This is a genomic window from Winogradskyella ludwigii (genome assembly GCF_013403985.1).
In the GTDB taxonomy this organism is placed as follows: Bacteria; Bacteroidota; Bacteroidia; order Flavobacteriales; family Flavobacteriaceae; genus Winogradskyella; species Winogradskyella ludwigii.
The window spans coordinates 230,686-346,028 of the sequence record NZ_JABFDF010000003.1; the positions used below are offsets into that span (position 1 = coordinate 230,686).

General features: G+C 32.0%; 89 protein-coding genes (2 of these 89 only partly in view). 58 read left to right on the plus strand and 31 right to left on the minus strand.

Features of this window, described 5'->3' with window-relative positions:
• Positions 1-45, plus strand: the final stretch of a protein-coding gene (locus HM981_RS09375; protein WP_179338523.1) for a methylglyoxal synthase. Its footprint begins 318 nt before the window's first position; the window shows 45 of its 363 coding nt (coding positions 319-363); the start codon falls outside the window, past its left edge; the stop codon is at positions 43-45.
• 97 nt (positions 46-142) lie between these two features.
• Entirely contained in the window at positions 143-328 is a 186-nt protein-coding gene (locus tag HM981_RS09380) for a hypothetical protein (RefSeq protein ID WP_179338524.1), read from the plus strand.
• A gap of 105 nt (positions 329-433) precedes the next feature.
• Here HM981_RS09380 and HM981_RS09385 read toward each other — a convergent pair whose 3' ends face one another.
• The 3 genes from HM981_RS09385 to HM981_RS09395 form a co-directional block, all read right to left on the minus strand.
• Positions 434-2,365 (minus strand): DUF3857 domain-containing protein, encoded by a 1,932-nt coding sequence (locus HM981_RS09385; protein ID WP_179338525.1) that lies wholly within the window; start codon positions 2,363-2,365, stop codon positions 434-436.
• Positions 2,366-2,367: 2 nt separating this feature from the next.
• Positions 2,368-4,266, minus strand: coding sequence for a DUF3857 domain-containing protein (locus tag HM981_RS09390; protein ID WP_179338526.1), 1,899 nt, complete (start codon positions 4,264-4,266; stop codon positions 2,368-2,370).
• Between the two features lie 141 nt (positions 4,267-4,407).
• Positions 4,408-6,036 carry an acyl-CoA carboxylase subunit beta gene (locus HM981_RS09395; RefSeq protein WP_179338527.1) on the minus strand — a complete coding sequence of 543 codons (1,629 nt, stop codon included), beginning with the start codon at positions 6,034-6,036 and terminating at the stop codon, positions 4,408-4,410.
• A 144-nt stretch (positions 6,037-6,180) separates the two neighbouring features.
• Here HM981_RS09395 and HM981_RS09400 point away from each other — a divergent pair, with 144 nt between their 5' ends.
• The 7 genes from HM981_RS09400 to ettA all read left to right on the plus strand — a co-directional run bounded on the left by HM981_RS09400 (position 6,181) and on the right by ettA (position 10,605).
• Positions 6,181-6,534, plus strand: coding sequence for a DoxX family protein (locus HM981_RS09400; RefSeq protein ID WP_179338528.1), 354 nt, complete (start codon positions 6,181-6,183; stop codon positions 6,532-6,534).
• Positions 6,535-6,546: 12 nt separating this feature from the next.
• On the plus strand, positions 6,547-7,077 hold the full coding sequence (locus HM981_RS09405; protein WP_179338529.1) for an NADPH-dependent FMN reductase: 531 nt from the start codon (positions 6,547-6,549) through the stop codon (positions 7,075-7,077).
• Between the two features lie 2 nt (positions 7,078-7,079).
• On the plus strand, positions 7,080-7,361 hold the full coding sequence (locus HM981_RS09410) for a GNAT family N-acetyltransferase (RefSeq protein WP_179338530.1): 282 nt from the start codon (positions 7,080-7,082) through the stop codon (positions 7,359-7,361).
• A gap of 23 nt (positions 7,362-7,384) precedes the next feature.
• Entirely contained in the window at positions 7,385-7,822 is a 438-nt protein-coding gene (locus HM981_RS09415; RefSeq protein WP_179338531.1) for a MarR family winged helix-turn-helix transcriptional regulator, read from the plus strand.
• Positions 7,823-7,847: 25 nt separating this feature from the next.
• Entirely contained in the window at positions 7,848-8,573 is a 726-nt protein-coding gene (locus HM981_RS09420) for a pirin family protein (RefSeq protein ID WP_179338532.1), read from the plus strand.
• A 104-nt stretch (positions 8,574-8,677) separates the two neighbouring features.
• Positions 8,678-8,860, plus strand: a complete 183-nt coding sequence (locus HM981_RS09425; protein ID WP_173589417.1) for a CAL67264 family membrane protein — start codon at positions 8,678-8,680, stop codon at positions 8,858-8,860.
• Between the two features lie 53 nt (positions 8,861-8,913).
• On the plus strand, positions 8,914-10,605 hold the full coding sequence (gene ettA / locus HM981_RS09430) for an energy-dependent translational throttle protein EttA (protein WP_179338533.1): 1,692 nt from the start codon (positions 8,914-8,916) through the stop codon (positions 10,603-10,605).
• 51 nt (positions 10,606-10,656) lie between these two features.
• Here ettA and HM981_RS09435 read toward each other — a convergent pair whose 3' ends face one another.
• Positions 10,657-10,860, minus strand: coding sequence for a hypothetical protein (locus HM981_RS09435; protein ID WP_179338534.1), 204 nt, complete (start codon positions 10,858-10,860; stop codon positions 10,657-10,659).
• Positions 10,861-10,869: 9 nt separating this feature from the next.
• A complete protein-coding gene (locus HM981_RS09440) occupies positions 10,870-11,061 on the minus strand; it encodes a hypothetical protein (protein ID WP_179338535.1) in 192 nt (63 codons plus the stop codon).
• Between the two features lie 423 nt (positions 11,062-11,484).
• Between HM981_RS09440 and HM981_RS09445 the strand changes: the two genes are divergently transcribed.
• The 8 genes from HM981_RS09445 to HM981_RS09480 all read left to right on the plus strand — a co-directional run bounded on the left by HM981_RS09445 (position 11,485) and on the right by HM981_RS09480 (position 21,705).
• Entirely contained in the window at positions 11,485-12,831 is a 1,347-nt protein-coding gene (locus HM981_RS09445) for a coiled-coil domain-containing protein (RefSeq protein WP_179338751.1), read from the plus strand.
• Positions 12,832-13,182: 351 nt separating this feature from the next.
• The gene (locus HM981_RS09450) at positions 13,183-14,229 is read left to right on the plus strand and encodes a hypothetical protein (protein WP_179338536.1); all 1,047 of its coding nucleotides are present in this window, start codon (positions 13,183-13,185) and stop codon (positions 14,227-14,229) included.
• 24 nt (positions 14,230-14,253) lie between these two features.
• Positions 14,254-15,105 carry a sulfotransferase family 2 domain-containing protein gene (locus HM981_RS09455; protein ID WP_179338537.1) on the plus strand — a complete coding sequence of 284 codons (852 nt, stop codon included), beginning with the start codon at positions 14,254-14,256 and terminating at the stop codon, positions 15,103-15,105.
• A gap of 54 nt (positions 15,106-15,159) precedes the next feature.
• On the plus strand, positions 15,160-17,121 hold the full coding sequence (locus HM981_RS09460; RefSeq protein ID WP_179338538.1) for an AAA family ATPase: 1,962 nt from the start codon (positions 15,160-15,162) through the stop codon (positions 17,119-17,121).
• 130 nt (positions 17,122-17,251) lie between these two features.
• Positions 17,252-17,839: an NUDIX domain-containing protein gene (locus HM981_RS09465; RefSeq protein WP_179338539.1), complete on the plus strand. Its 588-nt coding sequence runs from the start codon at positions 17,252-17,254 to the stop codon at positions 17,837-17,839.
• 137 nt (positions 17,840-17,976) lie between these two features.
• The gene (locus HM981_RS09470; protein ID WP_179338540.1) at positions 17,977-19,212 is read left to right on the plus strand and encodes a DUF6638 family protein; all 1,236 of its coding nucleotides are present in this window, start codon (positions 17,977-17,979) and stop codon (positions 19,210-19,212) included.
• A 164-nt stretch (positions 19,213-19,376) separates the two neighbouring features.
• Positions 19,377-19,913: a hypothetical protein gene (locus tag HM981_RS09475; RefSeq protein WP_179338541.1), complete on the plus strand. Its 537-nt coding sequence runs from the start codon at positions 19,377-19,379 to the stop codon at positions 19,911-19,913.
• Between the two features lie 94 nt (positions 19,914-20,007).
• Positions 20,008-21,705, plus strand: a complete 1,698-nt coding sequence (locus HM981_RS09480) for a hypothetical protein (RefSeq protein ID WP_179338542.1) — start codon at positions 20,008-20,010, stop codon at positions 21,703-21,705.
• Between the two features lie 129 nt (positions 21,706-21,834).
• Here HM981_RS09480 and HM981_RS09485 read toward each other — a convergent pair whose 3' ends face one another.
• Genes HM981_RS09485 through HM981_RS09495 form a run of 3 tightly spaced genes read right to left on the minus strand, consistent with a single transcriptional unit; the run spans position 21,835 to position 27,716 of the window.
• Positions 21,835-23,184 carry a DEAD/DEAH box helicase gene (locus HM981_RS09485; protein WP_179338543.1) on the minus strand — a complete coding sequence of 450 codons (1,350 nt, stop codon included), beginning with the start codon at positions 23,182-23,184 and terminating at the stop codon, positions 21,835-21,837.
• 54 nt (positions 23,185-23,238) lie between these two features.
• Complete coding sequence (locus tag HM981_RS09490; protein ID WP_179338544.1) at positions 23,239-26,766, minus strand: TraB/GumN family protein; 3,528 nt, start codon at positions 26,764-26,766, stop codon at positions 23,239-23,241.
• A 59-nt stretch (positions 26,767-26,825) separates the two neighbouring features.
• Positions 26,826-27,716 (minus strand): aldose 1-epimerase family protein, encoded by an 891-nt coding sequence (locus HM981_RS09495; RefSeq protein WP_179338545.1) that lies wholly within the window; start codon positions 27,714-27,716, stop codon positions 26,826-26,828.
• Between the two features lie 116 nt (positions 27,717-27,832).
• On the opposite strand from HM981_RS09495, the gene HM981_RS09500 reads away from it, so the two are divergent.
• Complete coding sequence (locus HM981_RS09500; RefSeq protein ID WP_179338546.1) at positions 27,833-29,131, plus strand: anthranilate synthase component I family protein; 1,299 nt, start codon at positions 27,833-27,835, stop codon at positions 29,129-29,131.
• A 22-nt stretch (positions 29,132-29,153) separates the two neighbouring features.
• On the opposite strand, the gene HM981_RS09505 is transcribed toward HM981_RS09500, so the two are convergent.
• Entirely contained in the window at positions 29,154-29,840 is a 687-nt protein-coding gene (locus tag HM981_RS09505) for a hypothetical protein (protein WP_179338547.1), read from the minus strand.
• A 205-nt stretch (positions 29,841-30,045) separates the two neighbouring features.
• Between HM981_RS09505 and tilS the strand changes: the two genes are divergently transcribed.
• The 13 genes from tilS (at position 30,046) to HM981_RS09570 (ending at position 58,961) form a co-directional block, all read left to right on the plus strand.
• Entirely contained in the window at positions 30,046-31,362 is a 1,317-nt protein-coding gene (tilS, locus tag HM981_RS09510; protein ID WP_179338548.1) for a tRNA lysidine(34) synthetase TilS, read from the plus strand.
• A 40-nt stretch (positions 31,363-31,402) separates the two neighbouring features.
• Positions 31,403-33,025: an adenine deaminase gene (gene ade, locus HM981_RS09515; RefSeq protein ID WP_179338549.1), complete on the plus strand. Its 1,623-nt coding sequence runs from the start codon at positions 31,403-31,405 to the stop codon at positions 33,023-33,025.
• A 54-nt stretch (positions 33,026-33,079) separates the two neighbouring features.
• The gene (locus tag HM981_RS09520; protein WP_179338550.1) at positions 33,080-35,530 is read left to right on the plus strand and encodes a T9SS type A sorting domain-containing protein; all 2,451 of its coding nucleotides are present in this window, start codon (positions 33,080-33,082) and stop codon (positions 35,528-35,530) included.
• Positions 35,531-35,609: 79 nt separating this feature from the next.
• On the plus strand, positions 35,610-37,493 hold the full coding sequence (locus HM981_RS09525; protein ID WP_179338551.1) for a CocE/NonD family hydrolase: 1,884 nt from the start codon (positions 35,610-35,612) through the stop codon (positions 37,491-37,493).
• Positions 37,494-37,677: 184 nt separating this feature from the next.
• Positions 37,678-38,646: a YheT family hydrolase gene (locus tag HM981_RS09530; RefSeq protein ID WP_179338552.1), complete on the plus strand. Its 969-nt coding sequence runs from the start codon at positions 37,678-37,680 to the stop codon at positions 38,644-38,646.
• A 24-nt stretch (positions 38,647-38,670) separates the two neighbouring features.
• Positions 38,671-41,160 (plus strand): T9SS type A sorting domain-containing protein, encoded by a 2,490-nt coding sequence (locus tag HM981_RS09535; RefSeq protein WP_179338553.1) that lies wholly within the window; start codon positions 38,671-38,673, stop codon positions 41,158-41,160.
• 188 nt (positions 41,161-41,348) lie between these two features.
• Positions 41,349-44,993, plus strand: a complete 3,645-nt coding sequence (locus HM981_RS09540) for a T9SS type A sorting domain-containing protein (RefSeq protein ID WP_179338554.1) — start codon at positions 41,349-41,351, stop codon at positions 44,991-44,993.
• A gap of 227 nt (positions 44,994-45,220) precedes the next feature.
• Positions 45,221-53,011, plus strand: coding sequence for a T9SS-dependent choice-of-anchor J family protein (locus HM981_RS09545; protein ID WP_179338555.1), 7,791 nt, complete (start codon positions 45,221-45,223; stop codon positions 53,009-53,011).
• 96 nt (positions 53,012-53,107) lie between these two features.
• Positions 53,108-54,646 carry a YifB family Mg chelatase-like AAA ATPase gene (locus tag HM981_RS09550; RefSeq protein ID WP_179338556.1) on the plus strand — a complete coding sequence of 513 codons (1,539 nt, stop codon included), beginning with the start codon at positions 53,108-53,110 and terminating at the stop codon, positions 54,644-54,646.
• A gap of 90 nt (positions 54,647-54,736) precedes the next feature.
• On the plus strand, positions 54,737-55,852 hold the full coding sequence (locus HM981_RS09555) for a DUF2891 domain-containing protein (RefSeq protein ID WP_179338557.1): 1,116 nt from the start codon (positions 54,737-54,739) through the stop codon (positions 55,850-55,852).
• A gap of 1,097 nt (positions 55,853-56,949) precedes the next feature.
• Entirely contained in the window at positions 56,950-57,462 is a 513-nt protein-coding gene (locus tag HM981_RS09560) for a hypothetical protein (protein ID WP_179338558.1), read from the plus strand.
• A gap of 12 nt (positions 57,463-57,474) precedes the next feature.
• Entirely contained in the window at positions 57,475-58,179 is a 705-nt protein-coding gene (locus HM981_RS09565; RefSeq protein ID WP_179338559.1) for a hypothetical protein, read from the plus strand.
• On the plus strand, positions 58,158-58,961 hold the full coding sequence (locus HM981_RS09570) for a sensor histidine kinase (protein WP_246286202.1): 804 nt from the start codon (positions 58,158-58,160) through the stop codon (positions 58,959-58,961). Before HM981_RS09565 ends, HM981_RS09570 begins: the two co-directional genes overlap by 22 nt.
• Here HM981_RS09570 and HM981_RS09575 read toward each other — a convergent pair.
• From HM981_RS09575 to HM981_RS09605, 7 genes are all read right to left on the minus strand, one after another.
• Positions 58,958-59,659, minus strand: coding sequence for an RluA family pseudouridine synthase (locus HM981_RS09575; protein ID WP_179338560.1), 702 nt, complete (start codon positions 59,657-59,659; stop codon positions 58,958-58,960). The two genes, HM981_RS09570 and HM981_RS09575, sit on opposite strands and share 4 nt — an antisense overlap.
• Before the next feature lie 27 nt (positions 59,660-59,686).
• The gene (locus HM981_RS09580; protein ID WP_179338561.1) at positions 59,687-60,040 is read right to left on the minus strand and encodes a four helix bundle protein; all 354 of its coding nucleotides are present in this window, start codon (positions 60,038-60,040) and stop codon (positions 59,687-59,689) included.
• A gap of 57 nt (positions 60,041-60,097) precedes the next feature.
• Positions 60,098-60,916, minus strand: a complete 819-nt coding sequence (panB, locus tag HM981_RS09585) for a 3-methyl-2-oxobutanoate hydroxymethyltransferase (protein ID WP_179338562.1) — start codon at positions 60,914-60,916, stop codon at positions 60,098-60,100.
• Positions 60,917-61,162: 246 nt separating this feature from the next.
• Positions 61,163-62,338 carry an SH3 domain-containing protein gene (locus tag HM981_RS09590; RefSeq protein WP_179338563.1) on the minus strand — a complete coding sequence of 392 codons (1,176 nt, stop codon included), beginning with the start codon at positions 62,336-62,338 and terminating at the stop codon, positions 61,163-61,165.
• A 4-nt stretch (positions 62,339-62,342) separates the two neighbouring features.
• Positions 62,343-63,767, minus strand: coding sequence for an L-serine ammonia-lyase (locus HM981_RS09595; RefSeq protein ID WP_179338564.1), 1,425 nt, complete (start codon positions 63,765-63,767; stop codon positions 62,343-62,345).
• A 132-nt stretch (positions 63,768-63,899) separates the two neighbouring features.
• A complete protein-coding gene (locus tag HM981_RS09600) occupies positions 63,900-64,385 on the minus strand; it encodes a dihydrolipoamide dehydrogenase (protein ID WP_179338565.1) in 486 nt (161 codons plus the stop codon).
• Positions 64,386-64,543: 158 nt separating this feature from the next.
• Positions 64,544-68,113, minus strand: a complete 3,570-nt coding sequence (locus HM981_RS09605) for a choice-of-anchor I family protein (RefSeq protein WP_179338566.1) — start codon at positions 68,111-68,113, stop codon at positions 64,544-64,546.
• 248 nt (positions 68,114-68,361) lie between these two features.
• On the opposite strand from HM981_RS09605, the gene dnaK reads away from it, so the two are divergent.
• The 5 genes from dnaK (at position 68,362) to HM981_RS09630 (ending at position 77,342) form a co-directional block, all read left to right on the plus strand.
• Positions 68,362-70,257, plus strand: a complete 1,896-nt coding sequence (gene dnaK, locus HM981_RS09610) for a molecular chaperone DnaK (RefSeq protein ID WP_179338567.1) — start codon at positions 68,362-68,364, stop codon at positions 70,255-70,257.
• Positions 70,258-70,496: 239 nt separating this feature from the next.
• Positions 70,497-71,726, plus strand: a complete 1,230-nt coding sequence (locus HM981_RS09615) for a class I SAM-dependent rRNA methyltransferase (protein ID WP_179338568.1) — start codon at positions 70,497-70,499, stop codon at positions 71,724-71,726.
• 176 nt (positions 71,727-71,902) lie between these two features.
• The gene (locus tag HM981_RS09620) at positions 71,903-72,853 is read left to right on the plus strand and encodes an NAD(P)H-dependent flavin oxidoreductase (RefSeq protein ID WP_179338569.1); all 951 of its coding nucleotides are present in this window, start codon (positions 71,903-71,905) and stop codon (positions 72,851-72,853) included.
• 333 nt (positions 72,854-73,186) lie between these two features.
• Positions 73,187-76,927 (plus strand): PAS domain S-box protein, encoded by a 3,741-nt coding sequence (locus tag HM981_RS09625; RefSeq protein WP_179338570.1) that lies wholly within the window; start codon positions 73,187-73,189, stop codon positions 76,925-76,927.
• Between the two features lie 4 nt (positions 76,928-76,931).
• On the plus strand, positions 76,932-77,342 hold the full coding sequence (locus tag HM981_RS09630; protein WP_179338571.1) for a response regulator: 411 nt from the start codon (positions 76,932-76,934) through the stop codon (positions 77,340-77,342).
• 16 nt (positions 77,343-77,358) lie between these two features.
• On the opposite strand, the gene HM981_RS09635 is transcribed toward HM981_RS09630, so the two are convergent.
• Positions 77,359-77,997, minus strand: coding sequence for an alpha/beta hydrolase (locus HM981_RS09635; protein WP_179338572.1), 639 nt, complete (start codon positions 77,995-77,997; stop codon positions 77,359-77,361).
• Positions 77,998-78,050: 53 nt separating this feature from the next.
• Between HM981_RS09635 and HM981_RS09640 the strand changes: the two genes are divergently transcribed.
• The 5 genes from HM981_RS09640 to HM981_RS09660 all read left to right on the plus strand — a co-directional run bounded on the left by HM981_RS09640 (position 78,051) and on the right by HM981_RS09660 (position 82,805).
• A complete protein-coding gene (locus HM981_RS09640; RefSeq protein WP_179338573.1) occupies positions 78,051-78,476 on the plus strand; it encodes a PaaI family thioesterase in 426 nt (141 codons plus the stop codon).
• Positions 78,477-78,480: 4 nt separating this feature from the next.
• Positions 78,481-79,608 (plus strand): chorismate-binding protein, encoded by a 1,128-nt coding sequence (locus tag HM981_RS09645; RefSeq protein ID WP_317167172.1) that lies wholly within the window; start codon positions 78,481-78,483, stop codon positions 79,606-79,608.
• Between the two features lie 31 nt (positions 79,609-79,639).
• Entirely contained in the window at positions 79,640-81,400 is a 1,761-nt protein-coding gene (gene menD / locus HM981_RS09650; protein ID WP_179338574.1) for a 2-succinyl-5-enolpyruvyl-6-hydroxy-3-cyclohexene-1-carboxylic-acid synthase, read from the plus strand.
• A gap of 105 nt (positions 81,401-81,505) precedes the next feature.
• Positions 81,506-81,850 (plus strand): DUF2853 family protein, encoded by a 345-nt coding sequence (locus HM981_RS09655; protein WP_179338575.1) that lies wholly within the window; start codon positions 81,506-81,508, stop codon positions 81,848-81,850.
• 124 nt (positions 81,851-81,974) lie between these two features.
• Positions 81,975-82,805 (plus strand): CvfB family protein, encoded by an 831-nt coding sequence (locus HM981_RS09660; RefSeq protein ID WP_179338576.1) that lies wholly within the window; start codon positions 81,975-81,977, stop codon positions 82,803-82,805.
• Here the strand turns inward: HM981_RS09660 and HM981_RS09665 are convergent.
• Positions 82,800-83,219 carry a hypothetical protein gene (locus tag HM981_RS09665; protein ID WP_179338577.1) on the minus strand — a complete coding sequence of 140 codons (420 nt, stop codon included), beginning with the start codon at positions 83,217-83,219 and terminating at the stop codon, positions 82,800-82,802. The two genes, HM981_RS09660 and HM981_RS09665, sit on opposite strands and share 6 nt — an antisense overlap.
• A gap of 118 nt (positions 83,220-83,337) precedes the next feature.
• Here HM981_RS09665 and HM981_RS09670 point away from each other — a divergent pair, with 118 nt between their 5' ends.
• From HM981_RS09670 to HM981_RS09710, 9 genes are all read left to right on the plus strand, one after another.
• Complete coding sequence (locus HM981_RS09670; protein ID WP_179338578.1) at positions 83,338-84,177, plus strand: 1,4-dihydroxy-2-naphthoyl-CoA synthase; 840 nt, start codon at positions 83,338-83,340, stop codon at positions 84,175-84,177.
• A 15-nt stretch (positions 84,178-84,192) separates the two neighbouring features.
• A complete protein-coding gene (gene menA / locus HM981_RS09675; RefSeq protein ID WP_179338579.1) occupies positions 84,193-85,098 on the plus strand; it encodes a 1,4-dihydroxy-2-naphthoate octaprenyltransferase in 906 nt (301 codons plus the stop codon).
• A 36-nt stretch (positions 85,099-85,134) separates the two neighbouring features.
• Positions 85,135-85,812 (plus strand): metal-dependent hydrolase, encoded by a 678-nt coding sequence (locus HM981_RS09680; RefSeq protein WP_179338580.1) that lies wholly within the window; start codon positions 85,135-85,137, stop codon positions 85,810-85,812.
• A 42-nt stretch (positions 85,813-85,854) separates the two neighbouring features.
• Entirely contained in the window at positions 85,855-86,679 is an 825-nt protein-coding gene (locus tag HM981_RS09685) for an alpha/beta hydrolase (RefSeq protein WP_179338581.1), read from the plus strand.
• Positions 86,680-86,951: 272 nt separating this feature from the next.
• Positions 86,952-88,067: a glycosyltransferase family 4 protein gene (locus tag HM981_RS09690; protein WP_179338582.1), complete on the plus strand. Its 1,116-nt coding sequence runs from the start codon at positions 86,952-86,954 to the stop codon at positions 88,065-88,067.
• 106 nt (positions 88,068-88,173) lie between these two features.
• Positions 88,174-89,208 (plus strand): o-succinylbenzoate synthase, encoded by a 1,035-nt coding sequence (locus HM981_RS09695; protein ID WP_179338583.1) that lies wholly within the window; start codon positions 88,174-88,176, stop codon positions 89,206-89,208.
• 2 nt (positions 89,209-89,210) lie between these two features.
• On the plus strand, positions 89,211-90,146 hold the full coding sequence (locus HM981_RS09700) for a CPBP family intramembrane glutamic endopeptidase (RefSeq protein ID WP_179338584.1): 936 nt from the start codon (positions 89,211-89,213) through the stop codon (positions 90,144-90,146).
• A 3-nt stretch (positions 90,147-90,149) separates the two neighbouring features.
• Positions 90,150-91,232 (plus strand): AMP-binding protein, encoded by a 1,083-nt coding sequence (locus HM981_RS09705; RefSeq protein WP_179338585.1) that lies wholly within the window; start codon positions 90,150-90,152, stop codon positions 91,230-91,232.
• 225 nt (positions 91,233-91,457) lie between these two features.
• Positions 91,458-93,554: a VWA domain-containing protein gene (locus HM981_RS09710; RefSeq protein ID WP_179338586.1), complete on the plus strand. Its 2,097-nt coding sequence runs from the start codon at positions 91,458-91,460 to the stop codon at positions 93,552-93,554.
• 72 nt (positions 93,555-93,626) lie between these two features.
• Here HM981_RS09710 and HM981_RS09715 read toward each other — a convergent pair whose 3' ends face one another.
• From HM981_RS09715 to HM981_RS09725, 3 genes are all read right to left on the minus strand, one after another.
• On the minus strand, positions 93,627-94,484 hold the full coding sequence (locus HM981_RS09715; RefSeq protein WP_179338587.1) for an OmpA/MotB family protein: 858 nt from the start codon (positions 94,482-94,484) through the stop codon (positions 93,627-93,629).
• 105 nt (positions 94,485-94,589) lie between these two features.
• Positions 94,590-95,582 carry a glycosyltransferase family 2 protein gene (locus tag HM981_RS09720; RefSeq protein WP_179338588.1) on the minus strand — a complete coding sequence of 331 codons (993 nt, stop codon included), beginning with the start codon at positions 95,580-95,582 and terminating at the stop codon, positions 94,590-94,592.
• The gene (locus HM981_RS09725; RefSeq protein WP_179338589.1) at positions 95,583-96,035 is read right to left on the minus strand and encodes a type I restriction enzyme HsdR N-terminal domain-containing protein; all 453 of its coding nucleotides are present in this window, start codon (positions 96,033-96,035) and stop codon (positions 95,583-95,585) included.
• 128 nt (positions 96,036-96,163) lie between these two features.
• Between HM981_RS09725 and holA the strand changes: the two genes are divergently transcribed.
• Positions 96,164-97,168, plus strand: a complete 1,005-nt coding sequence (gene holA, locus HM981_RS09730) for a DNA polymerase III subunit delta (RefSeq protein WP_179338590.1) — start codon at positions 96,164-96,166, stop codon at positions 97,166-97,168.
• A gap of 13 nt (positions 97,169-97,181) precedes the next feature.
• Here holA and HM981_RS09735 read toward each other — a convergent pair whose 3' ends face one another.
• Positions 97,182-97,778 carry an RDD family protein gene (locus HM981_RS09735; RefSeq protein WP_179338591.1) on the minus strand — a complete coding sequence of 199 codons (597 nt, stop codon included), beginning with the start codon at positions 97,776-97,778 and terminating at the stop codon, positions 97,182-97,184.
• Positions 97,779-97,964: 186 nt separating this feature from the next.
• On the opposite strand from HM981_RS09735, the gene HM981_RS09740 reads away from it, so the two are divergent.
• Positions 97,965-98,546, plus strand: a complete 582-nt coding sequence (locus tag HM981_RS09740) for a hypothetical protein (protein WP_179338592.1) — start codon at positions 97,965-97,967, stop codon at positions 98,544-98,546.
• Positions 98,547-99,071: 525 nt separating this feature from the next.
• Here the strand turns inward: HM981_RS09740 and HM981_RS09745 are convergent.
• From HM981_RS09745 to HM981_RS09770, 6 genes are all read right to left on the minus strand, one after another.
• Complete coding sequence (locus HM981_RS09745; protein ID WP_179338593.1) at positions 99,072-99,491, minus strand: hypothetical protein; 420 nt, start codon at positions 99,489-99,491, stop codon at positions 99,072-99,074.
• 111 nt (positions 99,492-99,602) lie between these two features.
• Positions 99,603-100,349, minus strand: coding sequence for a YebC/PmpR family DNA-binding transcriptional regulator (locus HM981_RS09750; RefSeq protein WP_179338594.1), 747 nt, complete (start codon positions 100,347-100,349; stop codon positions 99,603-99,605).
• A gap of 206 nt (positions 100,350-100,555) precedes the next feature.
• Positions 100,556-100,843 (minus strand): 4a-hydroxytetrahydrobiopterin dehydratase, encoded by a 288-nt coding sequence (locus HM981_RS09755; protein ID WP_218846383.1) that lies wholly within the window; start codon positions 100,841-100,843, stop codon positions 100,556-100,558.
• A 97-nt stretch (positions 100,844-100,940) separates the two neighbouring features.
• The gene (locus HM981_RS09760; RefSeq protein ID WP_179338595.1) at positions 100,941-101,780 is read right to left on the minus strand and encodes a sugar nucleotide-binding protein; all 840 of its coding nucleotides are present in this window, start codon (positions 101,778-101,780) and stop codon (positions 100,941-100,943) included.
• A 22-nt stretch (positions 101,781-101,802) separates the two neighbouring features.
• A complete protein-coding gene (gene gcvT, locus HM981_RS09765; protein ID WP_179338596.1) occupies positions 101,803-102,885 on the minus strand; it encodes a glycine cleavage system aminomethyltransferase GcvT in 1,083 nt (360 codons plus the stop codon).
• A gap of 97 nt (positions 102,886-102,982) precedes the next feature.
• On the minus strand, positions 102,983-103,492 hold the full coding sequence (locus tag HM981_RS09770; RefSeq protein WP_179338597.1) for a DUF421 domain-containing protein: 510 nt from the start codon (positions 103,490-103,492) through the stop codon (positions 102,983-102,985).
• A 255-nt stretch (positions 103,493-103,747) separates the two neighbouring features.
• Between HM981_RS09770 and HM981_RS09775 the strand changes: the two genes are divergently transcribed.
• Positions 103,748-105,268: a GH3 family domain-containing protein gene (locus tag HM981_RS09775; RefSeq protein WP_179338598.1), complete on the plus strand. Its 1,521-nt coding sequence runs from the start codon at positions 103,748-103,750 to the stop codon at positions 105,266-105,268.
• Between the two features lie 95 nt (positions 105,269-105,363).
• Here HM981_RS09775 and HM981_RS09780 read toward each other — a convergent pair whose 3' ends face one another.
• The gene (locus HM981_RS09780; protein ID WP_246286204.1) at positions 105,364-105,978 is read right to left on the minus strand and encodes a hypothetical protein; all 615 of its coding nucleotides are present in this window, start codon (positions 105,976-105,978) and stop codon (positions 105,364-105,366) included.
• 178 nt (positions 105,979-106,156) lie between these two features.
• On the opposite strand from HM981_RS09780, the gene HM981_RS09785 reads away from it, so the two are divergent.
• Positions 106,157-107,419, plus strand: coding sequence for a putative DNA modification/repair radical SAM protein (locus HM981_RS09785; RefSeq protein ID WP_179338599.1), 1,263 nt, complete (start codon positions 106,157-106,159; stop codon positions 107,417-107,419).
• Positions 107,420-108,193: a TIGR03915 family putative DNA repair protein gene (locus tag HM981_RS09790; protein ID WP_179338600.1), complete on the plus strand. Its 774-nt coding sequence runs from the start codon at positions 107,420-107,422 to the stop codon at positions 108,191-108,193. It begins immediately after the preceding gene.
• 69 nt (positions 108,194-108,262) lie between these two features.
• On the opposite strand, the gene HM981_RS09795 is transcribed toward HM981_RS09790, so the two are convergent.
• Positions 108,263-108,745, minus strand: coding sequence for a hypothetical protein (locus HM981_RS09795; protein WP_179338601.1), 483 nt, complete (start codon positions 108,743-108,745; stop codon positions 108,263-108,265).
• A gap of 140 nt (positions 108,746-108,885) precedes the next feature.
• On the opposite strand from HM981_RS09795, the gene HM981_RS09800 reads away from it, so the two are divergent.
• Complete coding sequence (locus HM981_RS09800) at positions 108,886-111,813, plus strand: FAD-binding and (Fe-S)-binding domain-containing protein (protein WP_179338602.1); 2,928 nt, start codon at positions 108,886-108,888, stop codon at positions 111,811-111,813.
• On the opposite strand, the gene HM981_RS09805 is transcribed toward HM981_RS09800, so the two are convergent.
• Entirely contained in the window at positions 111,805-112,656 is an 852-nt protein-coding gene (locus tag HM981_RS09805; RefSeq protein WP_179338603.1) for a UDP-2,3-diacylglucosamine diphosphatase, read from the minus strand. The genes HM981_RS09800 and HM981_RS09805 overlap by 9 nt on opposite strands.
• 209 nt (positions 112,657-112,865) lie before the next feature.
• Between HM981_RS09805 and aroC the strand changes: the two genes are divergently transcribed.
• Complete coding sequence (gene aroC, locus HM981_RS09810) at positions 112,866-113,936, plus strand: chorismate synthase (protein ID WP_179338604.1); 1,071 nt, start codon at positions 112,866-112,868, stop codon at positions 113,934-113,936.
• 165 nt (positions 113,937-114,101) lie between these two features.
• On the plus strand, positions 114,102-115,343 hold the 5' portion of the coding sequence (locus HM981_RS09815) for a dicarboxylate/amino acid:cation symporter (protein WP_179338605.1). It continues 204 nt past the right edge of the window; the window shows 1,242 of its 1,446 coding nt (coding positions 1-1,242); its start codon is at positions 114,102-114,104; its stop codon lies beyond the right edge, outside the window.

A 115,343-nucleotide genomic window follows, 5' to 3' on the forward strand; every position in this document is an offset into this window, starting at 1 on the left:
GCAACAAACCCAGCAACAGCAGAATTATTAATTAAAGCGATTTAATTCTTAATAACCTGTTAATAAAACTAGGCATAGCTATTGTAAAATTTATTAAATGGTTATATCTTTGTACTATTAAACTGTAAACGACACAATAATTATGTTCGACTTTGATCAATATTTAGGATTTTTAGCATTTTTAACCATATTAACTATAGGATTTTGGTTAATGATTTTCCTTTTAACCTTTGTGGTACCTTACTGGATTTTCGGTTCTACAATAGAACGTTTAAAAGAAATTAAAGAAGAAAGAAAAGCGAAACGTGAAGGCTTAACACTAGATTAGTAATCTATATTATATAAAACAAAAGAGCGCAAATTTAATTTGCGCTCTTTTTTGTTTTTTAATATCGTTAAACAAAGTCTCTTTTTACATTGAAGACTTATAAAATTAAATCTTCTTAAATAGAATACTCTTTTTACTAAAATCATAAGCTGCGTTTACAATGTCTTTATAAGTATCATAATAGTCTAAGGGCATAGTAAGTCTGTTGTAAGATTCGATAGCATTTATGGTAATTACATTGTCTAAAATACTATAGCTTGATAAAAATTGACAGGCTATTTCATTTTTTATTTCTACAGTTCTATTTATTATAATATCATCTAAACCTTTAGCTTCATAACCATCAGGTATAGGAATAGAAAACGTGTATTTATAGGCTATTAAACTATTTAATTCAATAGGATTAACACGTTTAGATTCTTGATATAGCTCATTTTGAGAGCCAATAACTTTTCCGAAATTTAGCATTATATCCTCGTTTACTTCATCAATTAAACTTTCTGCTTCATAACTATAATCAAAGCCAATAGGTGTGTTGTTAACAGCTAATGACAGCATTTCATTTTCAACTTCAAAGGTTCTAAATTCGGCATCTTCTATACCATTTGCAGCAGTAAAAGATTTAAATTCATTTATATCTTTTGTTTTTAGATATTTATAAGCACCTCTAGCACTAGTAGCTCTATAGCCTGTGTTTTTTTGATTGCAGTTAACCGTTGCAACTAGATTCTCAGGATCTACAGAAATACTATAGTCTCGTTGTATAATATTGTCCTCGACTTTTGGTGTTTCAATTTTACTAAATCGTCTGCCATTGGCACTAATAAATAGTCCTTGATTGCCAATAGTTTCAGTTGGAGCAAAGTTTAGTCTAGCATTAATATCTTCCGGTTCTACGTATTTTTTTTCGTTTTTAAAGAATAATAACGCAGTTTGTAAATTACTTCGTGAAAAAAATGTAGAATCAAATTTATGTTTAAATCTATCTGATGTGAGCACAAATTCATAATCTATGTTTTCTGAATTTAACAAGCAGGTATACAATCTAATAATTCCTCCTTCAGTAGCTTGTTTCTGTGCAAATATGTGTTTTAATTGAAACAATTCTTCAGATGGTGTATGTATAACATTATATGTAGTGGTTATATATTCACATATATTGTTTATTATTTCAGCAGAACTGTCTTTCGATTTTGTTTCTACAAACTTTTTGTAATCGTTAATAAGCGCATTATGTCTTCTGGGTCTAATATCAACATAATTGGTTTTAATATTAGCTTCGAGCCTGGCCCACATTACCGCATCAGATGGTATACCCATTGCAACTTGGTATGAAACTTTCATTCTATTAGCAGTGGGACTTGCAGATTTTTCATCTGTCATACCATCAATATTATATAGTGTTGCCGTTAATGCTTCTTTTTTACCAGCAACTTTTTCTGTTTGCATAGAAGGAAAACCATTATAGCCTTTAACACGATATTTTAGTACACGAGGTTTTCTAATAATAACAATAGCTTCTTTTACAGGATAATCTTTTTGTACAACCACAGAACCTAAATTTATAGTATTATTTTCTAGAGTATATATAATTTCTAGTTGAGAATTTGTGGTTACACCTTCAATGGCAAATATTTTATAACCACCAGAGTTTTTAACATTTTCTAATTCTTTAATATTGTTTTTATCAAGGTAATTTACCTCACCATTACTTTGTGTTACACGGGCTTTGATATCAATAACTTGTTTTACATTTCGCATTGGGATGTAAACTCTATTATGATTTTTTATGCCTTTATCCGTATTTATTCTAATAATACTGTGTTTAGTTTCAAATAATCTAAATGATTTTTTTAAAACCGGTTGATAATATTGAATTAAATATTTTTCCATAATAGCAATTGACGATTCTTCTTGTTCAGCTGCTGTGAGTTCATAAAATTCTTGATCTTCTACCCAGTCATGACTTTTATATAATTGTGCAGAAGCAGAAAAACTAATAAATATAAGTAGGAGTGTGCTAAGAAATGTTCTCATGGTTATTGATTTGATAATACTATAGATTGTTTGCTTGCTTTATTGAAAGTTTTAATAAAGTTATTCCAGTCATTAATCGATTTAACTTCAACTTTTAAGGTGTTAACTGTAATGTGTTTTTCTATTTGAAGTGTTTTAGAATCTTCAGATAATTTGTAACGAATCTGAAAATTGAAATCAGGATGGTTAAATTCTGAATTCTCAGGAATAGTTTGAAGCTTATATTCCTCAGGAATACTTAACGTAGTGATAAAAGATTTTTGATATTTATATTTAATTTCTTTATCAAAATCTTTCTTTTCATTTTTTATAATTTCCGATTTTAAACTAAAATTTAAATGAGGTTGAAGGTAAATATTGTTTTCAATTCGTTTTATGTAGCGTTCGGTTTCCGTATTAAAATCAATTAAAAGGGTGTCTTTTTCTAATTCAATATTTTTATAGACAACATCTTTTATAAGCGTTCTCTTTTTTCCAAACTTAAGTGCAGATTCTAAAAAACCGATATCATCATTGTCTTTTCTTTCAAGTTTATGGTGCATGTATAATTTTTCAAAGCCTGTTAATTTTACTTGGTGATGACCTATCAAAGTTTCATTGTCAAGTTCTAATTCTGAAATAATATTCATAGAGTTCAAAGAAGCTGGTACTTCTGGAACTTTTATTATTTTAAAATCAGTGTCACTCAATCCAATTAATGCTTCTTTACCTTGTATAAAAGGCGAAGGAAATCCATAACCTAGGTATTTTGCAGTGGCATCTAAAAACAGGTATTCATTATTTACTTTAACCGCTGTAATCATATGATTATCTGTCATTGGTGTAGGAAGGTCTGTATAAGAATAAGGTCTTTGACGAGTACCAATCCAAGTTAAATAAGAATCTATTCCTGCATAATGAAGCATTTCATTTAACAAATTAGCCATATCCTTACAGTCACCATATTTGTTAGAATAAATATTGAATGCGTCTCTTGGGATAAAGCCATTTAGACCATCTTCAAAAGCGATATAGTTAATTACACGTTGTACATAATAGTAGATTTTTTTTATTTTTTCCTCTTCGGAATTCATATTTTTAATTAAATCTAAAGTCGTATTTTTTAATTCCGTTTGGTCAGTAGTGTTGATGTTATTAATTAAAGACTTGTACCAGGCATATAAACCTGCCGTATCTGAGAGGATAGGTTGAAGGTCACCTTTTGTTGTATAAGATTTTATATAAACTATTACTTGAGGAATGTAGTATAATGGATGAAAATCATAATTACTATTTATTTTCGGAACCGAGTTTAATGTCCATTTGTAGGTCGTTTTGTTTTTATCCTTTATTATTTCAAAATTAGAATCTATTGCTTCTAAATTGAAAGTCGTGTAAGCAACATCAACATTATTAGGGAAACTAATGCTTAATATAGCTGTTTTTATAGGCGTGTTATCGCTAATTATAAAGGATGGCAAAAAGTGTGGGTCACTTATTGTTTTTACATATTTTAAAGTGGTTATTGAGCCTTCTTTAACATTAGGGAATGAAAAGGTTTTCTTTTTCTGGTCTGCAAAGAAAATGCCATTTCTTATAACATCTAAATTTTCAAAATTGCTGACATTATTTTTTGAATCTTTATTTTCTGTATAAGCATCAATGCTTTTTATAGTATTAAACGTATTGTAACTTACACTTTCGTTGGCATGAGATAATCTTTGATTTGTTAGATAATAATTCTTTTTAATAACCGTCTCTTTAATTGACAAGTTTCCATTAGATTCAGTGATATCAATATGGTTGTTTAGTGATAATGTAATGACATCATCTTTTGGGTATTGGGTTTGATAGATCTCTAAATTTTGAGAGAAACAAAAAGCAGAACTAAAAATAGCGAAGAGCAGTATAAGAGTTTTCAATAAATTATGGGGTAATATTTTTCACTCAAATTTAACAAAAATCTTATGTTTTTGGTATTAAATCAATGCAAAAAACAGCATTATCTTCAATAATAATGCTGTTTTTGTATAATGGAACTGTTTTATTTAATATATTGATTACTAAACCTGCAAAACTCCCATGTTAAAAGGTTTTTCAATAGGAGCGTGGTTAGCAGCTTCAATTCCCATAGAAATCCAAGTTCTTGTATCTAAAGGATTTATTACACCATCAGTCCAAATGCGAGAAGCAGCATAATAAGGAGAGACTTGGTCATCGTAACGCGATTTAATCTTATTAAATAATTCTTCTTCTTTCTCTTTGGTAATTGTTTCTCCTTTCTTTTTAAGCGAAGCGGTTTCAATCTGTGCCAAAACTTTGGCGGCAGAATTTCCGCTCATTACTGCAAGTTCGGCACTTGGCCAAGCAGCAATTAATCTAGGATCATATGCTTTTCCGCACATCGCATAATTTCCTGCTCCATAACTATTTCCTAATATGATTGTAAATTTTGGTACTACAGAATTACTAACGGCATTCACCATTTTTGCTCCATCTTTAATAATTCCTGAGTGTTCAGATTTACTACCAACCATAAAACCTGTCACATCTTGTAAGAAAACCAAAGGAATTTTCTTCTGATTGCAATTCGCAATAAAACGAGTAGCCTTATCTGCTGAGTCATTATAAATAACACCACCAAATTGCATTTCACCTTTTGCGTTTTTCACTAGTTTTCTTTGGTTAGCTATAATTCCAACAGCCCAGCCTTCAATTCTGGCATAAGCCGTTATAATTGTTTTACCATAATCTTCTTTGTATTCGTCAAATTCAGAATTATCAACCAAACGTTTTATGATCTCTTTCATATCGTATTGGTCAGCACGACTTTTTGGAAGAATACCAAATATATCTTCAGGGTTTTCTATTGGTTTTTTAGATTCAGCTCTATTATACCCGGCTTTATCAAAATCACCAATCTTATCAACTATAGATTTTATTTTGTCTAACGCATCTTTATCATCTTTAGCTTTGTAATCTGTAACACCAGAAATTTCGCAATGTGTTGTTGCACCACCTAAAGTTTCATTATCTATAGATTCTCCAATAGCAGCTTTTACGAGGTAACTTCCAGCTAAGAAAATACTAGCCGTTTTATCTACAATTATAGCTTCGTCACTCATAATAGGTAAATACGCTCCACCAGCCACACAACTTCCCATAATAGCCGCAATTTGGGTAATTCCCATACTGCTCATTACAGCGTTGTTTCTAAAAATACGTCCAAAGTGTTCTTTGTCTGGGAAAATTTCATCTTGCATTGGTAGAAAAACTCCAGCACTATCTACCAAATAGATAATTGGCAAACGGTTTTCTATCGCTATTTCTTGAGCACGCAAATTCTTTTTTCCTGTAATAGGAAACCACGCTCCAGCCTTCACTGTGGCATCATTAGCAACAACAATACACTGCTTTCCTTTTACATAACCCATTTTTACAACCACACCTCCAGATGGGCAACCTCCATATTGTTCGTACATACCGTCTCCTGCAAAAGCACCTATCTCTATAGATTTAGCTTTAGGATCCAAAAGATAGTCCACACGCTCACGTGCTGTCATTTTACCTTTAGATTTATGTTTTTCAATACTTTTTTCACCACCACCTAATTTAACTTTAACTAAACGTTTTTTTAAATCGGAAAGTAGAAGTTTATTATGGTCTTCGTTTATGTTGAATTTGATATCCATTGAGCAAAATTGTTTTGCACGAATTTACGAAACGAAATGATGTTTGGAAAGTGAATGTTTTGCAAAATAATATAACATGGAATTATTTTCCTTGGTAAATAAATTGTTTTGCGCTACATTTGCTTGAAATAAATCAAACTAAAAATGAAAAAAAACAAAATAATCTATTATGTAGCTACAGGATTGTTAACGCTAATATTGTTGTTTTCTGTAAACATGTATTTTTTTAAGCACGACATGGTTGCGAAAATGTTCACGGGTTTTGGGTACCCAGCTTATATAATTTACCCTTACGCTATTGCTAAAATATTAGCATTGATTGTACTTTGGTCACCAGGTCTTAAAACGTTAAAGGAATGGGCGTATTCAGGTTTGTTTTTTGCTTTTATTTTAGCCTTTTTTGCACATTATATGATTGGAGATGGAGGGCAAATGGCAGTCGTAATAGCATTTACTTCATTAATCATATCCTATATTTTTTATAAAAAGATCAACTAAATTTATACGTATATGAAACATATTATAGCATTTGGCGGAAGTAATAGTAGTACTTCCATAAATAAACAATTAGCCACTTATGCGTCACAATTAGTAGATGGTGTAACGGTAACTATATTAGATTTAAACGATTTTGAAATGCCAATTTATAGTTCTGATAGAGAAACCGCTTTAGGGTTTCCTAAGCAGGCTGTAGATTTTGTAAATCACTTAAAAAGTGCAGATGGTTTTATAATTTCTTTGGCAGAGCATAACGGAGCTTATACAACAGCTTTCAAGAATGTCTTTGATTGGGCTTCGAGAGTAGAGCAAAAAACGTTTTTAAATAACCCCTTACTACTTATGGCAACGTCACCTGGAGTTAGAGGTGGAGCATCTGTTTTAGAAATGGCATCTGATCGTTTTCCAAGGCATGATGCCAATATTGTAGCACAATTTTCTTTGCCTTCATTTTACGATAATTTCTCTGAAGGTAAAATTACTAACGAAACATTAGATTCTGAATTATTAAATAAAGTAAAACTATTTAAAGACAGTCTATAATTATGGAATTAAAACACGAAGAATCAAATAATAGAAATAGATTTTACCTTCTAGATAATAACAAAGAGATTGGTGAAATCGCGTATACTTATGTTAATGAAGCTCTCATCGATATTAATCATACAGAGGTTAATCCTAATTACAGAGGTCAAAATCTTGGTCAGAAATTAATTGAAGCTGTTGTAGGTTATGCAAGAGAAAACAAATTAAAAGCAACTGCTAGTTGTCCTTATGTAGCTAAAGTATTTGGTAAAACAGATCAATACGATGACATCAAAGCGTAAATAGAATTTTAAGACTATTAAACATGGGAGACATATCTAAAGACATAAATTCTAAATTCGAAAATCACAAAATCAAAGCACTTCTAAATATTATTTATACCGCAAATTGGATTACGAGTAGCCAAAATGAATCTTTTAAAGGTTTTGGGATTTCGCAGCAGCAATATAATATTTTAAGAATTTTAAGAGGAGCAAACGAGCCTTTAAAAGTGCAGACTATTAAGGATAGAATGTTAGAACGTTCGCCGAATGCCACACGATTAATGGATAAACTATGTGCTAAAGATTTAATTAAACGTTTACCATCAGAACACGATAGACGTGTGGTTAAAATTGAAATCACTAAACAAGGATTGGATTTGTTAAACACCATTCCGAGTGATATGAATAAAGAATTAGTTGAAAATTTAAGTGAATCTGAAGCGGAACAATTAAGCAATTTATTGGATAAAATGCGCTAGTAGAATTAAATAAAGGTAAATAATCATGAAGAAAGTAATACATAAAGCAGACAGTAGAGGATTTGCAGATCATGGGTGGTTACAAGCCAATCATTCCTTTAGTTTTGCCAGTTGGAACAATCCTGAACGTGTACATTTTGGAGCATTAAGAGTCTTAAATGATGATATTATAGCACCAAAAATGGGATTTGGCACACATCCTCATGATAATATGGAGATTATAACTATTCCATTGCAAGGTGTTTTAAAGCATCGTGATAATATGACCGACGATTGGCAAGCTGTACTTCCAGGTGAAGTACAAGTGATGTCAGCAGGAACAGGAGTTCAGCATTCTGAAATTAACGGATCTGTTGATGAGCATTTAAGTTTATTTCAAATTTGGGTGATTCCTGACAAAAGAAATGTGAAACCGCGTTACGATCAAAAAATGTTTAATGCTGAAGGGCGAAAAGGACAGCTTCAAACTTTAGTTACGTCATTTGAAGATAAGGATAATCAAAGTTTGAAAATTCACCAAGACGCAAAACTATCACGAATAGATTTGTTAAAAGGAGAAACGTTTAAATACGATTTAAAAAGTCAGAATCATGGAGTTTATGTGATGGCTATTATAGGTGCTACTGAAATTGAAGAAACAACTTTAGAAGCTAGAGATGCCATTGGTATTTCAGAAGTCAATAGTTTCAAAATAACGTCTATAACTAATAGCGAATTATTATTTATTGAAGTTCCAATGCTTAATTTATAGTTTTCGAAACAATTTTATCTTAGAAGCATCACAAATAGTGATGCTTTTTTTATTAAAAATGCGATATTTGTATTCTAACTAACTATTAAAAATTAAGATTGACTATGGCAATGAATAAGAATACAGTATTAGCTTGGGCTACATGGATAATGGTATTTGTAGGATGTGGATTGATTGCCTTGGGAGCATTTAGATACGATGATGTTGCGGGTTGGGGTTTTGCTGCTGTTGGTGGTGGATTCTATTGCATTGCATGGGTTTTTAATGCTTTAAAAGGCCGAATGTAAGTCGTATTGAAAATCAAACTAATACTTAATCTTTCAACAAACAACAAAAAATTATGAGTGACGATAAAAAAGTAATTTTCGCAATGTCAGGTCTAACAAAGACCTTTCCTGGAGCAAATACTCCAGTATTAAAAAATATATATTTAAGTTTCTTTTACGGAGCTAAGATTGGAATTTTAGGTCTTAATGGTTCTGGTAAATCAACATTATTAAAGATTATAGCAGGAGTCGATACTAATTTTCAAGGAGATGTAACATTTCAACCAGGTTATTCTGTAGGTTATTTAGAACAAGAACCAAAGTTAGATGATGACAAAACGGTTATGGAAATCGTTAGAGAAGGTGCTGCGGAAACGGTTGCGATATTAGATGAATATAACAGTATCAATGATCAGTTTGGTTTAGAAGAGGTTTATAGTGATGCCGATAAAATGGAAAAGCTAATGAATCGACAGGCAGAACTTCAAGATCAGATAGATGCTGCAGGTGCCTGGGAATTAGATACCAAACTTGAAATAGCAATGGATGCTTTACGTACTCCAGATGGCGATAAAAAAATAGGAGTACTTTCTGGTGGTGAGCGTCGTCGTGTTGCTTTATGTCGTTTGTTATTACAAGAACCAGATGTTTTATTATTAGATGAGCCAACTAACCACTTAGATGCAGAATCTGTACATTGGTTAGAGCACCATTTAGCACAATACAAAGGAACTGTAATTGCTGTAACGCACGATAGGTACTTCTTGGATAATGTTGCAGGTTGGATTTTAGAATTGGATAGAGGTGAAGGTATTCCTTGGAAAGGAAATTACTCATCTTGGTTAGATCAAAAGTCTACACGTATGGCTCAAGAAAGTAAAGTCGCATCAAAGCGTCAAAAAACTTTAGAGCGAGAGCTAGATTGGGTACGTCAAGGAGCTAAAGGTCGTCAAACCAAGCAAAAGGCACGTTTGAAGAACTATGATAAGTTAATGAGTCAAGATCAAAAGCAACTCGATGAGAAGCTGGAAATCTATATTCCTAATGGTCCACGTTTAGGAACCAATGTCATAGAAGCCGTTGGTGTTGCAAAAGGTTATGATGATAAATTGTTATATGACGATTTAAACTTTAATCTTCCACAAGCAGGAATTGTAGGTGTTATTGGGCCGAACGGTGCTGGTAAAACGACCATATTCAGAATGATAATGGGAGAAGAGAAATCTGATAAAGGTGAATTTAAAGTCGGAGAGACAGCAAAAATTGCATACGTAGATCAGAAACACTCTAATATAGATCCAGAAAAAACCATTTGGCAAAACTTTAGTGACGAGCAAGAATTGGTAATGATGGGAGGAAAGGAAGTGAATTCTAGAGCCTATTTAAGCCGATTTAATTTCTCTGGAGGTGAGCAAAATAAAAAGGTAAAACTACTTTCTGGTGGTGAGCGTAACCGCTTACACCTTGCAATGACACTTAAAGAAGAAGGTAATGTATTACTTTTAGATGAGCCTACTAACGATTTGGATGTTAATACATTAAGAGCGCTAGAAGAAGGTTTGGAAAACTTCGCAGGTTGTGCTGTTGTAATTAGTCACGATAGATGGTTCTTAGATAGAATATGTACACATATTTTAGCTTTTGAGGGAGATTCTCAAGTTTATTTCTTTGAAGGAGGTTTTAGTGAATACGAAGAAAATAAGAAGAAACGTTTGGGTGGTGATTTAATGCCAAAACGAATTAAGTATAGAAAATTAGTAAGATAAGTTTACTAATAGTATTAAAATAAAAAAAAGCCAGCAATTTGCTGGCTTTTTTTATTCGTTATTATAAATATGATTATTATTTATGTGATAGTTATTTTTTATTTCTAAGTTTTCTAGTGCTTTAAAGTTTGCGTTAAAATTCTCTATTTCTTCATTGAAAGAAGCCTCATGCTCATGTGCGTATAAATCACGTTTACTAAAAATAATAAATGCTATAAGAAAAATGAAGAACGGAATTAATAATATAAAACTCATAATCATTTATTAATGATCGCCATAAAGGTGTCCACTAGAAAGTTCTTCACCAGATTCTTCGTAGTCTGTAAATGCGTTAGTTTGCATCAGTTTTTTATTCTCTGCTTTAAGTTTATACATTTTAATAATTGCTATTAAAATAAAAATTGTGAAAATAACTGCTACAGCAATTAAGATCATGGTAAGTTGTGTTGTTGTCACAATCAAAGCTTGGGAAAACAGATTGTTAATCATAATTCACTTCGTTAGAATGGGGTTCGATACTGCTAAGATATAAAAAATGATTACGTTAAGTGCTTAATAATAATATAATTATCATATTTTTTTGTCAATTTTACCGACTAACCGATTACTAAATCCGATGAAACGCTGTATTTATCAGTGTAAATGGACTTTTTTGTGATTTTAATTTTACTCAAAAAATATCGAAATAAAACCATGAAATATCAAAATTCATAGCATCTTTTCTCAAGAATAATCTAATAAGGTTAAGTTTTAATCAAAAACGGTGTAACAATTTAAGTTATTTAGCTACTTATATTTTAGTAAGTAAAATTTTTGTAGTCCTAAAAATTTACCGAAATTGTTAACCTATAAATGTCCAACTTAATAACACTATACAATATGTCTGATGATTTTGATTTATTAGAAACAAATTCCAACGAAAAAACTGAGAAAGTCGATGTAAATTGGGGAAAAGCCATAGACCAAATGAAGTCTAAGCTTGCCCAAGAAGATGATCCCGAAAGTCGTCAGAAAATACTTAACGCAACATTAGATAATGTTGTAGATATGGCAGAAAAGGACCGTTCTACCTTATTAGATGCAATTAAAGACTTAACGGACTACCAAGATGAAGTAGGAATTATGTTCGAAGGTTTTTCGGCATTAAACGCTTCAGAGCAAAAAGTGATAGACGATGCAATTAAACGTTTAGAGCGCGCTAAAGTAGAACTTGAAGATGCTAATAATAAACCAGACACATGGTGGAATAACCTTTGGGGAAGAAAAAGCAAAATTAGTGATGCAGAAGCAGAACTTAAAAATGCACAGAAAACACGTGATGCTGCAGATAATGAAGCAAAAGCGATGTTTCAACAACGTATTGAGACGGCAGACATACAAACTTTATTAAATGAATTATCATTTAAAAGTCAGGCTGCGATCAAACGTTTAAAAGATAGAGAAGTAGAAATTAAAGAAGTAGAAGAAAGTCTTAAAACGGCTATTGTAGATGCTTCTAATAATCATACAAAAGCACTTCAGAAGAAAAAAGAAGTAGAGGATAAGCTAGAAACGCAATATGCTTTATTAAAACAAGCACGTCAGGCTTTAGAAGAAGTATCCGATAAACAATCCACCGATTATTCTGATGCTTTAAGTAAAGTAACCACTTTAGAGCAAAAAGTAGAAGAGTTAGAAGGTCTTAAAAATGCTTACACAACGTTAGCCGCTTCAAAAGATAGTTTTGTGCATAAGCATAATTTAACAATTAAAGTATTAACCTCTTTACGTAGTAATTTACAAACGCATCGAGCTAAATTAAAGTCTGATACAGACGAGCGTCTTAAGTATTACGATGGTTATGTTGTGGCTTTAAAAGCACGTACAGATCAAGAATTTGCTGCTATCTTAGAACATTTAGGTGTTAAAACGGATGAGCACATTGGAGCAACTTTAGCATCGATGCATACGGCAAGTGCTCGTGCACGTCAAGAAATGATGGATAATATTCCAGTGCACGAAAAAGTAATGCAAGGTGTTTACGGAAGTTATGCAGAGGCTTTAAGTGAAATTCGTGAAAAAGATAAGTCTATTCAAAAGAATTTTGCAGAACGTTACGGCATCGATATGAAAGAAATTTTTGAAGATTACTACGCAGCAGATGCAAACGCACCTTCAGGTGATACAGCAGAAAAACCTGCTAGTGAGCCAAAACCAGCATCTACTGAAGATGATATGTTAGGATAATTAAATGATGGCGTTTCCTACTTTTGCTTTTATTAGCAAAAGTAGGTCAGGCTTTCACTACTCGCTCTCTGCGAGGAGCTCAAACAAACCGTTCAATCCTTAACGCATTTACTCAAAGTTTAATTATGAAAAGAATGACTGTTTTTTCAACACTATCAATACTATTTTCAATTATAACATTTATAATAATTAGAAATACTAATGATCATAAAGAGTGTCATACCAAGACAGAATTCAGTTATGGGTATAACGGTGAAAAAATCGTTTCTGAGATTCATGTATGTGAAGAAAAATATAATCTTTAAATGAATGTATCTATAACAAATTAAATACTGCCAACTGCCTACTTAGATGATTGTAACACCTTTAGATTCCGCAATTTTAGATTCCAAAGATCAATATGTTTTTTATCACAAAATGATAGATTTTACATTGAAAGAATTAATAGTTGCTGTTCAACAAAAACACATTTTAAGCCAACAAGAAGTACTTCTCTTTAAGCAATACAGTGATTTGTTATTGTATTCTATTGAAGCCATGCGTGTAAAATACATGTATGATGATGAGGAAAACATGAAGGTGGATTTAACCGATTCTAGTTTTCCAAATTATTTAGAATTTAGATATCTTTTTAACGATTTAGAATTACGCAAAGAATATTTAGGAAAACTAACCAGCACGGAAGAATTAAAGGATGAGTTTCTAGACACGTTAATGCGAAAAAAAGAGCCAATTTCTAAACGTAAACTTTTTCAAGCAGCCTCAATTGTTTATTATACATCTGCGAAGAAAGAATTTATTTTCAACCGATTTGTTCAAGGTAAAATTATACCAGCACCAGAAGGTGCAGAAGAGGAGTATTTAGTGAGTTGGAGTTTCTATGATGTCTCTCACAATAGACCATACATTTGCTATATGTATTTTAATTACGATGGTAAAGATGTACAAGGTTATAAAGACGAAATTTATTCCGTTCTAAAAAACGTAGCAGATCGCGACATGAATTTAGATACTATGGCTTATGCCATAGACAAGCGTTTACCAAAAGTCTTTCCAAAACGAATAAGACGTGCAGATTTAGGACCAATTCATAATGTATTTGCTAAAGATGAAAACAAAGTAACACATGCTATTTTACAAAGTATAGCTCATAAGGAAGTGCCTTTAGAATCGTATGCAATATCTCTTAAGGTAGATGAATTAAAATCGAGTAGCGAATTTAAAGAAGGTAGTTTTTTTAGTAAACAAACGTTTCAACGTTGGGATGCAGTTTATAGAGAACGTTACATTTTTGCACCACATCGTATTATTCAAATGTTATATAATAAAACACCAGAAATTATGAATAAGTTGGCTCTAAGTCCAATTCAGGTGTCAGAACTAGAAATTAAGAAATAATAAACTAAAATAAATAATTTGCCTTTGGGAACTTTAAAAAAACCATTTCCTTTAATTAATATCAATAAAAAATTTATTCTTTTTACGAATGCAAAATGCGGAGGTACCACATTAAAAAGTTGGTTTTTAGATTCTTTAAATTTAGAAAATACATTTTCCAACTCTTCCCAAATGTTTACAAATTATGGATTTGTATTTGGGCTTAAATGGTACAAGTATAGTTTTTTAGATCATGACTTAGATAAGTTAAAAAACTTAAATTCATTTTTAAGAAAGTTTATAAAAATTTACAGATCAAGAACAAAAGGTAAAATTAAAAAGCATATTAATGATGCTTCATTTTATAAAATAGCGGTTGTAAGAAATCCTTATGATCGTTTGGTTAGTGGTTATGTAGATAAGTTTTGTGGAAAAGACCTGAAGAAATCTTGGGTACGTAAAGTACTTAAAGAAGTTAATTCAAAGGATCCTAAAGGAAACTATCAAATAACGTTTTCTCAATTTGTAGATTATTTATTGAATCATGATTTAGAGAAAGTCAATTCGCATTGGAGAGGACAAACCTATATTTTAAAAGATGTTAAATTAGATGAAGTCATTCATTTAGAAAATATGTCTGTTAGATTACCAGAACTTAGTCAAAAATTAGGATTTGAGTCTAGTATTAATCTCGCAAAGCGCAGGCAATCTAATAATTATGAAAATAAAGAAAACATTAAAGATTTAGTAGATGTATTCGATATTTCAAATACAGATTTAATTGCATATCAAAAAACTAATGGGAGTTTCCCTAAGAAAGATACATTCTATAATGATAGTCTTAGGCAAAAAGTAAAAACAATCTACAAAGATGATTTTGACGCTTTTGATTTTTAGTCAAAGTTTCAAACTTTAGTAAGATTGATATATAATTTTTAATTATAAAATAGCATGGAACACAACTCAACTTTCCCTATAAAACAAAACGAATTAGATATGCTTCGTGATGAAGCAACAACGTACCTTAAATCCATTCAATGGGAACAAAGTCAGCGTGCAAAAAATAAAGATGCTGACGCTAAAGACGAATCAATTCTATTATATCTGTCTAGAGCAAACAATGGAAGTAACGTTAATGTCACTTCGGTATCTAAAACCATTTTGGCTTTAAAGAAACGTTTGTTACCAGAATCGGTTGCACTTCCTATTTATTTAAATCAGACCTTATATGCGGTTCAAGAAGCGTTAACTTTAGGTATCTGGATTAAAGATTCCTATTATGATGCTTCAGGTTTATCTACGTTGAGTGAAAATAAATCGGCATTAGATAGTTCTGGGAAACGTGAATACGAAAGTAAAATGCATACATCAACAGCTTTTATGTTGTTTTCTGCAGCTTATAAAATTTTACACGATTTAAAACCACATGCTTCAGATGATTTATCAGTGATGAAGCAAAAATTTGCAGGCATTCCGGAAGTCTCTTTATTAACACCTTTGAAAGGAATTTCTTGTCAGTTGTTTTATTACGATAAGTATTTAGGGCATCCTGAAATTGTAAAATCAGATAAAGATGTTATTGATTTTACAGTGGTTTATTTTGAAGCCTTAATTGACGAAATTCAACTTAGAAAAAGCAACTTAGAATACACTGAATCTATTGTAGATAGAACGTACAAATTAGAAAATTCAGAGTTTGCAGTTTCAGGTTGGGAGAATTCTTTTTCAGGAAGTGCAAAGAGTATTGAGTTTAATAAAATTCAGTTTGAGCAAATTGTAGGTAACAAAGATGCTAAGCATTTTGGACGTCGTTTAACGGAACGTTTGCTGAGTTATGATATAGACGCAAAGAAGAATCCATTTCAAGAATTAGGTGGATTTATGCCTGTTTTTATGGGTTACGGAATTCCTGGTACAGGAAAGAGTATGTTAATTGCTGCTATTGCAACTCGTTTAAAAGAACATTCAGACAATCTTGATATTCCATTTTTATTTCACCCAATGCCAGATACGTTGATTAGTACGTTTCAAGGTGGTTCTGCCGAAAAAATGGTAGAATGGATGAAGCCTTTGCAAGATCCTACAAAATTAATTTTTGCACCAATTGATGATGCCGAAAATAATTTACAAGAACGAACATCGCAAGGTGTTTCTGCAGGTGTAAAAGAAGTGATTGGTGTGTTTTTAAGATATACAGAAGGTGCTTATGCTGTAAATTATGGTAACAGTTCTATTGGGTTATTTACCAACTTACCAGAAATGTTAGATAAGGCTGTAATTTCTAGAGTACAAGGTAGATTTAAAATTGATGGTGCACGCACGGAACACGATTTTGTTGATCAAGATTACATTTGGTGGAAGAAGTTGCAAGACACAATGCCTGATTTTGTAAATATGAATGATCCTGAGGTTTATAAATATTTATCAGATCAAGGTTTAGCCAATAGTATGGGAGAAATTCTTAATGCTATTGAAAATCCGTCGGAAGCAAGAGTGCATGATACGTTTGATAAAATTGAAAAATTACATCAAAATAACGATCACATGTTTTATGCTGCACTATATAAAGAGATTCAGAAAATATTTCCATTTTTCTCTTCAAGAGATGTTAGAAACATTCAGTCTGCAATTTCATTACGACTTACGGATTTTGATTTAGAACAAGATTGGTTCGAAAACCCTGAAACGTATTTTAAAAAGGATTACGAAACTAAATTCAACATGCTTCAAGAATTAATGAAGTCTAATATGAAAGGTTTAAATTTTTCAGATATTAGACGACAAGAAGTAATTAGATATTTAGACAACGTAGCAACCATTGCAGATACAGATTTTAAACGTAAAGTAGATTCTAGAGTAAATCAAATGAATATTGATAGTAAGGCTCGAGAGTTGTTTGGAAATAGAGATTAAATGAAAAAGTATTACGTTTTTGTCATTCCGACAGAGCGAGGAAGGCGTGACCAGGAATCTCATAATTAAGAAGATTTAAAGCTTAATTCAATTTTATAATAATTAAGATTACTGCTTAGTGGCAAAAAAAATGAACAACCTAAAAAACATAAAAAAAACAACCCTCTCAAAAGAATGGGCAAAATTAGATAGAATCGATTACGATTATCAATTCAAAAATGATGAGTGGAAATCAGTGTCTAGAGAATGTTATAATCGTGGAAATGGAGCAGCAATTTTATTGTATAACCCCAAGAAAGGTTCTGTGATTTTAACTAAACAGTTTAGAATGCCAATTTATGAACAAAATCCACAAGAAGGCATGTCTATTGAGGTTTGTGCAGGAGCAATTGATAATAATGATGGTGCTTTAGAAACTATAATTAGAGAAACAGAAGAAGAAGTGGGTTACAAAATTAATAATGCTAAGCAAGTATTATCGGCTTATACATCACCAGGAGCTTTAACTGAAAAAATGTATTTATTTGTAGCAGAATATAGTGATACAATGCAAGTTAATGATGGAGGAGGATTAGAAAGTGAAAACGAAGAAATTGAAGTTTTAGAACTACCATTTTCTAAGGCTATAGAAATGATAAAAACAGAGGAGATTATTGATGCAAAAACAATTATGTTATTGCAATATGCTCAGATTAATAATTTACTAATTCCTGCGTAGGCAGAAATTTGATGAAACAAAAAAAGAAAATCAAATAAAACAAATGGTGTTTGATGAGAAATAGTTTTAAAAACTATTAATGATTTTTTGAGAGATTTAATTACAAATAATGAGATTACCGCTTTCGCGGCAACAAGATGCAAAAACTAAAACAAGCAAACCTATACAGAAGCGAGCTCATTCCAATAAGTGGGAAACTAGTAGAGCGTTACAACAAATGCTTAAAAACTTTAGGCTTTAAGGAGACAAAACTCACCTCATTTTATATCGATGGAGTAGGTTGGAGTCCTGAGGTTGCAGAAGAGAAAAGCAACATGCATTACTTAAATCATGGAGATGCTAATCCGCATGGTATCATTATTTCACCATTACAAAAAGGAAAACCTGTGTATTTGCCTTTTCATTCTTTCGATAAAGACATGATGCAACATGTGTTTAGAACGCATGGACAGAAAATCAATGATATTACAAGAGATTCTGCCATTTGTATAGATTTCGATCAGAATATAGATGTGTTTTACGAACCTTTAGATATTCTAAAATACGATACAATTAATATTACGTTCAGACTTATAGATAATCTTGAGCAAATTCAAAAAAAACAATTAAAACTCGTCGATAAATTTAGAAGAGACAATAATTTTATAGACGAAGGCATTCAGGCACAATTACTAGAATCGGCTAAGACGTATGGCGATTTGCGTGAAAGAGATTTAGGATTACATGCTTTAAACTATTCAACCAGTTCATTTTACACAAGAGCTTTTAAAGGTGTGTATTTACTTCGTGATTTTATAAAACCAATCATCGTTTTTGAAGATAAAGAAGCTTATAAAGAAGCCATAAAAGATACCATTCACGATATATTAATTTATCATATCGCTCAGCCCGAATTAATAGATAAATTAAAAGATCATATTATTATAGAATGTGATTTAGAGCAAATAGTTAAAACATCAAATTACGAAAGAGTAAAAAAGTTTGAATTAGCACAGTTTTTAAAAGATACAGAACATCCTATTAATGATATATTATCAGATAATGTACTTTTTAAAAGTTACTTAAATAAAATAGATATTAAGGCTAGAAAACAAGTGATGGGAGTTGAGATATATCTCGAAAAATTAGAACGAAGTAATGCCTATAAAATTGAAGATATTTTAGATCAATCTTTCTATTTTGCGTTGCATCAGCCACACTCATCGTTGTCCTCTGCGCATCGCGATTTAATACATAAATTACTCATTAACATAGCACCCAAAGATGTATTATTTTTGTATTGGTACGATAAAGAACAGTTTTACAAGAATTACGAGACTTGGGAAGATTCTTTTAAGGATTGGGTAATTGAAAGAATCCGTAACAATATCTAAGTTTTTTAGACTAATTTTATAAAGGCTGTGATTCCATACGTTGTGCGGAATTATAGCATTCTGAAATAGAATAAAATAAAACAATAATTAAAGTTGTAAGTAAACATGAATTTACGATCGCTAAATGTCGTGTTTCATACTTTTAACTATAAAATTTTTAAACCATGGGAATAGAACTAGTCATATTTATCGCAGCCATTTTATTTGGTATATTTCTGTATTGGAGAGAATCCAATGGAAACGGAGCATATCGGTTTTTAAATAAAATAGTAAACAGCAAAGAGCTGCAAATGAGTCCTGATAATCCAAAAGGATTTGTTTACCAACGATCACTTTTACCACGGATTATTTTTGTGGTTAGTTTGGTTTTGGTTGCGGCTTTAGTAATTGAATTTTTAACACCTATTGCTGTGTTTAGTAGTTACAATGGAGTTTCAGCATTTGCGTCTTTTGCAGTAGGAACACTTATAGGAACTTACATTGCTAGTTTTGTAATTAAATCTTCAGAAGTTATTGAAGAACAAAGTGATTCTTTAGAAGATAAGTTTGATGATGTTGTAGAAAAAGGAAAAGATTTTATTGAAGATTTAAGAACAAGAGAACCAAAAGTTGTTGAAGAAGCTAAAAAAGAAATAAAAACAGAACCTGAAGTAGAAAAACAAAGTGCACGTGACCGATTGAAAGATAAGGGTCTTATGTAACAAATTCCTGCGGAAGCAGGAATCTCATATTTACTTTTACAAAAATGAATATTAATAAAATTTGGAGATTCCTGCTTTCTCAGGAATAAATACTATGATAAAAAATTATTGGAACAAAGGAGGAAAGCAAAAAGGGATTACAATAGCCTTGGTATTGCTAATATTAGTGTTGTTATTCTTTTTTAGAGACGATTATCAGCCTGTTTTATTATTTATACGTAAGTACATTTTTATACTATTAACGAGTATACTAATCTTATTCTTAGGTTTACGTAAATTCAGAAAGTCGTCAAGTGTTGGCAGTCGCTTAGGTATTTTGGCATTGCTTATTATTTTCTTCGGAATTCTATACACCGTTGGTTGGCATTATAAAATGTACGATTATATGAAAACCTATAATGTTTTTAATAGTCTGAATAAAGTTGAAATAAACGAATTACCCTTAACACAAAATGAACGTATTCAACCATTAAGAAATGTATTTTCTATGGCTAACGAAAGTGTTGGAGAAACCAAAGATGTTTCCTTGCCGCATTTAGTAAGAATTGGTACAGATAATAAATGGACGATGGCTATTCAGCCCAGTGAAAAGTACGTGATGCAACAAATGAGTGATAATACAGAAGAGTTATTTGCTGTAAGTAGTACAACGCCATTTCCTCGTTTTTCTAATGAAAACAGAATCGATGTCACATTTTCCATTGGTGAATCTTTAAAATTTAGTAGAAACACTTACAATGCCGTTGTGCAACGTTTTAACCCTTGGATGCTATTTAATCATGAACCTAGTGATACATTTTACATGAAGAATGATTCTGGACAATGGGTTCAAGTAGTAAGTTTAATAAAATGGAAAGGCTTCTTTTTTCCTTATCCTAGTTTTGGAGGAGTCATGATCATTGAAAACGGTGAGCATGATTTTAATGATTATATGGAACGTATTACGATAGGGAAAGGTACTTATGTAAGTCCAGATGAGATTAAAAATTATCCGTTTTTAACAAAGCAAAATACGTTATCAGAAAAAGTATCGCAGCTAGAAGCAGAATCGTTAAAATTCTTAGGTGGTTTTAGTGATCCATTACCTTGGAATATGGAAACAGCTGTAAAAATTCCGTTGATGCCAAAAGATCAAAATCAACAACCTTATGTGACGGATTTTAATTTTTCGGGTTCAAATACAAATGCTTATAATGGCTTGTATCATTGGTTTGGCTTAGAACCTGTAGGAAATGAACGTACCAGTTTAAGCTATAGTGTTTTTATTCCAGCAGACGGAACGGATAAATTATACTATTACGATCATGCGTCTAAAAAACAAGGTTATGCAGGTGTTTCTGCCATGCCTTTAAAAGTAAAAGAATCGCGAAAAGAATATGATTGGAGTGCGAGTACACCTGTTGAGTTTAGACCTTATATAAAAAATATTGCAGGTAGAAAGCGTATGTTTTTCTTAGGTACAATATCTTCTATCAGTTCTTCAGATTCACAACAATTTGACGGTTCTGCAACGCCAGACTTAGTTTTAATTGATAGTGAATATAGAGATGTTATTTGGATAGATGTTAAGCATCCAAGTACTTGGGACGAGGAAGTTTATAATCAACTTAATGAAGCTTGGAGAGCTAGTGAAGGGATTGGTTACTTCTATAATGAAAAACCAAAAGATGAAGATATTGTAGAACGTGAAATAGATTCTATGATGGCTGTCCCTAAAGTAGAAGATAATTCAGATAAGATTAATGCTTTACAACGTCAGTTAGATTCATTGAAAGCTGCTGGTGGACAATAGAAAATTCAGTTTAATAGAATTAAAAAAGACCTGTCAGATTTTAAAAATCTAACAGGTCTTTTTACTAAAATTATTTTTTAGGTCAATACTTAATTGAAACTATGCGTATTAAAACTAGAGTAGAAGCGCTTATTTCTTATTACGTTTATTATAATTTTTATCACCTCTAGTTTTCGGCTTTTTATATTTTGCTGCAATTTTAAATTTGTAAGAACCACCTAAATTTTCTTTAGAATTCTTTTCAGATTTTTCATGAAAAGCAGGTCCAGGAGCGTCTTCATCTCTACGTTTTATAGGATTGTTTCGTTCTCTAATTTGTGGACGTTCTTCTTCGATTAATTCAGTAGAAATTTCTACACTTTCAGGAATAGAAAGCGTTTCAATTTTCATTTGCATTAATTCTTCAATACGTTCTAAACCTTCTTTTTCAGTTTCTGTAGAAAATAAAATGGTATGACCTTCCTTTTCTGCACGACCAGTTCTACCAATTCTGTGCATGTAGTTTTCAGGATAATCTGGAGTATCAAAATTAATAACATGAGATACACCTTCGATATCTAAACCACGAGCCATGACGTCTGTAGCCACTAATAAGCGGTTTTCACCTTCTCTAAATTGCTCTATACTTCGTAATCTATAATTTTGTGTTTTGTTAGAGTGAATAACACAAGATTCATTTGGAAATAATTCTTCTAATTGGTCAAACAAACGATCTGCCATACGTTTGTAAGCAACAAAAATTAAGACTTTTGAAAACTCGTCTTCATTTCTAAGTAAATGTTCTAAAAGATTTACTTTAGTATAAAAGTTTGGCACATCGAAACGCTCTTGCTTAATATTTTCTAATGGAGTACCAGAAACAGCAATGGCTATTTTTTTTGGGTTCTTAAAAAAGTCAGTAATTAAATCATCAACATCTTTTGTCATTGTAGCCGAGTACATGATGTTTTGACGACGTTCTGGTAAGATATCAAAGATGTTTAGTAATTGATGTCTAAACCCTAAATCTAACATTACATCTACCTCATCAATCACTAATTTTTGAATTGATTTAAGTTGTAAAACACGACTTACAGCCAAATCATATAAACGACCAGGAGTGGCAACAATGATATCTTGTCCTTGAGCAACGGCTTGCTTTTGTGTATTAATATTAGTACCACCATAGACACCTAACACACGGTTGTTAATGTATTTAGAGAATTTTTCAATCTCGCTAACTACTTGTACAACAAGTTCTCTAGTAGGTACTAAAATAAGTACTCTTGGGTTTTCTTGTTGCGAATATTTAAGGTTTCTTAAAATAGGTAACATGTAAGCTAATGTCTTACCTGTTCCTGTTTGTGCTATACCTACCACATCTTTTCCAGAGGCAACCACACTAAATGATTCTGCTTGTATTGGAGTTGGAGTTGTAAAGCCTAAATCGTCTAAGGCGTTATGTAAAGGTGTATTTAAATTAAGATCTTGAAAAGTCACGTTGTATATTTAAGCTGCAAAGATAGTTGTTAATAAATAACTATGCTAGAACTCTTATAAATCTGTAATTAGGGATTCTATTTTAGTTTCCCATTCATCATTATAGTCATCCCAATATGTGTGCGACTCGTACATTTTAAGCTTAGAATTTTGAGATATTTTTTCAATGGGACCAACAACACCTATATATGATTCTGTTTCATTTGCATCGTCATCATTATATTGAAATTTCACCGCATAAAATTCAGCATCGTTTTTCTTAATTTTTTTCAAAATAATAACCTCATCAGGATAACCACCATCTTCACCTACATAATTGTAAAAAGATAGTTTTGCGAATTCTTTCTCTTTAAGGTATTTCTTGTTTATTTCTTTTGATTTGTTTATTTTAAATAGCGCTTCCATGATTTCAAACCTAAAATATTTATCTTCTAAATAAGTATTTAATACCGATTCAGAAATCGTTTGGTTATTAAAAACTCTTGCAGTAATAGCCAATAGTCTCAGCCATTTGTCATCCTTACCATTTATAAGTTTAGAGGTGATAGCATTGCTAACACTATCATTAGACTTTATGGTATTCATACTTTGTAAATAGGCAACCATTACATTGTAAGAGGTATAATCATAATTATCAATACCGTCTTCTGGTAGTGCTTGATTAAAATACACTTCAGAATCCGTAGCGAGATATTCTAGAATCTTATTGTAATTTAATTCTACAATATTATCTGTATCTAATTCTGAATCATAAATATTTTTACCTAAGTAAATGATGTCTTTTCTATATTGAGGATTTGGCATAAGCGTTAATAGCTTATCGTAATTCTCTAAAGCATAACTTAAAGAGTCGTTAAAGGGTTGAAATAAATTATAATCATAAGCCTCTTCCTTTGTAGGAGGATTAGAAAAAAGTAATTCATTATAAAGTGCTAATGATTTTTCTGATTCAATTGATGGTATAGCAACAAGAATAGCGGTTTTTAAAAGGTCTGATGTTGTAGGCTTGTTATAATATAGTTTAAGAAATTCTAAAGACGCTTCGTCATTAATTAAAGTAAATTCATAAATGATCTTAGATTTTATAGTCTCACTTTTGTCGTCTGCGAAAGGAAAGTTTAAAGCCTTTTTTAAGATGGGTAATTCTTGAGCATTAAATTCATAATAATTAAAAGCACCTAATGCTCTGTTATAAATAATGGAATCAGTAGACTTTAAATCTTCAATAATATATTTAGCTTTAGATTCTGAAAGCGTAGTTTTAGATGGAACAGCTTTCATCTTAATAGAATTAAAAATTTGCTCAGTAATACCAGAATTTACTTCTTCATCGTTAACAAAAGCTTTAGCTAGTTGTATTCTATTAGTGTTGAGCCAAATTCTATTAAACGTTTGAGACTTTGTGTTTTTATCTAATTTGTTTTTAGTAGAAAACTGTATTATAGAATCTCCATTTTTTACAAAGTATTTTTCGTGAATAATACTATCATTAGCCTCCAAAGAATTCTCCTTATAAAGTTCTAAAATTTCTTTATAAGATATCAGTTTAAAGTATTTTTCTAAATTACTATAGCCATATTGGTAAAATCCTCCAGTAGTTGGGTTCTTAGAAGAAAAATCATGAGAATCGAGAATATAAGAATCAACTAGACGTGTAGAGTCTATTGATTCCGTAACGTCATCAAAAAGCACGGCTTTAAAATCTTTATTAGAAGCTTCAAAACTTTTGAGTTCTGGTTCTGCATAAGGAAGCAAAGTAAAGCTATCAAAAAATGAATTATTCACTGTTGTTTTTTCGGTCTCCGAAAGTTTTTGAGCCAATAACAAATAGGTTCTATTACCTCTAAAATAGACTCTAGCAATAGAGTGGTATTTGTCTGCTAGAAGTAATTCATATTCGCGACCTTCAAAGCCATCTAAATAAATGATTTTAGGTTCAGAAATAAGTTTAGCTGTTTGTGTTAATGATGTTTCAGTTCCTTTAAAAGCTTCTTCTGTATCTTGCAGATAATAACCAGATGGCATATCATTATATCTAATTAAATAATTGTTCTTATTAGTGTTATCTGTTGCCATGTACAGATTCATAAAATAAGGTTCTCCTTCTGGATCTAATGGATTTGGGTATTCTCTAGATATATCTTTTGCTTCTACAGGAATGTCTACTGAAAAAGCACCTTGTTCACTTTTAAATTCTTGCCAGTTGCTTATGTAAGCTTTCTTTTCTACACCATCTATTGTAATCGAATTTAAAAACCTACTGATATAATTTTCTTCAATTTGATTGGCAGGTGTTTCTGCAGAAAAATAATAGAAATGACTATTTTTTAATACAAATCTAGATTTCATTTTAAGACCACCTGGTAATTTACTAATCACAGTGTAGGCATCTTTATCTGTATCTGGCATTTTGTGTTTACTAATAATTTCGGCATCACGACTTTGTAATATACTACTAATCATGTTTTCCAAAAAAGTGTCTGCTTGCGTTTGCTCTATAGTATAGCCTAAATCAAATGCCATAAATAGGTAAGTGGTTGTAGTTTGTATATCTCCATAACCATAAAAGGTAAACTTGTCAAAATCTTCCTCATAATTTGGTGCTTTTGGTATTTCAAGATAATAACCCAAATCCTGATCTATAAAGTTATGCCAAAGTCCTTTTGAGTTGTCAATTTTATAAGTGTCTGCAACCCCTGTAAATTCTGCATTGGCAACACTAACGCTATAACCTTCTTTTTGTAGTAATGCAATAACATTGTCTTCGCCAACTAAATGAGCTGCACCAACTCCTGCAAATAGACTTCCTTTTTTCATGATGTTTATGATACTGTTACTCATAACTTTGTTACGTGCTATCATTACATCATCAATAACGTCGAAGTCTTCTATAAATTTAGCAATTTTATCTAAACTACCACTTGCATAAATAGTGGTCATTTGTTCCTTAGTTCTATTGATACTATCTAAATCAATATCTAGATTACTTGAAATTTCTTTTCGTTTTCTTTCATCTGTAAGCTTATCAAAATAGTTAAGTTGGTCATCTATATTTTCTAATCCTACAATTTTTTTACCCATGGTTCTCGCGTGACCTAAAAGATGTAAATCTACAAAGGTAGGTTTGTCGTCTTCCTTATTAATGTCAGGAATCAACATGCTTATTATCGCTTCTGGACTCATAATTTCAGAGTCTTCTAGAGACTCATTATTAACGTCTTTAAATCGTTTTAATAAGCGTTTATAATCATTGGGTTCTAGTAAGTTTTTAAAATATTGGTTTGCTGTTATGTCGTATTTAAGATTTGTAATAGCATGCATTAGAGAATCAGGATTAATTTCTAAAGCAAAATACTCAACGCTTTCTATCGCAGGCATTACAGCATCACTAAAGTTAAAAACTCTAGCATCATCTATATGCATGGTTCCAAATAAGTAAGATGGAGATTCTAAATTGTTACCTTCAATTTTCCAAAGTAACGAGTACTCATCATTATTTTGTGCAGTTGTTAATTGAGTTGAAATTAGAAAGGTAAAAAGTAGGTGAAATATAATGTTTGCTTTGAAGATTTGGTAATTCATAAATAGGGTTGATTATATTTTTTTAAGTAAAAAAAGATGCGTTTTAATCACTGCGATAATTAAACTAAATGGCTTTGTTCAATTTCAATACTATAACTCGCATTAAAAGTTCCTTTAGCATCTAATTTAAGAATGCCTTCTTTTGTTTCAATCTTTTGATCTGTAGTTTCATTGTCTGCAATACCAAGCCAAGGCTCAATACAAACATAAGGTGCGTTTGGTTTTGCCCAAATACCTAATTGTTTAAAATCTTTGAAATTTACGGTTAAGACGTTTCCTTTTGTTTTATGTTTTAAAGTTACAATTCGCGACTCTAAATCTTTAAAAATTAAAGCATCTTCATTAAATAAATCGGGTCTTAAATGAATTTTATTACCTTCAGCAAATGCTGGTTTCGTTTTGTTAGTTAATAAACCATTTGCCATATTTAATAAATAAGACTGGCTTTTTTCAGGCTTTTCAAATTCTAAATAATAATCAGTATAATTTTCATCTTCTGAAAGCGGACAATTAAAAGCAGGATGACCTCCTAATGAAAAATAAAGGGCTTTGTCATCTTTATTGGTCATAGTATGTTTAATAGTTAACGTGTTTTTTGAAAGCGTGTAAGTGATATCTAATTCGAATAGAAACGGATAAAACTCATATAATTCGTCATTTGAAGCTATAGTAAACGTTATACAAGAATCAGTCTGGCTTTTAATTTTGAAACCATCACTGCGTCTCACAAAACCGTGCTTTGGCATTTGGTATACCTTATTATTGTAGATGTAGTGGTCATCTTTCATACAGCCAATAATAGGAAATAAGTTTGGTGCATGTCCTCCCCAAATTTCAGGATTAGCTTGCCACATAAATTCTGTGGTATTTTTTACTGAGGTAATGTTGCATAACTCAGCTCCTTTAGATTTTATATTAATTTGTAATAGGTCGTTTTTTAAACTATGCATTTGAATTTATTTTTTCTGAAATATACAATTCTTATACTTTTAATGAAATAGCTTCGGTAGTGAATTTGTTTTCTATCAAATTATAATTTAGGTAAATTGCACCAATTATTTTTCTATTGAGAGCAACACAAATTCATTTTCCAAAAAACATTGACAAATTTAAGCAAAACGTACTGCTGTGGAGTCAGCAATTTGATGATGTCGTTTGGTTAGATTCTAATAACCATAAGGATCAGTATAGCAATTACGATGCTGTGTTGGCTGTTGATGCTTTTACAACAATTCGAACTGATTATTTTGATGCTTTTGAGCGTCTAAAAGAATACCAATCGCTAACTAAAGACTGGATTTTTGGTTATTTAACCTACGATTTAAAAAATACTACAGAACGTTTAAAATCTAAAAATTTTGATGGTTTAGATTTTCCTGATTTGTATTTCTTTCAACCTAAAAAGCTCTTTTTGTTTAAAGATAATCAGGTTGAAATCAAGTATCTAAAAATGGTTGATGATGAGATTGAGGATGATTTAGAAGTTATAACAAATAGCATTTCGAGTGAAAGCGAGAAATCCCATAACGATAATCCAATAAAAATAAAACTAAGAATTCATAAAGACGACTACTTTGAGAAAGTTAATAAAATGATAGCTCATATTCAAAGAGGAGATATTTATGAAGCTAATTTTTGTCAAGAGTTTTATGCGGAAGACAGTGAAATAAATCCGATTGAAACGTTTAAACAACTCAATGAAATTTCTAAATCGCCATTTGCGAGTTTTTTAAAGTTTGAAGATAAATATATGATGTCTGCGTCACCAGAACGTTATATTAAAAAGAAGGGAACAACTGTAATTTCTCAACCTATAAAAGGCACAGCAAAACGATCTATAAATCAAGCTGAAGACCTAAAACTCGCGGAAGACTTATCAAAAGACCAAAAAGAACGAAGTGAGAATATTATGATTGTAGATTTGGTGCGTAATGATTTATCACACACAGCTACAAAAGGAAGTGTAGAAGTAAAAGAATTGTGCAAAGTCCATTCGTTTTTGCAAGTCCATCAAATGATTTCTACCATACAATCTGAAGTAAAATCAGAAACCAATCCAGTAGATATTATAAAAACAACGTTCCCTATGGGAAGTATGACAGGTGTTCCAAAACTCTCGGCTCTAAAAATTATCGAAAATCTCGAAGAAACCAAACGTGGATTATATTCTGGTTCAGTTGGCTATTTTACACCACATGGTGATTTCGATTTTAATGTGATTATAAGAAGCATTCTCTATAATGCCTCTAAAAAATATGTTTCCTATTCTGTAGGTGGCGCAATTACAGCAAAGAGCGATCCGCTTAAGGAATATGAAGAATGTTTAATTAAGGCAAAAGCAATGCGCCAAGCTTTAGGAGGTTAATTCTTAGTCTGCGCATATTAAACTAAATATGGCGTCTAAACGTACGCTTAACTTTATCAAAAATGGCTTCAACACGTTTTTGTTCAATGTTTTTAATTTTCGAAATAGATTCAAAATCTAATTTACCAAAAATGTATAAATCTACAATGTTAGAGACATTAAATGGCAACCAATTATAAAGTTTACCAAATACTTCTGGCGATTGTTTTTTAGATAAATCTTCAACTTCAAAAGCACTTAAAATTGATGTTTCTTTATCCGAATATAAATGTAAACCTTCATTAAGATCTTGATGATAAGAAATATCATTCAACTCTGTGTTTAGAATAAAATCATAGTCAGCATCAATGGTATAATCTTCATTAAGCTTCGATAATTCCTCTTTAAGAATAACATCTGTACTAATCGTGTTTTTATGATAGGCTTCATTTTTAAATAGCACATTCATATAACGATCCACAATTTTGAAAAGCTCTAGTTTTATAGCCATAGGCTCAGCATCGACATCAAAGTCATTATCATAAAGAATAATAATACTTTCGTCTATAATACCGTTAGATGAAAACATATTTTTGGGTAAAATGCCTGTAGTTTCAGCAATATAAATTCTATGTTTTACGTAAGGATGTATATGTGGTAGTGCAGAAAGTACCTTTTTTTCAAAGGTAGTTCGTGCAGAATTGGTTGTTAATTTCTCTGATACGTTCATGACCTAATTGTTTTAAATTCCCTTAAAGTTAATTAAAAGGGAATCACTTGAGTATGATAATTATCACTTTAACATCAATTTTATAATATGTAATTTTTAGTAAAATATAAACTGTTAGTATTCAAAACAACGCTTTTCTGAAGCATCATGCAACAACTTTAAAAGAGTCGTTTATAGAAACCATAAAATTGAATACCTTTGAGATGTGCAAAACAACTTCCAAATACATATCAATAAAAATCTTTCGTTTTTAAAGGAAAGCAAGTTTCTCATTGCCATTTCGGGTGGAATAGATAGTGTTGTATTGGCATATTTATGTAAAAATTTAAATCTGAATTTTTCACTTGCACATTGTAATTTTAATTTAAGAGCAGAAGAAAGTAATAAAGATGAAGATTTTGTACTAGAATTGGCCGAAGCTTTAGATGTCGAAATATTTATTCAGAATTTTGATACGCAAGCTTATGCTGATGAAAATAAGCGTTCTATTCAGATGGCTGCTCGCGAATTGCGTTACGATTGGTTTAAAGAATTGGCACAACAATTAAAATTCGATTATATTTTAACAGCACATCACGCAGATGATAACCTCGAAACCTTCCTCATTAATTTTACAAGAGGAACGGGTTTAAATGGATTAACGGGTATTCCTGTAAAAAATGATAATGTGGTGCGTCCATTGTTACCATTTTCAAGAGTGCAAATTGAAGCGTATGCGACTAAGGAAAACATTATTTGGCGCGAAGATGCCAGTAATGCATCAAGAAAATATTTAAGGAATAAATTACGCCATGAAGTGGTTCCCATTTTAAAAGAAATTAATCCACAATTATTAGAAAGTTTTCAGAGCACAACGTCTTATCTTAATGATACAGCAGACATTGTTGAAGAAAGTTTAAGAGCGGTTAAAAAACGCGCTATAGTAAATAGTGATAAAACAGGTGTTACTTATAAGGTTTCAGAATTTAAAAAAGTAAAAAATTCAAAAGCTTATTTGTTTGAAATGTTTAAAAACTATGGCTTTACACAATGGGATGATATTGTTGATTTATTAGATGCGGAATCAGGAAAGCAAATTCGCTCAAATACGCATCGTTTAGTAAAGCATCGCGAGTTTTTAATTTTGGCCGATTTGCCTGAATTAGATCTGGAAAATGTTTCAATTTTTATAAATGAAACGGATTACCATATTGAAACACCAATAGGGCAACTTACGTTTACAAGTGAAAGTGTTATTTCAGAAACCTCAAAAAACGTCATTTACGTAGATAAAGACACTTTAAAATTCCCTTTAGAATTAAGACTTTGGAAAGAAGGAGATGTCTTTTATCCATCAGGAATGACAGGAAAAAAGAAAGTTAGTAAATATTTAAAAGACGAAAAGTTATCGTTAATAGAAAAAGAAAATATTTGGTTACTCGCTTCTAACGATAAAGTAGTTTGGATTGTAGGTATGCGAAATGATGAGCGTTTTAAAATAACAGAAGCCACAAATAATATTTTAAAAATAGAATATAAATAATTTGTCATTCCACAATGAATACGGAATTTAAATAGAATTTATGAAACTAAAAGGAAACATAGTAGACATAGCAAATAGCAGAATCTTTAAAGGAGAAGTAACTATTGTAAACGGTAAAATTTCAAGTATTGAAGAGAAAGATTGCGACGAAAATCATTTCATCTTACCAGGTTTTGTAGATGCACATATTCATATAGAAAGCTCAATGTTAGTACCAAGTGAGTTCGCTAAGATAGCTGTAAAACATGGTACAGTTTCTACAGTGTCGGATCCTCATGAAATTGCGAATGTACTTGGAGTTGCAGGTGTTGAGTTTATGATTAATAACGGAAAAGAAACACCATTCAAATTTAATTTCGGTGCACCATCTTGTGTACCAGCAACAAGTTTTGAATCTGCAGGCGCTGTTATTGATTCCGATGCTATAAAGACATTAATGGCAAATCCGGATATTAAGTATTTAGCTGAAATGATGAATTATCCTGGAGTCATTTACGATGATGCAGAAGTACTTAAAAAAATAGAGTGGGCAAAACACTATAATAAACCCATAGATGGACATGCACCAGGTTTACGAGGCGATGATTTAACAAAATATATTTCTGCGGGAATTTCTACAGATCACGAATGTTTCACGTTCGAAGAAGGCGCAGAAAAACTTCAAAAAGGTATGAAAGTGATTATCCGAGAGGGTAGTGCAGCTAAAAACTTTGAAGCCTTAATTGGTTTGTTGGATGAGAATTACGAGAATATGATGTTTTGTAGTGACGATAAACATCCAGACGATTTATTATTAGGTCACATTAATCAATTGTGTGCAAGAGCTGTTGCTAAAGGAATTGATGTATTTAAAGTTTTGCAGTCGGCTTGTGTAAACCCAGTGAAACATTACAATTTAGATGTGGGATTGCTCAATGTAGGAGATGCTGCAGATTGTATCGTTGTTGAAGATTTAAAAGATTTTAAAACGCTTGAAACTTATATTAATGGTGAGTTGGTATTTGCTAATGGAGTTTCACATGTGAAGCATGTAGATTTTCAGAATTTAAATAATTTCAACACCGATAAAAAAGACGTTTCAGATTTTAGATTTGAATCTGACGCCAAGAAAATTAGAGTGATTGAGTGTTTGGATGGGGAATTAGTAACCAATGAAATTATCGTAGATTCTAAGATTGAAAATGGAAATCTGGTGTCTAACACTGAAAAAGATGTTTTAAAAATGACGGTTGTTAATCGTTATAAAAATGATAAACCTGCTATTGCATTCATTAAAAATTACGGATTAAAAGAAGGAGCTATTGCAAGTTCTGTGGGTCACGATTCTCATAATATTATTGCTATCGGAGTTTCTGATGAAGCTATATGTAAAGCGGTAAATTTATTAGTAGAAAATGAAGGGGGAATTTGTGCAGTTAGTGATACAGAACAGAAAGTAGTTGCACTGCCTGTTGCAGGAATTATGAGTGATAAAAATGCCGAATTTATTGGGAAAAAATATTCAGAACTCGATAAAATGGCCAAACAATTGGGAAGTAAACTTCATGCACCTTATATGAGTTTGTCATTTATGGCTCTGTTGGTTATTCCGGCTTTAAAACTAAGTGATAAAGGCTTGTTTGATGGAGGTAAATTTGAATTTACATCCGTTGAAGCCTCTTAAATTTTAACAATTTTACCTTATTTAAGTTATTAAATTGCGCCAAAATCATCAATCATGAAACATATTCTTTTAATCATTGCCTTGTTATGTGCAGCTATTTGTAACGCACAACTAAGGACTACAAGTTACGTCACTGTCGGTGGTACTGGTGACTATACCAATCAACCGTATGTGCCACAAGCAAAATTTTCGCGTACACAGACCATTTATTATCCAGAGCAAATTAAATTTAATGGTGAGATTACTGGATTACGGTTTTTTACCGCGTTTTCAAACACAACGACGTCACCAACGCCAAATACCAACTTAATTTTTAAAATTGGTCATACAACCAAAGAAGAATTTGAATCTGGAGATGGATTTATTCCTGATGAAGATCTAACCGAAATCGGAATTACAACGTATTACGCTAATGCTTATGAGTTTATTCTTATTTTTGATGAGTCTTTTAATTATAATGGCATCGATAATTTAGTGATTGATGTTGAGGATGTAAATCCTGGACAATCGTCGAGTGCTTTATTTGGGTGGCAAGGCACAGAAAATTTTAATAATCCACCAACCCGAAGTAGAGTTCGTATTACGGAAGCTTTTGATGATGGTTCTACATCAACCTCAGTATTGTATCAAAATTCATTCGCAAAAACGCGTTTCGATGGAAACCTGCAAGTCTGTCAAACCAGTTCTGTTGCAAGTATAGACAACGTTACAAATACCACGGCAGAATTCACGCTTAACGAAAATATAGAAGCAAATCATTACAGATATGTTATAACTGAAGCTGGTGAGGATATTCCTGAATCCTATACTGTAACCAATGATCTTACATTTTCAGTGTCTGACTTGTTGCCTTCACAAGATTATTATGTCAATGTAAAAACCGACTGTGATGCTTTTGGTGTGACGACTGGTTATCGTAGTTTTTATTTTAAAACCAGACCAAATGCCTTAAGTTTACCATATACTATTGATTTTGAATCTGATTTTGCACGCGATTATGCAATACCGAATTACGGAGTAGAGATTAATGCAGAAGCTGCCAATGAGAGTAGTTTGGGATTAATGCTTAATGGTCCTGGCTATCCGCAATATCTGAACTATGTTGATTACGGTGATCCGTTTGAAGAAAATCAAGATTTTATTAGAACATTTTCAATAGATGTCGATCTTACTCAAAATGCAATTCATCCTATACTTAAATTTGATATTAATCAAACTGCTGAAGCGTATTTACGCGTAAAAATAAAAGCCTATGCCGACGATAATGTTTACACAGGTGTTGCGGAAGATTTTATTTATAATGCAGCTTATGATGATAATGATTTTAAAACCGCTTCAATAGATTTGTCCCAATTTGTTGGCGAACTGATTACTATTAAGCTTGAAAATGTAAGTAAATCTACAACTAGAAAAACGTATTTAGATAATATTCAAGTATTAGAAAATGATTGCGAAGTCATCACTAATATAGCATCAATTAGTAGTAATAATAGTATTGCGTTAAATTGGGATGCCACTGCTGATGGCGCCTATGAAGTGGTTGCCGCAGAATTTGAAGAAAATCCTAGCGTAGATTATATACCTGCGGATACTGAAAGCTATACGTTTTCAGAATTACCAGCAGCGACATCGTATAAGCTTTTTGTTCGTAATAGTTGTGAGACGTCTCATTCGCCTTGGTCAAAAATATATGCGTCCACAGATCCTGAATATTTAGAACCAGGTTACGATAATTATTTTAATGACGAAGCCGTATTAGAAACTAACTTGTTTTCTGTAATGCATAGTGAATCTTCTAAATTAGAATTTGTAAATTATTCTGTTTATGATCGATTAGTGCTTCATCAACGTGACTCAAATGCAGAGTGGGTTGGAGGAGATGCTACAACGGAAACTCAAGCTTGGAATGAGAATACGGATTTTTTAACAGGTTTAAAGTTTAAAATCGATGGAGCTCATCTTTCCGACGGTAGTGTAGATATTACATTCAATCAATTACACCATTATAGTTCTACACCTTCAAATTCATGGTTTAGAATCCTCATTAATGGAGAACAATATGGTCCTAGTTATAATCCTACCACAAGATATCAAGATCCTTTAACTACGGTGAGTGTGGATTTAGATCCGTATTTGGGAGGTGATATAACCTTTGAGCTGCAACATGTTGGACGCACTAAAGATTATTTTTCATTCACGCCAATTGGAGGTGATGGTGCAGTAATTAATAGAATAGTGTTTACGGGAAATGCCTTGTCTATTGACGATTCAGAATATCTTTCAGTAAAGTTATATCCTAATCCTGCAACATCAGAAGTTCTTATTGAAGGATTGCAACACCATAGCGAACTTACTATTGTAGATGTAAATGGAAGAGCGCTTACATCGTTTACCTCGCGCGACACTTTTGTTTCATTAGATGTATCTCAATATAATTCGGGTTTATATTTTGTTGAAATTAAATCAGGAGAGCAATTACAAACATTAAAATTTATTAAACAATAACTAGTTGAAGTTGACATACTGGTTTGGTATAGAGTCGTTTTTTTTTAAGTCATCTTTTAACCTTTAAATTATTAAACATATGATTAAGCATTGTCTTTTTATCGTCTTATTTGTCGTAGGATTATCTAGCTGTAGTGAAACCAAGCATCAAGCGATTGCAACTTCAGAAGTTGATCAATCTGAAGAGACATTTGCAAAAGATAATTATACCAAAAAAGAAGTGATGATTGGCATGCGCGATGGTATAAAATTGCACACCACCATTTATACTCCAAAAGATACCACAAAAACGTATCCAATGCTCATGATGCGAACGCCATATAGTTCTAGACCTTACGGAGAAAATGAATTCAAAACCAAAATTGGACCAAATAAATACCTGATGGAAGAGGGGAATATTATGGTGTATCAAGATGTGAGAGGGCGTTGGAATAGTGAAGGTGTTTACGATAATATGCGTGCTTATATTCCTAATAAAACAGGAAAACAATTTGATGAGGCTAGTGATACTTACGATACTATTGAATGGTTAGTAAATAATGTAGCGCATAATAATGGTAATGTTGGGACTTACGGAATTTCGTACCCAGGATTCTATGCCACTTATTCGCTTTTAGATGCGCATCCTGCTTTAAAAGCGGTTTCGCCACAAGCCTGTATTGGCGATTTCTTTTTTGATGATTTTATTCATAATGGTGCATACATGTTAAGCTATTGGAGAGCAACCGGTTTATTTGGTAATATGAAAACGGAGCCAACTACAGAATCATGGTATACGTTACCCGATTTTGAAACCGAAGATCAACATCAGTTTTTCTTAGATCATATGCCATTGAGTAAACTGAATAAATTCTACGACAGCACCAATGTGTTTATGGAGCAAATAAAGACACATGTGACTTATGATGAATTTTGGCAATCAAGAGGTATTATTCAACATTTAAAAGACATTAAGCCAGCAACTATGATTGTTGGTGGTTTATTTGATGCGGAAGATTTATACGGTCCATTTAACACTTATAAAGCTATAGAAAAGAATAGCGATAATTACAACACGGTTGTTTTTGGACCTTGGAGCCATGGGGATTGGGCTAGAAATAGCGAACGACAAGTGGTTGGGAATATTCATTTTGGGGATAGTATATCTGATTATTTTCAGAAGCATATTGAAACGAAGTTCTTTAATCATTTCTTAAAAGGTGAAGCTAATGGAGACACTAGTTTGGCTGAAGCGCAAATGTTTAATACAGGAACAAAACAATGGGAATCTTTTGCAACTTGGCCACCAGAAAACACAACAAAAGAAGATTTCTTTATGCAACCATATGAACGTTTAACAAAACAAGCGAATCGTATGCTAGCAACGTCAGATTTTATTAGCGACCCAATGAAACCAGTGCCATATACGGAAGATATAGGTGTTGGATTTACACCACGTAAATTCATGACAGACGATCAACGTTTTGCCTCAAGACGTCCAGATGTGTTAACCTTTGAAACTGAAATATTAGACGGAGATATCACGTTAGCTGGTGATATTTTAGCAAAATTGATGGTTTCAACAACAGGAACAGCAGCCGATTGGATTGTAAAAGTGATTGATGTATTTCCTGCAGATACTGAAAACACAGACGATGTTCAAGATCACTTAAAACTAAGCAATTACCACATGATGGTGCGAAGTGAAGTGCTACGAGGACGTTTTAGAAATAGTATGTCAGAACCAGAACCTTTTGTGCCAAATCAAAAAACAGCGATTAACTTAAAGTTGCAAGATGTGTTTCATACCTTTAAAAAAGGTCATAAAATTCAGGTACAAGTACAGAGTACATTCTTCCCGTATATCGATGCGAATCCACAGACGTACGTAGAGAATATTTTTGAAGCGAAGGCAAGTGATTTTCAAAAGCAAACCCATAAAGTGTATAATGACTCATCTATTGAGTTTACTGTGCTTAAATAATATATAACAATCACATCAGAGTTGTCACTTCGAGTGATTTCGAAGCATGAGAAATTGTATCGAGAAGTTTTTAGTAATTAATGCTTTAAAAAGTTCTCGATACAAAATTGAAAAAAATCAATTTCACTCGAACTGACGTTTAACATGATTACCCGATTAAAAAACTAAATACAGAATACTGAAAATGCCAGTAATAGAATCAACCTACAAACCACCATTCTGGGCTAAAAAAAGCTTTGTGTCCACCGTTTTTTCTGGCTTAGCTCGAAAAGTTGATGGAGTAGATCAAACCAGAGAACGCATTATATTACCAGATACCGACTTCTTAGATTTAGATTGGAGTTATGCGCAACAAAAATCGAATAAGATCATTATTCTCTTACATGGATTAGAAGGTAATGCGCAACGTCCATATATTACAGGAACAGCAAAACACTTTAATAACAACGGCATCGATGCTATTGCGGTAAATTTTAGAGGTTGTAGTGGTGATCCCAATTTGTTATTTCGGAGTTATCATTCTGGTGCAACTGAAGATTTAGATGCCGTGGTACAACATGTATTATCAAAAGGACAATATGATGAAATCTATATTAAAGGCATAAGCTTAGGTGCTAATATGGTTTTGAAATATGTGGGTGAAGGTAGGGAGCTTCCAACGGAATTAAAATCGGTTATTGCAGTGTCTACACCTTGTGATTTAAAAGGCTCTTGTGGTGAATTATTAAGTTTAAAAAACAAACATTACGCGATTCGATTTTTAGCACATTTAAAAGATAAGTTGAAACCGAAATTAGAGCAATTTCCTAATAATATATCAGTTGCAGATTTTGATTCAATTAAAACTTTAATAGATTTTGATCATGTGTATACTTCAAAAGCACATGGATTTAATGACGCTTTTGATTATTATGAGAAAGCCAGTTGTCTACAATTTCTTCCAAATATTAAAGTGCCTTCTTTAATTATAAATGCGCTTAATGATTCCTTTTTGTCTGCAGCATGTTATCCTGTAAAAGAAGCAAAACATAATCCTAATCTGTTTTTAGAAATGCCGAAATATGGAGGGCATGTTGGGTTTATTGGAAAAGGGAATGTGTATTATAACGAACATCGTGCTATGGAGTTTGTTAATGAGGTTGAAAACAGTTAATTTACCGATTAGAAATTTAGAAATATGAAACAATTTTACATTACAGTTATTTTATTTTTTAGTTTGCAATTTTGTTTTGGGCAGATTGGAATTCAAAATATAATAACTGAAGAAGTTGATGGTCCAACCAATGTTATTTCGGCTGATTTAGATAATGATGGAGATCTTGATATGGTTTCAATATCAGCAAGTGATAGAACTATTGCATGGTTTGAAAATTTAGATGGATTGGGCGAATTTGGTGAGAAGCAAATAATTTATCAAGATGCTAATAATTTTCCCATAAGAAAAGCTTTACTTGTATATGATATGGATAATGATGGTGATTTAGACGTTCTTACCGCAGTTCCAAGTCCTGTTATCGTGTATGGTACATTATTATGGTATGAAAATAGAATTAATGAAGGTTTCAGTTTTTGGGCAAGTAAAACAATCAATAGTAATATTGGTGCTTCATTTATGCGAATAGCAGATATTAACAATGATGGTGTAGATGATATAGTTTCTAATGCAATGCATAACAACTATAACAGTGATAAACTGGTTTGGCTTAAAAAAACAGAAACCGGAACTGAGTATACTGTTACTACAATTGATGAATCAGGAGATAATTTATTGGATGTAACTATTGGTGATATTGATAATGATGGGGATTTAGATGTCGTCGCTATGTTCAATTACTCTATTTATTTATACAAAAATTTGGATGGCGTAGGTTCTGACTGGGAAAAGATCTCTATCTTAAATGAGTATAACTACAATAGATCCATTGATCTTGTAGATATTGATAACGATGGTGATAATGATATTTTATTTGGTTCATCAACGGACGACAAAATAGCTTGGTTTGAAAATACAAATGGATTAGATTCATTTGATGTTGAACATGTAATTACAACGACAATGCAAATCGCTCATCCAGTGGATTTTGATTCCGATGGAGATATAGATATTCTATGTGCAGGTCAATATCCAGGTGTTGTAATGCTATATAAAAATATTGACGGGTTGGGCAATTTTAACAATGGACAAATTATACTGAATAATTTACTGTCTGTATCATCATTCCACACTTCCGATATAAATGATGATGGTATTTTAGATATAGTAGTAGCGTCAGTAGCGTATAGTTGGAATGATGTTGTAATTTGGGCTGATGTGTTAGGTGCTTTTTCTAATGAAATTTATGGACTGATTTCGTTCGATTTAGATAATAATGGCTGTGATGTAGATGATATTGCTTTACCTCAAATTTTAATTGAAGCTACGGATGGCGTTAATACTCTTGCAACATTTTCTGATACAAATGGAAATTTTAATTTATTCACAAATGAAGGTCAATTTATAACATCAGTTCCTCAATTACCAAATTATTTTATTTCAAATCCGTCTACATATACTCATAGTTTTGATGGGAATAGTAACACAGAGATAGCTGATTTTTGTATTAAACCAATAGGAGAGATTAACGATTTAAACATTGCTATTTATCCATCACAAGATGACCCAAGACCAGGCTTCAACACCACCTACCAATTAGTGTACAACAATATGGGTACAACGCAATTAAGTGGTTCTGTAGCTTATGAGTTTGATGATTCAAAATTAAACTTCATAAGTGCGAATGAAGCCATAACGTCACAAACAACAAACACTTTAAACTTCGATTTTACAGACCTAAATCCTTTCGAAACTAGAACCATAGATTTAGAATTTAACGTTTTTGCACCACCAACGACAAATATTGATGATGTACTTATTTCGACAGCAACGGTAAACCCTGTTTCTGGTGATGAAACAGAAGAAGATAATGTATTCACTTTAGAGCAAACCGTTATAGGTTCATACGATCCAAACGACATCACAGTCTTAGAAGGAGACCAAATCACAATTGAAGAAGCAGATAAATATTTACACTTTTTACTTCGTTTTCAAAATACAGGTACAGCAAGTGCTATTAATGTAAGAGTAGATCATGTATTAGATCCTAAATTAGATTGGACAACCATGCAATTGGAAAATTTAAGTCATACAGGTCGTGTGGAAATAATTGACGAAACTGATGTGAGTTTTATATTCAATAATATCAACTTAGCGGACAGCACAAATGACGAGCCTAATTCTCATGGTTTTATTGCTTTTAAGATAAAGCCAAAGTCTAATGTTCAAGTAGGTGATGTTTTTAGTGCTGTAGCCGATATTTATTTTGATTTTAATCCGCCAATTATAACAAATACAGTTAATACTCAAATTGTAGAACCTTTGAGTGTTGATGATTTTAATAAGCAAACTGTTCAACTATATCCTAATCCAACAACTTCTATATTAGAAATAAAATCAAACCAAAGCATTGATAAAATTTTTATAGTAGATATTAATGGTAGACTATTGAAAGAAATTAACCTATCTAATTTAAACTACGATTTAGATGTTTCAAACTTAACCAAAGGAGTTTATTTCTTAGAGCTTCAATCTAGTGATTCAAAATTGACTAAAAAGTTTATAAAGAACTAGTCTGTCATTTAGAGCACAGCGAATAATTTCATTCTCAATCTGAAAACCTTTCAAAGTTAAATTTTGAAAGGTTTTCTGTTTTATTTTAAATTAATAGACCTCAGGAGTATTTAATATCTTCGATGATGGATTTTGAAGTTTGTAATGGATAATATTTATAGTAGTTTTGATACTCTTAAAAATCCATTATGAAATCAAAATTACTTTTTACCGTGCTAATGTTATTTAGTACATATAGTTATGCACAGTTAAATATTATTATAGATGACACATTTGGAGCTAAAAATCCATTAAAAGTGCTTGCGGCTGATTTGGATGGTGATGGGTTTAAAGATGTTATTTCTTTAGCAGATGGTGTGCATTGGTATAAGAATATTGGTGGTCAAGGGAAATTTGATAAACCTCTATTAATTGAATACGTTGATATTTCTGATTTAGAATTCGATATAGATGCTGCAGATATCGATGGTGATAATGATATTGATTTAGTTTATTTTATTAAAAATCCAGCAGATCTCAATGAGCCAATTTTGGTTTGGTCAGAAAACATAGATGGCCAAGGTAATTTTGCGGCAAGTCAAACTTTAAGAGTTTTAGATAATGTATCGCGATTAAAAGTTGACCTTCTAGACGTAGATAACGATGGAGATATCGATATCACCTATTCAGATTATACAGAAATAGGATGGTTAGAGAACACAGATGGAAATGCTAATTTTACAGATCATATCTTATTATCATCTGCCATAAATTATGATGGGTATAGTTTTTCAGATCTTAATGGAGATAATCGAATGGATATCGTGGTAGATTATCAGAATACTCTCGATTTTTATGTGCACAATACCAATAATACGGTTACACTTACACAGAATTTAGATACCTCATCTACTGGTAAATATGTGGTAACAGCAGATATTGATGGTGATAATGATAAAGATGTTGCTACAATCTTATTGGATGGCGCTAACAGTCAGGTTTTATGGTACGAGAATACAAATGGATTGGGTGTGTTTTCATCTAGAGTTACAATTACTAGTCTTCCTGATATGGTAGATGCAGATATTGATAGTCTTAATGATATAGCATTTGAGGATTTGGATGGTGATAATAATTTAGATCTGCTCTTTTGTTATCAACCTACGGATATGATAGGTCTTAATTGGAGTTCTAATCCAACGAATAAAATGACTTGGTATAAAAATTTAGGTTCAGGAAATTTTGGTGCTGAACAAATAATATCATCTTCATTATTGGGCATAAAATCATTTTTCGCAACCGATATTAATAATGATGCTAATGTTGATGTGATTACATCTTCACTTTATGATCGGCAAGTTGCTTGGTTTAAAAATGAAGATGGTCAAGGCACATTTGGTGAACAAGAGTTAATATCGAATGCTTTATTTGGAATTCGCGGTTTAGATAAAGGAGATTTAGATAGAGATGGTGACCTAGATGTAGTAACCGTTTCTGTAGATGGAAAATTATCTCTTTTTGAAAACACAGATGGTCAAGGTAATTTTGAGGAAGGCCAAGTCATTGTTAAGAGTGTATTGCAAACCCAGGGTATCGATGCTATAAATGACCTTAATGTTTCAATAAGTGATGTCGATGGAGATGAGGATTTAGATATTGTCGTTTGGGTGTTTGAAGAATTAGATTTCGTAGAAGGCAGGTTACATTTATTTACGAATGACGGAAATTTGAATTTTACTGAAAGTCTTCCGATAGAATATGAAGGTTTTAGAAACTATATAGCATATAAAGATATTGATGGTGATTACGATTTAGACATTATAGGTGTTATGGGTGATTTTTACTCTACTATTTTTTATCATAAAAACAATGGCGATGGTACTTTTGAGGCTGCACAGTCACTAGGTGATGGCTTTAATTTTGTTAGAGCATTAGATTTAGGTGATATTGATAATGATGGAGATTTAGACCTTGTCATTGCAGAAACAGGTGGTGATATATCTTGGTTTAACAACGATGGTTTAGGGAATTTTGTGCTTTCTCAAACCATAACAGACAATGGTTATTATATAACTGAAGTTACAATTGAGAATATAACCAATGATAAAAACAGAGATATTACTTTTGTTGCAAATAATAATAGTAACACTTTAAGAGAAGTAGGTTTGCTAAAAAACAATGATGGATTAGGAGCTTTTAGTACAAAAGAAATTTTATTGTCTACTGATGATTCTATTGATAATGTAACATTTATGGATTATGACAATGATAGAGACAAGGATATTTTAGCAGGAAGATCTAATAATTTTGGTGTAAATGATTTAGTATGGTATGAAAATATAGGTGTAATCACAAGCAATGTGTTTATCTATAATCCTTACATTACAATTTTACAAAACAGAAGGCCAAACCAATTAAATCTCTTTGATATTGATGATAATGAGACTATTGATATCGTTGGAGCTTTTACGGATAATAGTGTGATGTGGTTTGAAAATTCCTCACTCGAATGGAATGAAATAGTCGGATCCATAACATTTGCAGATGACGTACCGTGTGATGAAGATAATCCACCTTTTCAAAATATTATGGTCGTTGCGGATAGTGGTGAAAATGAATACGCTACCTTCTCACAGATTGATGGAGCGTATCAATTACTCATTGAAGAACCAGGAATATATTCAACCACACCAATAATTCCTTTTTCCGGATCTTTTACGGTTTCACCAGAAATGTATGTCTCGGATTTTGAAGACTTAGGCATTACTGAAAACCATAGTTTTTGTGTCGAGCCTAATGGAGCATATAATGACTTAGAAATTTCTATTTTCCCTATAACTGAAGATCCAAGACCAGGTTTTAATTCGGATTATAGAGTTGTATTTACAAATGTTGGTCCGCAAATAGAGAATGGAACTATAACATTTGAATATGATGGGTCAATGATGTCATATCTTTCGGCTTCAGAAGATATCCAAAGTGTAACGTCACTAGAAGTTGTTTTTAATTTTCAGGATTTAGCACCTTTACAATCTCAATTTATTGACATCACCTTCACAATTTTACCTCCACCAACAGTAAATGGAGGTGACCTTTTGGACTTCTTTGCAACCGTTGATGGTGGAAATGAAGACCTGACTCCTTTTAATAATTCTCATGGTATAAAACAAATCGTGGTTAATTCTTATGACCCTAATGATATAAGGGTAATGGAAGGCGATGAAATCACTATTGAAGATGCAGATAAATATTTACATTATTTAATTCGTTTTCAAAATACAGGTTCTGCAAGTGCTATAAATATTAATATAGAGCATGAGCTAGATGAAAAACTAGATAGGGAAACCATGAGGTTAGAGGATTTAAGCCATCCTGGTAGAGTTGAAATCATTGATGGTTCAATGGTTAATTTTATTTTCGATGATATTCATTTACCAGATAGTAACTCAAACGAACCAGGGTCTCATGGACATATTGCTTATAAAATAAAACCAAAATCAGATGTTGAAGTAGGAGATGTGTTTAGTGCAGTAGCCGATATTTATTTTGATTTTAATCCTCCAATAATAACGAATACGGCAACTACAGAAATTGTTGAACCATTAGGTGTAGCTGAATTTGATACGCAATCTATCAAGCTATATCCAAATCCTACAAATTATAAACTAAAAATCACATCAAATCACATAATTGATAGATTATCAGTTATAGACCTTAATGGGAGGCTATTAAATGAAATAATTATCTCACGTTCAGACTATGATTTAGATGTTTCTAGTTTAACTAAGGGAGTTTACTTTTTGGAAATTCAATCTGGTGTAAATAAAACAGTTAGACGATTTATTAAAAGCTAGATTATCTAATGTTTTATCATTAAAACCTTTCAAAATCTAGTTTTGAAAGGTTTTTTGTTTTATATTTTGGCATTTATTTAACATTATCCCGAATATAATAATTTGAAGTAATTAGATATTAGCATTAATTGAAACTTATGTATAAAGAGTATCATCAATAATTACAAATTTAAATATCCTACAATAGCTTCTAAACTAATTGAATACACCCTTTTAAACCGCCCTTTATGAATCTACTTAAGCTGTCAACGTCAATACTTTTCTGTATTGTAGTTGCTCAATTCTCCTTTTCTCAGAATGTAAATATTCCAGATGTAAATTTTAAAACCGCCCTTTTAAATCACGATCCAGTTATTGATACCAATGGAGATCAAGAAATTCAGGTTTCAGAAGCAGAAGCTTATGCCGGAAGTCTTAATCTCGGTTTTTTAGAAATTTCTGATCTTACAGGTATAGAGAGTTTTGTATCTATTGTAGAGTTGCTATGTAATAACAATGAAATAATAGCAGTTGATTTATCAAATAATATTGCTTTACAGAAAATAGATATTGCAGCTAATGAGTTGAGTATTTTAGATGTTTCTCAGAATATTAATTTACAAGAATTGGCTTGTAATGGTAATAATATTACAGAACTAAATACAAGTTTAAATCCTAACCTTCAGATTTTAAATGTTGCAGCAAATTCGGTTTACGAGCTCGATTTGTCAGCTAATATTGCCCTGAAAAATCTTAAATTAAATTTCACCTCTATTGTAGATCTAGATATTACTAATAATGTTAATCTAGAGGTTTTTAGCGCGACTTATTGTTATAGCCTAAACACTATAGATTTTTCAAATAATAATTTATTACAACAAATTTCTTTGTGGTATACCAATCAATCTGAAATTAATGTGTCTAACATGCCAGATTTAGGCCTACTATATCTTAGAAACTTAAACCTTACAAGTGTAGATGTTTCAAATAATATTAACTTATTTAATCTTTATGTCACTAATAATTTTATTACGGAACTAGATGTCAGTAATAATATAAATTTAGCCTATTTATCTCTTGATGATTTATACGTCAATACAGTAGATGTTTCTAATAACCCTAATTTAGTATGGTTAGATTTGAGTGGTTCTCAAATAGCATCAGTAAATGCTAAGAATGGTAATAATTCAATTTTTACATATTTCAATATCAATAATGCATCGTCTTTGGGTGGCATTTGTGTAGATGATGTCATTTATGCAAATGATAATTTCATAAAACCATCAACAAGTTATTTTACGGAAACCTGTAGTCCTGACGATTGTGATGCTGCAGTCATAGGTTATACACAAAGTTTTGAAACAACAACACAGCCTTTTATAGATGATTGCTGGAGGAAATCGCCACTTTATTCATCAAATTACTATTATGTAAAAACGGTTGGTACAGCAAATACAGGTAATAATTCGGTTGGTATGCGTGTTTCATCTAATAATGAAGCTTTTTTAATCACTCCAGAATTATCAGATTTTAATAGTTCTAAGCGTGTGTCTTTTTGGTTGAATTCACCAATAGCGAGTGGGCTTAACGTAGGAACAATTTTAGATCCTGATGATATAACAACGTTCGAACCTTACCGAAATGTTACTATGAGTGGTGGTATTGGTTCTCAATGGAGGGAAGTTCATGTTGATTTCGAAAATTACACAGGTGCTGCAAATCATGTTGCATTTAGAGTAAGCGGAGGCTATGCATTATCTTTAATCGATGATTTTACGTACCAAGATTCACCAAGTTGTATAACACCTTTAGATTCTGAAACAATAGCTTATGCTACTGAAGCATTAATAGATTGGACAAGTTTAGGTAATGCCGAAAGTTGGGACATTGAATATGGTATTGAAGGGTTCGCTCAAGGTACGGGTATGGTAGTTAATACATCCTCAAAACCGTTTTTACTACAAGGATTAGATAGTGAGACAACTTATGATTTCTATATAAGATCGCAGTGTAGTAATGATGAAAATAGTGAGTGGTCGTATTCAAGTCAATTTACAACGGCATGTCCAGCACTTGTTGCAGATTACGCTTATGATTTTGAAGATGGTTATGGTGGTGAATTCTATAATTGCTGGGAAATATTAGGAAGTGGATATATAACTCAAGATGGAAATACAGCTACATCTGTTGGTGCTCTTAAAATAGAAAATTCGGTTGACGGCGCTATTGTTACTCCTGAGTTATCTGAATTAAATAGTTCTAAGCGTATCAAATTTTGGTTAAAGAATGTAGATGGAGCGTCTAATTTGGTTATTGGTACTTTATCGATCCAAAACGATATGTCTACGTTTACACCTTATCAAACCATTTCATCATTAGATTTGATAGAAGGGGAATGGCAACAAATTATTATAAATTTCGAAAACTATACAGGAAATGATCGTTTTATAGCGTTTAATCAGGTTCAGGTAGATAGTTATGCTGAATTTTATATAGATGAATTTGTATATCAAAACACTCCAGATTGTTTAGAGCCTGTTGATGTAGAAGTTATGGCAATAACAGATACTACAGTAGATTTAGAATGGTCAAATACTGTGGGAGTAACAGATTGGGAGATTCAATATGGTTTAGTAGATTTTGAATTAGGTTCAGGTACTATGCTTAGTGGAACAGGAGAAAACACAACCGTTAATAATTTATACCCAGATTCTACTTACGATATTTATATCAGATCAGATTGTGGTGGTGGAAGTTATAGTGATTGGTTTAAGATTTACAATTTACATACTGATTGTGGTCTGTTTTCAGGATATTATAGTCAAGATTTTGATAGCAATGAGTTTGCAAATTGTTGGTCGCGATTACCGGTTGTAGATCCAGAAATAAATGATACAAATATTGTAGATGGTTCTAATCAATATCCACTTGGAGGAAGTGGGAATACTATTAAATTCAATAACTATGAGCAGACAGATAATCTGTATTTAGTGTCACCAGAGTTTAGTGATTTAAGTAATGGTACTAAACGTGTTAAGTTTTGGTTGCATCCAAGATATAGCAATGCTGATATTGTTGTAGGTACTATGACTGATCCTGCAGATGAAAACACTTTTACGGCAAAAGAAACTATTTTAAGTGCCGATATGCTTTACAGAGAGTGGAAGCAATTCACAATCAATTTTGATGATTATTCTGGAACAGATAATTATGTAGCATTTAAAATGCAAATCGCAGATGAGCCAATAGGAGGGACTTCTATTATTTATTTAGATCGTTTTGAATATTCAGATATTCCAACCTGTCTAACACCAAGTGATTTTGCGAATACATCAATTTCTAACGGTGAAATTGAATTATCTTGGAGCGACGAAAGTGCCGCTACGCAATGGGAAATATTATATGGAGAAGAAGGGTTTTGGTTTGATGATGGTACATTGATTCAGGCAAATTCAAATCCTTTCAGTGTTATAGATTTGCCATTAGGTGTTGTGTATGATTTTTATGTGAGATCTATTTGTGATGCGAATAGCACGAGTGATTGGTCAGAAAAGGTAACGGTAGATGTAGGTTGTGGTCAATCTTATTTTACAGGGTATACTTACGATTTTAATAGCTCATCGCTAGATGAGTGTTGGACAGCTTATGAGTTTTCTTCAAACCATTATTCAACATCTTTCGAAATGGTTATTGATAATAATTTTGGTGATGATGGTTACTCAGCTTACTTGGGAGATACCAGTTCATATTCTAATTATGGAGTTATGATGGTGTCGCCATTATTTACAGATTTATCAAACGATAAAAAGATTGAGTTTTATATTAGTAATTACGACGAAGGTTTAACTGTTGGAACCATGAGTAATCCTGATGATGCTTCGACCTTTGAAGCGTTGCAAACCATTACAGGAGAAGTTGAACCTGATGTTTGGGAAAAGAGAACCGCATACTTAACGGATTATAATGGTACAGATCAATTTATAGCTTTTAGACAAAGCCGAGCTAATTATTATTCAGGTGATCAGGTGCTTATTGATGATTTTTCTTATCTACAATCTGTTGTGTGTGATGTTCCTACAGCGTTAACTTTAGATAATATTTATGACAATAGCGCAGAAATAAGTTGGACAGCAGGTGAAGCAGATATAGAATACGAACTGGAATTTGAACAATTAAATGCCTATAATTCAGAAGAGTCTATAGTGGTAACGTCTAATAGTTATGTATTAGAAAACCTTCTTGAAGGAACGGAGTATGGTATTAGAGTTAGAGCTAAATGTGACGATGACGAGTTGTATTCAGAGTGGACAGAAGTGATAACGTTTTTTACGGCATGTCTTCCAATTGAAGAAGATTACTTTGAGTCTTTTGAATTTGAAGATGAATTAAGTCCATGTTGGAGTGTTATTTCTAGTGATAGTTATGCATTTATTAGTCCAATTGAAACATACGGAATATTACCTGTAACCGGAAATCAGTTTTTAAGATTCAATAATAATACAGGAGAAACTGATTTATATCTTGTTTCAAGACAAATATTAAATATAGATAATACGAAGCGATTACGATTTAATCTTGTTTCGGATGCTAGTTTTGGTTCATCAACTTATAATCAATTAGCTATTGAGGTCGGTACAATGACAGACCCAACTGATATTTCTACATTTACTTTAGTTGGAGATGTACAACCTGAAGAAATGAGTGAGCTTAAAAATGACGGAAGACCACAAGCGCAATGGAAAGAACATACTATTTATTTTGATAATTATACAGGAATTGATACATACATTGCTATTAGGTTAGAAAACGAGAGTTCCGCTACAGATTTCTACTTAGATGATTTTACATTCGAAAGTGCTCCAGAATGTACAGAACCACTTTATCCAGTTGTTTTAGATGAACGTTATGATGCTGTAGATGTGCGTTGGGAGACTTATGAAAATTCAAACCCTACAGATTGGGAAATTGAATATGGTTTTTCAGATTTTGAAATTGGAAATGGGACAACTATTACAGCTAATGAGAGTTCATTCTTAACGATTTCAAATCTTTTAGAAGATACGGAATATGACTTTTATGTTAGAGCAAATTGTGGAAGTGCATTTAGTGGTTGGTCTGTAAAGCAAACTTTTAAAACAAAGTGTGAAGGTTATGAGGTTGGTTACCAAGAAGGTTTTGAGAATCATCCATTAGGCTATTTAGAGCATTGTTGGACAGGTTTGTTGCCGCAAGTAGGATCACCATATTGGGATGAAATAGCTCAGATAAAGGTTTATAATAATAGTGCAATTTCTACACCAGATGCGCATACAGGAGAACAGGCGATATGGTTTTTAAACGAAACTAATAATCCATTACATGAAGAAGTTTCAGAGCAGACAATTTTAGTTTCGCCAAGATTAATTGATTTAGATAATTACAAGAGAATATCGTTTTGGATGTATCCACTTTCTAGCGCTTATGCAACTCCTTCAGAGGTTATTATTGGCACAATGTCAGACCCTGATGATTATACAACGTTTACACCGTATTATACAATCACAAACGCTTATGAGAACGAAGATACTTGGACAAAGTTTGAGATCGATTTAGCAAATTTCTACCTAGAGGATGAATATATAGGAATAAGACAGGCAGGAATAAATGAGCGTCAAGTTATTCTTTTTGATGATTTTGAGTATACAGAAATCGGATGTGTTACGCCTACTAATTTAGAAGCTACACAAACCGATTCTGGTGAAATTACTTTAACATGGCAAGATAATAACACACAACAAGGGCCTCAAAATTGGGAAATTGAATATGGACCTATAGGTTTTAGTATAGGTGATGGTACAATTGTACAGGCAGATTCAAACCCATTTGTCATTAGTGGTTTAAGTTCTTTAACTAATTACGATTATCGTGTTAGAGCTTTTTGTAGTACAGAGCAAGGTTATAGCGATTGGAGTGTGCCGTATGCATTTACGATTACTTGTGAAAAGCAAGCTCCGTTTTACGAAAACTTCGATCAATATGATGCCTCGTATCAATATGCAATATATGAACCCATTCCAAATTTTTGTTGGACCAGGAATGATAAGCAAGTTTCAGGGATTTATAATTCAGAGGGGCTTGTGGTTAGTCCTAGTTCTTCACCAAATGTTGGTTTCGTGAATTTTACGGGTACAAGTAACTCACCTTTAGCGGGAGTTTTAGTTTCTCCGTTTTTGTCAGATTTAGATGCGAATAAGATTCTTAAAATTTGGGTTAGAAATGAAACTACAGGATCAGCTTATAATCAATCAGGAATCATAATTGGTACCATGACTAATCCATTAGATAGTGAAACATTTGTTCCTTTTACCACTATTTGGGCAGATGAAATTCCACTATTTGGAAAAGAGTTTTTAATCGATTTTGCGTCTTATACAGGAGATGCACATCACATTGCGATAAAGCATAATGAAGAAAACGATTATTCAATGGTTATGTTTGATGATATTGAGTATAAAGAAAGGCCAGCGTGTTTAGAGCCTATAAATGTCGATTTCTTATGGGTTTCAGATACAAGTGTTGCGATATCTTGGGAGAATCTAGATTTAGGGGCAACATTCGATGTTGAATACGGAATAGAAGGATTCTCGCCAGGTACAGGGTCAATTGCGAGTACAAACACCAATGACATAACAATTACTGGTTTAGATGTTGAAACCACTTATGAGTTTTATGTCAGAACAAATTGTGATTCATCAGGAACAAGTGATTGGGTTGGACCAATTAATGCCACCACAGCCTGTAATGTAGAAAGTGTACCATGGGTAGAAAATTTTGATACCATGGATGCTTACGGTCAAGGTATCTTGCCAGAGTGTTTTCAGGGAGATGATGTTTGGGTGTCTAGTAACTCTAATTTAAGTGCTTATCAAGTCGGTGATGGAGATACAGATTATCTATACGCTATTTTTGACCAATATGGTATTGAAGCTTACATGATAACTCCAATGTTTAATATGCAAGCTGGTACAACGTATACACTTTCATTTAAAATGAGAAAAGAGCAAGGAGATTATAGTTCTCAGAGTGTTAAAATTTGGACAGGTCAAGGAAATACAACAGATGCCTTAGATAATTATATTAATTATTTTTCAGAATATAGTTATGGTTTTTATAACTATTACACCATAGAAACGACGTTTACTCCAATAGTAAATGGTGATTATTCATTTTTATTAGATTTTGGGTATTCTTCTATCGTTCATACGATTTCAGTTGATTCCTTTAGTTTAGAAGGAGAATATGAAGAAGTCATTGATATGGTAGGTGGTGCTGATTTAACTTTTGATTTTGAGAGTGATAATCTTGAAGGATTGATTTTAGAAGAAACAGAGAATACACTATGTAGACCTGCGAATGATAATGGTGAAAATGTGATTATGATGACTGGTGGCTTGGATAATACCGAATGGTATAACACAGGTAATGCAAATTTAAATTGGTTAGAAAATCAAAACTTTATCTCAAAAGTGAATTTTGAAATTGATGCGACCAATGTGTCAGAGTTGTTTATGAATTTCGATTTAAGACAAACGTTCTTAAATTCAAATACAGAATCTGTATTTCGAGTTGTTATTAATGGAGATGAACTAGAAAGCTTTAACGCTAATAATGCAGATGATTATCAGAATGTAGAAGTAGATCTTTCGTCCTATGCAGGCAACACTTTAAGGGTGTCCTTACAGCAACTTGGTAAAAACAATGATGATAAAGCTTATTTAGATAATCTTACGTTTGGTGGAGAAAGTACACTTAGCGCAAATGATTATTTATTTTCTGAATTTTCATTCCGTCCAAACCCAGTTAATGATCAGTTGTTTTTAAGTAACTCGACTACAATAGATCGTGTTTCAATAATGGATGTTACAGGAAGACAGTTACAAACTATACTTGTTAATAATGAAAATGCAACAATAGATATGGCTTATTTACCGTCTGCAATGTATTTTGTTGAGGTTAAAATTGGAGAGGCTATAAAAATCATTAAAGTATTAAAAGAATAGATTTTGTCATTTTTAGTATGAAGGCCTTTCAAGATTAAATTTTGAAAGGCTTTTTTATTACGCTGATTTTCTTACTTTTAAGAAAACTAATCATTCATGCTCAAAAAAGTTTTCGCAAGTGCTGTCTTTGGAGTGGAGGCGTCCACCATTACGATTGAGGTTAATATTGACAAAGGTGTTGGTTATCATTTAGTGGGACTTCCAGATAACGCCATTAAAGAAAGTAATTACAGAATAGCAGCAGCACTTCAAAATAATGGTTACCGAATTCCAGGTAAAAAGATCACTATTAACATGGCACCTGCCGATTTAAGAAAAGAAGGTTCGGCGTACGATTTAACTTTAGCTGTTGGTGTTTTAGCGGCCTCTAAACAGATTAAAGCAGAAAACTTAGAGGATTACATTATAATGGGAGAGCTGTCCTTAGACGGCAGCTTACAACCTTTTAAAGGCGCATTGCCAATTGCTGTTAAAGCAAGAGAAGAAGGCTTTAAAAATATCATTCTGCCGATTCAAAATTGTAAAGAAGCCGCTATTGTAGATAATATAAAAGTCTTTGGAGTGGAAAACATCATGCAAGTCATTAATCATTTCGATAAAGGTGAGCCTTTAGAGCAAACGATTATTAATACAAGAGAAGAGTTTTATAAAAATCTAGATTTCCCAGAGTTTGATTTTGCAGACGTTAAAGGACAGGAATCCATTAAACGTTGTATGGAGATTGCCGCAGCAGGAGGTCATAATATTATATTAATTGGTCCTCCAGGATCTGGTAAAACGATGTTAGCAAAACGCTTACCGAGTATATTACCTCCAATGACTTTGCATGAAGCTTTAGAAACCACTAAAATACATTCGGTTGTTGGTCGCGTTAAAGCACATGCTGGACTCATGGCGCAACGTCCTTTTAGAAGTCCTCACCACACAATTTCGAACGTAGCACTCGTCGGCGGCGGAAGTTACCCACAGCCAGGGGAAATCTCCTTGTCACACAATGGAGTCTTATTTTTAGATGAATTGCCCGAATTTAAACGCGAAGTTTTAGAGGTGATGCGTCAGCCTTTGGAGGATCGGGAAGTTACCATTTCTAGAGCGAAATTCACAGTGACTTATCCTTCGTCTTTTATGCTAGTGGCAAGTATGAATCCAAGTCCAAGTGGTTATTTTAATGATCCAGACTCTCCAATAACATCATCACCTGCAGAAATGCAACGTTACATGGGAAAGATTTCAGGACCACTTTTAGACCGAATAGATATTCATATTGAAGTTACTCCTGTGCCATTTGAGAAATTGGCAGACGAGCGTAATGGAGAATCTTCAGTTGATATTAGAAAACGAGTAACTTCAGCTAGAGAGAACCAAACGGAACGTTTTAAAGAATTGGAAAATATTCATTACAATGCGCAAATGAACACGAAGCAAATCCGAAAATATTGCAAATTAGATGAACCTTCAATGTTACTTTTGAAATCTGCTATGGAACGCTTAAATTTATCCGCAAGAGCTTACGACAGAATTCTGAAAGTTTCTAGAACAATCGCAGATTTAGAAGGTTCTGATGATGTTTTAGGAGCACATATTAGTGAGGCCATTCAGTATCGTAGTTTAGATCGTGAAGGTTGGTTAGGTTAATTATATTTTTAAATCATTAGTAGTTGATTTATAGTTTAATAATTGCCTTTACCTAATTAAACAGTTTATAATAATAGTTTAAAAATAGAAATGAAAAAATATTACATTTTAATAGGAGTATTGTTTGTTTTTAGTTGTAAAAAAAATGAAGAAAAACAAATTGAGATTTCGGCTAATGTTGTAGAAGTTGAGGTTTTAAAAACTCCAGTTCTAAATCTTGAACAAGCTAACCGTTTAGCGCAATTACCATTGCATTGTATGGATACTGAATATCCAAATAAGCTGAATCAGACGATTGGTACTGCTTCTGATTTAAAGACTCCAAAAGAATTACATCCTGCATTTTATGGTTGTTTCGATTGGCATTCTGCTGTTCATGGCCATTGGAGTTTGGTGTCTTTGTTAAAGGATTTTCCTGGTTTGGCTAATAGAGCAGAAATAGGACAGAAATTACTTCAGAATATTTCAAAGAAAAACATAGAACAAGAATTGCTTTATTTTGAAGGAGAATACAATTCGTCTTTTGAGCGAACTTATGGCTGGGCTTGGTTGTTAAAGTTAGCGGAAGAATTGCATACATGGGATAATCCGTTGGCTCGTAGATTGGAGGCTAATCTACAGCCAATGACAGATTTAATAATCAATAAATATTTAGAGTTTCTACCTAAATTAAATTATCCAATTAGAGTAGGTGAACACCCTAATACCGCATTCGGTCTAGGTTTTGCTTATGATTATGCGGTTGCAGTAGAACATTCAGAATTAATGACTTTAATAGAAAATAGAGCGAAGGATTTTTATGAAAATGATCAAGATTGTCCAATAGAATGGGAGCCAAGTGGTTTCGATTTTTTGTCACCTTGCTTAGAGGAAGCTGCCTTAATGAAGCGCGTGTTATCAAGGGAGGATTTTAAGATTTGGATAAATGATTTTATGCCAGAATTAATTCAAGCCGATTTTGATATCGCTGTAGGTGAAGTCTCAGATAGAACTGATGGGAAATTAGTGCATCTCGATGGTGTTAATTTTTCTAGAGCATGGAGTCTTAATTATATTTCTAAAGATTTACCAGAGTACAAACATCTTCAAAATTTAGCGAATAAACATATTAATTATTCGTTACCAAGTATTGTTGGAGATAGCTACGAAGGAGGTCATTGGTTGGGTAGTTTTGCTATTTACGCTCTGAATTCTATAGAAGATTAATTTCTTAATTCTTTATAAATAAGTGGTTGTATTAGGTTTTATTTTGAATGTATTTTTTAGGTAAATAACAATGCCATTTAATAGAGTAGAGGTGTTGCTTAAATAGGTATTTTTATTATGTAAAAAGATGCCGAAATATTATTAAAATATTGAAGTGTTTGATCAGGGATTTCGATGGGTGAAATGCTGTTGTTCAATAATAAATAAGAGGTGATTTTTAAGTATTAATTGATGGGTGTTGTGTGATTTTGTTTCTACGTATATCTGTTATCATTAATTAAATTGTTTATTTAAGTAATGATTATAACTTATTAATAATTAACTTTTTAAACATTTGCTATTGATAATGTCAATGATGTGTTTTTTCACCTTTTACTTATTGAAATAATTCGAAGATTAAGGTCTAGGAGAATTAAAAATATTGCAATATCTGATGAGGATTTAGGTGTAGCTTTATGTTCTTTTTTTTGGATGTAGGACAGTTTAAATTGGATGTTTAAAATTATATTAAGAGGTGATAAGAGGTGAATTAATTATTCTAAAACCGAGATTAATATTGTGTTTTTATAATGCTTCAGACTCGATTTAAAATGGTGTTTAATTTGTTGAATTTTACTAAATTTAATGGTTAAATATGTGATGGTTATTAGTTAAAAAATAAACTGTATCATGTCTTCATTATGGTCTTTTATTCTTGATCTCTAATTGGTAATTCATCCATAGTTTTGTTGCATTTATTTTTTGTGCTAGCAACGCTTTTTTTAATGGAAAGTCAGTTTTAAAAAATGTCATTAGAATTAAGTTGAAGTCTAATGCATTATCTTTTAACAGCTTTAAGATTATCAATAACGGTGTTCAATTCATTAAATCTGTTTAATTAATTGTTATGATATGTGATTCTCGAATTATGCCAGGTTATCCAAGAATATTACAATTAACAGAAGCATCCATTAATATCTTAAGTAAAAAGGTGGCAGGTAATCATCTGAAAATGAGCATGTATGGTTTTTATGAATAGAAAATGCTTACCAAACCTAAAATTTGTAGAATAAAAGCAATAATTTACACACGCTATTAACGCTATACAACCAGTAATCATGAAAAAAATCGCATCACTTATCCTAGGAATTATACTAGGCATACTAGCTATGTATTTTTATTATAACAATAACCAAGATATGTCAACAGAACAACCAACTATTAAACCACCGTCAGGTGTTATTTCACCAGATGAAATTAAGGTGCTTAGTCAAGAATATAATGAACGTTACAAAATTATTAACGATTCCTTGTTTAAAGATTCTAAAACAGGAGATAACAGATCATCTTGGTATAAAATAGAAGATATAGAAAATTATATAGCCTATGCAAAGCAGCAGGCCATAGAAAATGGAAATACATTAGATGGATTACGTTTGTATTTAGGTGCGCATCCAGATACGAATGAAGAAGAAGGTTTAACAACATTGTTTTTTGTGCCTACAGGTTATGAGAACACTTCAGAAAGTAGTATCTTCTCTTTAAAAGGCGGAAGTAAAGATTTAAAGGATGGTGATGGTTTAGATATGGGTTCTGAGGGTCATCCGCCATCCGCCAATTATCCTCAGTAAACGCCTTGTTTTATGCAAGAATTTTTTAAGGAATACCACGCTATTTTTAATTACTCTATTGAAACCATGGCAGCCGTAACAGGATTATTTTTTTTTAATAAATATAAATCTACCGCAGCTAAATATTTAATATACTTTTTGGTATATGCGCTTTTGGTAGATGTTATTGGTAGGTATCCTTCATATTTTAAAGATTTAGATAAGTTTGATTTAATTAAAGGTACATTAATAGAAGCAAATTATTGGTGGTATATAATTTTTTGGTTTGTAGGCTTATCTAGTTTTATTACATTGGTTAACTTTAAGGTTATTTACAACTTAGGTTATAAAAAAGCACTTAAATATTGTTACTATGTTTACATAGTTCAATTCGTTTTATATGGAATATTTAATTTTGAGTCGTTATTTAATCCTATGGAGGTATTCTTAAAAATATCGAGTATATGGATGATATTTGTCGCTGTTTTTCTATATCTTTTAGATATCTTACAGTCTTTTAGGGTCACCTATTTTTATAAGTCTATATATTTTTATATTAATATTGCTATTTTAATTTGGACGTTAGTGACAGGTCCAATAATGTTTTACGAAGTTTATTTTTCGACAGCAGATTGGAATTTTGTAATACTAAAGTGGCAAATTTTTTTAAGTGTAAATTTTATTTTTTATTTAACCCTGTCTTTAGCCTTAATATATTGCAAAACGGAGATCAAATAGTAACTTCACAAGCAGAGCGCTACCTATTAGTTTACATGATTGGAGTGTTGGTAATAATTACTGCTTTAATAATTGTTTTCTTTGTCGTTTTTCAAAGGCGAAAAAATCAACTGCTTTTAGATAAAATTAAACAAAAACAAAAGTTTGATGACGAGCTTTTTAAAACGCAACAAGAAATTCAGGAACAAACTTTAAAAAATATAGGTAGAGAATTACATGACAATATTGGGCAAATGCTTGTTATCTCTACGATGCAAATGAATGCAGTTTTAGCAGCTGTGAATAACGAAGCTAAGATTAAAGTTAATAATGCAGCAGAAACTCTAAAAAGCACATTAGATGAAGTGAGAGCTTTGTCTAAATCTCTAAATAACGACGTCATCTTTAATTTAGGTTTTGATACTACCTTAAAAAATGAAGTGGCGCGCTTAAATAAATCAGGGCTTATTAATTCTACGTTATCAATAACAGGTGAGAAGGTGAATTTTGAGAATAAAAAGGATGAAATTATTTTATTTAGGATTCTTCAAGAATTTTTTTCAAATACGTTGAAATATGCTGAAGCTGAGCATCTAAACATTACTTTATCTTACCAAGAACAATTATTAATAATAAAAATTGAAGATGATGGTATCGGCTATGACATTGAATCTGTAGCAAAAAGCTCTGGATTAATTAACATGAAAAAAAGAGCAGAACTATTAAGTGCTAAATATAACCTAGAATCTCAAAAGCATAAAGGCACGACACTTACGTTGGAATATCCATATAGAACAATTTAAATATTGCAAGCATTCCAAAGTGGATCATTTGGTAATGGAGCTGTAATGTATACCTCTTCTTTTTTTACAGGATGTACTAAACGTAAGGTTCTAGCATGTAAACTAATGCTAGCATCTTTATTACTTCTATCAAAACCATATTTTAAATCGCCTTTTATGGGACAGCCTATGGATGCTAATTGTACCCGAATTTGGTGATGTCTTCCGGTTTCTAAATCGATTTCTAAAAGATAAAAATTATCTAAGGTTTGTTTTAATTTATAATGAAGAATAGCTTTTTTACTGCCATCAATTTCTTTTATGTAAGCTGTAGATTTGTTGTTTTTAGGATTCTTTTTCAACCAATGCACAAGTGTACCTTCTGTTTTTGGTGGTTGATTTTTAACCAAAGCCCAATAGGTTTTTTTTGCCGTTTTTTCTGCAAATAATTTATTAAGACGAGGAAGTGATTTACTCGTCTTAGCGAACATTACAATACCAGTGGTTGGTCGGTCTAAGCGATGTACAACACCTAAATACACATTCCCTTCTTTGTTGTATTTGTCTTTTAAGTATGACTTAACTACTTCACTCAACGGTTTGTCTCCTGTTTTGTCTCCTTGCACAATATCGCCAGCTCTTTTATTTACAATGATGATGTGATTGTCTTCGTGGATAACTTGAAGGTTATTTTTGTTGGAAAGGATTTTTTTAGACATTTTAGATCTTTAGACTTTTAGAAAATATTAAATTAAAATAGATTTAAATTTTGAAATCATTTTGATAATTTCACCTAATTCCGAAAGGTATGATTGGAGTTCATTATCTAAAATAAAATTTAAATCAGCAGAAATAAGTGGCTGAGTTTCTATTTCGTAAGCAGAACCTATTGATATTTGTAAAAATCGAGCAAAATCTTTATTAGAATTCCTAGAGGATCCTTCAGCTATATTTAAAGGAATTGAAATGGATGCTCTTCTCAATTGATTGGTTAGGCCAAATTTTTCTGAATTTGGAAATTTTGAAGTAATAGCATAAATTTCAGAGCAGAATAATCTACTTCGTTTCCAAATCTGCAATTCTTTAAATTTATGAGCCATGTTTAAGGTCTAGCTATCTAAATAATCTAATAAAGTCTAAGTATCTAACAATCTATCCTAATATTGCTCCTCATCATTAGGGAAATCTTCAGACTTAACATCAGTAACATACTTACCAATAGCAGTGGTCATTTCTTCATAAAGATTCATATAGCGACGTAAAAAACGCGGATTAAACTCATGTGTCATGCCCAGCATATCGTGTAATACTAAAACTTGGCCATCTACATCTGCACCTGCACCAATGCCAATTACTGGAATCGAAACACTTTCTGCAACTTCTTTAGCTAATGCAGCAGGGATTTTTTCTAAAACGATAGCAAAACAGCCTGCCCTTTCAAGCATTAAAGCATCTTCTTTTAATTGGTCTGCTTCTTGTTCTTCTTTGGCTCTTACAGTGTAAGTTCCAAATTTATAAATAGATTGCGGAGTAAGACCTAAATGTCCCATAACAGGAATTCCAGCATTAAGAATACGTTTTACCGATTCTTTAATTTCTTTACCACCTTCCATTTTAACAGCGTGTCCGCCACTTTCCTTCATTATTCTAATGGCAGAACGCAAAGCTTCTTTAGGATCACTTTGGTAGGTTCCAAAAGGTAAATCAACCACAACTAAACAACGATCAATAGCTCTAACCACAGAAGAGGCATGATAAATCATTTGATCTAAAGTGATTGGTAAAGTGGTTTCATGACCAGCCATAACATTACTGGCAGAGTCACCAACTAAAATAACATCGATACCAGCACCATCAACGATTTTAGCCATGGTATAATCATAAGCGGTAAGCATAGATATTTTTTCGCCTTTAGACTTCATATCTACTAAAGTCTTAACCGTAATTCTTTTGTATTCTTTTTTTGCTGTTGACATTGTGTTTTTATTAGTTGATGTAAAAATAATGAGATTTGTTAAGCTTTTGATTAATCTAAGACATAAATACTGTCAAAACCATAATTTATTACAAAGATGCCATGGCAAATACTAGGACAACCTATAAGTCTTAGTATGAAGTAAAAATTGGTCATTGTGGTATGAACTCTTTTTAGTTAATAAAACTTGAAGGTCATGTAAACTGATTTATTTGGTAAACACCAGGCAACGTGAAGATTGTAATAATTAGCAAAGGTTGAAAATAGCTACACTATAAATTTTACCGTTTTTAAAAACGACACTATACTCTCCATAACCATTTGAAATTGCATACGTGTGAAGATTTTGTATGCCCGTTTTTATGTACTTAGAGTATAATTTTATGAATTCAGTTTCAGTTATGCCATGGTCCAAAATAGCATTTTCATTTATAATAAAAGCACTGTTTTTATCTATAATAATATCGACAATTTCTCCCAAGTTTTCTTCAAGATTAACTGATAATGTCATGTTTTTATAATGATAAAATGTTTCACTATAGTAAACTCCACATTCATCACTTATTTTTTCAATTTTTAAAGGTTGACCGTAAGTGTTAATTACCGTATTTAAGTCTACCATTAGCTTGTTTATTTGTACACCTTTTATTTTAAAAATCGCATTTTCTATAAATTCGGTAACCGTTTCATGTGGTAAAGGATGTTCTAAACCATCAGCTAAAGTCAAATACATTTGTGTAGATTTTATCAACGCTGTATTATTTGTATATGTGGCGACATCTAGTAAAATAAGATAAGCAGATTTTAGATAGGCGTAGCCACTATTCCAAGCCAATTCTACTAAGCGTTCAGCTATCTTAAGGCGCTCATCAGTATTGCTTTTTTCTATTCTAGCGTAAGTCAAAGCTAAAGTATCATAACTTGGACGTTCATTAAGATATTTTCTTTGAATGTAGCGGCTGTTAGAGATATTTACCCATTCATCTTTCTCAATTGGTATATACTTTACTGGTACAGGTTCTCCCATGGTTAAGATAGTTCTAATCTCTCCGGATAAATTGGGTTCACCTCGTGCTCTTAAAGAGGCTACAATAACAAATAAATGGTGTCCTCCGTAATATCCGTCACCATTTAAAATGGGATTGTCACTGTCTTCTATAATATTTTGATTTGAATTGTACTTGTCTGAAAGGTATTTTGATTGCACATAACCTTTGGTGTCATTATCTGCTTTAACAAAAATCCAATCAGGGGCTGGTGCAGAGATGATTTCAATACGTGCATTGACTTTAAAATATCCTTTGAAGCCATCACTCGTATTCGCTTCATTGTAAAGGCGTGTGTCAGCGTTTAAATATTTGTGATTTTGTCCCTGATTCATCATTGAAACAAAAAGAAATATAATAAGTATTTTTAATCTCATAAGGTTAGCAGTCTGTAAGGTTCACTCCAACTGCCAATCCTCCTTCAGAGGTTTCCTTATATTTAGAACTCATATCCTTAGCTGTTTCCCACATTGTTGCAACAACTTTGTCTAATGGTACTTTTACATTTTTAGGATCTGTATCTAATGCTAATTCGGCAGCATTAATTGCTTTTATAGCTCCCATAGAATTACGTTCTATGCAAGGAATTTGTACCAAACCACCAATAGGATCGCAGGTTAAACCTAAATGATGCTCCATAGCAATTTCAGCAGCTATTAAAACCTGTTCTGGTGTTCCTCCAAGTAACTCACACAAAGCACCTGCAGCCATAGCTGAAGAGACTCCGATTTCTGCCTGACAGCCTCCCATTGCTGCACTAATTGTAGCTCCTTTTTTAAAGATACTTCCAATTTCGCCTGCCACTAAAAGGAATTTTTTAATATGTTCAAAATCGGCATCATGGTTTTCAATGACTAAATAATACATTAATACAGCAGGAACTACACCTGCGCTTCCGTTTGTAGGAGCAGTCACCACACGACCAAGTGCAGCATTTACTTCATTGACAGATAGAGCAAAACAACTTACCCATTTTAAAATCTGTCGGAATTTCACTTCAGTGGTTCTAATAACACCAAGCCATTCTTGTGGGTTTTCGTATTTGCGATCACCAATTAAGTTTTTATGCATATCAAAAGCACGTCGTCTTACATTGAGTCCACCAGGTAAATTACCTTCAGTATGACAACCTGTGTACATGCATTCTAACATGGTATCCCAAATGCGTTTTAATTCAAAATCTATAGACTTTTCTTCTCTTATGGATTTTTCATTTTCTAAAACCACACCAGAAATAGGAAGTTGTAATTGATCACAAAATTTAAGTAATTCGTCTCCGTAAGAAACTGGATAAGGGAATGTGCAGTAGAAAATTATTTTATTGGCTTTAGATAGTTTTCGTTCTTCTTGTACCACAAATCCACCACCAATAGAGTAGTAGGTAGATTTGTAATTACGGCCATTAATTCGTGCTGTAAATACCATGCCGTTAGAGTGAAATGGTAAAAATTTCCGATTAAAAATAATATTGTTTTTAAAATCGAATGGAATGGCTTTTTCATTATTAAACATTAAAACATTGGTTGTTTTAACATCATTAATAATAGTATCAATATTTTCAATTGGCATGCGCTCAGGATCTGCACCTGTTAAGCCTAAAACAACAGCGAAATCTGTAGCGTGTCCTTTTCCTGTTAAGGATAGAGAACCGTAGAGATCTACCGTGATTTTTTCAACCTTATCAAAACGCTTTTTGTCTTTTAGTTCTTGAATCCAGCGTTCTGCTGCGCGCCAAGGACCTAAGGTGTGAGAACTTGATGGCCCTACACCAATTTTAAGCATATCGAATATTGAAATACATTCCATTTACGAAATCGTTTAAGTTTGTCGTAAATATACATTTTGTTATGGCATATAATTAGTTTTTGAAAAAAATGGACGCATAAAAAAAGCCTAAACTTAGGTTTAGACTTTTTAAATATTTTTAATACTTATGGCTTATTGCACATACTCCATAACAACATCATAATCATTAATATCTAGATTTGAACTATTTACAAAGTCTACTGGTAATACGACAATTCTAAAGGTTTGGTTGATTCTTTCATCATCCAATAATAAATTAAAATCGAAAGTAGGATGTGATTCAATGAAAATTGTAACCAAATCATAATTGTGTTCAAAGTTATATTGAAATTCTTCTGTAGAATTCACATAAATGGTTTCTGGAAGGGATTTCCATACATCATAACCCTCTACTTGACCCTTAAGATGATAAACTAAAACCATATCCGATTCATATAAATCAATATCTATGGGGATTTCTATACTTTCTTGATAATTGTTTGTAGATGTAAAATCTATAGTTCTTTCAAACGATTGTCCGACTATAATAACTCCATTGGCTCCCTGTGGTCCTTGATCTCCTGTACAAGAGGTTAATAGTACTGTAAGCGCAAATAATAAGTAAGTGATTTTTTTCATAGTGTCATAATTTTTAATGAAAGTAATAAAATATTAACGTTCTTATTCATGTTGAATTGCATTTAACTAAAAATAGTATTTATAGAAAAAATGATTAAATAAAAAAAACACCTTCAACTTGAAGGTGTTTAATTCTAAATACTATGTTTATGAAATTCTTATTTGATTAAAAGCTTAATGCTCTCACCAGAATTTGTTTTCAAAATATAAGTTCCAGCATTTAAGCTAGGTAATTGTAAACTCATAGTATCTTCTTTAGATGTTATTTCACGACCTTGAATATCAAATAATGAAACAGAAACCGTTTGATTAAAATAAACCGTTTGGTTAGATTTAGTTGGGTTAGGATACATTTTAAAAGCATTAGATGCTAAAGTAAATTCATCCGTGTTTAAAGTGTCGTTATTAAGTGCATAGAAACTTAAGGTAGAACTTACTTCGTTAGCCATAATAACTAAACCAGTAGCATTAGGACTGTTTTCTGCTGAGACATAGATAATCCCTTCAGGACCTAAATCCCCACCTTCGTCATCACCTAAATCTCTATTGTTAATGTATTTTTCAAAAACAGCATTGTTAGGATCTGTAATATTGTATGCCATAAGACCACCAACACGTTCTAAAGTTATAAAAGCGTAAAATTCACCATTAATTTCTGCAACAGTTACACCTTCTGGCTCAGGACCTTTATTGTCACTTCTGTTTTTAAAGTTGTTATTACTATTACTAGCGTTAAATAATTCGCCATAAATTGGATCGTTTGCAGTAATGCGTTCAAAATCATCAGCGCTATCAAAAACTAAAGCACCAGTTGCTGTATTCCAAATACTGAAAGAACGCGAACCAAATACGTGAATTTCATCAATATCACCATCATTGTCTAAATCACCAGTAGCCGTTGTAGCCGTTAAGCGACCTAAGTTGCTATCTAATTGTAAAAATTCAGCATTAGGAAAAATAGTAGGATCTAAGTTTAAATCACTAACACGCTCTTCTTCTGCATAAGTGTCATACTCTCTGGCATCACCTTCGTTGGCAGTTACTAAATAAGTAACACCATTAACTTCATAAGAAGCCATTGCATCTGGCATATACATTCCTTTTATTGGCCAATTTGCTAAGAAAATGAAATCGGTATCATCTGAAGCATCTAAAGTATTTCCTGCTAAAGCATGATCTTTTAAACCTAAAGGTAAAATATCGGTAATTGTATTTGTTGTTAAATCAATAACACCAATAGCATTGTTCTCTTGAAGCGTTACATAAGCGGTTTGAGAATCGTTAGAAAACGTAATGTATTCTGGTTCCATATCTTGAGAAACCGTAGCATTAGGTCCAAATACTCTAACACCTTCTGCTTGAAGCGAAGCTAATTGACTATCAAAAGTATTAAAGTTGATGCTTAAAACATTAGTTTGAGAAATGTTTCCTAGTCCTCCTGTAACATCAATAACAGAAATACTACCTTCAGGATCTACAGAGTAATCATCATTAGGTTGGCCTTCATTGGCAACTAAAAGTTTTGTACCATCAGGAGTGAAACCTACCATATCTGGAAGATTTCCAGCAGTAATCGTAGAAGAGATTACACCATCAATATCAGAAAATACTACAACACCATCTTCTAAAGGTCCTTTAGAAATACCAAGAGCTACTATATTATTCCTATAAGCAACACTTGTTGGGTCACCGTAAGTAGATAAATCAATAGAGCTGATTGTAGTAATGTTAGTGATGTTAGAGAAATCTAAAATCTCTAATTTTTGAGCTACTGAATTTAAAACGAATAAACGTTGAGAAACAGGATCGTGTGCTACAATTTCAGCAGAACCAGCATCATCTACTAAATAGCTTGATACATATTCCATACCTAAAACATCTGTAGGAACAGGAATCATATGGTCTTCATCTAAAATATAAACTCCTGAAGTTTCATGAGCACCAAGTGTTGCGTTAGTTGGATTAGAAAGTTCTAAGATAAAAAGCTCATCCATTTCAGCTAAAGCGTCATTTACAACAGGAATAGTAATTATAATTGCTTCTGTTGTGTTTGCTGGGAAAGTTAAAGTTTGGTTAGCAAAAGTGAAATCATCACCTTCAGTTGCTGTTAATAATTCAGTAACTAAACTAACATCTATAGAAACTGCATCATTAGGTGTTGCAGATAATTCTATAGTAATATCTATAGACGTACCGTCTTCACTAATGACATAAGTACTTTCTGTAAAGCTCACTTGAGGCGTAACGTTGGTTACTGGTGTGTAACTTCCTGGTGAAGCAAAAACATCATCCCCTAAAGATTGACCTACTAAGTTTGTTGCAGGTGTCCAGTTAGTTCCTTCGTTAAAATTAGCATCAGGATTTAATAATTCTAAAGAAGGACCATCACCATCTGCCGTAGTTGGCCAAGGGGCATCATCACTATATTCAACTTGAGAAATTATAGTACCATCAGAATTTTTAATCTCTAATAATTCACCACCATTACCTATAGCGTTAGAAATGGCTTGTGGCATATCTAAAAAAGAAACCCCATAAAAAGCATCTGCTGAAACTTTGTCTGTTGCTAATAATACAATCTCACCAGCAGCAAGCGTCATTTCTGGGAAAGTGAAGTTGAAATTACCTTCATCGTTTACGGTAATTCCACCTAAAGCGATAGAAGATGTTCCGTTATTATAAATTTCTAAAAATTCAAGCGCATCAGAATCATCAGAAGGTGCATTGTACATAATCTCCGTGATGATTAATCCAGACGTTAATCCATTGTAAAATAAATCGTCACTTTCGTAAGCAGTTGTCTGCGTGTTAGATGATACATCCTCTAAATTATTAACAGTTACTTTATAAGCTATACCTTCAGTAAAACCTGAATGTGTAATAGTTGCTTTTAAAGAGCTATTATCATAAACAATAGTACTTATGGTTAACGCAGGACTGAAAACATAATTATTTAGCGTTTCAGCAGAAGCAGTTGTTACGGCTTCTGTGAATGTAATTTCAACGGTGTTTTGGTCTGTTGCTTCAACATTAGCAACACTAGGTGCATTGGTGTCAGAAGTAGAAATAACAAAAGGAGTGGTGTTAAATGGCACATCTGGAGCAACACCATCAATTCCCTGATCACCACTGTCATCTTGTAAGTCATAATTAGACATGTCATTTAAAGCCACCAAATATCCGTTAGCTGTAAAACCAGTTCTTGGTCCATTATATTGCGCAATATCAGTTCCGTTAGTATAAGTGACAACAGTAGTTCCTTCAGTTAAGCCTGTTCCAGTTAAACCTGTTCCTGCACCATCATCATAAGCAGAAGAGGAATTAGACACAGCAGCAATAAAAGTTGTTGGTGTATCTACATCTGTACCTAAGTAAACAAAGATAGCTTCAGCGGAAGCTGACATGCCTCCAGGAGAACCAACAATTGTTCCGTGAGATACATTTGGAGTTGCACTAACGGTATAAAATGTAATAATAGTTCCTGCCGTAATTACGTCAGTACCAGTTTGCCATTCGTAATTAGCTTCGCCAGAATTAAATTCTGTTTCTGCCCATTCTTTGTCTGAAAAGTAAATCGTTGTGTTTGCAGCAATATCTACAAAGGTGACCATGGCAAAGTCATCATCGCCATCAGCATTAAAAGCAACAAACGCCATATCGCCAGTTTCTAATTGGGCACTAACTGCGCAAGAAAAGAAGAAGAATAATAAACGTAATAAATGTTTCATAATTTTTGATTGTTTAGTTTTTGTAAAATTATCAAGCACATGTTGTTTAATGATATACTCAGTATTATTAAAGAATGAAGAAATTTTTAAGAATATTAACTAAAGGTTTAATGAGTGTTATGGCGTAGTCATTCTTAATAACAATTTAATAAAGTGACATCATGTCATATTTTTTGTCATGGCATAATCATTGACTATTACTAATCGAGTTTAAAAATTTATTATACAAAAAAAACATACATACTATTATGAGTAAGATTATTGGAATTGATTTAGGTACAACAAACTCTTGTGTTTCTGTAATGGAAGGTAACGAGCCAGTTGTAATCCCAAACGCTGAAGGTAAAAGAACAACACCTTCGGTTATCGCTTTCGTAGAAGGTGGTGAAATTAAAGTTGGAGATCCTGCAAAAAGACAAGCAGTAACCAACCCAACAAAAACAGTTTATTCTATTAAACGTTTTATGGGTAACAAGTATTCTGAGTCTAAGAAAGAAGCAGAACGTGTACCATATAAAGTGGTAAAAGGAGATAATGATACACCAAGAGTAGATATTGATGGTCGTTTATACACGCCTCAAGAATTATCTGCAATGGTACTTCAGAAAATGAAGAAAACTGCTGAAGATTATTTAGGAACTGATGTTACTGAAGCGGTAATTACAGTACCAGCATATTTTAATGATGCACAAAGACAAGCTACAAAAGAAGCTGGTGAGATTGCAGGTTTAAAAGTTCGTAGAATTATTAACGAACCAACAGCTGCAGCTTTAGCTTATGGAATGGACAAAAAAGGTACAGACCAAAAAATCGTAGTATTTGATTTTGGTGGTGGAACGCATGATGTTTCTATCCTAGAATTAGGTGATGGTGTATTTGAAGTATTATCTACAGATGGTGATACACACTTAGGTGGTGATGATGTTGATCAACGTATTATCGATTGGTTAGCTGAAGAGTTTATTGCAGATGAGTCTATGGACTTACGTAAAGACCCAATGGCTTTACAACGTTTAAAAGAAGCTGCTGAAAAAGCGAAGATTGAATTATCATCTTCAGAACAAACTGAAATTAACTTACCTTACGTTACAGCAACAGCTAGTGGACCAAAGCACTTGGTACGTACATTAACACGTTCTAAATTTGAGCAGTTAATAGACGATTTAATCAAGCGTACAATTGAGCCATGTGCTTCTGCATTAAAAGCAGCAGGTTTATCTAAATCTGATATTGACGAAGTTATTTTAGTAGGTGGTTCTACACGTATTCCTGCAGTTGTAACAGCAGTAGAGAAATTTTTCGGAAAAACACCAAGTAAAGGTGTAAACCCTGATGAAGTTGTATCTCTAGGAGCTGGTATCCAAGGTGGTGTATTAAGTGGTGATGTAAAAGATGTTCTTTTATTAGACGTTACACCATTATCTCTTGGTATTGAAACTATGGGTAATGTTAAAACTAATTTAATTGAGGCTAACACTACGATTCCTACTAAGAAATCGCAAGTATTCTCAACAGCAGCAGATAATCAGCCGTCAGTAGAAATTCACGTTTTACAAGGTGAGCGTCCAATGGCAGCAGATAACAAAACGATTGGTCGTTTCCACTTAGACGGAATTCCACCAGCAAGACGAGGAACACCTCAGATTGAAGTAACGTTTGATATTGATGCCAACGGTATTATTAAAGTATCTGCAGAAGATAAAGCTTCCGGTAAGAAACAAGATATTAGAATTGAAGCATCATCTGGATTAACTGAAGAGGAAATTCAAAAGATGAAAGCAGACGCAGAAGCAAATGCAGACGCAGATGCTAAAGCAGCAGATAGTGCTAAGAAATTAAACGAAGCAGATTCTATGATTTTTCAAACTGAAAGTCAACTGAAAGAATTTGGTGAAAAATTATCTGATGATAAGAAAGCACCAATTGAAGCAGCGCTTGAAGAATTGAAAGCAGCATACGAATCAAAAGATATCGCAGTTATTGAACCAGCTTTAGAGAAAATCAACGAAGCATGGAAAGTAGCAAGTGAAGAAATGTACAAAGCACAAGCAGAAGGTGGTGCTGCAGGTCCTGAAGCAGGAGCAGAGCAACCAGCTGATGAAAATAGCGATGTAGAAGATGTAGATTTCGAAGAGGTTAAGTAAGTAGAGAACCAAAATATGCTTTTCGCATATTTTGAGTGAATCACTTATTCCGAACTTGATTCGGAATCTCATTAAATGTACAAAGTTGAAAGCTTGAACAAGCTAAAGACTGATATTATAAAGTAAAAAACGCAATCATTAATTTGATTGCGTTTTTTTGTTTTATAATGTCATATTCCTAAGGTCTCATTAAAAACATTGTCATTTAGTTTCGTACTTTCGAAGCCTAAAATATAAGCATGTCTTTTTCATATCAAATACCTTCTAATTACGTACCAAAACGATTAGCTGTAAAGCTTAATGCAAAAGGCGAACAATTCGTTGTTAAAGGCCATCCTTGGGTGTTTTCTAACAGTATTACTAAAATAAATGACGATGCCAGCACAGGAGATTTAGCTATTATATTCAGTAAGAATAAAAATAAAGTGGTGGGTTTAGGATTGTTCGATGCAGAGTCGCCAATCCGGATTAAAATAATTCATAACGCAGAAACTAAAGTTCAAATTAATGCTGATTTTTTTCAACATAAAATTGAAAAAGCTTTTGATAAACGTGAAGAGCTACTTAAAACCGAAACCAATAGTTACCGTTTGCTATTTGGAGAAAACGATGGTTTCCCTGGATTAATTGCAGATGTATACGCTAATGTTTTAGTAGTAAAGTTATATTCTGAAATTTGGTTGCCTTATTTAGAGCCTATTTTAGAAAGTTTACAACAAATTTCTAGAGCAGAAACAGTTGTGATGCGTTTAAGCAGAAATTTACAAAACAGTAAAAATCATTCGTTCACTGATGGAGATGTCATTTTTGGGACCCTTGAAGATGAAGTTGTAGAATTTATAGAACACGGAATTAATTTCTCTGCCAATGTGATAAAAGGTCATAAAACAGGCTATTTTTTAGATCATAGAGACAATCGAAGACGTGTTGGAGAATTAAGTAAAGGCAAATCAGTTTTAGACGTGTTTTCTTATGCTGGCGGATTTTCGGTACATGCATTAGCTAATAATGCGACAGAAGTTACCAGCTTAGATATTAGTAAACAAGCCTTGGATATGGCGCGTGCAAATGGGAAGTTGAATGCGTATACAGGACATCATAAAACCATTTCTGGAGATGCCTTTAAAGAAATGAAAGGTTTAATTGAGAAAGGTAAAACTTTTGATGTGGTTGTTATAGATCCGCCTAGTTTTGCTAAGCAACAATCTGAAATTGAATTGGCTAAAAAGAAATATGCGCAATTGGCAGAACTAGGAGAGAAGCTTACTGCTAAAAACGGACTTTTAGTTTTAGCATCGTGTTCCTCTAGAGTATTGGCGCAAGCTTTTTTTGACTTAAACTCTCAAGTCTTAAATTCTCAAACTAGACTTTTTGAAACGGAACTTAAAACGAAGCATGATAGTGACCATCCTATTGCATTTCCTGAAGGAGCGTATTTAAAATGCGGCTATTATAGGTTTTTAGAATAGTTAGACTTTATTTTTATATAGATGTATAAAACGATAATTTTATGTGTATTTAGAATTCTAAGTCTATATTATTGTTGTTTTCTGAATATTTATTATTCTCACTGTAATTATTCATAATAAAGTGTTATGCACGCATAATAAAATACAGTATATTTGTTGTACTAATTTAAGAACTTATGCAAACAAAACTCACTCAGATTCTCAACATAAAATTTCCAATTATTCAAGCACCTATGTTTTTAGTGTCTAATGTAGCTATGGTTACAGAGGCTATGCATGCTGGAATTGCGGGTTGTATTCCTGCTCTAAATTATAGAACTTTAGAAGAATTAAGAGCCGTTATAAAAGAATTAAAAGCTAATAAAGTAGAAGGTGGTTCTTTTGGTTTCAATTTAATCGTTAATAAATCTAACGTTAAATATAAAGGACAACTCGAAGTGATTTGCGAAGAAGGTTGCGATTTTATAATTACTTCTTTAGGAAGTCCTGAAGAAACCATAAAACAAGCACATGCTGCTGGTATAAAAGTGTTTTGTGATGTTACTGACCTAAAATTCGCTAAAAAAGTAGAACAATTGGGTGCAGATGCAGCTATAGCTGTAAACAATGAAGCAGGTGGACATAGAGGTAATTTGTCACCAGAAGATTTAACACATTTATTAAGCAATGAATTACGTATACCTGTGATTTCAGCAGGCGGAGTAGGCTGCAAAGCAGACATTGACAAAATGTTAAGTTATGGTGCAGAAGGTGTTTCTGTTGGAAGTCCATTTATTGCTTCGGTTGAAGCTGGCGTTACAGACGAGTATAAACAAGCTTGTGTAGATTATGGTGCTAAAGACATTATTATGACCGAACGTATTTCGGGTACACCATGTACAGTTATTAATACACCTTACGTTCAAAAAATTGGAACTAAAGCCACTTGGTTAGAAGATTTGCTGAACAAAAATAAAACCTTAAAAAAATGGGTTAAAATGGTTCGGTTTTCAATAGGAATGAAAGCGACTGAAAAAGCAGCAAAACAAGCAACTTATAAAACGGTTTGGGTTGCAGGACCAAGTATTGAGTATACTACAGAGGTTCTTCCGGTGAAAGCTATTGTAGCTAAACTAACTAATTCTTAGTCTATTATTTTAAATTAGAATTAGTCATAAAAATTAAACCAATAGTCTGTAGTTTAGATCACATGAGTCACTTCTCGTGAAATTTTTTAAGAATTTTGAATCAAATAGATTCTTGATAAAATTACTCTTGCTATTTAATTATTTAAGCTTATCAATTAAATTATAGTTTTTAAGTATTCAAAAAAAAATATTTCAGATAGTATTTTTTTTTTGTATTTTAACCTATCGTTATAATAAAGTAAAACTTCCCCCAAGTCATATTTACCCTACTATATACTTGAATTAAAATGTTTTATTATTTATTAATCATAATTAATTTTAGATCATTTTTTAATGAAAGTATTAGAAAAGTCCATCAAAAATAGATACATATTATTTGTCTCTACTTTCATCCTCATTATTTTGGCTATGTTTTTTATTGTACAGCATAGCATTAATTTACAGATTTCAGATGCTCATTTAATTAATGTATCTGGTAGACAAAGAATGTTAAGTCAAAATATATCTAAACTGGCTTATGCTATTAATTACAGTAACTCAATAGGTGAGAATACAAATCGTGTAAAAACTTTAGATTCTCTATTAACTGAATGGGAAAGTAAGCACGAATATCTTCAAATTTATAATGAAAATAAATGGAAAAACACCAGTATTGATTCATTATTGAAAGTTAATGAGACTTATCAAGAAAAAATTTTCAATGCAGGTAAAAATATTGTAATAAAATATACTTCAGGTAATATAGATGTAGATGTTAGTAAGATATCTTTATTAGAAGGTGACTACTTAAACAATACAGATATTCTTGTTTATGAATATCAAAAAGCAACAGAAGAACATTTAAAAGAATTAAAACTAATAATCTATCTATTTGTAATCATTTCATTTTTAATTCTTTTTATAGAATTTGTATTTATTTTCAATCCTGGTTTAAAACAAATATTTCAAAGAAACAAGGAGCTATTAAAATCAAATGATAGCTTGTCTATTTCAGAAAAGAAACTAAAATTAAGCATGTTAAAATTAACAAAGCTTAAGTCAGAATTAGAGTCAAGCGATTTTTTTTATAAAACATTTATAGAACAAATTCCTACTGCTATCGCTATGTTAGACAACAATCTATGCTATTTAGCTGTTTCTAGAACATGGATAAAAGACTATAAATTAGAAGGCAAAGACGTCATTGGTAAATCTCATTATGATGTTTTTCCCGAAATAGGGGAAGATTGGAAAGAAAAAAACAAAAAATGTCTAAAAGGAGCTATTGATAAATGCGATGAAGCACCATTTGTAAGAGAAGACGGAACAACGCAATGGATTCATTGGGATACGCGTCCATGGTATAAGTCTGATGGTAGTATTGGTGGTTTGGTAATGCATACAGGCGATATTACTAAAATTAAAGAAAATGAGAGTAAAAAGAAACGTATAGAAGGCATATTAAAAAAAACCAATCAACTTGCTAGGATTGGAGCTTGGGAAGTAGATTTAATTAACAACAATTCTTATTTAAGTGATGTTGTTAGGGATATTTATGGTATACCAAGTGACTTTGAAATGAGTGCAGAAAAAGGTTTAGAATATTATAAAGAGGGAGAAAGTAGAGATGCCATTGAAAAAGCACTAAAAGAGACTATAGAAAATGGTACACCTTACGATTTGGAGGTTGAGTTAATTAATACAAAAGGTGAAGTTATTTGGATACGTACAACTGGCCAAGCAGAATTGATAGACGGTAAATGTGTTAAGATTTATGGTCTTTTTCAAGATATTAATAGTATAAAATTAGCGCAATTAGCACTTCATAAAACGCATACTGAGTTAAAAGCTATTTTTAATTCTAATGCCGTAGCTATAATTGCTACAGATTTAGATGGAGTAATTAACCAATTTAATCCTGGTGCAGAAATTATTACTGGGTATACTGCAGCTGAAGTTATAGGTATAGAAAAGCCTATTAATTTTCATCTTAAGGAAGAGTATGACAATTTTAAGAAAGATATAGCAGAATTTTACGGTAAAAACCCAGTTGGTTTTAGTCCGCAATTAGAAATGTCTATGCATAACGCTTATGATACAAGAGAGTGGAATTATGTAAGAAAAGATGGTACGTTAATACCTGTTCAACTAACTTTAACTTCTGTAAAAGATGAAAATAATGTTCATATAGGATATTTAGGAGTTTCAACGGATATTTCTGAACGAAAAAAGAACCAAAATAAACTTTTGCGTAAAAATCAGATTTTAAACTTTGCAGAAGAGATTACCTTAATGGGGAATTGGCAAGTAGATGTTGCTAGCAATAAAGTAAAGTGGTCTAATAATTTGTTTAAACTTACAGGGATTGAAGAAACAACAGAAACGACCACTAGTACATATTTAAATATTACACATCCAGAAGATAGACAACGTGTAAATAATAACATGAAGCGCTCTATTGAAGAAAAAGTATTTACAGATATAATACATCGTATTCAGTTGGCAGATGGTACTATTAAAATAGTGCAACTTTTAGGTCAAGTTATTAAAGATGATTTAGGTAATGTTGTAGAAATGATTGGTACGTGCCAAGATGTTACAGCTCAAAAATTAGCAGAGACAGATTTATTAAGAAAAAATTATATATTAAATTTTGCAGAACGAATTACTCAAATAGGGAATTGGCAATGGGATGTTGTTACAGATACTTTAAAATGGTCTTCTAATTTGTATAAAATTTATGAGTATGACGAAAATATTAAAGATTTAAACTACGATACGTTCTTAAGTCAAGTGCATCCAGATGATAAGGATTATATTACTGGTTATGTTGAGAATTCGTTTATAGAAAAAAAGTTTCCTAATAATTTTATACATCGTATTATAACGCGTAGCGGTAAAATAAAAACAGTACATTATTTAGGCGAGGTTATACTAAATGATCAAGGTGAAGTCATTGAAATGATGGGAGCTTGCCAAGATATTACTGAGCAAAAAATGGAAGAAAATAAGTTTAGAGGCTTATTAGAATCTGCACCAGACGCTATGGTTATAGTAGATGAAGCAGGAAAAATTCAACTCATAAATAAGCAATCTGAAAAACTATTTGGATATCCCTCAGAAGAATTAATAGATCAGTTTGTAGAAATACTTATTCCTTCTCAATTAAACCATAATCATTACTTAGATCATAATGGATTATTCTCGTCACCTAGTAATGAACAAATGGGAGTCGATAAAACAAAAGAGTTAGTTGCTAAACATAAAAATGGTAATGAAATTCCTATACAAATAAGCTTAAGTCCGCTAAAAACGGAAGAAGGAATTTTAGTCTCAGCAGCGATACGAGATATTACAATACAGAAATTAGCGCAGAAAAAGATTTTAGATGCAAAACAAGATTTAGAAGTTTTGGCTCAAAAGTTAATGATTCAGAATGAACATTTAGCAGATTTTGCACAGATTACATCTCATAATTTACGAGCGCCTGTAAGCAATCTAAATTCTCTTTTGGGCCTCTATATAGACTCAAATGATCACGATGAAAAACAGCTTTTATTTCAAAAGTTTGAATCTGTGATTAAGCATCTAACGTTTACTTTAAATACATTAGTTGAAGCTATAAAAATTAGAGGAGATAAATCAAGGCCTAAGGAAAATATTAGGTTTATTGATGTTTTAGATAAAACGAAAGAGCTATTAAGTGGCGAAATCATAGAAACAAACGCCGTAATTACATCAGATTTCTCAAAGGTTTCAAATATTAATTACAATAAAATTTATTTAGAAAGTATTTTTCTTAACTTGGTGAACAATGCAATAAAATATAAATCAAAAGACAGAACACCAGTCATTAAAATTGAAACAGAATTATTTGAAGGAAGAACTAAGTTAACCATCAGTGATAATGGCTTGGGAATAAATTTAAATAGACATGGTGATAAAATATTTGGTTTAAACAAAGTATTTCATAGGCATCCAGAGGCAAGAGGTGTGGGTTTATACATGACTAAAACACAAATTGAAGCAATGGATGGCGAAATTTCAGTGGTGAGTAAAATAAATGAAGGTTCAATATTTACAGTAATTTTTTAACTAAATGAATAAACAATTTAATATTTGTGTGATAGATGATGATGACATTTATCAATTTACCATTTTAAAAGTCTTAGAATCTATTAAGTTAAATAAGAAAGTGATCTTTTTTTCAGATGGAGAAGAGGCCCTAGATTTCATGACCGCTAATCTTTTAAATGATACAGAATTGCCAGATGTTATCTTTTTAGATATTAATATGCCTATAATGGATGGCTTTCAGTTTATGGAAGAATATGTAAAAATAAAACCAGAGTTAAATAAGAAAATCACAATTTATATGGTCTCTTCTTCTGTCGATGCTGTGGATATAGAGCGCGCTAAAAGTATCAGTGATATATCAGATTATATTATAAAGCCAATAGAACCCAAACAGTTAAAAAAAATCATGCACGATTTGGAACAAAAGATGTAAGTTAAATTACCATTATTTAAACCAAAGCTTCAATAAATTCAACATTAACCACATGTTTTCCTTTAAACGGAAGTAGCATTAATCGGCTGCCAAAAAGTGATTGAGCGCGTTCCGTTTCTAATTGAATTCTACTATCATCCAAGTACTCATCTTCAGTGCCGTAAATTAATTTTACTTGAGTAGTTTTAGATAAATACTCAAAATCTTCCGCATTTAATTCTTTAGGGATTCCGCCAGAATGTATAACCAATTGTTGGCATTGTAATTGTCTTTTTGCGACATACCGCATGGCAACACTCACGCCTTGAGAATACCCAAAAATAATAAGGTTAACATCAGTAGGGATTTGTTCAGCTTCTAAAACAGCATCAAAATAATTAGTGATATTTTTCATTCCAGATTCTGTACTATCACGTGTTAACCAATTGGCACCAACGTGCATTTTTGGTTGAATATAAAATTTACTTGGAGCTTGTGGTGCGATGATATAGTTTTCTTCAGCATTCAAGTTTTTAAAATATCGTAAAAAATACCGACTCAAATAACCCATACCATGGCAAACCAACCAAACCGTTTTAGTTTGCTTAGATAATGTATTTAAAGTAGAGTAGGAGTTACTACTCTTGTATATAATTTCTTTCTCTTGTGAATTCATTATTCTAGGCGGTTTCTGTATCTTTGTAATAGATTCAAAAATAGTATTTTTATATGCAAATGACTAAAAAGGACTTCCTAGAAAAAGCCAATGCAGCAAGTAAAAACACTTTAATGGAAACCTTAGATATTGAAATGGTGGACTTTGGAGATGATTTTTTAATTGCCAGAATGCCTGTAACACCAAAGGTTCATCAACCAGATGGAGTATTACATGGAGGTGCAACAGCTGCATTAGCAGAAAGTGTTGGGAGTTTTGCGTCACATATTTTTATAGATACCGAAAAGATGTTTGTGCGTGGTTTAGAAATTACAGCCAACCATCTTAAAAGTGTAAAAGACGGTTTTATATATGCAAAAGCTACATTTTTACACAAAGGTAGAACCACACAACTTTTAGATATTAGAGTAACAGATGAAGCAGATAATTTAATTTCTATTTGCAGATTATCTACCATTTCACTCCCAAAAAAGAAATAGTTAAATGATGAATGAAGATTCATTTTTTGAGGCTTTAGAGACTCAGTATGCTAAAGAATTACCTTTTGTAGTTTATAGCAGGCCCATAAATTCTATAATTAAATGTTGGTTACAAAAGGATGCTGTCCTGCATACAACGGATTCATTTACAGAAAGCGGTTTTGTATTTGCGCCTTTCAATTTTAACGAACAGCGTATTCTTTTACCCGAAACTGAATGTGAGCATCATAGTTTTGAGGTTGAATCTGATCTTGAAATTGAAAATAATCCATTAATCAAGTCAACTAATTTAGATGAAGATGCGAGACTTAATCATATCAATTTAGTCGCAAAAGGTATTGAAACTATTAAAAATACGGAACTTAAAAAGGTTGTTTTATCGCGTTGTGAAACACAAACTATAAAGGATACAAATCCAATTTCAATTTTTAAAAGGCTTTATAATACGTATAAAAATGCGATGGTATATTGTTGGTACCATCCTAAAGTAGGTTTATGGATTGGTGCAACACCAGAGTTATTATTTAAAGTTGAAGGCAAACAACTAACCACAATTTCTTTAGCTGGTACACAAGCTTATAATTCTGAATCTGAAGTGACTTGGACAACCAAAGAATTTGAAGAACAACAGATTGTAACCGATTATATTACAGAACAAATAGAACCCTATACAAAACGAATAAATATATCTGAAGTTGAAACCATAAGAGCAGGAAATTTACTTCATCTTAAATCTAGAATCACAAGTTTAATAGACCCTTCAGCAAATTTAAAATCTATAATTGAAGCCTTGCATCCAACTCCGGCGGTTTGTGGATTCCCAAAGCAAATCGCGAAAGATTTTATACTGGAAAATGAAAATTACGATAGGGCCTTTTATACTGGTTTTTTAGGTGAATTAAATTTAAAACAATCTAAAACAAGAAATACCAACAGACGTAATGTAGAAAATAATGCTTATGCTGTGGTAAAAACACAATCTAATTTTTATGTGAATTTACGCTGTATGCAATTACAAGAAGCAAAAGCCTTAATTTATGTTGGTGGCGGAATTACTAAAGATTCTAACCCAGAGAAAGAATGGGAAGAAACGGTAAATAAAACCAAAACTATAGGCAGTATTCTAGATTAAGAAAGGAACAAATTTCTTACTTTTGCTACTCATGAAGCATTCTAAAATACCTTTATCGCAGACCGTTGTTACTTTATGTAAAACGCATAATGTAAAACATATTGTTATCTCTCCAGGTAGCAGAAATGCACCTTTAACCATTGGTTTTACACACGATGATTTTTTTAATTGTTACAGTATTGTAGACGAACGTTGTGCTGCCTTTTTTGCTTTAGGTATAGCACAGCAATTACAAGAACCTGTCGCTGTTGTTTGCACATCTGGTAGTGCATTATTAAATTATTATCCAGCCATTGCAGAAGCCCATTACAGTAATATTCCATTAGTGGTTTTATCTGCAGATAGACCAAAACATTTGGTAGATATTGGAGATGGACAAACCATTAAACAGAAAAACGTTTATGGAGAACACGTGCTTTATAGTGCCAATTTAAAACTCGATTTAAAAGACGAAAAGCGAATTTCTTCAGAAGGAGAATTACGAATGTTAAAAAGCTTAGAAACTAAACTTGAGCGCTTTTTAGGACTTCAAAAAGATATTCAGTCGTATAATGAATCTGAAATTCATGATACATTATCCTTATCTAAAATAAAATCAGGTCCAGTTCATATAAATATTCCTTTCGATGAACCGTTGTATGATATTGTAGATGAATTATCTATAAACCCTAAACCCTTCAAACTTCAAAATAGTATAGATAAAATTGATGATTTTGAAATTAAGAGTTTACTTGATGTTTGGCAAAACGCTAAACGAAAAATGATTTTAGTAGGTGTTTTACAACCCAATTCTATAGAAGAACAATGGATACAAGAGATTGCAGATGATGATAGTATTTTAGTGTTTACGGAAACCACATCTAATTTACACCATCCTGATTTTTTTCCAGGTATTGATAAAATGATAGCACCTTTAGATGAAGATGGTTTAAAGGCTTTACAACCCGATGTTTTATTAACTTTTGGTGGTTTAGTGGTTTCAAAAAAGATAAAAATATTTTTAAGAAATTACCAACCAGAACGGCATTGGCATGTAAGTTTAACTAAAGCTAATGATACGTTCTTTTGTTTAGAAAAACATATAAAACTACGTCCAAATACATTTTTAAGTTCGTTTTTGCCGCGGGTTACACATCATACCAAAAGTACGTATAAAGCCACTTGGCTAGAGGTGAGACAAAAACGACGCAAAAAGTCAGAGGAGTATTTACAAACCTTACCTTTTTCGGATTTTACAGTATTTAATTCGGTATTAAAAAGTGTTCCAAAGCAAAGTCAATTACAAGTTGGTAACAGTTCTGCCATTCGCTATACACAGCTATTTAATATTTCAAAAAGTATCGATGTTTTTTGCAATAGAGGTACAAGCGGAATAGATGGAAGTACAAGTACAGCAATTGGTGCTGCTGTGGCAAATACAGAGCGTACAACGTTTGTAACTGGAGATTTAAGCTTCTTTTACGATAGTAATGCGTTATGGAATAATTATATTCCTAAAAGCTTTAGAATTATAGTGGTTAATAATGAAGGTGGAGGCATTTTTAGGATTCTTCCAGGACATAAAAACACAGAAAATTTTGATCGCTATTTTGAAACAAAACATCATTTAAGTGCTAGACAATTAAGTGAGATGTTTGGTTTTGATTATGTCATTGCAAAAGACCAAACCGAATTAGAAGAACAGCTTAATTCGTTTTATAAAGTGTCTAAGCAGCCAAAGTTGTTAGAAGTGTTTACTCCTGCGCGCTCTAATGATCAGATTTTGTTAGATTATTTTAAATTTATAAAGTAATTAAACTATTAAGTATGAGTTATAAGTGACTTTTTAGTTTTTGATGTGTCTAAAAAATACTTACCTTTAGTGAGACTAATAATTTAACTTAAAACAAAAACTATCATGAGTAAAAGAGATGATTTAATCGTAAAGTATGCAGCAGATTTAAAAGATAAATGTGGAGTTAATCCAGATATGGATTTATTAACAAAAGTTACTGTAGGCTTAGGGCCTTCTATATACAATGCAGATTCTTCTACTGTTTCTGGTTCAGATGCAAAGGAATTAGCTACTGTTAAAAATAATTTCTTAATCAAAAAATTAGGATTAAGTGATAGTGATGATTTAGATAAAGCTATTGATTCTGTAATTGAAACTTACGGAAGATCAAATAGAACAAAATACAGAGTTGTTGTTTATTATTTATTAGCTAAGCATTTCAAAAAAGAGGCTGTTTATTCTAAATAGTATTTACAAAAAATAGTAAAGAAGCGTTATTTAATTATAACGCTTTTTTTATGCACTTATATTTATTTTAGGATATCATCAACTTGTGTTAAAATCTCATTAAAATAATATTTACCTTTGCAGCATGATATACTTAGGCGAATACAATACATTAGAAATTTTAAGAGATACAGAACCAGGATTATTTTTGGGAGATGGAGAAGAAGGGGAAGTACTTTTACCTAATCGTTATGTACCAAAAGTATTTGAAATTGGCGATGATATAGAAGTTTTTGTTTATTTAGATAATGAAGAAAGACCAGTTGCTACAACAGATAAACCATATATTAAAAAAGGTGATTTTGCATTATTACGTTGTAATCAAGTTACTGATTATGGTGCGTTCTTAGATTGGGGTTTGGTAAAGGAATTGTTTTGCCCTTTTAGAGAACAAGCATTTAAAATGAAAGCAGGTGGTTGGTATCTAGTACATTGTTATTTAGATGACGAAACAGAACGTTTAGTAGCCTCAAGTAAAACCAATAGTTTTTTAAGTAATAAAGAATTAAACGTTGCACAATTTGATGAAGTAGATTTAATTGTATCTCATCCTTCAGAATTAGGAATGAATGTTATTGTAAATAAAGAGCATTTAGGATTAATTTTTAAAGATGATATCTATCAAGATGTTAGTGTTGGTGATCGTTTAAAAGGTATTATCAAGAAAGTACGTCCTGATAATAAATTAGATATTTCTTTAAACCAAATAGGCTATAGGAATATTGAACCTAATGCAGAGCATATTCTTAATGAGTTACATGATAATGGTGGCTTTTTACCAGTACATGACAAATCTGACCCTGAAAAGATTAAAGATTTACTTCAAATGAGTAAAAAGAGTTTTAAAAAGGCAATAGGATCATTGTATAAAGAACGTCAGATAGAAATAAAAGAAGACGGTATACATCTTTTATAATATAGGTGTACATTCTTTTTCTATAGTGTCTTCAATCCAATCTATAGCAGTTTCGAAATCACGAAAAACTTGTCTGTTAAAATTGAAAAAATGATCTTCAATTTGAACTATGTTTTCGGTAAGATCGCTGTATGCAATTATGGCATAAGCCTTTAAATTCCCATAGGCTTTTGTACAAGCAAAGACATCTTTTAATTTAATAGAGTAAGAATTTGTTCTATTAGCTATAAACCCAAAAGGTCTATCTCTATACGTCAATAAAATTAATTCAGAAACATCATTGAAACTTTCAAAATTAATTTCAGCACCTTCATTGAACTCCGTAACTATAAAATTATCATATAGAAACACTTTTCCTATCTTAAATTTATATTCTTGATACGGTTTATTATGAGATTGAGGGATGTAATTCATTGTAGATTAATAATTTGGACTGCAAATATATTTCACATAATCAATAAAATCAAATTAAAAATAGAGATTAAAGTATTATTATTAATTTCTTACTTTTGTCTTCAAAATACTGATAAATATGAGCCATATAGATTGGAAAGTTGCCAAGTCTTATGAAGATATAACCTATCATAAATGCAATGGCGTTGCTAGAATTGCATTTAATAGACCTGATATAAGAAATGCATTTCGTCCTAAAACAACTTCAGAACTTTATGATGCATTTTATGATGCAGGAGAAGATGTAAATATTGGTGTGGTGCTTCTTAGTGCAGAAGGCCCTTCTAATAAAGATGGTATCTGGAGTTTTTGCTCTGGAGGCGATCAAAAAGCTAGAGGTCATCAAGGCTATGTTGGAGAAGATGGTTATCATCGTTTAAATATATTAGAAGTTCAACGTCTAATTCGTTTTATGCCAAAAGCTGTTATTGCAGTAGTGCCAGGTTGGGCCGTTGGAGGCGGACATAGTTTACACGTGGTTTGCGATTTAACTTTAGCGAGTAAAGAACATGCTATTTTTAAACAAACAGATGCAGATGTTACCAGTTTTGATGGAGGTTATGGTTCTGCATATTTAGCCAAAATGGTGGGACAAAAAAGAGCTAGAGAAATCTTTTTCTTAGGTCGTAATTATTCTGCTCAAGAAGCTTATGATATGGGAATGGTAAATGCCGTTATTCCACATGCAGAATTAGAAGATACAGCTTACGAATGGGCTCAAGAAATATTAGCTAAATCACCAACATCTATAAAGATGTTAAAATTTGCAATGAACCTTACTGATGATGGTATGGTTGGCCAGCAAGTATTTGCAGGTGAAGCTACACGATTGGCTTATATGACAGATGAAGCCAAAGAAGGTAGAGATGCATTCTTAGAAAAGAGAAAACCTAATTTTCCTAAAAAATGGATTCCTTAATTTAACGCTGTTTAAATGAAGAAGATTAAACCGTGGCTTTCTGCCATGCGATTAAGAACGCTACCACTTTCAGTATCTGGAATTATTTTAGGCAGTTGTTTTGCATATTATAATGGAGACTTTAATATTTTGGTTTTTGTTTTAGCAATTCTAACAACCATTAGTTTACAAGTACTATCTAATCTTGCAAATGATTATGGAGATGGAGTACGAGGCACTGATAACGAAGAACGTGTTGGTCCGCAACGCGCTATTCAAAGTGGAGATATTTCGCCAGATGAAATGATGGACGCCATTAAGTTTAATATTATCATAGTAATTGTAGTTACTATGGCACTTATTTGGTCGGCTTTTGGTTCTGGTAATTTTTTATTCATCATACTTTTTTTAGTTCTTGCAGCTTTTTCAGTTTATGCCGCGATTAATTATACAATGGGAGATTCTCCATATGGCTATCGTGCACTTGGAGATGTCTTTGTTTTTATATTTTTTGGATTAGTTAGCACGCTTGGAAGTTATACGCTTTATACGCATACCGTAGATCATGTTGTTATTTTACCAGCTATTTCCTTAGGTTTACTTAGTGTTGGTGTTTTAAATTTAAACAATATGCGAGACATCGAATCTGATATTAAAGCAGACAAGATTACTTTAGCTGTTAAATTAGGAAAGAAGCGTGCCAAAAACTATCACTTTTTTTTAATTATAGGTGCCATGCTATCAGCAGCAATGTTTTCAATATTGTATTATGTAGAACCTTATAATTTCTTGTATTTAATCTCTTTTATTCCTTTAATTATTCATCTTAAAAAAATTAAAGCAGCAAAAGTACCCAACGATTTTGATAGCCAGCTAAAAGTTTTGGCACTAACAAGCTTTCTGTTTTCAATTCTATTAGGTATTGGTTATATTTTGTATTAATTTTAAAAAATAGCTTTATTTTTAAATTAATTCAACATGAAAATTACATTTTACGGTCATGCTTCTTTAGGCATACAGATTAAAGATATTTATATTTTAGTCGATCCTTTTATAACGGCAAATGAGAAAGCCTCTGCAATAGATATTTTGACTTTAAAAGCAGATTATATCTTAGTAACACATGCACATCAAGATCATATTTTAGATGTTGAAGCCATAGCTAAACGTACAGGTGCTGTAATTGTTTCTAACTTTGAAATTGTAACGCACTATCAAAACTTAGGGTTAGAAGGTCATCCTATGAATCATGGTGGTTCTTGGGATTTTGAATTCGGAAAACTCAAGTATGTTAATGCGATTCATACCTCTTCTTTTCCAGATGGAAGTTATGGTGGACAACCTGGAGGTTTTGTTTTAGAAGGCGAGCACAAAACCATTTACATTGCAGGAGATACAGCATTAACCATGGATATGAAACTTATTCCTATGCAAACCAATATCGATTTAGCTATTCTACCCATAGGAGATAATTTTACCATGGGAGTAGATGATGCCATAATTGCAAGTGATTTTATAGCATGTGATAAAATTCTAGGCTATCACTTTGATACTTTTGGATATATTGAAATAGATCATGAGGAAGCCAAACGAAAATTCTATGATAAGGATAAGGATTTAATGTTGCTAGAAATAGGAGAGAGTGTAGAATTGTAAGGCATTAATTGAAATTAATTTCAACTTTAAAAAACTAGAAACATGAAAAATTATCTTTGTTTTATCTTAATATCTATTGTAATGTTTAGTTGTAAAAATGCTGCACAGTATGATGATCCCATTCCACCTCATGATAATTTTAAAATTGAATCTACACACTTAAATGAAACACGAGTAATCAATGTTTGGACACCTCCAAATTATAAAACAAGTACTGATTCTTTGCCAGTAATCTACATGCCAGATGGAGGTGTAGTTATGGAAGATTTTCCTCACATTGCAAATACCATTTCAAAACTCGTAGAAAACAAAAGTATACCTCCAATTATATTGGTTGGAATTGAAAACATAGATAGAAGAAAAGATTTATCAGGCGCATCTGTGGTGGCTGAAGATGAGGAATATTGTCCATTAACAGATGGTGCAAAATATTTTAGAGCTTTTATAACAGATGAATTAATGGCTGAAATAAGTGGTAAATACAGAACTACCGATGAAAAAGGAATTATTGGAGAGTCTCTAGCTGGACTATTTGTTATGGAATCTTATTTTTTAAATCCCAATACTTTCGACTTTTATATCGCTATGGATCCTTCTTTATGGTGGAATGATCATTACTTAGAACGCCATTCAAAAACCTATCTAAAAAATGCACCAAGTAAAGAAACTAGACTTTGGTTTGCAGGTTCAGATGCTCAGGATATTTCAACTTACACTAACAAATTAGCTAAAACATTAGAAACCAATGCGCCTAGTACATTGCTATGGAATTATGCTGATGAGCCTTCAGAACAACACAACACTATTTTTAGAGCTACAAAGGAAAAAGCACTAATATGGACCTTAAATGCAAAAAAGGCTAATTAATTTTATTAATCTCGTTTTATAAGCCGACAATTTTTATGTTTTTTTTAATATAAAGCTTAGTTTAAACTAATAAATTTGGGAAGAGTCTAAAAAATGTAAAAGTTAGCGCCTTGTTAACTGTTTATTAAACAGACTTGTATCTTATTAGTTAGACGGATTTGAACACTTTTTTATAACTCATAATTTTCTAGCTATTTGATATGATAAATTAATGTTATTAATAAAAAATGAATTTGGTTTATAGGACTAGATTCATGTTTTTTTAAGTAGTTATGAAAATCATTTTCCTAGCAAGATATTTACCTGCTGAAGGTTCCACAACCCATATGTATACTGTGGCAGAGTCGCTTATAAAAAGAAATAACGAAGTTTACATATTATCAAGAGGTCCTGGAGATGGCTTAAATGCTATCAAATTATTTGAAAAAGCTAAAAAAAATGGAGTACAATCTATAGAGCTTCCATTTCCTTTATATAGTAAGATTACTGCCTTCACACGGTTTCAACAATTGTTTTCTTACATTTATGTAACTCCTTTTGCTTTGTATCAATTATTTAAATTGAAACCAGATGTTATTCATGCACATTATCCTGTAACTACTTACATAGCTTCCATATTTCGTTTTTTAACAGGAAAGGCATTTATTGTAACACACCACATTAGTAATATTCCAAAACATATATTTAATAGAAAAGCAAATTATGTTATTGCCATAAGTAGAGAGTTAGAAGCAAGTTTAATGTCTTACTATACTTATGAAAAAGAGCAAGTTAAACTTATTTTTAATGGTGTTAAAACTCAAAAGAATAATATAGATAGTCACACGATTAAGCAATTAAAGGAAAAATATTCCATACCTAAGAACACAGTGATTTTTGGATTTGTGGGTACTTTAGGTCATAGAAAAGGAACTGATATTTTACTCAAAGCTATTGAAAAATCCAAGCATTTAAATATCCATGTCATAATTTTAGGAGATGGAAATAGAGTGGAGTTGCAGCAATATATTAATGAGAATCAGATCAAAGACATAATAACCTTGATACCTTTTAGAGATCCAAACGATATCTATAATATGATAGATGTATTGATTCTTCCATCGCGAATAGAAGGCTTTCCATTGGTGCCTTTAGAAGCAATGATGCTAAAAAAACCAGTAATTAGATCTAAAGTTCAAGGAGCTCATGATCAAATTATAGAAGGAAAAAATGGTTTTCTATTTGAATCTGAAAATTTTTCGCAGTTAGCAGATATTATAAAAGAAATCACTTTAAAGCCTGAAATTTTAAATGAACTAGGTGAAAATGCTTATCATCATGCGATAACAAATTTTTCTGAAGACTTAATGGTAGATAAACTACTTGACGTTTATGAATTAGCGAGATAAACTCTTATCCCTTTTTAGAATTAATAAAAATATAAGTAAATCAGTCATTTGATTTGCGATTTCTGCTCTAAACTACTAAATTAATTAGCTATTTTTGATAGTAATTATGAAAGCAACTTACCACAAACATATTTTAGACTTTAAAAGACCTAGCGGAACATCGCGAGGAGTAATGATTACAAAAGAAACCTGGTTTATTTTACTAGAACATGAAGGTAAAAATGGAGTAGGAGAATGCGGTATTTTAAGAGGATTATCTATAGACGATAAACCTAATTACGAAACCAAATTAAAGTGGACTTGTAATAATATTCATTTAGGATTAGAAAAGCTATTAACTGAACTCATAGAATTTCCAAGTATCCAATTTGGGTTAGAAACGGCATTTAAATCTTTAGAAAGTGTAGATCAGTTTCAATTATTTCCTTCAGATTTCACTAAAGATCGTGATAGTATTCCCATTAATGGTTTAGTTTGGATGGGAAATGAGGACTTTATGAGAACTCAAATACAAGAAAAAATCGCATCGGGTTTTAACTGTATTAAATTAAAAATAGGAGCAATCGATTTTCAAACGGAGTTGGACATTTTAAAATCTATACGTCAAGAATTTTCGGTTTCAGATATTGAATTACGAGTAGATGCTAATGGTGCTTTTTCTCCAGATGATGCGTTAGAAAAATTAAATAGACTTTCAGAATACCAATTACATTCCATAGAACAACCTATTAAGGCAAAACAGTTGCAAATCATGGCAGACTTGTGCAAAGTTACGCCTATACCTATTGCTTTAGATGAAGAGTTAATTGGAGTGTTTTCAAAAGAAGATAAACAGCATGTATTAAAAACCATAAAACCACAATACATCATTTTAAAACCTAGTTTAGTTGGAGGATTTAAAGGCAGTAAAGATTGGATTAATAGTGCAGAAGATTTAAATATAAAATGGTGGATTACTAGTGCTCTAGAAAGTAATATTGGTCTAAATGCCATAGCGCAATGGACCTATACTTTAAAAAACAAAATGCCTCAAGGTTTAGGAACAGGTGGTTTATTTACTAACAATTTTCCTTCGCCATTACGTGTAAAAAATGGTACTTTGCATTACGATTTAAATCAGAATTGGGAATTTAATTTATAAGAATGAATTACATACAACAAGCCTACAAAGGTCAACGTGAACTTTGGATGTTTTTACTGACAACTTTATTGGTAGCAGGTATATTTATTGGCAATTTTATATACTTTCTAATTGCAGATCCTAAAGATTTGGAGGTTGCTTATGATATGATGAAGCAAATTCCTCCTAATGTATCATTGGTTTTAAATCTTTTACCTTTTGCATTTTTATTAGGTCTTTTGTTTGTTTTGGTAAAATTTGTACACCAACGTAGTATTCTATCCTTAACTACAGCACGAGAAAAAGTAGATTTTAAGCGAGTTTTATTTTCATTTTTAATGATTTGTACATTTACATTAGTGACCTTTTTTATTGGTTATTCTATGGATTCATCGGAATTAGTATTTCAGTTTAACGCCGGTAAATTTGCTGTTCTTTTTATTATCAGCATCCTTTTATTTCCATTTCAAATTGGTTTGGAAGAGTATTTATTTAGAGGTTACTTAATGCAGTCAATAGGTATTTTAGTAAAAAACAAATGGTTTCCATTGATTGCGACATCAATCTTATTTGGTATTGCGCATAGCGCTAATCCAGAAGTTAGTGCCATTGGATTTTGGAAAATGATGATTTTCTATGTAGGTACAGGTTTACTTTTAGGGATAATGACCTTAATGGACGATGGCTTAGAGCTTGCTTTAGGTTTTCACTTAGGTAATAACTTATTAGCATCGCTTTTAGTTACAGCAGATTGGACCGCGTTACAAACAGATGCCATATTTAAAAGTACAGGAAGCCCTTCTATGAATTTAGTTACAGATCTTTTATTACCTGTTTTAGTTGTATATCCAATTATGTTGCTAATTTTATCAAAGCGATACGGTTGGACAAATTGGAAAGACAAATTATTTGGAAGCGTAGAAGAGCCATCAAAAGAAAATTATAAAATAATAGAGTAGATTATGACACCAGAATTTAACAAAGTACATAACCGTTTTAAGTTTAATGGACTTCATTTTAGTCATGAAGATTTAAAGGAAGTTGCCTATAGTCTTATAAAAGAGGGAGAACCTTACGAACAAGTCACAGGAGATTTTTTAATTGATTGGTTAAATAACAAAGACCATTTATTTGTTTCGACTTCAGGATCTACAGGAAAACCAAAGGAGATTAAACTGATGAAACAAGCTATGGTGAATTCTTCTATTGCTACAGGTAATTTTTTCGGGATAGAACCTGGAGATAAAGCATTACACTGTTTACCTAGTCACTTTATTGCAGGTAAAATGATGTTTATTCGTGCTCTAGTTTTAGGATTAGAAATAGATTTTGTAGAGCCAACAGCGCATCCTATTTTTGATTATGATAAAGTTTATGACTTTTGTGCTATGATTCCATTGCAGGTAAAGCATACGATTAATAGTATTCATAATATGAAAACTATCATTGTTGGTGGTTCTAAAGTGACAAAGCCACTTTTGCAAAAGATTAAAGACTGCGAACCTAAGTTTTATGAAACTTATGGCATGACGGAAACTGTAACGCATATTGCAGTAAGAAGGTTAGAGTCTAAAACAGCGAAAAAAGAACAATACTTTAATGCGTTACAAGATGTAAGTTTTTCACATGACGATAGAAATTGTTTAGTTATCCATGCTCCAAAATTGGTTGAAGAAGATTTGGTGACAAATGATATTGTAGATTTAAAATCTGAAACTAGCTTTCAATTATTAGGACGTTTTGATAATGTTGTAAATTCTGGAGGAGTAAAATTATTTCCAGAGCAGATTGAAGATAAGTTACAGCCTGTAATAGATGAGCGTTTTATCGTAGCTGGAGAAGACGATGCTACTTTAGGAGAAAAATTGATTTTAATTATTGAAAATCCTAGAGATTCTGCAGAAAGTATTCTAAATAGAATTAAGCATTTAAAAGGATTAACTAAGTTTGAAGTTCCAAAAGAAATTTATATAATAGATAAATTCTTGGAAACTGTAAACGGAAAAATTCAACGTAACAAAACCATTAAATCACTTATAAAATAACAATAGCATTGTTTTTTAGTATTTAATTATAAGAAAATTGTCATTTTAAGCATTATTCAATTAGAGATTTATATAAAATTTATTTCTAAGACAATAATACTCAAAATGACTTTTTTTACTTTCCGGGTAGTAGTATTAACTCATTCAAATACACAGGTCACTCATTATAGATTTTATATTATAGTGTTTGTTTATAGGTTTACATAAACTTATAAATCAACTATTATGAAAAATCTAGCACTCATTTTATGTTTTGTATTGTCGTTATGGCATATACAATCACAAGAAAAAACAATTATAGGAACAATCACAACAGATTTTGATGGTATTCCATTACAAGGCGCAACTGTTATTGTAAAAGGCACAAATCGTGGAACTCAAACCAATGTAGATGGCAAATATGCTATAAAAACTAAGGAGAACGATATACTCGTATTCAGTTATATTGGCTATAAAACCATATCTAAAACTGTTAAAAACGCCTTAGTTATTAATGTTGTAATGGTCGTTGATGATGCTTCGTTAGAAGAGGTTGTAGTTATGGGTTATGGTACTCAACGCAAAATAAATAGAACGAGTTCGATCGCTGTTTCTTCTGATGAGAAATCTAAACCTTCTGCAACTATTTCTCAAACTTTATCAGGGCAGGCAGCGGGTGTTAATGTTAGTGATAGTTCTGGTCATCCTGGACAAAATTCAACAATTATTATTCGTGGTAGAAATTCAATAAGTAATCATATTGAACCCTTGTTTATTATTGATGGTGTTCCTGTTGACCAAGATAATTTTCGTAAGTTAAAACAGAAGGATATTACTAGTTTTTCTGTATTAAAAAATACAGAAGCAACTGCTATTTATGGTAATAGAGGTAGTGGAGGTGTTATAATTGTTACTACTAAAGGAAGAAAGATAATAACACCAAATAATGACGACTACACAAAAATTATAGAGAATCCTTTTAAACGCGCAAATTTAACTCCATTATCAACCTTTTCAATTGATGTTGATAAAGCAGGATATTCTAATGTAAGACGTATGATTAATAATGGACAAGTTGTACCTCCAAATAGTGTAAAGATTGAAGAGATGGTTAATTATTTTGACTATAATTATCCGCAACCTACAGATAAACATCCTTTTTCCATAAATACAGAAGTGGTGGAGACTCCTTGGCATAAAGACACGCAATTGGTTAGAATTGGTCTTCAAGGAAAAACCTATGAAAACGACAAACTTCCAGCTTCTAACTTAATTTTTCTATTAGACGTTTCTGGTTCTATGGGCTCTCAGAATAAATTACCATTACTAAAAAGTGCTTTTAAACTATTAGTAAATCAACTTCGTGAAAAAGACAAGGTATCAATTGTTGTTTATGCAGGAGCAGCAGGAGTCGTTTTAGAACCAACATCTGGAGATCAAAAAGATAAGATTTTAGCCGCTTTAGATAATTTGAATTCTGGCGGATCTACTGCAGGCGGCGAAGGCATTGAATTAGCTTACAAATTGGCTGAAAAACATTATAAAAAAAATGGAAACAATCGTGTGATTTTAGCCACAGATGGCGACTTTAATGTTGGAGCCTCTAGTAATAAAGCCATGCAAACGTTTATTGAAGAAAAACGTGAATCGGGTGTGTTTTTATCGGTTTTAGGCTTTGGTTATGGAAATTATAAAGATTCAAAATTAGAAACTTTAGCAGATAAAGGTAATGGAAATCATGCCTATATTGATAATATGCAAGAAGCACAGAAAGTTTTTGGAAAAGAATTTGGAGGTACTTTATTTACCATTGCAAAGGATGTTAAAATTCAAGTAGAATTTAATCCTAAAAAAGTACAAGCTTATAGATTAATCGGTTATGAAAACAGATTACTAGCAGATGAAGACTTCATAGATGATGCTATAGACGCAGGAGAATTAGGGAGTGGACATACAGTGACTGCTTTGTACGAAATTATTCCGGTTGGAATAAAGAATGCTTATCTTAAAAAGATTCCAGATTTGAAATACTCAAAAACTGAAATCACTTCTAATTTTGAAGATGAATTGTTTACCGTAAAATTTAGATATAAAAAACCAAATGCTGATAAAAGTATAGAAATGATTCATGTTCAGAATAATCAGATTTCTGAAGCCTCTAATGATATGAATTTTGTTTCAGCAGTAGCATTATTCGGAATGCAATTGAAACAATCTAAATATTTTAATAATGCAACAACATCTAAAGTGATTGAGCTAGCTGAAAAAGGTAGAGAAAATGATAGAAATGGCTACAGAGCAGAGTTTATTAGATTAGTGAAGTCTCATAAAAGTATCAACTAATCGGTTCATAAAAGACAATAAAAAACCCAATGCATTTGCATTGGGTTTTTCTTGTATTAAAATCTACAGGGATTAGTTCTCTCCAGATAAATTTTTCATTTCATTTTCAACCATTTCGTAGAACTGGTCAATTTTAGGCATTACAACAATACGTGTACGTCTGTTTTTTGCTTTGTTTTCAGCAGTGTCATTTGCTACTAAAGGTACGTAAGAACTACGACCAGCAGCAATTAACTGTTGTGGATTAACATCTAAGCTTTCTAAAACACGCACAATAGATGTCGCACGTTTTACACTTAAATCCCAGTTGTCTAATAATGGTGGCTTACTGTAAGATACATTATCAGTATGAGATTCTACCATCGCTTCAAAATCTGGTTTGCTATTAATTACTTTAGCAACTTTAGCTAAGATTTCGTTAGCTCTTGTAGTTACGTTATAGCTTCCACTTTTAAATAATAATTTATCTGCAATAGAAATAAATACCACACCTTTTTCAACATTAATTTCAATATCTGGATCATTAAGTCCTACAGATTTTTTAAGACTTGTAACAATGGCAAGTGTTACACTATCTTTTTTAGTTAAAGCATCTTGAAGTCTTGTAATTTTTAAATCACGTTCTTTAAGACTTTCTAAAGATTTTTCAAGATTCTCAGATCCTTTTTTAGTTAAGATGGTTAAATCTCCTTTAGTATCAATTAAATCTTGGTTAGATTTACGTAAATCTGCTAATTGATCTTTCATGGTTTCAACACGAGCCATAGAAGCTGCTTTATCAGAAAGGCAACTATTTAATTTAACGGTCGCCGAATTTAATAAATCTTGAGATTCTTGATATTTTTCTTGAAGTGCAATATGTTCTTTTTTAGATACACATGATGCTAAAAATAGCATTGAGCAAACACTTAATAAAATTAGTTTTTTCATAATTATAAATTCAGTTTTAAATATTAGTAATAACATACCAAAATTATGTAAAAGAAGACTGCGTATCACATGGATTAACAAAAACTTTAACAGTTTTATAAACAATTAAAATCGTTTTCGTTTTTTTATGAAATAAGACCACACAATACTGTCTGTTTCATAGTAATTTGGGCGTTTTGGAAGTGATTTTCGCTGTTTTAAAAGCTGACCTAATTTCATGTAAAAAGAGAAATGAGCCTTAAGTATGGCTAAGAAATAATAGGGTTTTAATTGCACTAAAAATCGTAGTGCAGCAACTCCATCTAATAGCATACGAGTTACAATTCTAAGCCATACATTAGAATCCGTGTTTTTTACTAAAGTGAATAGACTGTTTCTAAAATTGAGATAGGTTTTCTTAGGGTTAGTGTCACTTAATGTAGCGCCACCAACATGGTAAACAGTAGAGGAACCAATATATTGTGCTTTAAAATTAGTATTAAAAGCGCGCCAACATAAATCAATTTCTTCCATATGAGCAAAATAGTGCTCATCAAATCCTTGTAATGATTTGAATGTTGAATTTCTAATAAAGAAGCAAGCTCCAGATGCCCAGAAAATAGTTGTGCTATCGTTGTATTGCTCTTTATCTTCTTCTATAGTATCAAAAATACGTCCACGACAATAAGGGTAACCATATTTGTCTATAAAGCCACCTGCAGCTCCAGCATATTCAAAAAAAGACTTGTTTTTGTAATCTAATATTTTGGGTTGAATGATAGCTGTTTGAGCATCTGCATTAAATTCTGTAAGAATAGGTTGAAGCCAATTTTCTGTCACTTCAATATCACTATTAAGCAAGCAGAGTAGTGGTGCTTCAACATGTTTTAAAGCATCATTATAACCTTTAGCATAACCACCATTTTCTGCGTTTTTAATGATTTTTATCTGCGGGAATTCTTCAGAAACATAAGCCACAGAATCATCGGTTGATGCATTATCTGCGACATAAATTATAGCATCGTTAGAATATTTTAATACCGAAGGTAAAAACTGCTCTAGTAGAGCTTTTCCGTTCCAGTTTAAAATAACAACAGCGATATCTTTAGTTTGTAGCATTTAGTTCGGGTTATAATCTGGAATTGTTTCTAAAAACGCATAACGTTCATTCTCCATATCCATTTCGCAATAATAATGATTTAAACCATTAGTAACCATTAAATATGTGGCGTTTAATACTAAATTATAGCGTGCAATTTGGTCAAATGTCGTCTGGTCAATTTTTATTTTATGCGATTTACATTCTACTATGATATAAATACTGCCATCAGGATTAAAAATTACGATATCGTAACGTTTTTTTAATCCGTTTATAGTCAATTCTTTTTCGACATTAATTAACGATTTTGGAAATTTCTTATCATTAATTAAATAGTGCACACAGTGTTGTCTTACCCATTCTTCGGGTTGAAGAATGATAAATTTTTTACGAATGACATCAAAAATAGAAACTTTATTTTCTGTACTTTTGAATCGGTATTCAAACTTTGGAAAGTTGAGATCTTGTAACACTTAAATAGTAGATTTTATTCAAATTTAAGGACATAGTCTCAATATCCAAGACATAATTTTTAAATTTCAACGATGAGCTTACATATTTGGAATTTGGTGTTTTTAACCTTTTTGGAATTTATATAAACTTGGACGACGTAAAACAATTAGTAGCTACAATAAAAAAGGGAGACCTTAAACCTATCTATTTTTTAATGGGTGAGGAGGCTTATTACATTGATAAAATTTCAGATTATATTGAAAACAATGTTTTAGATGAAGCAGAGAAGGGGTTTAACCAAATGGTGCTTTATGGTCGTGATGTAACAATAGATGATATTGTAAGTAATGCTAAGCGTTATCCTATGATGGCAGAACGCCAAGTGGTGATTGTAAAAGAGGCTCAAGATTTAAGTAGGTCTATTGAAAAATTGGTTCAATATGCAACTAATCCGCAACCTTCAACAGTTTTAGTACTAAATTACAAATACAAAAAGCTAGATAAACGTAAAGCTTTATACAAGGCAATTAATAAGATTGGAGTCGTTTTTGAGAGTAAAAAAATGTACGAAAATCAGGTTTCTGATTGGATTAGACGTGTTTTAGCTGGACAGAATTATAACATTTCGCCAAAGGCTTCTCAAATGCTGGTAGAGTTTTTAGGAACTGATCTTAGTAAAATTGATAATGAACTAAGTAAGCTTAAAATTGTTTTACCAGAAGGCACGCAGATTACACCAGAACACATTGAAGAGAATATAGGAATTAGTAAAGACTATAATAATTTTGAATTACGTAAAGCTGTTGGCCAACGTAATGTGATAAAAGCACATCAAATTGCAAAGTATTTTGCAGAGAATCCAAAGGATAATCCTATGGTGGTAACAGTGGCTTTGTTGTTTAATTTCTTTTCGCAGTTATTACATCTTCATGGTATGTCTGATAGAAACCCACGAAGCGTAGCTTCTGCTTTAAAAGTGAATCCTTATTTTGTTAATGAGTATTTGGATGCTGCTAGAAATTACCCCATGAAAAAAGTGAGTTATGTGATTGGTGTCTTGCGTGAATTTGATGTAAAAAGCAAAGGTGTTGGTGCTAATGCAATACCTCAAGGCGATCTACTTAAGGAGTTGTTGGTTAAGGTTTTAGGGTAGGTTAAAATTATTTTTATAGCTTGTCTTTTATTACTTTAGTTTTAGATAGATAATCATGCAATCCATTCTTCACAAATACATATGAAATTCCATCGAAAGGAATCAATCTACATATTGTTCTAATAATTATTTCAGAGGCTGTTGGTTTATTGCCTTCTATTGTTACCACTTTAGTTTTGGTAATAAATTTTCCAATTGTTTTTTGAAACTTTATTTCCATGACAGCATAATATGCTAGAAAAGTTCCGAAGACAGTAATAAGAGTTAATAGATTTCCTATAAAACTGTTTGAAGTAGGCGTTATTAAAAATCCTAGAATTATAAAAAGTACTAAAACTAATGAATAGGAAATAATCATATCAATGATGTAATTTAAAAACCGTGTTCCAGATCCAACAACAATTAAGTTCACGTTTCGCTTTTGTTCTATGTCTAGTGTAAGTTGTTCTTTTGTAGCTTCAAAATCACTTGTATCGATATTCCGTTTATCAATTTCAGAATCTGCAGCTTTAATCGCTTTTGGATCATATCTATCTCTATCGATGGTTACAATTTTTATTAACGCTTCATTTGTCCTAATAGACATCACTTTTTCAAATTCGTTTTTCATTAGTACAGAACGTTTGTTGATAGTTAGTTGAGTATATACACACCTAAAATAGTAAATAAATACGAAATAGTATCTTACTAAAGATTGGAGTAAAAATTATATAAGTAAGTGTGAATTATCTATTAAATAAAAATAGTTTTTAATACAGTTATTTTATTATATTGTGACTGATTTAAAAAAAAAACAATGAAATATATTTTACTTATTATAGGTTTAAGTCTTACTTTAAATTCTTACAGTCAAGACAAATTAATATTCAAAGATGGTAATGAAAAAACAGGTAAAGTTATCGAGATAAACAAATCTAAAATTAAGTTTATTGCTGATGGGACTGAAAAGAAAAAAACGTATAATCAAAAAGATCTTGATAAAGTATTGGTCTTGGAAAATGGAGAAGAGGTAGAGTATTTATTTGCGCAAGTACCAACACTTGGAACCGTTTTGTTAGCTAAAATAAGTCAAGGAGGCGAAGGTAAAGCGAGTTTATACGTTACACAAAGTTATATTTATGGTGGAGATACCAAAGGAGTAGGTGGTTTTACAACTCATCATAATGGAGGCTCAGTTTTGTTGTATTATGCTAAAAGAGATAATGAGAAAAATTATTACGATTTAAATTATGATGGAGCCGTTGTTAATAAATTTAAGAATAGAGCTTCTAAGTATTTGAAAGATTGTCCTGAATTAGCTAATCGAATTAAAAATAGAGAATTTGGAAAACTCGATGTTAGAGAAATTTTTAGAATTTATGATGAAGAGTGTAAATAGTTTCTAAATAACGAGTTTAAAAGCTGATAAGATTCCCGAAAATAGCTTGGGAAATCTATAGTGTTTTTATTGTTTTGGAGAATTCTTTAATATTGTTAAAAAGGTTTGTATTTGATGCTTTATTAAGCATCAAATTCCACATAATGGATTAATCGATCACATTTATTTTCTAAATTAGGGTATTTAGGCGATACACCTTCTATAAATTCTTTTATTAGAAAAGCTTCCATAAAATAGTCGAAACCAGGACACTTTTTTTCGCTTACTTCAGTAGTTTTCCATTCTAGCTCTTCTTCTGTTAATTTAAGTAGTGTTACTTCAGATTCGCGAGTAAAATTTCCATCTATTTTCTTAACATAAAAAACAGATTCTTCATCAACATTCTACATGTTTGTTAAAACGTCTATTAGTGTCATAAAATGTTGTCTAAAGTGCTTTAGTAATTTATTGGCTCGTTTACCATGTTGTTATTTAGTGAAAGAAAGGTTAACAATGTTTTGGAAATAGGAGAGAACTTACTATTAATTATATAGCGCTAGTAAAAGGAGTTTTATTTGCTGGTAAATTCAATTTTTCTAAAATAGCATTCAATTCGTTCAGTGAATTTTTATCTATTAATTCCGTATTAATTTTTAATTCCTCGGTTTTAGTTTTCAGAATATAATCACTAGCAAATTTTTTAATCCAATTTATGTCATTCAGATTAATTTTTTTGCCAAAACCATAAAGTCCGTTTTTTCGAATAGATCCGTTTTCAATAGTTAGATATTGAGTTGTTAAATCGTATAAATAATGTCCAATATATAAGAGACCAATTATTAAATATCCATAATCTGACCAACGCAAATTATCATCTTCTAAAAGACTATAGATACCAAGTAGCGTCCAAACTATTCCAATGATTAAATTCGCGTAAAGTCTTTTTTTCTTAAATCTGATTTTCATAACGATTGATGTTGTCGTTTTCAACATTGCCATTATATAAAAAAACTTACGTTTTATAAATAACAGCAACAAGTAATAAACGACCAGAAATATAATTAGGCTCCAATAAACCTAATCTGCGATTTCTTCCATGGTATGGTAAACATTCTGTACATCGTCATCTTCTTCAAGCTTTTCTAGAAGCTTCTCAACATCTTCAGCTTCCTCTGCAGATATTTGTTTTGTGACTTGCGGAATACGTTCAAAGCCAGAAGAAATAATTTCAATTTCGTTTTCTTCTAAATAAGATTGAATGCTACCAAAACTTTCAAATGGTGCATATACCATAACACTAGTATGTTCAACTCCATCTTCATCTTCGTCAGTATCTTCAAATATTTCGTCAACACCAGAGTCTATAAGTTCTAATTCTAATTCTTCTAAATCTAAATCGTCTCCTTTAATTTTAAAATTACAAGTATGATCAAACATAAAAACAACAGAACCAGAAGTTCCTAAGCTACCATCTGTTTTATTAAAATAAGATCTTACATTGGCAACTGTACGTGTGTTATTGTCTGTAGCAGTCTCTACAAGCACAGCAATACCGTGTTGTGCGTAACCTTCAAAAAGAACTTCTTTATAATCTCCTTGACCTTTTTCACTTGCTTTTTTAATAGCACGTTCTACATTTACCTTTGGCATATTTACAGCCTTAGCATTTTGTATTACAGCTCTAAGACGTGAGTTACTATCAGGATCTGGACCACCATCTTTAACAGCCATAACAATGTCTTTACCAATACGTGTAAAGGCTTTGCTCATGGCAGACCATCGTTTCATTTTTCTTGCTTTTCTAAATTCGAAAGCTCTTCCCATAGTAAAAAAAGTTATAAATTGTTATGTAAATAAAGTGCCTATAAATAGGTGAAAACAAATTTAAGAAAATATTGAAAACCTTAAAGTATCATTGAAGGTAAATGTGAATTTAATCTAAAATGAAAAAAGAGAAATTTAAAGATTGTTAGAATATATATTTAAATTCTCATTTTTTCAATACTTCAACATTCAATATAAAAAAAAGACTAATCTTCTTCCTCAACAATAGCTTCTATAGCTTCTGCCAGATTAAAATCTTTAATTGTTACACCACCTTCATCATGTGTAGATAGAGATATTTTTAAAATATTGTAAGTATTACTCCAGTTTGGATGATGGTTTAATGCTTCGCACTCAAAAGCAATACGACTCATGGCACTAAAACAATCTTTAAAATTATCGAATTCATATTCTGTATGAATGGCATTTTCGTAAAAATCCCATTCCGGAAGTTGTAATATTTTCTTTTCTATAGTGTCGTCGTCTAATTTCATAATGTAATTTTGATTTTCTTAAAAATAAATAAATTTGAATTAGTAAAAGCTGAAAACATTTCTTTTATTTTCAAGTTGTAGATTACATGACACTTCTTTATTTATCATGCTCTTCTAAAATCTTTTCGCTTGTAATTTGAAGGTGTTTAGGAAGTTTATTAAACTTTGGAAGTACAGCCAAATAACGATCTTCATTGGTGGTATACACCTGTTTTAATTGTACTTTTTTATCGGTAATAAGATCTAGAATCTCTTTTATAAATTCGTCATGATGGACTAAATCTGTACTTCCTAGATGAAAAACACCATATTTATTTCTATTAATGATATAATGAATTTGTTGCGTCAATTTTTTATCGAGCATCACATTCATTATTAAATTGGGAAATACTTCAACAGGTTCATTTTCTTCAATAGCTTTTTTAAACTCTTGAATTCTAGGAGAACCTGGACCAAAGACCATAGGCAGTCTAACAATTGCCACTTGTTTTTTGGGTAAGCGTAATAATAGGTTTTCTATTTTTATTTTGAAATGACCATAAACACTATGACTCAAAGTTTTATCTACTTCGTAACTTGGGTATTTACTATATGCATCAAATACATTGGCAGAAGATAGAAATATAATTTTACAACCGCTTGCAATAACATACTCAGCAATATGCTGATGTGCTATAACTTGAGCATTAAAATCGCCACGAAGTGCAGAAATAATTATAGAGGGTTTACTAGCTTCTAAAATCTCGTAAACATCATCTTGTTCTACATTATAATGAAAAAATTGCTGATTGTTTTCAAACGCTTTTAACGGTGTTCGATACGTTCCAAAAGTTCTAAAATAAGGTCCTAATTCTTTATAGATAGCGTTGCCAATGTAGCCGCTAGCTCCAAGTATTAATATGCGATGTTTTTGTGGATCTAATTTCTTTTTTGTCATTAATTAAATTACGTTCTAACAATTAGCCTTTGTAAAACGGTGCTTTTATAACGGTTGCAGGAATGGCCTTTTTACGCACCTGAATATGTATTTTACTATCTACTTTAGAGAATACTTTAGGTACATAACCCATACCAATACCAATACCTAAACTTGGGCTCATAGTACCAGAAGTAACGTTACCTATTGTTTTTCCGCTGCTATCTACAATATCATAACCTTGACGCGGAATACCACGTTCATCTAATTTAAAAGCAACTAATTTGCGTTCTGGAGTGTGTTCTTTTTCTGCTTTAAGCGCTTCACTATTGGTAAAATCTTTGTTGAATTTACAAACCCAACCAAGACCAGCTTCAATAGGCGAAGTGGTATCATCAATATCGTTACCATATAAACAGTAACCCATTTCTAAACGCAAGGTATCTCTTGCAGCTAAACCAATAGGCTTAATTCCAAATTCTGCACCAGCTTCAAAAACTTTGTCCCAAATTTGTTTTACCTCTGTGTTTTTACAGTAAATTTCAAATCCACCACTTCCTGTATAACCTGTAGCAGAAATAATAACATTCTCAATACCTGCAAAATCTCCAACTACAAAATTGTAGAATTTAATAGCAGATAAATCATGACTCGTTACAGACTGCATAGCTTCAATAGCTTTTGGACCTTGTATGGCTAATAAAGAATAAGCCTCGCTTAAATCTTTCATTTCTGCACCAACATCGTTTTTAGACGAAATCCAGTTCCAATCTTTTTCAATATTACTCGCGTTAACCACAAGCAAATAGGTTTCGTCTTTAATTTTATAGATAATTAAATCATCAACAACTCCACCATCATCATTTGGTAAGCAACTGTATTGTGCTTTTCCAATGTCTAATTTTGAAGCATCGTTACTAGATACTTTTTGAACTAAAGCTAGAGCATTTGGACCTTCAATTAAAAATTCTCCCATATGAGAGACATCAAAAACACCAACAGCTTTTCTTACCGTTTCATGTTCTGCATTTACGCCTTCATATTGTACAGGCATGTTATAACCAGCAAAAGGAACCATTTTTGCACCAAGTGCTATGTGAGTAGAGGATAAAGCAGTATCTTTCATTATGATGATTTTTTTAATTTTAGTTGTGCAAAACTACATAATTTTTACGATTTTCATCATAAAGAAATCCTAATGAAATGCCTATAGTAAAGTAATTTTAGAAATCTATAATCCAATCATCAATAGCTTTATCATTAGAACCATGTAATACAGAAATGTCTCCTGTAGATTCAAAAACAACCGCTTTTACTTCAGAAAGTTGAATCACATTAGCTTCTCGTAATTTTGCTTTTACATCAGATTCGGTCACTTTACATTTTTTAAGATTGTCTTTTAAAAGCTGACCATTCTTCATTAAAAAAGTCGGTTTATTATCTACTAAATTCTGAATGGGTTGCCATTGTCTAAGGCTAGCAACCAACATTTGTAAACCATATATAACGACTAAACCCAGAATACCATATTGAAGCGATACCGATTTAGATACAATAACAGTTGCTAAAATAGAACCTATAGAAACCGTCATAGCAAAATCGAAGCTAGACATTTTAGAAAAACTACGCTTACCATTAATTCGTGTTAAAATAATTAAAGCGAGATAAATACCTACAGCAGTAAGTATAATAGACAGAAATCCATCTGTTGAAAATTTAAACCAATTAGCCATATTATTTTATTTTTTTTGTTTCCCTAAATATGTCATGATTCGCTAGAATATTTTAACTCATATAATTTTTTGGTTACTCTGAATAATTTAAAGCAGAATTGTAAAAGAGAAAAACCACATTTTTAATTTGAAAGAAAACCTTTTGAAATGTTTTTTTCTAAATGGGTTAATTCTTTTAGCAATTGGAACATCTTCTTTTTACCATTTTAAAGACCTTAGTAGAAACAAAATATTTAACCACTAGAATCAAAAAAAATGGCCATTTTAGGAAACATTATAAAAGGAGTAATTGAATTAAAAGACACATTTTCTTCTGAAATAATTCATGAAGAAGCACAAGAAAAAGTCTTAAAAGAGTTACTAGAAACGGCTAAAAACACGCAGTTTGGTAAATTCTATGATTTTGAACATATCTTAGAAGCTTCTAATCTTCAAAAGAGTTTTGCAAAGTCTGTACCTTATTTCGATTATAATCAAATTAACGATAAGTGGTGGCATAAATATCATGAAGGCGAAAGCGATGTCACTTGGCCGGGAAAACCGTCTTATTTTGCTTTAAGCTCTGGTACAACGGGTAAAACAAGTAAAAGAATTCCTGTAACAGATGGCATGATTGATGCTATAAGAGATTCAGGAATCAAACAGGTTTTTGCTCTAAAGAATTTTGATCTTCCTGCAGATTTTTTCGAAAAAGAAATTATGATGCTTGGCAGTTCAACAGATTTAGAAGAAAATAATAATCATTTAGAAGGTGAAATCAGCGGAATTAGCGCAAGTAATATTCCATCATGGTTTAAAGGCTATTATAAACCTGGCGAAGAAATTTCGCAGATCGAAGATTGGGATGAACGTGTGCAGAAAATAGCAGAACGCGCCAAAAAATGGGATATTGGAGCCTTAAGCGGAATTCCATCTTGGATAGAATTGATGCTTCAAAAAGTAATAGAATATCATAATCTAAATAATATTCATGAGATTTGGCCAAACTTACAAGTATATACGTCTGGAGGTGTAACTTTCGCACCTTATGAAAAAAGTTTTAAAGCATTATTAGGAAAACCAGTTACTGTTATTGATACCTATTTAGCTTCAGAAGGTTACATAGCAACGCAAGTAAGACCAGAAACTGATGCCATGCAATTAAGTACTGATAATGGTATTTATTTTGAGTTTGTACCTTTTAAACCTGAATATATAAATGAAGACGGATCCCTGAAAGATGAAGCACCAGCTTTAACTTTAAGCGAAGTTGAATTAGACCAAGATTACGTTTTAATAATAAGTACAGTGAGTGGTGCTTGGCGTTACTTAATTGGTGATACTATAGAAATTACAAACATAGAACGTGCTGAAATTAAAATTACAGGTCGAACAAAATTCTTTCTTAACACCGTGGGTTCTCAGTTATCAGTAAATAAAATGGATACTGCCTTGAGAGAGTTAGAAGATCAATTTGAGACTACAATTCCTGAATATACCATATGCGCAAAACGTGGTAATGACAACGAATTTTACCATTATTGGTATTTAGGGTCAGATATAAAAAATGCAGATGAAGAAAAATTGGCAGAAGCATTAGATAACGCTTTAAAAACGGCTAACAAAAATTATAAAGTGGCACGAAGTAAAGCTTTAAAAGGTGTAAAAGTAAAAGTGATTGCACCTGAACGTTTTCATGATTGGAACGAAAAAAACAAGAAAAAAGGTGGACAAGTAAAAATGGAACGTGTAATGGGAGAAGAAAAATTTGCAGATTGGGAAGCCTTCATTAATTAACAATAATTAAGTCGAACGATTTAAGTATAAAAAAAGCTATTATTTAAATAATAGCTTTTTGCCTTTAACATATTTTTTATGAAAATAAACATTCATTAATCTCTAGCAAGAGATTTTTCTGCATCTCGGTGTTCTACCAATTCCATAATTTCTTCTGGAGACAGATAATATTTTATAATACGATCTTTATAAGATTGTGTAATATCTGCATGATTTAAAATGAAGTCTTTAGTTTTTAAAATATAATCTTCCATACCTTGAGCAACAGCAAAACTATCAGCACAACGTTCTGCTTCAATAATCGAGTTATCAGAAAGTAAATATTTTATACCAAACCAAACCAAATTTAGTTTACTTCGGTTTTGGTAATCCATTACATGGCCTAATTCGTGACCAATCCAACCAATAAATATATCATCAGGAATATGACGTGTTGAAAATTCCTTATCTGCAATCTGAAATTTTTCACTTATCAATATCACATAGCTTCTGTTTTTTCTGCTCTTAAAAAAACTCCCGAGAACAGGCTGCGCTTGCATGGTTGATTTTTTTATGTTTTTCTTAAACCGGAATTCAATTTTAGTATGCTCTAATTGCGGATAATATTGCAGAGCCGTTTCTACGTTTTCTTTTAGGTCTTTAGGTATAATGTGCTGTGCACTCATATGTTGATTCAAGATTATTAATATTAAGACTATGAATTTTTTCATAATAATTCAATTTACGTTTTACTACTAAAAGCATTTAAAGGGTTTCCTAAAAATCTTAACCCATTTACATATTTGATGATTATAATTTTACATAACTACAAATGATAGCAATTAAAAACTACTATGTGTAGTATTTTTGTGTTTTATAATGTGAATTAAAATTTAAGGAGGAAAACATTTGTCATTTCAACGTACCCAAGAAAAATTAAAAATACTAGCAGATGCTGCAAAGTATGATGTGTCATGTTCGTCTAGCGGAAGCAAGCGTGCTAACACTAACAAAGGATTAGGAGATGCCACAGGCATGGGAATTTGTCATTCCTATACCGAAGATGGTCGCTGTGTATCTTTATTAAAAATTTTACTTACCAACCATTGTATTTTTGATTGTGCGTATTGCGTTACCCGAAAAAGTAATGATGTTAAACGTGCGGCTTTTAAAGTGCAAGAAGTGGTAGATTTAACGATTAATTTTTATAGAAGGAATTATATTGAAGGGCTTTTTCTAAGTTCTGGTATCTTTAAAAGTGCCGATTATACCATGGAACGTTTGATCGCTGTGGCAAAGAAATTACGACAAGAAGAAAACTTCAATGGTTATATTCATTTAAAATCTATTCCTGGAGCTTCAGATGAATTGATGCGTGAAGCCGGACTCTATGCAGACCGGTTAAGCGTGAATATTGAAATACCTACCGAAGCCGGACTAAAAAAATTAGCACCAGATAAAAAGCGTGAAGATTTTATAAAACCGATGGTTAAGGTGAAAAATGAAATCATACAATACAATGCAGAAAAGAAAATTATAAAAAGCACACCGAAATTTGCACCAGCAGGTCAGAGCACACAAATGATTATAGGCGCGAGTGGTGAGAATGATTTTCAGATCATGCAAACGTCTAATCATTTTTATAAAAATTATAATTTAAAACGCGTTTATTATTCTGGCTACGTGCCTATAAGTTATGATAGTCGATTGCCGCAAATAGGAAGCGAGGTGCCAATGCTTCGCGAAAATAGATTGTATCAAACGGATTGGCTTATGCGTTTTTATGGTTTTGATGTCAGCGAAATTTTAAACGAAAATCATCAGAATTTAGATTTAGATGTAGACCCAAAATTAAGTTGGGCGTTACGGAATCTTCATGAATTTCCTGTAGATGTGAATAGTGCAGACCAGCGTATGTTAGCCAGAATACCAGGTTTAGGTATGAAATCGGTATTTAAAATTATTAATGCCAGACGTTTTAGAAGATTAAATTGGGGACACCTTAAAAAAATAGGCGTTGCTTTAAATAGAGCGCAATATTTTATGGTATGTGAAAGTAATCAGTTTGAAAAACGAGATTTAACACCAGAAAAAATAAAAGGTTTTATTCTTCAAAATTCAAATAGTAAGTATCAAAAAACATTAAGTAATCAATTGAATTTATTTGGTTAGATGACGGCTAAAAACTTAATTTACGACGGAACATTTGATGGTTTTTTATCTGCTGTTTTTTATGTGTTTGAACAGAAGCTGAAAACGGTAACAATTCAAAATGAATTTACAATGCAACAAGGTTTGTTTTCAGAAAATGAAACCATTCATACGGATGTATCTAAAGCAAATCGTGTGTGGAAAGGCATAAAATCTAAATTATCCTCACAAGGAAGTTATCAATTATATTATGCGTTTTTGAGTGAACAGAGTGGAGTAGAAGACTTGCTTTTAGATTATGTACAATATGCCTTTTCGCAACAAAAGAAAGTGGATAAAGATTATTCACACCCTTCCATTTTAAAAATAGCACAAATAGCAAAATCCGTTGGGAGAGAAAAGCATAGAATGGAAGCTTTTGTACGATTCAGACTTACAAAAGATGCTATTTATTTCGCTAATATAGAACCTGATTTTAACGTGTTGCCTTTAATTGAAAAGCATTTTAAAAGACGTTATGCAGATCAAAAATGGGTGATATATGATATTAAACGGAATTATGGTTTGTTTTATGATTTGCACAATGTAGAAGTAATGCAAATGGACTTTCCTGATAATTTCGATTTCACCAAATCAAACGATGCGTTTTTTGCCACACAAGAGTTCGAATTTCAAAAACTATGGCAAGATTATTTTAAAGCCACCAATATTGAATCACGTAAAAACATGAAACTTCACATTAGACATATTCCAAAACGTTATTGGAAATACTTAAGTGAAAAACAGCCCAATTAGAATAGATATTTTATAGCAAAAGAAAACCACCTCGTTAAAGGTGGTTTTCCAAATATATTTAGTTTTTATTTAGAATTGGTATCTTACACCAAGGGCAATATCAAAGTCTAAATCATCATTAAAATCACCAAAACCAAGTTCAGGTCTAAAATCTAAAGACAATATTAACGGGAAATCAAAATTGTATTCAATACCAACATCTCCAGCTAAAAAAGCAAACGTTTCATTGTAATCTTTTCCATTATTGTTATCAAAACTATAAGATCCAAGTCCACCACCAGCACCTGCATACCAATTAAAATCACCTTCTAATTGCCAAACCCATTGGTACAAACCTGCTAATTTAAAACCATCATAATTGTTACCGCTTCTCCAACCTAAATCTACTTCCAATCTATTGTTGTCACTTAAGGCACGTTGGTAAGATATTTCTGTACCAAAACCATCACTGTCTCCTAATCTTAAACCAATAGCGTTTTCTGCGATTTCTTGAGCGTTAGATATACTTGTAAATCCTAGTGCCAATACACCTAATAAAAATAATTTCTTCATAATAATTTTCGAGTTTAAATTCATAATTTTAGCAAACGTAAATTGCTAATCTTCATAACGTCAAAATTATTACTAAATTGGATGATTTACCTTAATATTAAGAGAAAATTATAACTCGTATCAACTGATTATTGACGCTTATGCAAAACGTAATTCCTAATAACTTTAAAGATTTAAAACTAAAATTAGAAGGTGAGTTATATTGTGGTGACTTAATGCGAAAACTGTATGCAACAGACGCTTCTGTTTACAGAAAATTACCACAAGCTGTTGCTTTGCCAAAAAGCAATAAAGATCTTAAGCTTCTTATTAATTTTTCGATAAAAAACAATACCTCTTTAATTCCAAGAACAGCAGGAACGTCGTTAGCGGGTCAGTGTGTTGGTGATGGCATTGTGGTTGATGTTTCAAAATATTTCACTCGAATTTTAAATATTAATGAAACGGATAAAACGGTAACCGTTCAGCCTGGAGTGGTAAGAGACGAGCTCAATAATTACCTTAAACCTTTCGGGTTGTTTTTTGGTCCAAATACATCAACGTCTAATCGCTGTATGATTGGTGGTATGGTTGGTAATAACTCTTCGGGCACAACGTCTATTCAGTATGGCGTTACTAGAGATAAGGTTTTAAATCTTAAAACACTTTTAAGTGATGGAAGTGAGGCTGAGTTTTCAAATGTGTCAGCTGAAGAATTTCAACAAAAATTAAAGTTAGAGAATTTAGAAGGAGCTATTTATAAAACCATTTATTCTGAATTAAATTCTGAAACCGTTCAGAAACACATACAAGACAACTTTCCAAAACCTGAAATACACAGAAGAAATACCGGTTATGCTATTGATGAATTAATTAAGTCTGAAGTTTTTTCAGATTCAAAATTAGATTTCAATATGTGTCAGCTTTTAGCAGGAAGCGAAGGTACATTGGCGTTTACGACTGAGATTACGTTGCAGTTAGATGAATTACCTCCAACTGAAAGTGTAATTATAGCTTTACATTTTGAAAGTGTAGCACAATGTTTAAAATCTGTTGAAACAGTAATGCAGCATAACTTGCATACTTGTGAAATGATGGATGATACCATTTTGAATCTCACAAAACATAATAAAACACAACAGGAAAATAGACAGTTTATTGAAGGTAATCCCGCTGCGATTTTAATGTGTGAGTTAAAAGCCAATACTCAAGAACAATTACAATTAGATGTTGAGAGCTTTATAGTGGCTGTTAACATACTTAATTTGTCTTATGCAGCACCAATTTTAAAGGGGAAGGACATTGATAAGGCTGTAGAGTTAAGAAAAGCAGGTTTAGGTTTATTGGGTAATATTATTGGAGATAAAAAAGCAGTGGCTTGTATAGAAGATACTGCGGTAGCATTGGAAGATTTAGATCATTATATTTCTGAATTTACAGCGTTAATGAAATCGTATAATCAAAACGCCGTGTATTATGCACATGCTGGAGCAGGTGAGTTGCATTTGCGTCCCATATTAGATTTAAAGCAATCTGAAGATGTGGTCTTATTCAGGAAAATTACCACTGATGTTGCTAAGCTAGTAAAGAAATATAACGGCTCAATGTCTGGCGAACATGGTGATGGGATTGTACGTGCAGAATTTATTCCTATGATGATTGGCGATGCTAATTATCAAATTTTAAAACGCATTAAGTCGGCTTTTGATCCTCATAGTATTTTTAATCCAGGAAAAATTGTAGACGCTTATCCTATGGATAAAAGTTTCCGGTATGAAGTAGATCGCAAGGAGCCTCAAATTGAAACATTACTCGATTTTTCTGCTTCTGAAGGTATTTTACGGGAAGCCGAAAAATGTAATGGTTCTGGAGATTGTAGAAAATTACCCGAATTTGGAGGTGTCATGTGTCCAAGTTATAGAGCAACTAGAAACGAAAAAGATACGACGAGAGGACGTGCAAATGCGCTCCGAGAATTCTTAACAAATTCGGAAAAAGCTAATCGATTTGATCATAAAGAATTGAAAGACGTTTTCGATTTATGTTTGAGTTGTAAAGCATGCGGAAGTGAGTGTCCAAGTAGTGTGGATGTGGCGAGTTTAAAAGCCGAATTTCAATACCAATATCAGAAGGTAAATGGTGTGCCAATTCGAACAAAATTATTTGCTTATAATAACAAAATTAATGGTTATATAAGTCGAATTCCAAGACTGACTAATTTTATGTTTTCTAATGGATTTACAAGTTCAATTATTAAATCTGTAGGTGGAATTGCCAAAGAACGAAGCTTGCCCTTGATTTCAAGTGTAAGTTTACTTAAAGAATTTCAAAAGTCTAAAAAAGAATTAATTAAAAATAATTTTATTAAAGAAGTGTTTTTATTCAATGATGAATTTACTAATCATTTGGATACAGAAATTGGTGTTGATGCTATTGAGTTATTGAATCGTTTAAATTATAAAGTTAATATCATTCCGCATTCAGAATCTGGTAGAGCCATGTTATCAAAAGGTCTGCTTAAAGGGGCTAAAAAAGCAGCTAATAAAAACGTTTCGATATTCAAAAATTTAATTACAGAAAACACTCCTTTAATTGGTATTGAGCCTTCAGCTATTTTAACTTTTAAAGATGAATATTTACGATTGGCAGATGACAAAAATTCGGCTAAATCTATAGCAAAATATTCCTTTTTAATTGAAGAATTTATTCAACAAGAAATAGAATTAGGACACATCGCTTCGGCTCAATTTACCACTGAAACTAAGACCATAAAATTCCATGGTCATTGCCATCAAAAAGCATTAGCAAATCAGAAATCTAGTTTTGATATGTTGAATCTTCCAAAAAATTATAAAGTCACTATTATACCAAGTGGATGTTGCGGAATGGCAGGAAGTTTTGGCTACGAAAAAGAACATTACGACGTTAGTATGCAAATTGGTGAGCAAACTTTGTTTCCTGCCGTAAGAAAGGCTTCAGATGTTACCGTTATTTCTGCTAATGGAACAAGTTGTAGACATCAAATTAAAGATGGAACAGGTAGAGTTGCAAAACATCCTATTACTATTTTGAAGGAAGCGTTACTTTAATTTTCTTCTTTTAGGTTGCTCAACGATAGTGATGGCAGCAATAAGATCTTGGGTATTCATCTCTTTTATATCTTCATCAGCAAAAAAAGGGGTGAGTTTATCTTTGTTGTATCTATAGACTTTCCAACGTTTAAATTGGTATTCTAAAGCGGTGAAATTCTCAACCCAATCACCAGAATTAAGATAGGTAGTTTTACCGTGTTTGTTTTTTCTAATAACCATTTTTGGTTGATGAATATGTCCACAAATCACATAATCATAACCATTTTCAATAGCTAAATCGGTTGCTACAGTTTCAAAATCATTAATATATTTTACAGCTCCTTTTACACTGTTCTTTATAGTTTTAGATAAGGAATAACGCTCTTTTCCTAGTTTATCTAAGCACCAATTTACAAAACCATTAATGAGGATTAATAAGTCGTAGCCCCAACCACCAAGTTTAGCTAACCATTTTGCATTTTGTATAGAAATATCAAAAACATCACCATGAAAAAACCAGGCTTTCTTGCCATCTAAATTTAACACCAGTTTATTGACAATGGAAATATTTCCAATTTCAGAATCTGTGAATTTCCGAAGCATTTCATCATGATTTCCTGTGATGTAGACCACTTCGACACCATTAGCGGCAAAATCCATGATTTTTTTTATAACGCGAAGGTGTGATTTTGGGAAGTAACGTTTTTTAAATTGCCAAATATCAATAATATCGCCATTAAGAATTAGTTTTTTAGGCTCAATACTATTTAAATACGTTAAAAGCTGTTTGGCATGACATCCATAAGTGCCCAAATGAACATCTGAGATTACAACTATTTCAACTTTTCGTTTTAGATTCACAATAGGTTATTTATCCACTACAAAGAACAGTGATTATTATTAACTAACTGTAAATCAATAATTAATAAATTATAAGCAAACTATTACTATTTTGTTACCAAAAACGACGATTCTAGAAAGTAAGTTAACATTGGTATAACACGGTAAAATCCGCATTTCAATTTTCGTTTTACTAATAATACAAGTACATTAGCGTAAAATTTAGTTCTATGGCAGGAAATTCTTTCGGAAAGTTATTTAAAATCACAACATTTGGTGAATCTCATGGTGCAGCCATAGGTGGAATTATAGACGGTTGTCCAGCAGGATTAGAACTCGATTTTGAAGAAATTCAGAATGAGTTAAATCGTAGAAAACCAGGACAATCTAATATTGTTACCCAACGTAAAGAACCTGATACTGTTGAGTTCTATTCAGGAATTTTTGAAGGTCAAACGACTGGTACACCAATTGGTTTTGTTATTCATAATACCAATCAGAAATCTAAAGATTACTCACACATTAAGGATGTTTATCGTCCTAGTCATGCCGATTATACCTACGAAAAAAAGTATGGAGTAAGAGATTATAGAGGAGGAGGACGTAGTTCTGCAAGAGAAACAGCGTCTCGTGTGGTTGCAGGTGCCATTGCTAAACAGTTTTTAGCCAATATAGAAATCAATGCTTTTACATCTTCGGTTGGTGATATTTTTATAGATAAACCTTATCAAGATTTAGATTTTAGTAAAACAGAATCTAATGTGATTCGTTGTCCAGATGAGGCAACTGCTCAAAAGATGATTACTAAAGTGCAAGAGATAAAAAAACTAGGAGATACTATTGGTGGTACCATAACATGTGTTATAAAAAATGTACCAGCAGGATTAGGAGAGCCTGTTTTTGATAAACTTCATGCTGAAATAGGAAAAGCAATGCTATCCATTAATGCTGTAAAAGGTTTTGAATATGGAAGTGGTTTCTGTGGCGCAAAAATGACAGGAAGCGAGCATAACGATCTGTTTAATAAAGACGGGAGTACAATTTCTAATCTTTCTGGCGGAATCCAAGGAGGCATTAGTAACGGTATGGATATTTACTTTAGAGTCGCATTTAAACCTGTAGCGACCTTAATACAAAAACAAGATGCTTTAAATAATGATGGAGAAATTGTAGAAATGCAAGGTAAAGGAAGACATGATCCTTGTGTGGTGCCAAGAGCAGTACCAATTGTCGAAGCTATGGCTGCTTTAGTCATTGCAGATAATATGCTTTTGCGTAGACAAGAGTCTCGAGAATGGTAGTAAAATATTAGGATATTACGTTTTTCTGCAAGAAAACATACATCTTAATATGCAACACAACTACTAAACATTTTGACGACCAAGTCATTGATTTTTCGTAAAACATATAATTATTATACTCTAGCTTTCATAAGAACAGTTACTGAAATAAATTCAGCTTAAAAAATGAAGAAATTAGCATTACATTGGAAAATTATAATAGGAATGACTCTAGGAATCATTTGGGCTTTACTATCAAGCACAATGGGTTGGAGTCAGTTTACTATTGATTGGATTGATCCTTTTGGGACAATTTTCATCAATTTATTAAAGTTAATTGCTGTTCCTTTAGTGTTGTTTTCTATAATTAGTGGTGTTGCTAATATCGGAGATCCTAAGAGCTTAGGTAGAATGGGAGGTAAAACGCTTGGGATTTATCTTATTACTACAATCATGGCAATTTCATTAGGATTGCTTTTGGTAAATATGGTTAAACCAGGAGAACTTATAGACGAACAAAGCCGAATAGATAATCGTATTAGCTACGAAATTTGGGCAGCTAGTGAAGGTCATCAAATTAAAGATGGTATAAATTACCTTCAAGATCCAGCATTTTTTGAACGTGCTCAAGAGATTTCTGAACTATCAAAAAGTCAACTGAAAGAAGCAGCTGTTCAAGACAAAATGAAAAGTGTTAAGACGGTTAAAGAGAAGAGTCCTTTGCAGCCTTTGGTAGATATTGTACCTAGTAATTTTTTCCATTCCTTATCTAATAATGGTTTAATGCTTCAGATTATCTTCTTTGCGGTTTTCTTTGGTGTTTGTTTGTTGTTTGTGCCTTCTGATAAATCACTTCCTGTATTAAATCTGGTTAATGGAGTCAATGAAGTTTTTCTAAAAATGGTAGATATTGTTATGCAAGGTGCACCATTTTTTGTGTTTGCTCTATTAGCAGGAGTTGTAAGTAAAATGGCAGGTAATGATATTGGTAAAGTTGTAGAAATTTTTAAAGGCTTAAGTTGGTATTCACTAACCGTTGTAATAGGATTGTTATTAATGATATTTGTTATCTACCCAATAATCTTAAAACTATTTGTAAAACAGATACCTTATAAAGGCTTTTTTAAAGCTATGAGTCCAGCGCAAACGTTAGCGTTTTCAACATCAAGTAGTGCGGCTACACTTCCTGTAACTATGGAATGTGTAGAAGAAAACTTAGGTGTAGATAAAAAGGTAAGTAGTTTTGTACTTCCTATTGGTGCTACTGTTAATATGGATGGTACAAGTTTGTATCAAGCTGTGGCAGTGATTTTTTTAGCACAAATGCACATGATTGATTTAACTATAGGACAACAAGTTACTGTAGTCTTAACAGCGACTTTAGCATCCATAGGTTCTGCAGCTGTACCAAGTGCAGGTTTAGTAATG

Bases quoted from the DNA above. Each gene is read 5' to 3' on its own strand.
- HM981_RS09380 (WP_179338524.1), top strand. From the start codon at position 143: ATGTTCGACTTTGATCAATATTTAGGATTTTTAGCATTTTTAACCATA.
- HM981_RS09385 (WP_179338525.1), bottom strand. From the start codon at position 2,365: ATGAGAACATTTCTTAGCACACTCCTACTTATATTTATTAGTTTTTCT.
- HM981_RS09395 (WP_179338527.1), bottom strand. From the start codon at position 6,036: ATGGATATCAAATTCAACATAAACGAAGACCATAATAAACTTCTACTT.
- HM981_RS09400 (WP_179338528.1), top strand. From the start codon at position 6,181: ATGAAAAAAAACAAAATAATCTATTATGTAGCTACAGGATTGTTAACG.
- HM981_RS09405 (WP_179338529.1), top strand. From the start codon at position 6,547: ATGAAACATATTATAGCATTTGGCGGAAGTAATAGTAGTACTTCCATA.
- HM981_RS09410 (WP_179338530.1), top strand. From the start codon at position 7,080: ATGGAATTAAAACACGAAGAATCAAATAATAGAAATAGATTTTACCTT.
- HM981_RS09415 (WP_179338531.1), top strand. From the start codon at position 7,385: ATGGGAGACATATCTAAAGACATAAATTCTAAATTCGAAAATCACAAA.
- HM981_RS09420 (WP_179338532.1), top strand. From the start codon at position 7,848: ATGAAGAAAGTAATACATAAAGCAGACAGTAGAGGATTTGCAGATCAT.
- HM981_RS09425 (WP_173589417.1), top strand. From the start codon at position 8,678: ATGGCAATGAATAAGAATACAGTATTAGCTTGGGCTACATGGATAATG.
- ettA (WP_179338533.1), top strand. From the start codon at position 8,914: ATGAGTGACGATAAAAAAGTAATTTTCGCAATGTCAGGTCTAACAAAG.
- HM981_RS09435 (WP_179338534.1), bottom strand. From the start codon at position 10,860: ATGAGTTTTATATTATTAATTCCGTTCTTCATTTTTCTTATAGCATTT.
- HM981_RS09445 (WP_179338751.1), top strand. From the start codon at position 11,485: ATGTCTGATGATTTTGATTTATTAGAAACAAATTCCAACGAAAAAACT.
- HM981_RS09450 (WP_179338536.1), top strand. From the start codon at position 13,183: ATGATTGTAACACCTTTAGATTCCGCAATTTTAGATTCCAAAGATCAA.
- HM981_RS09460 (WP_179338538.1), top strand. From the start codon at position 15,160: ATGGAACACAACTCAACTTTCCCTATAAAACAAAACGAATTAGATATG.
- HM981_RS09465 (WP_179338539.1), top strand. From the start codon at position 17,252: ATGAACAACCTAAAAAACATAAAAAAAACAACCCTCTCAAAAGAATGG.
- HM981_RS09470 (WP_179338540.1), top strand. From the start codon at position 17,977: ATGCAAAAACTAAAACAAGCAAACCTATACAGAAGCGAGCTCATTCCA.
- HM981_RS09475 (WP_179338541.1), top strand. From the start codon at position 19,377: ATGGGAATAGAACTAGTCATATTTATCGCAGCCATTTTATTTGGTATA.
- HM981_RS09480 (WP_179338542.1), top strand. From the start codon at position 20,008: ATGATAAAAAATTATTGGAACAAAGGAGGAAAGCAAAAAGGGATTACA.
- HM981_RS09490 (WP_179338544.1), bottom strand. From the start codon at position 26,766: ATGAATTACCAAATCTTCAAAGCAAACATTATATTTCACCTACTTTTT.
- HM981_RS09495 (WP_179338545.1), bottom strand. From the start codon at position 27,716: ATGCATAGTTTAAAAAACGACCTATTACAAATTAATATAAAATCTAAA.
- HM981_RS09505 (WP_179338547.1), bottom strand. From the start codon at position 29,840: ATGAACGTATCAGAGAAATTAACAACCAATTCTGCACGAACTACCTTT.
- ade (WP_179338549.1), top strand. From the start codon at position 31,403: ATGAAACTAAAAGGAAACATAGTAGACATAGCAAATAGCAGAATCTTT.
- HM981_RS09520 (WP_179338550.1), top strand. From the start codon at position 33,080: ATGAAACATATTCTTTTAATCATTGCCTTGTTATGTGCAGCTATTTGT.
- HM981_RS09525 (WP_179338551.1), top strand. From the start codon at position 35,610: ATGATTAAGCATTGTCTTTTTATCGTCTTATTTGTCGTAGGATTATCT.
- HM981_RS09530 (WP_179338552.1), top strand. From the start codon at position 37,678: ATGCCAGTAATAGAATCAACCTACAAACCACCATTCTGGGCTAAAAAA.
- HM981_RS09535 (WP_179338553.1), top strand. From the start codon at position 38,671: ATGAAACAATTTTACATTACAGTTATTTTATTTTTTAGTTTGCAATTT.
- HM981_RS09540 (WP_179338554.1), top strand. From the start codon at position 41,349: ATGAAATCAAAATTACTTTTTACCGTGCTAATGTTATTTAGTACATAT.
- HM981_RS09545 (WP_179338555.1), top strand. From the start codon at position 45,221: ATGAATCTACTTAAGCTGTCAACGTCAATACTTTTCTGTATTGTAGTT.
- HM981_RS09550 (WP_179338556.1), top strand. From the start codon at position 53,108: ATGCTCAAAAAAGTTTTCGCAAGTGCTGTCTTTGGAGTGGAGGCGTCC.
- HM981_RS09555 (WP_179338557.1), top strand. From the start codon at position 54,737: ATGAAAAAATATTACATTTTAATAGGAGTATTGTTTGTTTTTAGTTGT.
- HM981_RS09560 (WP_179338558.1), top strand. From the start codon at position 56,950: ATGAAAAAAATCGCATCACTTATCCTAGGAATTATACTAGGCATACTA.
- HM981_RS09565 (WP_179338559.1), top strand. From the start codon at position 57,475: ATGCAAGAATTTTTTAAGGAATACCACGCTATTTTTAATTACTCTATT.
- HM981_RS09575 (WP_179338560.1), bottom strand. From the start codon at position 59,659: ATGTCTAAAAAAATCCTTTCCAACAAAAATAACCTTCAAGTTATCCAC.
- HM981_RS09580 (WP_179338561.1), bottom strand. From the start codon at position 60,040: ATGGCTCATAAATTTAAAGAATTGCAGATTTGGAAACGAAGTAGATTA.
- panB (WP_179338562.1), bottom strand. From the start codon at position 60,916: ATGTCAACAGCAAAAAAAGAATACAAAAGAATTACGGTTAAGACTTTA.
- HM981_RS09590 (WP_179338563.1), bottom strand. From the start codon at position 62,338: ATGAGATTAAAAATACTTATTATATTTCTTTTTGTTTCAATGATGAAT.
- HM981_RS09595 (WP_179338564.1), bottom strand. From the start codon at position 63,767: ATGGAATGTATTTCAATATTCGATATGCTTAAAATTGGTGTAGGGCCA.
- HM981_RS09600 (WP_179338565.1), bottom strand. From the start codon at position 64,385: ATGAAAAAAATCACTTACTTATTATTTGCGCTTACAGTACTATTAACC.
- HM981_RS09605 (WP_179338566.1), bottom strand. From the start codon at position 68,113: ATGAAACATTTATTACGTTTATTATTCTTCTTCTTTTCTTGCGCAGTT.
- dnaK (WP_179338567.1), top strand. From the start codon at position 68,362: ATGAGTAAGATTATTGGAATTGATTTAGGTACAACAAACTCTTGTGTT.
- HM981_RS09615 (WP_179338568.1), top strand. From the start codon at position 70,497: ATGTCTTTTTCATATCAAATACCTTCTAATTACGTACCAAAACGATTA.
- HM981_RS09620 (WP_179338569.1), top strand. From the start codon at position 71,903: ATGCAAACAAAACTCACTCAGATTCTCAACATAAAATTTCCAATTATT.
- HM981_RS09625 (WP_179338570.1), top strand. From the start codon at position 73,187: ATGAAAGTATTAGAAAAGTCCATCAAAAATAGATACATATTATTTGTC.
- HM981_RS09630 (WP_179338571.1), top strand. From the start codon at position 76,932: ATGAATAAACAATTTAATATTTGTGTGATAGATGATGATGACATTTAT.
- HM981_RS09635 (WP_179338572.1), bottom strand. From the start codon at position 77,997: ATGAATTCACAAGAGAAAGAAATTATATACAAGAGTAGTAACTCCTAC.
- HM981_RS09640 (WP_179338573.1), top strand. From the start codon at position 78,051: ATGCAAATGACTAAAAAGGACTTCCTAGAAAAAGCCAATGCAGCAAGT.
- HM981_RS09645 (WP_317167172.1), top strand. From the start codon at position 78,481: ATGATGAATGAAGATTCATTTTTTGAGGCTTTAGAGACTCAGTATGCT.
- menD (WP_179338574.1), top strand. From the start codon at position 79,640: ATGAAGCATTCTAAAATACCTTTATCGCAGACCGTTGTTACTTTATGT.
- HM981_RS09655 (WP_179338575.1), top strand. From the start codon at position 81,506: ATGAGTAAAAGAGATGATTTAATCGTAAAGTATGCAGCAGATTTAAAA.
- HM981_RS09660 (WP_179338576.1), top strand. From the start codon at position 81,975: ATGATATACTTAGGCGAATACAATACATTAGAAATTTTAAGAGATACA.
- HM981_RS09665 (WP_179338577.1), bottom strand. From the start codon at position 83,219: ATGAATTACATCCCTCAATCTCATAATAAACCGTATCAAGAATATAAA.
- HM981_RS09670 (WP_179338578.1), top strand. From the start codon at position 83,338: ATGAGCCATATAGATTGGAAAGTTGCCAAGTCTTATGAAGATATAACC.
- menA (WP_179338579.1), top strand. From the start codon at position 84,193: ATGAAGAAGATTAAACCGTGGCTTTCTGCCATGCGATTAAGAACGCTA.
- HM981_RS09680 (WP_179338580.1), top strand. From the start codon at position 85,135: ATGAAAATTACATTTTACGGTCATGCTTCTTTAGGCATACAGATTAAA.
- HM981_RS09685 (WP_179338581.1), top strand. From the start codon at position 85,855: ATGAAAAATTATCTTTGTTTTATCTTAATATCTATTGTAATGTTTAGT.
- HM981_RS09690 (WP_179338582.1), top strand. From the start codon at position 86,952: ATGAAAATCATTTTCCTAGCAAGATATTTACCTGCTGAAGGTTCCACA.
- HM981_RS09695 (WP_179338583.1), top strand. From the start codon at position 88,174: ATGAAAGCAACTTACCACAAACATATTTTAGACTTTAAAAGACCTAGC.
- HM981_RS09700 (WP_179338584.1), top strand. From the start codon at position 89,211: ATGAATTACATACAACAAGCCTACAAAGGTCAACGTGAACTTTGGATG.
- HM981_RS09705 (WP_179338585.1), top strand. From the start codon at position 90,150: ATGACACCAGAATTTAACAAAGTACATAACCGTTTTAAGTTTAATGGA.
- HM981_RS09710 (WP_179338586.1), top strand. From the start codon at position 91,458: ATGAAAAATCTAGCACTCATTTTATGTTTTGTATTGTCGTTATGGCAT.
- HM981_RS09715 (WP_179338587.1), bottom strand. From the start codon at position 94,484: ATGAAAAAACTAATTTTATTAAGTGTTTGCTCAATGCTATTTTTAGCA.
- HM981_RS09720 (WP_179338588.1), bottom strand. From the start codon at position 95,582: ATGCTACAAACTAAAGATATCGCTGTTGTTATTTTAAACTGGAACGGA.
- HM981_RS09735 (WP_179338591.1), bottom strand. From the start codon at position 97,778: ATGAAAAACGAATTTGAAAAAGTGATGTCTATTAGGACAAATGAAGCG.
- HM981_RS09740 (WP_179338592.1), top strand. From the start codon at position 97,965: ATGAAATATATTTTACTTATTATAGGTTTAAGTCTTACTTTAAATTCT.
- HM981_RS09745 (WP_179338593.1), bottom strand. From the start codon at position 99,491: ATGAAAATCAGATTTAAGAAAAAAAGACTTTACGCGAATTTAATCATT.
- HM981_RS09750 (WP_179338594.1), bottom strand. From the start codon at position 100,349: ATGGGAAGAGCTTTCGAATTTAGAAAAGCAAGAAAAATGAAACGATGG.
- HM981_RS09755 (WP_218846383.1), bottom strand. From the start codon at position 100,843: ATGAAATTAGACGACGACACTATAGAAAAGAAAATATTACAACTTCCG.
- HM981_RS09760 (WP_179338595.1), bottom strand. From the start codon at position 101,780: ATGACAAAAAAGAAATTAGATCCACAAAAACATCGCATATTAATACTT.
- gcvT (WP_179338596.1), bottom strand. From the start codon at position 102,885: ATGAAAGATACTGCTTTATCCTCTACTCACATAGCACTTGGTGCAAAA.
- HM981_RS09770 (WP_179338597.1), bottom strand. From the start codon at position 103,492: ATGGCTAATTGGTTTAAATTTTCAACAGATGGATTTCTGTCTATTATA.
- HM981_RS09775 (WP_179338598.1), top strand. From the start codon at position 103,748: ATGGCCATTTTAGGAAACATTATAAAAGGAGTAATTGAATTAAAAGAC.
- HM981_RS09780 (WP_246286204.1), bottom strand. From the start codon at position 105,978: ATGAAAAAATTCATAGTCTTAATATTAATAATCTTGAATCAACATATG.
- HM981_RS09790 (WP_179338600.1), top strand. From the start codon at position 107,420: ATGACGGCTAAAAACTTAATTTACGACGGAACATTTGATGGTTTTTTA.
- HM981_RS09795 (WP_179338601.1), bottom strand. From the start codon at position 108,745: ATGAAGAAATTATTTTTATTAGGTGTATTGGCACTAGGATTTACAAGT.
- HM981_RS09800 (WP_179338602.1), top strand. From the start codon at position 108,886: ATGCAAAACGTAATTCCTAATAACTTTAAAGATTTAAAACTAAAATTA.
- aroC (WP_179338604.1), top strand. From the start codon at position 112,866: ATGGCAGGAAATTCTTTCGGAAAGTTATTTAAAATCACAACATTTGGT.